Origin of the sequence: Streptomyces sp. NPDC001903, assembly GCF_042891345.1 — a bacterium.
Taxonomy (GTDB): domain Bacteria; phylum Actinomycetota; class Actinomycetes; order Streptomycetales; family Streptomycetaceae; genus Streptomyces.
In genome coordinates, this window is the sequence record NZ_JBIASZ010000015.1 from 113,222 (window position 1) to 228,247 (window position 115,026).

Genomic DNA, 115,026 nt, shown 5'->3' on the forward strand with positions numbered 1-115,026 from the left:
GGTCCGGCCGTGACGGGTCAGCCGCCGGCTCCTCCCGGTCCGCCGGGTGCTCCGGGTGCGGGTCAGCCGCCGGCCCCTCCCGGTCCGCCCGGGGCTCCCGGCGGCTCCGCCCACCAGGCCGCCACGATGCTCGCGGGTCCCGGCGTACCGCAGCCGCCCGGTCCGCCGGGGGCTCCCGGCGCGCCCGGGGGCGGGCTCGACCACGCCGCGACGATGCTGGCCGGTCCGGCCGTCACGGGTCAGCCGCCCGCACCTCCCGGCCCGCCCGGGCAGCCGCAGGCCGGTCCCGGTCCCGCCGCGCAGCCTGCGGCGCCCACCGGTGCGCCCACGGTCGGCCCGGGCTACCAGGCCGTGCTCCGCTACCGCGCCCCGGACGGCTCCGAGCAGCAGCTCATCCGGCGCTCCGCGCCCGGTACCCCGCACCCCGAGTGGCAGATCCTGTACGAGCTGCGCGCGATGAACGTGCCGCCGCAGCAGGTGCTGGAGCTGCACACCGAGCTGGAGTCCTGTGAGCTGCCCGGCGGTTACTGCGCCCGGATGATCCGGGAGACCTGGCCGCAGGTCCGGATCACGAGCGTGGCCCCGTACGGCAAGGACCACGCGGGCCGTCAGCAGGGCATGCGGCATCTGCTGACCCATCAGGGTGAGCTGCACCAGGTGGCGGACGGCCCGGCGCGTCCCGCGCCGGTCCGGGTGCCGGTGCAGCAGGTGCCGCTGCAGCCGGCGATTCCGCTGGATGCCATCGGCGCGGAGCTGGCCGGGGCCTTCGGCCCGCAGGGTGTGTTCCGCTTCGACCAGCGTGCGGTGTCGCGCCAGGGTGTGCCGGAGATCGTGGCGCAGACCCTGGTGTGGGCGGGTCTGCCGACGGACTTCGGGCCGTTCTTCTGGGCGCAGGCGGTGCCGGGTCAGCCGGTGCCGACGCTGGCGGAGCTGGCGGCGCAGCGGCAGGTGCAGCCGGCATCCGACGCGGGCTCGTACCTGGTGGTCGGCAGCGACTTCGGCAAGGCGCTGTGCGTCCAGTACGGGACGGCGCACATAGTGGCGGTTCCGGTGGAGGCCGGTCCGGGCGGTGCTCCGGTGCCGCCGCAGTTCGTGAATTCGAGCCTGCCGCAGTTCGCCCGCTCGCTGGCGATGCTCGGTCACATGTGGCGGCTGCGCCAGCATCTGACGCCGGAGCAGGCGGGGCGCTGGACCGTCGATTTCCAGACGAATCTGGCGGGGCTGGACAGTGCGGCCCTGGCGTCGCCGGAGAGCTGGTGGTCGGTGCTGCTGGAGCAGATGTGGGACGGGTTGCTCTGATCGGATGATCGGGCGCATGGCCGGGCCGGGACCCTCGTCGGGGGTCCCGGCCCGGCCATTCCGGCTTCTGGCCGCAAATGGCGCATCCTTGACAGGAATCCCCCCGAGAGAGGCGCTTCCAGGATGACTGCACCCATGTCACCTCACGGACCGGGTTTCGCGACCGTGCGAGGTCGCGGCTACCGCGCGGATGAAGTCGACCGGTACCTCGCCCGGCTCTCCGCCAGCCGGGACGAGGCGTGGGAGCGGGTGGCGCGGCTGACGGTCCTGGCGAAGCGGATGGAGGCGGAGGCGGAGCGGCTGCGCGAGGCCGTGGCCGCGCTGGCTCCGCAGACGTACGACGAGCTGAGCGAGCGGGCGCGGCGGATCCTGCTGCTGGTGGAGGAAGAGGCGGACAGCGTACGCAGGGACGCGCGGGCGGACGCGGTGGACGCGACGGGCGCGGCCGAGGCGTACGCGGACCGGGTGGCGGAGCTGGCGCGGCAGGACGCGGAAGCGGTGCGCGAGCAGACGGAGGTCCGGGCGGGGCAGGGGCTGCTGCGGGCGGGGCGGGAGGCGGACGCGGTCCGGGCGGAGGCCAGGGACGAAGCGGCCCAGTGGCGGGCGCAGGCGCAGGCGGCGCTGACGGACGTGCGGCGCCGCTCGGACGCGCTGCTGGCGGACCGCGAGCAGGAGCACGTGGAGCGGTGGGACGCGGCGGAGCGGGAGCTGGCGGCCCGGGAGGCCGATCTGGAGGCCCGGCACGCGGAGCTGGAGCGGTACGCCGAGGTCCGGCTGGCGGAGGCGCGCCGCGGGTACGCGGAGGCGGAGGAGTCGGCGCGGCACGGGCAGGAGGACGCGCAGGCGCGGGCGGCCGAACTGCTGGCCGAGGCGCGGGTGCAGGAGGAGCGCACGGGCCGGGAGACGGAGCGGATCCTGCGCGAGCACGGGGAGGCGCAGGACGAGATGCGGGCGCACATGAACCACGTCCGCTCCAGCCTGGCGGCCCTGACGGGCCGCGCCACGACCTAGGGGTGTCCCCGCCCGTCCGTCAGGGCTTGTGGCGGGCGTAGTAGCGGGCGACGCGGGCGCGGTTGCCGCAGGTCGAGGCCACGCACCAGCGGCGCCTGGGGTGTGCGGGGAGGAACAGCAGGACGCAGTCCGCGCCCTCGCACTCCCGTACGTCGCGCACCCGCGGGTCCGTCAGGAGTCCGGCCGCGGCGTCGGCCAGTTCCGCCGCGAGCCGCCGGGCCGGGCTGCCCGTACGGTGCGGGGCCGCCGCCAGGCCGGTTTCCGGGGTCCAGGTGAGCTCCCGGTGGGCCGGGGCGGCCGCCGCGGCCTCGTTCAGCGTGCGCAGGGCTTCCGCCGGGGGCCGCTCGCCGCTCCGGGCGGCCGCGAGCGCGGCGCCGGCCGCCTCCCGTACGGCGTGCACGGCCGCCACCTCCGCCGGGCCGACCTTCCCGATCTTCCCGACCGGCCCGAGCCTGCCCTCCTGGACGGCCAGCCAGGCCGCGAGCCCCTCAGGGCCGGCGATCAGGTCGCCCGCGCCCGCGGGCCGGGTGTTGAGGAGGTCCAGGGCCAGGGGCTCGCCCGTGAGCGGGAACGGCGGGGTCGAGGTCATGGCTCTAATGCTACGCGAAGCACTTGACCCGTTAGAGATCCGGAGTGAGACTAATGGGAACAAGGCCATTGGAGGCATGTGATGCTGCTCGTTCACCACCGCACCGCCGACGTGCACGGGGTCCGCGTCGCCTACCGCGAGAGCGGCCCGGCCGACGGCCCGGTCCTGCTGCTCCTGCACGGATTCCCCACCTCCTCGCACCAGTTCGCCCGGCTGATGGACGCCCTCGGCGACACCCGGTACCGACTGATCGCCCCCGACCTCCCCGGCTTCGGCCGCACCGAGGCCCCGGACGGGTTCACGTACACCTTCGACCGGCTCGCCGACGTCGTGGAGGGCTTCACCGACGTCCTCGGGCTGGACCGCTTCGCGCTGTACGTCTTCGACTACGGCGCCCCCGTCGGGCTGCGGCTCGCCGCACGGCGGCCCGGGCGGGTGACCGGCCTGATCGTGCAGAACGGCAACGCGTACGAGGAGGGGCTCTCCGAGGCGGCCCGCGAGTTCGCCGGACACCGGCGGGAGGTGCCGGGCGACGAGGAGAAGGTGCGCGCCCTGTTCAGCCCGGAGGGCATCCGCTTCCAGTACGAGGCCGGGGTGGCCGACCCCGGCCTGGTCTCCCCGGACGGGCGGACGCTCGACGTGTACTACGTCGGGCTGCCGGGGCGCGCCCGGGCGCAGGCCGACCTGGCCTTCGACTACTCCTCGAACTTCGCCCGGTACCCGGCCTGGCAGGCCTGGCTGCGCGCCTCCGGGGTGCCCGTCCTGGTCGTCTGGGGCGCGGGGGACCCGTTCTTCATCCCGGCGGGGGCGAAGGCGTACCTGCGGGACGCGCCGGACGCCGAGGTGCACGTCATCGACGGGGCGGGGCACTTCGCGCTGGAGACGCACCTCGGGGAGATCGTCCCGCTGATCGAGGGGTTCCTCGCGAAGCTCCCGTAGCCCCCGCAGCTCCCTATTGGCCCGCCGGCTGTCGGGTCTGGTCCGCGGCGGGAGCCGGGACCGGCGTCGGCGCGTGCCGGTACGGGTCGCTGCGCAGGCCGCGGGAAGTGACCACCACGGTGAACGCGGCGGGTACGCCGGCGGCCGGGAGCTGCGCGGTCAGGGTGCCCGTCGCCGGGTCGTACCCGGTCGCCAGCGCGGTGGAGTCGAGCTCCACCCGGGCCTCCGGGCCGAAGCCGCCGCCCTCCACGGCCAGCGCGGTGCCCGTGACCGTCACCCCCGTGATCACCGGATTCGCGCGCGTGGCCATCTTGTTGACCAGGTAGGCCCCGGCCGGGGCGCCCGTCAGCGCCCAGATCTCGGCGGGGAGGCGGGGGAGTCCGCCGCCCACGTCGGAGAGGAAGAACAGCACCACGTACAGCATGGTGACCGCGCTGAGCGCCACGTACTGCAGGTCGACGAGGTCGGTGCGCCCGCTGTCGTTCGCGATGAGCTCGCGCAGCGGTCGCTGCCCGGAAACCGTGGGCTTCGGGGCGGGTTTGGCCATGCTGCCGTTCTCGACGCGGATCCCGACGACCGTCTTCGCCGCGATCATCGCCACGTACGGGCCGCCGAGCAGCGGCAGGTACACCGTGGTCAGGGAGGACAGCGGGCCGTGCTCCCCGCCGAACCAGCCGGCGCCGCCGCCCGCCGTGAGCCCGTACGCGAGGATCGCGAGCAGCAGCCAGACCAGGATCACCGTCCAGGCCAGGGCCAGGGTGGTGGAGGTGGACAGGCGGCCGTCGCGGCCGGTGACGAAGCCCGGGTGGCGGCGCAGCCGCAGGCAGATCGGCCCGGCCAGCGCTGCCAGTAACGCCAGTGCGAAAAGTGCGGAAGCCATCGCGTCCCCCCGGAACGGATCTCGGATGCAGGACTCCGAGGTCTACTCCGTTGACCGGGGTCATGACAAGCGGGGGCCGGCCTGATCCGGAGGACGAGGCCTACGCGTCGGCCCGCTTCTGCTCCTGGTGCTCCTCCAGGATCGGGAACCGCCGCGGTGCCACGAAGAGCAGGACGAGCAGCGCCGCCACGGCCGCGGCACCCGCGCCGAGGAAGACGTGGTCGACGGCGGCGGCCACCGCACGGCGCAGGTAGTCGGCGGCGGCCTGCGGGAGCAGTTCCGGCCGGCCGAGGGCCGTGGACACGTCGTCGAGGTGGTCCGGCAGCCCCGGCATCGGGGCGTGCGCCAGCCGGGCGGCGATCGTCGCGTTGGCGACGGCCCCGAGCAGCGCGGCCCCGATGCTCTGGCCGACCTGGCGGCAGAACAGCACGGAGGCCGTCGTCGTGCCCCGCTCGGCCCAGCCCACGGTGGACTGGACCCCGACGATCAGCGGCAGTTGGAAGAGGCCGAGGGCCGCGCCCAGCAGCAGCATGATCAGCGTGGGCTGCCAGGGCCGGGCGGGATACGGGAGCAGCGTGAACGAGAACAGGATCACGGCGGCCAGCGAGATCCCGACGGCGGCGGAGTTGCGGAAGCCGATGCGCCGGTAGACGTGCTGGCTGAAGGCGGCGGACACCGGCCAGGTGAGGGTCATCGCGGACATGACGAGCCCGGCGCTGACGGCCCCGAGGCCGAGCACGGACTGGGCGTACGTGGGGACGAACACCATCGGGGCGATCATGAGCACCCCGAGCGCGCCGAGGGCGAGGTTCACGGCGGCGATGGTGCGCCGGCGCCAGACCCACCCCGGGATGACCGGCTCGGCGGCCCGGCGCTCGATCCGGACGACCACGGCGGCCAGCAGCGCGCTCGCGCCCAGCAGCCCGAGGGAGGGCGCGGACAGCCAGGGCCAGGCGACCCCGCCCTGGACGAGGGCGAAGAGCAGCAGTCCGCCGCAGGCGAAGACGCCGAGGGCGCCCGCCCAGTCGATCGGTCCGCGGCGCCCGGCGGAGCGGACGGGTTCGACGAGGTGGCGGGCCAGCATCCACAGGGCCAGGCCGCCGAGCGGCAGGTTGATCAGGAAGATCCAGCGCCAGTCGGCGTACGAGGCGATGAGCCCGCCGAGCGCTGGGCCGGCCACCGCGGAGGCGGCCCAGACCGAGGACATCCGGGCCTGGATCCTCGGGCGGTCCTTGAGCGGGTAGAGGTCGGCGGCCAGGGTCTGCACGGTGCCCTGGAGGGCGCCGCCGCCCAGCCCCTGGACGAGGCGGAAGGCTATGAGGGCGGCCATGTTCCAGGCGAGCGCGCACAGCAGCGAGCCGACGACGAACAGGGCTGTGCCGAAGAGGAGCACGGGCTTGCGGCCGAAGGTGTCGGAGAGCTTGCCGTAGACGGGGAGCGTGACGGTGACGGCGAGCAGGTAGCCCGCGAAGAGCCAGGAGAAGACGGAGAAGCCGCCGAGGTCGCCGACGATCTGGGGGACGGCGGTGGAGACGACGGAGCTGTCGAGGGCGACGAGCGCCATCGCCAGCATGAGGGCGCTGACCAGGGCGGTACGGGGCGTCCGCGCGCCCGGCGCCGCAGCGTCGGCGCCCGCGTCGGCCCCCGCCTCGGCGCCGGTGCGCTCGCCCGTGCTCTCCTCTGCGCCCACCGAGATCCTTTCACCGTGCATGTATCCGCGGGGAACACCTTCTCATCACGGGGTATCCGGCGGTATCCCCCCGGTAGCCCCCAGACGTGGTCCGCCAAAGGATGCAGAACCCCTAGGGGTTGCTCCTCACAAGGGCCCAGGGGTCATTCGTCCCGGCGGAGGAGGAGGACGGCGCGGCGAGGTCCTTAACTGGTTCCTACGGGCAGGGGTGGGGTTAACCCCCCGGTGGATACGGCGATGGGCACCAGGGCGCCGGAGGCCTCCGCCCCGCAGACTTCACGACGGCAAGACAGCGGAAACCGGCCATGTGCGCGACAGCGCAAGCGGCGAATCAACGAGGGGAAGCACCGTGACAACGGCTATGACCGAAACCAGGCACGGGGGTACTGGAGGGCATGAAGCCGTCGCGGCCCGGGCGCGCAAGGTCGTCAAGGCCTACGGCGCCGGGGAGACCCGCGTGGTCGCCCTCGACGAGGTCGACGTGGACATCAAGCGCGGCCAGTTCACGGCGATCATGGGCCCCTCCGGCTCCGGCAAGTCCACGCTGATGCACTGCCTCGCCGGGCTCGACACGGTGACCAGCGGGCAGATCCACCTGGACGACACCGAGATCACCGGGCTGAAGGACAAGAAGCTCACGCAGCTGCGCCGCGACCGGATCGGCTTCATCTTCCAGGCCTTCAACCTGCTGCCCACGCTCAACGCCCTGGAGAACATCACGCTCCCCATGGACATCGCGGGCCGCAAGCCCGACGCGGAGTGGCTGAACCGGGTCGTCGAGACCGTCGGTCTCGCCGGGCGCCTCAAGCACCGCCCGACCGAACTCTCCGGCGGGCAGCAGCAGCGCGTGGCCGTCGCCCGCGCCCTCGCGGCCCGCCCGCAGATCATCTTCGGCGACGAGCCCACCGGAAACCTGGACTCCCGGGCCGGCGCCGAGGTCCTCGGCTTCCTGCGCCGCTCGGTGGACGAGCTCGGCCAGACCATCGTGATGGTCACGCACGACCCGGTGGCCGCCTCGTACGCGGACCGCGTGATCTTCCTGGCCGACGGCCGGATCGTGGACGAGATGTACGCGCCCACCGCCGACCAGGTGCTCGACCGGATGAAGGACTTCGACGCGCGCGGGCGGACCTCGTGAGCGCGGGCACCGTACTGAAGACCTCGCGGCGCAACTTCGTCGCGCACAAGGGGCGGATGGCGCTCTCGGCCGTCGCGGTCCTGCTCTCCGTGGCCTTCGTCTGCGGCACCCTGGTGTTCACCGACACCATGAACACCACCTTCGACAAGCTGTTCGGCGTCACCAGCGCCAACGTCACCGTCAGCCCGAAGCAGGCCAAGGGCGGCGAGGACAACCCGAACCGCGGCAAGCCCGAGATGCTCCAGGCCTCCGCCGTCGAGCAGGTGGCGAAGGCCGAGGGCGTCAAGGGCGCCGAGGGCGCCGTCGTCTCGATGTCCGTCACGGTGGTCAACGCCAAGAACGAGAACATGGGCTCGACCACCGGCGCCCCGACCATCGCGGGCAACTGGAACGACAACGAGCTCAAGTCGATGAAGATCACCTCCGGCCGGGCCCCGCGCGGCCCGACCGAGATGATGGTCGACGCCGACACCGCGAAGAAGCACCACCTGGAGCTCGGCGACGAGCTGCGCACCATCGCCATCACCGGCGACATCCGCGCGAAGATCAGCGGTATCGCCACCTTCACCGTGACCAACCCGGGTGCGGCGATCGTCTACTTCGACACCGCCACCGCGCAGGACAAGCTCCTCGGCGGCCCCGGCCTCTTCACGCACGTCAACGTCACCGCCAAGGACGGGGTCAGCGACGACCAGCTGAAGGCGAACGTCGCGAAGGCCGTCGGCGCGGACACGTACAAGCTCCAGACCGCCAAGGAGTCCACGGACGCCAACCGCAAGGACGTCGGCTCCTTCCTCGACGTGATGAAGTACGTGATGCTCGGCTTCGCCGGGATCGCCTTCCTCGTCGGCATCTTCCTCATCTTCAACACCTTCTCGATGCTGGTCGCCCAGCGCACCCGCGAGATCGGCCTGATGCGCGCCATCGGCGCCGACAGCGGCCAGGTGCTGGGGTCCGTGATCGTCGAGGCCTTCCTGCTCGGCCTGGTCGGCTCGATCCTCGGGGTCGGCGCCGGCGTGGGCCTGGCCGTCGGCCTGATGCAGCTCATGGGCCAGATGGGCATGCACCTGTCCACCGACGACCTGACCATCGCCTGGACCACCCCGGTCGTCGGCCTGGTGCTCGGCATCGTCGTCACCGTCGTCTCGGCCTTCATCCCGGCCCGCCGGGCCGGGAAGGTCTCCCCGATGGCCGCCCTGCGCGACGCCGGCACCCCCGGCGACAAGAAGGCCGGCCGCATCCGGGCCGCCGTGGGCCTGGTCCTCACCGGCATCGGCGGCGCGGGCCTGTTCCTCGCCGCGGCCGCCGACAAGGCCGCCGCCGGCTCGCTCTGGCTCTCCCTGGGCGTGCTGTTCACCCTAATCGGCTTCATCGTGATCGGCCCGCTGCTCGCCGGGCTCGTGGTCCGGCTGCTCTCCGGCATCGTCCTGCGGCCCTTCGGGTCCGTCGGCCGCCTCGCCGAGCGCAACGCGCTGCGCAACCCGCGCCGCACCGGGGCCACCGCCGCCGCGCTGATGATCGGACTGGCGCTGGTCGCCTGCCTGTCGGTGGTCGGCTCCTCGATGGTGGCCTCCGCCACCGACGAGCTCGACAAGTCCGTCGGCGCGGACTACATCGTCCAGTCCCAGACCGGCCAGCCGATCATGCCGCAGGCCGAGCAGGCGCTGCGCGCCACCAAGGGCCTGGACCACGTCACCGCGTACCGGGAGGTGGAGGCGAAGATCACCGCCCCCGACGGCTCCGTCAAGGACGACGGCATCAGCGTCAACGACCCCACGTACGCCCAGGACGTCCGGCGCAAGATGATCGCCGGCGAGCACGCGGCGGCGTACGGCAAGGGTGCGATGTCGGTCGGCTCGATCTACGCGAACGAGCACCACGTCAAGGTCGGCGACGAGCTGACGGTCGCCTTCGCCGGCGGCCAGACCACCCGGCTGAAGGTCGCCGCGATCACCTCCGACGAGGGCAACCTCGACAAGGGCGTGATGTACATCAGCACCGCGACCGCCGAGCAGTTCCTGCCGGCCGACCGGATGCCGCGGCCGTTCATGCTGCTGGCCAAGGCCGCCGACGGCAAGGCGGACGCCGCGTACGGCGCCGTCAAGAGCGCGCTCGCGGAGTACCCCCAGTACGCGGTGCAGAACCAGACCGACTACAAGAAGTCCCTCAAGGACCAGGTCGGCCAGCTGCTGAACATGGTCTACGGGCTCCTCGGCCTCGCGATCATCGTGGCGGTCCTGGGCGTCGTGAACACCCTGGCCCTCTCGGTGGTCGAGCGGACCCGCGAGATCGGCCTGATGCGCGCCATCGGCCTCTCCCGCCGCCAGCTGCGCCGCATGATCCGCCTGGAGTCGGTGGTCATCGCCCTCTTCGGCGCCCTGCTGGGCCTGGGCCTGGGCATGGGCTGGGGAGCCACCGCGCAGCAGCTGCTCGCCCTGGAGGGCCTGAAGGTGCTGGAGATCCCCTGGCCGACGATCATCGGCGTCTTCGCCGGGTCGGCCTTCGTGGGCCTGTTCGCCGCACTGGTCCCGGCCTTCCGGGCAGGGCGGATGAACGTACTGAACGCGATCGCCAGCGAGTAACCGGCTCGGCGTTCGTTCGGGGGACCGCCGGCCCCGGCCGGCCCTTCACGGGGCCGACCGGGGCCGACGGCCGTTCCCGGCCGGCCCCGCGCCCGCGGCGCCGCCGCAATCCCTCGCGCGGGGGACCGGGGCGCGTCGTAGGGTGGGAAGCCCCGGCCCGTGCGACGTGTCGGGTCCTTCGCGTTGCCCCTTACACCGGACGGAAGCCTCCTTTCATGAGCCTGCACGGACTGCTCGACGCCGTCACCCGGGACCCGGCCCTCGCCGAGGCGGTCACCGCGGCCGGGGACGGCAACCGCATGCACGTGGACCTCGTCGGACCCCCGGCCGCACGGCCCTTCGCCATCGCCGCGCTGGCCGCCCGGAGCGGGCGGACCGTGCTCGCCGTCACCGCCACCGGGCGGGAGGCCGAGGACCTGGCGGCCGCGCTGCGGTCCTTCCTGCCGCCCGACGAGGTGGCCGAGTACCCGTCCTGGGAGACCCTTCCGCACGAGCGGCTCTCCCCGCGCAGCGACACCGTGGGCCGCCGTCTCGCCGTACTGCGCCGGCTGGTGCACCCGAGCAAGGACGACCCGGCCGCAGGGCCCGTCTCCGTCGTCGTCGCGCCGATCCGGTCCGTGCTCCAGCCGCAGGTCAAGGGGCTCGGGGACCTGGTCCCGGTCAGCCTGCGGCACGGCGAGAGCACCGACCTGGGAGAGGTGACCGAGGCGCTCGCCGCGGCCGCGTACGCCCGGGTCGAGCTGGTCGAGAAGCGCGGGGAGTTCGCCGTGCGCGGCGGCATCCTCGACGTGTTCCCGCCCACCGAGGAGCACCCGCTGCGCGTGGAGTTCTGGGGCGACGAGGTCGAGGAGATCCGCTACTTCAAGGTCGCCGACCAGCGCTCCCTGGAGGTCGCCGAGCACGGGCTGTGGGCCCCGCCCTGCCGGGAGCTGCTGCTGACCGACGAGGTGCGGGAGCGGGCCGCGGCCCTCGCCGAGGCCCACCCCGAGCTCGGCGAACTGCTGGACAAGATCGCCGAGGGGATCGCGGTCGAGGGCATGGAGTCCCTCGCGCCGGTCCTCGTCGACGACATGGAGCTGCTGATCGACGTCCTGCCGGCCGGGTCCATGGCCGTCGTGTGCGACCCCGAGCGGGTCCGCACCCGGGCCGCCGACCTCGTCGCGACCTCCCAGGAGTTCCTGATGGCCTCCTGGGCCGCGACCGCCGGCGGCGGCCGGGCCCCGATCGACGTCGGCGCGGCCTCGCTGCGCGGTATCGCGGACGTACGGGAGCACGCGCGCGAGCTGGACATGATGTGGTGGTCGGTCTCCCCCTTCGCCGCCGACGAGGAAGCGGCCGGGAGCGACACCCTGAAGCTGGGCATGCACGCCCCCGAGGCCTACCGTGGCGACACAGCCCGGGCGCTGGCCGACACCAAGGGCTGGATCGCCGACGGCTGGCACACCGTCTACCTCACCGAGGGCCACGGCCCGGCCGCCCGCACCGTCGAGGTGCTCGGCGGCGAGGGCATCGCGGCCCGCCTGGAGGCCGACCTGGGCACCCTGGAGCCGTCGATCGTCCACGTGGCGTGCGGCTCCCTCGACAACGGGTTCATCGACCCGGCGCTGAAGCTGGCCGTCCTCACCGAGACCGACCTGACCGGCCAGCGCACCGCCACCAAGGACCTCGGCCGGATGCCGACCCGGCGCCGCAAGTCCGTCGACCCCCTGACCCTGGAGGTCGGCGACTACATCGTCCACGAACAGCACGGCGTCGGCCGCTACATCGAGATGGTGCAGCGCACCGTCCAGGGCGCCACTCGCGAGTACCTCCTCGTCGAGTACGCCCCCGCCAAGCGCGGCCAGCCCGGCGACCGCCTCTACATCCCCACCGACCAGCTGGAGCAGGTCACCAAGTACGTCGGCGGCGAGGCCCCGACCCTGCACCGGCTCGGCGGCGCCGACTGGACCAAGACCAAGGCGCGCGCCAAGAAGGCGGTCAAGGAGATCGCGGCCGACCTCATCAAGCTCTACAGCGCCCGCATGGCGGCGCCCGGCCACACCTTCGGCCCGGACACCCCCTGGCAGCGCGAGCTGGAGGACGCCTTCCCGTACGCGGAGACGCCCGACCAGCTCACCACCATCGCCGAGGTCAAGGAGGACATGGAGAAGTCCGTCCCCATGGACCGCCTGATCTGCGGCGACGTCGGCTACGGCAAGACCGAGATCGCCGTGCGCGCGGCCTTCAAGGCGGTCCAGGACGGCAAGCAGGTCGCCGTGCTCGTCCCGACCACGCTGCTCGTGCAGCAGCACTTCGGCACCTTCTCCGAGCGCTACAGCCAGTTCCCGGTCAACGTGAAGGCGCTGTCGCGCTTCCAGAGCGAAACCGAGTCCAAGGCCACCCTGGAGGGGCTGAAGGAGGGCTCGGTCGACATCGTCATCGGCACCCACAGGCTGTTCTCGCAGGAGACCAGGTTCAAGGACCTGGGCCTGGTCATCGTCGACGAGGAGCAGCGCTTCGGCGTCGAGCACAAGGAGCAGCTGAAGAAGCTGCGCGCCAACGTGGACGTGCTGACGATGTCCGCGACCCCGATCCCGCGCACCCTGGAGATGGCGGTGACCGGCATCCGCGAGATGTCGACGATCACCACCCCGCCGGAGGAGCGCCACCCGGTGCTCACCTTCGTCGGCCCGTACGAGGAGAAGCAGATCGGCGCGGCCATCCGGCGCGAGCTGCTGCGCGAGGGCCAGTGCTTCTACATCCACAACCGGGTCGAGTCCATCGACCGGGCGGCCGCCAAGCTGCGCGAGATCGTCCCCGAGGCGCGGATCGCGACCGCGCACGGGCAGATGTCCGAACAGGCCCTGGAACAGGTCGTCGTGGACTTCTGGGAGAAGAAGTTCGACGTGCTGGTCTCGACGACGATCGTCGAGTCCGGCATCGACATCTCCAACGCCAACACCCTCATCGTGGAGCGCGGCGACAACTTCGGCCTCTCCCAGCTCCACCAGCTGCGCGGCCGTGTGGGCCGCGGCCGCGAGCGCGGGTACGCGTACTTCCTGTACCCGCCGGAGAAGCCGCTGACCGAGACCGCCCACGAGCGGCTCGCCACGATCGCCCAGCACACCGAGATGGGCGCCGGCATGTACGTGGCGATGAAGGACCTGGAGATCCGCGGCGCGGGCAACCTGCTCGGCGGCGAGCAGTCCGGCCACATCGCGGGCGTCGGCTTCGACCTCTACATCCGCATGGTCGGCGAGGCCGTCGCGGACTACCGGGCGGCCGTCGAGGGCGGGGTGGAGGAGGAGCCGCCGCTGGAGGTCAAGATCGAGCTGCCGGTCGACGCGCACGTCCCGCACGACTACGCGCCCGGAGAGCGGCTGCGCCTGCAGGCCTACCGCTCCATCGCGTCGGCGAACTCCGAGGCGGACATCAAGGCCGTGCGCGAGGAGCTCCACGACCGCTACGGCAAGCTGCCGGAGCCGGTGGAGAACCTGCTGCTGGTGGCGGGGCTGCGGATGCTGGCGCGGGCCTGCGGGGTCGGCGACATCACCCTCCAGGGCGTCAACATCCGCTTCGGGCCGGTGGAGTTGCGGGAGTCGCAGGAGCTGCGGCTCAAGCGGCTCTACCCGGGCTCGGTGCTCAAGCCGGCCACCTCCCAGGTGCTGATCCCGCGGCCGAAGACGGCCCGGGTGGGCGGGAAGCCGCTCGTCGGGCGGGAACTGCTGGCCTGGACCGGGGAGTTCCTCACCACGATCCTCGGGTCTTAAGGGGCTCCGTACGGCGTCGCGCGCGGCCGGGGACGGCCCCTTGCCGGGGGCTCCCGGCCGCGGTGCGGGCCAGGCCGTGTCTTTCGGATCAGGCCGGCTCAGACCGACTCGGCCGGGCCGCCGTCCCCCAGCTTCGACAGGTCCAGGACGTCCGCGCCCTCCGGCAGGGCCGTGTCGACCGGCGTCCCGAAGGCGGAGAACAAGACCTCACCGGTCTCGTCCCCCGAGATGGTGGACTTGAGGACGTACGGAGTGCCCTGGGTGGCGATGTAGTCGGTCTCGGTGCCCTCCTTGGCCGCCGTTATCACCGCCAGCGCCTGCTTGCCGTCGATGGTGACCGTCTCGCCCTTGCGGGCCAGCGGGTTGGGCCGGTCGCCGCCGCCGGTGAGCTTGTCCAGGTCGCAGATGTGCCCCATCGCCGCCGCCCGGGCGTCGGAGACCGGCATCTTCAGCCAGCGGTCGGCGAGCATCGTGACCATCGCGTCCGTCTGCTTCTTGGGCGTGTGCTTCTTGGCGGCCGTGCCCCGCCAGTAGTCGGCGTCGCCCTTGAAGTGGATGAGCTCGGGGGACTTGATCATGTCCACCTTGCCCATGCCCTGGTACTTGATCGTGCCGTTGCAGCTGCCCTTCTTGTCGAGCGAGAGCTCGAACTCGACCGGGTCGCCGTTCTCGCGCATCTTCGCGACGACACGGGCCGATTCGACCTTGCGCATCGCCTCGTGCGACTGGCTCAGGATCTCGGCGCCCGACAGGTCCGCGAGCATGCCGGTGCCCTTGCCCGCCCCCTTGCCCTTCGCGGCCGGCGGGGGCGTGGCCCCGGCGGAGGCCGGGGCGGCGGCGCGGGCCGCCCGGCCGATGTCGGCGGCCTTGCCCGCGCCGACCGGCGCGCAGGCCGTCGTCAGTCCGAACAGGGCCGTCGTGGTCAGCACCGACACGCCGATGGTTCGGCTTCGCATGTGGATTCCCCCCTGGAACAACAGCTCGACTGCCGAGGGTAGTCGCCGCCGGTCAGGGGGCGTCCTCGATTTCCGCGCGCCCCTCGCCGCCCCCGCCCGCCGGGAGGTGTGCGGCGACCCTGCAACGGTTGCGCACATCCCCTCACTGGCGGCCGGAAACGCTGTATACGCTCAGACCCGAAACTTCGTCGACACGGTCCGTCAGGAGCAGCGATGCACGGCCCCGGCCTCCCGCCGCAGCAAGGCCCCCAGCCCAGTACCGGGGGAGTCGTGGCACTGCGCGTGCTGTTCGCCCTCCTGCCCGTCCTGAGCTGCGGCTTCCTGGGCTGGGGCACGATGCTGCGGCTCGCGGTCGTCACCCGCAGACCCCGCGACTGGTGGCTGCTGGCCGTCAACTGCGTGCTCACCGTCGCCTGGGTCGCGCTGATCGGCGCCGACCAGACGCCCAACACCGACGGCTGGCAGGGCAACACCGGGGCCTTCGGCATCATCATCACCGGGTTCCTGACCTGCGTGTACTTCCTCGTCGCCGACATCCAGCACCACGCGGCCCGGCCGGCGGCCGCGACCGCGCCCTGGTACCCGGCGCAGCCCGCGCCGTACGTGCCTCCGCAGGCGCACCCGCAGCGCCCGGCGTACGGATACCCGCCGCCGGCGCATCAGCAGCAGACGCCCACGCCCACGCCGACCCCCGCCCCGGCCCCCGGCCCGGCCACCCCGCCGCGCATCGGGCAGGTGCGCGCCGAGCTCGACGAGCTGAGCGAACTGCTGCGCAAGCAGACGCCGCACCCGCACCCGAACCCGCAGAACCCCGAAGCGAACCCGCGCACCCCCGGCAACGACGGTGAGGGCCCGGCCCGGTGACCGAGGACGACCGGATCATCGGTGAGCGCTACCGGCTGGCCTCCATCCTGGGACAGGGCGGCATGGGCCAGGTCTGGACGGCGTACGACCAGCGGCTGGACCGCCGGGTCGCCGTCAAGCTGCTGCGCCCCGACAAGGTGGCCGGCCCCGGCTCCGTCGCCGACGAGCTGCGCCGCCGCTTCGTGCGCGAATGCCGGGTCACGGCGCAGGTGGACCATCCGGGCCTGGTCACGGTCCACGACGCCGGAAGCGACGGCGACGAGCTGTTCCTCGTCATGGGCTACGTCGAGGGCACCGACCTCGCGGACCACCTCGCGCAGCACGACCCGTACCCCTGGCCGTGGGCGGTCGCGGTGATCGCGCAGCTGTGCGGGGTGCTGTCGGCCGTGCACGCGGTGCCGATCGTGCACCGCGACCTGAAGCCCCGCAACGTGATGGTCCGCCCGGACGGCACCGTGCTGGTCCTGGACCTCGGCGTCGCCTCGGTGATGGACACCGACACCACCCGCCTCACCAGCACCGGCACCCCGATCGGCAGCCCGGCGTACATGGCGCCCGAGCAGGCGATGGGCGGCGCCGTCGGGCCGTACACCGACCTCTACGCCCTCGGCGTCCTGCTGTACGAACTCCTCAGCGGCAACGTCCCGTTCGCCGGGTCCACCGCGCTCGGCGTGCTGCACCGCCACCTGTACGAGCCGCCGGTCCCGGTGCGCCGGCTGCGCCCGGAGGTCCCGCACCAGCTGGAGGCGGTCCTGCTGCACCTGCTGGCGAAGGACCCGCAGGACCGGCCGGCCTCCGCGCAGGCCGTGTACGAGTCCCTCACGTCGCTGCTGCCCAAGCAGGGCACCCCCGCGGGCGCGCTCGACCCGACCCGCCCCTTCCTGCGCCCGCAGGCGCCCTGGCCGGACCGCGCCGCCACCATCCCGCCGCAGCCGACGACGCCGCCCAAGCCGGACATCCCGGCCGCGGTGGACGAGGCCCGCAGCCTGCTGGAGCAGGGCCGCCTGACCCAGGCCGTGGACATCCTCGGCGGGATCCTGCCGGCCGCGGCGGCCGAGCACGGCGAGCACTCCACGGTGGTCCGCTCCCTGCGCAAGCAGTACGCGGCCACGCTGATGGACGACGGCCAGTACCGGCGCGCCCTGCCCGAGCTGCGCCGCCTCGCCGACGAGTTCCCGGCCGGCGACCCGCAGTCCCTGCGCTTCCGCTACGACGCGGCGCAGTGCCTGGAGCAGCTCGACGCGCCGGGGGCGGCCCTGGCCGAATACCGCTCACTGCTCCCGCTGTTCGAGAACCACTACGCGAACCCGGACCCGGGACTCCCGCTGGAGGTCCGGCGCCGGATAGCCCATCTGCTGCTCTCCTTGGGCGACCGGCCGGCGGCCCACGACACCCTGGCCCGGCTGCTGTTCGACGCGGACCGCATCCACGGCCCGAACCACCCCTTCTCGACGGAGGTCCGCCGCACCCTCCACTGGCTCAGCCAGGTCCGCTGAGGTCCCGGCTCAGCTCCGGGCCGCGGTGAGCTCCGCGGGTACGGCGGCCTGCGGGCCGTCGCCGCCCGGACCGTGCGGCCGGCCACCGCGCGGCCTGCGGCGGCGGCGCTCCGCCGCGAGCAGCCCGGCCAGGAGCAGCAGGGACGTCCCCGCGGCCGCCGTGCCCGCCACGAGGCCCGGGGGACGGAAGGAGCAGGTGATGTCGGTGGTGCCGGGGGTCAGCGGGACGGAGACGAGGCCCAGGTAGGGCGTGGCCGGCCGGCCGTTGCAGCTCCAGCCCGCGATCGCCGGGGAGGAGAGGACCACCCTGCCCGCGGTTCCCGCCGGGACCGTGGCACTGACGCTCGAGGAACCGACCCGCAGCCCCGTCGGCGCCCACGCCCGCAGCGCGGCCACCGCCGGGTCCAGCCGGGTGCGGTCCAGGCAGGACAGGGCCCAGCGCGGCGGCGCCGGAGCGTCGAAGACCAGCGCCGAGGAGGCCCCCCGGGAGGAGCCCAGCGGCTGGAGGGCGGCCCGGTTGCGCGGGGCGTTGCCGTTCAGGCGGAAGGCGCGGCCGTCCGCGAGGCGGGCCGTCGCGTTGTACTCCGGGGCCCACAGGTAGGCCTCCGTGCCCGCCCGGCACACCCCGGGAGCGACGGGGTCCTCGTACACCTCGGCCCCCAGCAGCAGTTCCTGGTTGGCGAACGGGGGGCCGTCGAAGGCCCCGTAGGAGGGCACGGGCCCCGGCGGGCGGATCGTGAGCAGCGGCGGGACGACCCGCGCCCGGCCGACCGTGCCGTCGGGCTGCAGGCGGGCGCCGACCGCGAAGACCGCGTCCGTCACCGGGTTGTCGATGCTCTGCACGTTGCGCCCGCGCGAGGTCCAGCCCGCGCCGAGGGCCACCATCGTCCGCGTGAACACGTCCGGGGTGTGGCTGCTGTAGTACGCGCCGCCCTCCCCGCCCAGCAGCAGCGGATCGTTGCCCGTCAGCGCCGGCCGGCTCGGGTCCGTGCGGTACGCGGGCCAGTCCTCGGCGCCGGCCAGGGCCGCGGAGCGGGCCGTGTGCGCCGTGCCCCACGAGGGGTAGTCGTCCAGCCCGCCCAGCTTGCCCTTGTGCCCGAACGCCGTCGTCGCGGCCGCCTGCCCGATCAGTACGAGCGCCAGCACCCCGGCCGCCGGCAGCACCGGCCCGCGGTGGCGCAGCGACCACCAGGCCGCCGCGGCGAGCGCCGTCCCGCCGCAGAACAGGGCGATGCCCCAGGTCGTGGCCAGCGGGCTGGCGCTCGCCGCCGCGGCCACCGCGGCCAGTACGGCGGCCCCCGCCGCCAGCGCCCGCGGCTTCGGCGGCCCCGCCGCCAGCCCGGTCCACGCGGCGATCACGGCCACCCCGGCCAGCACGAACGTCTGCCGGTACGGGCTGCCGTTGGGGGTCGCGAACACGTGCCAGGCCAGATGCGTCGGCGTCCACTGGAAGGAGAGCAGCACCGCCGTGGTCAGCCCCGCCCACCACAGGCGGGTGCGGACCGGCACCGCCGTGTGGAACGGCAGGGCCGCCACCAGCAGCAGCGTCCCCGTGCCCACGAACAGCGCCGGTGAGGAGAAGGAGTACGTCGCCGGCAGCAGCCGCGCGAACAGGTCCGGCCAGGCCACCGGGTCGAACTGCCGGGTCCACCCTGGGTAGGCCTGCTTCGAGCTCAGGAAGAGCGGGACCAGCACCGGAGCGGACAGTGCGATGCCCAGCAGCACCGTCACGGCACCCCGGACGAGCACGAGCAGCCGCGCCCGTACGCCCTCGCGCGTCAGCACCACCCGTACCAGGAGCACCAGGGCCGCGCCCAGTGTCGCCATGTAGGCCGTGTAGAAGTTCGCCGTCCAGCACACCGCCACCACGAGGACGGCGGCCGCGGGCCGGCGCCCCCGCAGCGCCCATTCACCCGTCAGACACAGGAGCGGGAAGGCGATCAGCCCGTCCAGCCACATCGGGTTGTACGAGGCCTCGATCACCGACCAGCCGCACAGCGCGTACGAGGCCCCCAGCAGGCCCGCCGCCCACCACGGCCCGCGGCGCTGCGTGCGCAGCAGCCAGGCCATCGCCGCCGCGGCCGCGGCCGTCTTCAGCACGGTGACCACGTACACCGCGAGGTCGATGTCCTCGCGCGGGAAGAGGGCGACGAGCACCGCGAACGGGCTGGAGAGGTAGGTGCCGAAGTCGGGCAGGAAACTCGTGCCGAAGCCGGACTGCCAGTTGAACAGCAGCCCGCCCTCCGCCCGCCCGTGCAGGAGGTCCCACAGGTGGGCGTGGAAGGGGACGAACTGGTTGCCGAGGTCATTGATGCTGCGGTGGCGGTGTCCGTACGGGAACACGCGGGCGACCGCGTCCCCGGCGCAGACGGCCACCACCGCGGTGAGGGCGGCGAGGGCCGAGCCGCGCAGGCTCAGGCGGCGCGGCGAGCGGTGCGGTGTCGACATGGTGGGCCGACCCTGCCACCGCCGGTGGACCGGGGGATGGACACGGAATGACCGTGGCATCAACAGACGCGTACCCCAACACCCCGGGAATCGTTGGTCGAACCAGTGGCTCGGATCACCTTGACTGCATACCATCGATCACCGCACGGCCCTTGTGCACCGACGCACAATCTCCCGGCCCTGGAGGCTCCTTTGCACCGTCGCACTGCGCTCTCCGTCTCCGCCGCCCTGCTCGTGGCGGCCCCCCTGCTGACAGCCTGCTCGGGCCAGGCCCGGCCCGGCACCGCGGCCGTCGTCGGCGGCGAACGCATCACCACCTCCGCGCTCCAGGCCCAGGTGGGCGACGTCCGCGCGGCGCAGAACGAGACCGGATCCACCGCCGCCCAGCTGATCCAGTCCTCGCCCGGCCTGGAGCGCGTCAAGCTCAACAAGATGATCCAGACCGTCGTGCTGGAGCGCGCCGCGAAGGACGCGGGCGTGAGCGTCAGCGAGAAGGAGGTCCAGGACTTCCGCAAGGCCCAGCTGGAGAAGGCGGGCGGAGCCGAGAAGCTGACCGCGGCGGCCCTGGAGCAGGCCCAGCTGGCGCCCGGGCAGCTCGACGCCGACGCCCGGTTCAAGCTGCTGCGCGACAAGCTCTTCGACCACTACGGCAGCCAGGACAAGGCCGTCGAGAAGCTCGCCTCCGCCGCGAAGACCCTGCACATCGAGGTGAACCCGCGCTACGGCGTGTGGGACGCGCAGCAGATCGTGCTCGGCGACCAGGACACCCCCTGGATCGTCCAGCGGACCCGGCCCGAGCAGGCCCCCGCCGGAGCCTGAGCCGCCCGTCCGGAGGTAGGTTCGGAGGGTGAACGACCACGCCGCCGAACCCGCCCCCGCCGTGCCCGCCCCGGCCGCCCCCGCCGACGCCGCGGCCACCGGCCGGATCGTCCTGCTGACCGCGAGCCACCGGGTCGCCCCCGGCCTGCTGTCCTGGCCGGCCTGGCAGGCCCTGCGCGCCGCCGACCGGGTGCTGTGCGCCGACCCGGGCCACCCGCAGCTGCCGTACCTGCGCGAGGCGGGCGTCGAGGTGGAGCACGGGAGCCCGGACGCGCAGGCGCTGGTCGAGGCCTGCGCCGGAGGCCGGACGGTCGTGGTGATCCCGTCCGGCGAGGGCGACCGGAGGCTGACCGACGGACTGGCCCGGCTCGCCGGCTCCGGCCGCGTGGACATGCCCGACCTCGAACTGCTGCCCGGCTCGTACGACCTGCCCGGCGCCCGCCTGCTCGACCTCGTCCAGGTGATGGACCGGGTCCGCCGCGAGTGCCCCTGGACCTCGCGCCAGACCCACGAGGGACTGGTGAAGTACGCCACCGAGGAGGCGTACGAACTCGTCGAGGCCATCGAGGACGGGGACCGGGAGGCGCTGCGCGAGGAGCTCGGCGACGTACTGCTGCAGGTGGCCTTCCACGCGCGGATCGCCGAGGAGCACCCGGACGAGCCGTTCTCCATCGACGACGTGGCCGGCGGCCTCGTCGAGAAGCTGATCCACCGGCACCCGCACGTCTTCGGGGACGCGGACGCGCAGACCCCGGAGGACGTCAGCGCGCACTGGCAGCGCACCAAGGCGGCCGAGAAGCAGCGGGAGTCGGTCACCGACGGGATCCCGCTGGGCCAGCCCGGACTCGCGCTCGCGGCCAAGCTCGCCGGCCGGGTCCGTACGGGCGGGGTGGCCGTGGAACTGCCCCGCGGCGAGGGCATCGGGTACGAGCTGCTGGAACTGGCGGCGCGCGCCGAGGCGGCGGGGACCGACCCCGAGACCGCGCTGCGCGCGGCGGCCCGCGCCTACCGGGACGCGATCCGGGCCGCCGAGGGCGTCGGCGCGGCGGACACCCCCTGACCCGAGGCGGTCCTACCGGGGCGCGCGGCCCGACGGGTTGTGCCAGTGCGGCTCGGGGCGGCTGAGGAACCACTCGCCGAAGCCCAGGGGGCGGCCGTTCGGGCCGTGGCCGGTGCCCGCGGCGGGCAGCGAATCGTGGAAGATCCTGCCCGGCAGGGCGCCCAGCTCCGTCAGCACGTGCACGGTCTGCTCGACGAACGGCGGCGGCCCGCTGAGATAGACGTCCTGCTCCGGCCACATGGCCCGGTGGCCCAGCGCGGTCGCGAGCCGCCCGGTGGCCTGGTCCCGGTGCTGCCCGGGGGCGGGCGTGATGTAGGTGACGCCGAGCCAGCCGCAGGCGGCGGCGTGCGCGTCGATCAGCGGCCGGTCGTACAGGTGCGCGGCGTCCCGGGCGACGACGAAGAGCCGTACGTCCCGGTCGGGGGGCTGCCCGGTGAGCTCCTCCACCATGGCCCGGATCGGCGCCCAGCCGGTGCCGGCCGCGATGAGGCTGACGGGCCGGTCGGCGCGGCGCAGCGTCAGCTGCCCGCCGGCCGCGCCGAGCCGCAGCACCTCGCCGGGCCTGGCCTCGCGGACCAGGGCGGTGCTGAGCCGGCCGGACTCGATGCGGCTGACGTGCAGGTCCAGGGTGCCGTCCGGGCGCGGGGCGTTCCCGATGGAGTACGTGCGCCAGGTCCTCGGGACCCGTTCGCTGCTCACGCTCGCGTACTGGCCGGGGAGATGGGGGAAGGGGGCGTCGGGGCGGAGGGTCAGCACCGCCACGTCCTGTCCGTACTGGAGGTGGCGCACGATCTCGGCGTCCCACCAGGGCGGGTCCTCGCTCGCGGCGGCCCCGGCCATCATGGCGTCGGCGATCACCTGGTACGCCTCGGACCAGGCCTTCTCCACCGTCGGGGTCCAGGCCTCGCCGCAGGTCCGGGCGAGCGCGGCGAGCAGGCTGGCGCCGAGGGCCGCGTAGTGCTCGGGGCCGGCGAGGAACTTGCGGTGGTCGCGGCCGAGGTCGTGGAGATAGGGGAGCAGGCTCTCGTCGCCGAGGCGGGCGACCACGTGGGTCAGCGCGGCGAAGAGCCGGTCGCGCTGGCGTTCCATGTCCTCGGCGGAGGCCGGGAAGAGCTCGCGGATCCCGGGGTTGTGCCAGAAGAGGTGGGAGTAGAAGTACTTGACCGCGTGCTCGGCCCTTCTCTCCACGACCGCGAAGCTGCTCTTCAAGATCCTCACATCCACAAAACCGAAAGTAGGAACGCCGGGGATCGCGAGGTCAAGCGATGGCGGATCTGCGGACAGCCGCGGCGAACCACCCATATGGGATGGCGGCGGGGGCGCGGGATACGGTCAGCGGGTGCATGAGCCGACCTCCGCAGCCCCCGAAGACAGCACTCCTCCCCAGGGCCCGACCCTGTTCGACTGGGAGTTCGCGACCGATCCGTACCCGGCGTACGCCTGGCTGCGCGAGCACTCCCCGGTGCACCGCACCAAGCTGCCGAGCGGGGTGGAGGCCTGGCTGGTCACCCGGTACGCGGACGCCCGCCAGGCCCTCGCCGACCAGCGCCTGAGCAAGAATCCGGCGCACCACGCGGAGCCGGCGCACGCCAAGGGCAAGACCGGGATCCCGGGGGAGCGCAAGGCGGAGCTGATGACGCACCTGCTCAACATCGACCCGCCGGACCACACGCGGCTGCGGCGGCTGGTGTCGAAGGCGTTCACCCCGCGCAGGGTGGCCGAGTTCACCCCGCGGGTGCAGGAGCTGACCGACCACCTCATCGAGCAGTTCGCGAGCAGGGGGGAAGCGGACCTCATCCACGAGTTCGCCTTCCCCCTCCCCATCTACGCCATCTGCGAGATGCTCGGCGTACCGCGCGAGGACCAGGACGACTTCCGCGACTGGGCCGGGATGATGATCCGGCACGGCGGCGGCCCGCGCGGCGGGGTGGCCCGTTCCGTGAAGCAGATGCGGACCTATCTCGGCGAACTCATCCACCGCAAACGGGATGATCTGGGCAATGACCTGATTTCGGACCTGATCCGCGCGAGCGACCACGGGGACCACCTGACGGAGGCCGAGGCCACCGCGATGGCCTTCATCCTGCTGTTCGCCGGATTCGAGACCACGGTCAACCTCATCGGCAACGGCGTCCACTCCCTCTTCATGAACCCCGATCAGCGCACCCGCCTCCAGGACTCCCTCGCCGCCGGGGAGAGCGGCCTGCTGGAGACCGGCATCGAGGAGCTGCTGCGCTACGACGGGCCCGTGGAGCTGGCCACCTGGCGCTTCGCCACCGAGCCGCTGACCCTCGGCGGCCAGGACGTCGCGGCCGGGGATCCGGTGCTCGTCGTCCTCGCCGCGGCCGACCGGGACCCCGAGCGGTTCGCCGATCCGGACACCCTCGACCTCTCCCGCACCGACAACCAGCACCTCGGATACGGGCACGGAATCCACTACTGCCTGGGCGCTCCGCTCGCACGACTTGAAGGACAGACGGCGCTTGCGACTTTGCTGACGCGTCTGCCGGATCTGGAACTCGCTGTTCCGCCCAACGAGCTTCGCTGGCGCGGGGGTCTGATCATGCGTGGCCTGCGCACCCTTCCCGTGAAGTTCACAGCCCGAAACCCCTGAACGCCCACTGACCGTAAGTCAGCCCCGGTCAAGAGTTGTTACTCGCATGCCAAGAACGCTAGGTTCTGCCGTTACCCAGCCGTTATGCGAAAGGTGCAGCTCATGCGTTCCGGGAACGGCCGCCACAGACGCCCCCGCCAGGTACCCGCGATAGTCGTCACCGCCGGGGTCACCGGTTCCGCGTTGGCCCTGCCGCTGCTCGCCGCCACCGGCGCGAGCGCAGCCGAGACCTCCACGTGGGACAAGGTCGCCGAGTGCGAGAGCGGCGGCTCCTGGAGCGCCAACTCCGGCAGCGGTGCCTACGGCGGACTTTCGTTCACGCAGGAGCAGTGGAACGCCTCGGGCGGCCTCGAGTTCGCCGAGCGCCCCGACCTCGCCAGCCGCTCGCAGCAGATCGCCGTCGCCGAGCGCGTGCTGGGCACGCAGGGCGCCCAGGCGTTCGGGCACTGCTCCGAGTCGGCCGGACTGACCCAGCAGGGCCCCGCGGCGACCGTGGACCCGGGCCTGCCCGGCACGCTCACCCCGATCGCTCCGAGCGCCTCGCGCCCCGACGCGTCGATCCCGGCCGGCGGCTCCGGCGCGAAGGCGCGGGACTTCGGCGCCCCGACCCCGGCCCCGGCCCCGGACTTCACGATTCCGCCGGCGCCGCTCGCACCGAACAGCGGACTGCCCGTCATGCCCGACCCGGACGCGCCGTCCACCTCGCCGACCGCGCCGGTGCTCCCGGGCACCCCCGGCACCCCGACGGCCCCGGGCACCCCGACCGCGCCCGGCGACCCGACGGCCCCGGGCACCCCGACCGCGCCCGGCAGCCCGACGGACCCCACCGCTCCGGTCGACCCGAGCGCCCCCACCGCCCCCGCGGCCCCGGGCACCCCGGGTGCCAGCACCGACCCGGCCGGCATCCCGGACACCACCGGCACCGGCAAGCACCGTGGTACGCCCGCTCTTGAGGCGCCCGCCAGATCTGATGCGGCGTCGGATCCCTCGTACACGGTCCAGGCGGGCGACAGTCTGGCCACGATCGCGTCTGCCAAGGGGGTCAAGGGCGGCTGGAACGCGCTCTACCAGGCCAACGAGCAGGTCATCGGTGATGACGCCGATCTGATCAAGCCCGGTCAAAATCTGGATCTAAGTTAGAAATAGCGGCACTTCGGGCACCCGGAAAAGGCTGAATGTCCGTTATCTGCAAGTGAGACATGTGTCTCTTCCGGTCAACTGGCGTGTCCCGCCCGGAGCCTTCCGCAAACCCCGCCCTCACCTGCGCAAACGCCCGTACGGAGGGCGCAAGTAGGGCCCGTTTCTCCCCGGTGTTCCTCGTTGAACATCGGGGAGAGACCTGTCTACCTTCTGAGTCGCCCGCCACCGCGGGCTCCTTCGACCGCATCGCCGAATCCTGCCGGCGGACGGGGGGAACAGTCGTCGCGTCAAGCGCCGAAGGCAGGAGCGGGGGAACCAAGGTAGGCGCCGGGACCGGCCGTTGAGAGACGGCCAGGAAACGGCTAGGGGTTAAGTCGTGCGCCACGTCGCACGGCCGGGCACTCATCAGCCCGAACCCGACAGCTCACCTCGCAGGCGTCGGTGAGGAGAACTCCATGCTGATTTCCGGCAAGGGCAAGCACCGCCGCGCCTCCAAGGCCGCTCGCATCGTCACGCTCGCCGGTGTCACCGGTGTCGCCGTCGCCGCCCCCCTGATGGCGGCCGGCTCCGCCTCCGCCGCCACGGCCGGCGAGTGGGACCGCGTCGCGCAGTGCGAGTCCGGCGGCAACTGGTCCATCAACACGGGCAACGGCTACTACGGCGGCCTGCAGTTCTCGTCCTCGACGTGGGCCGCGTACGGCGGCAAGGCGTACGCCGCGCAGGCCAACCAGGCCTCCAAGTCGCAGCAGATAGCCATCGCCGAGAAGGTCCTCAAGGGCCAGGGCAAGGGCGCCTGGCCGGTCTGCGGCAAGGGCCTCTCCAACTCCTCTTACACCGGTGGTGGCGCGACCGACACCCCGAAGAAGACGGAGACGAAGACCGAGACCAAGAAGACCCAGCCGAAGAAGACCGAGCCGAAGAAGGAGACCAAGCGCGAGACCCCCGCGCCGGTCACCCGCTCCGAGCGCTCCGAGGCCCCGGTCGTGAAGACCGGCAACGGCTCGTACGAGGTCAAGTCCGGCGACACCCTGGGCACCATCGCCGAGGCCAACGGCGTCAAGGGCGGCTGGGAGAAGCTCTTCGAGCTCAACAAGGACATCGTCTCGGACGCCGACCTGATCTTCCCGGGTCAGATGCTGAAGCTCAGCTGAATCCCGCAGTGACAACCCGCGGCCGCCCGTGCGGCGCCGCGGCAGCCCGACCGCCCGGCGCGTCTTCCCCTCACGCGCCGGGCGGCGGCATGTCTGCCGGCAGTCGGGAGCCCTATGTACCGGAAGGCGGGTATTCGGGCCCTTTTTCGTCCCAGGGGGCGGGCGGTCGGCTGGCCGAGTGCCCGGAGCCGGTTAGGCTCTAGTCGGCGGGGCCATCCCACGGCCCGACATGCCACCGCACACCCAGCGTCACATCCCAGAAGGAGATGCTCGTGCCGTCCATCGACGTCGTCGTAGCCCGGGAAATCCTGGACTCCCGAGGCAACCCCACGGTCGAGGTCGAGGTGGGCCTCGACGATGGCAGCACCGGCCGTGCTGCAGTTCCGTCCGGCGCCTCCACCGGTGCCTTCGAGGCCATTGAGCTCCGCGACGGTGACCCCAACCGTTACATGGGCAAGGGTGTCGAGAAGGCCGTCCTCGCGGTCATCGAGCAGATCGGCCCGGAGCTCGTCGGCTACGACGCCACCGAGCAGCGCCTGATCGACCAGGCCATGTTCGACCTGGACGCCACCGACAACAAGGGCTCGCTCGGCGCCAACGCCATCCTCGGCGTCTCCCTCGCCGTCGCGCACGCCGCGTCCGAGGCCTCGGACCTCCCGCTCTTCCGCTACCTCGGCGGCCCGAACGCGCACCTGCTGCCCGTTCCGATGATGAACATCCTCAACGGCGGGTCGCACGCCGACTCCAACGTGGACATCCAGGAGTTCATGATCGCCCCGATCGGCGCGGAGTCCTTCTCCGAGGCGCTGCGCTGGGGTGCCGAGGTCTACCACACCCTCAAGAAGGTCCTGCACACCAAGGGCCTCTCCACCGGCCTGGGCGACGAGGGCGGCTTCGCCCCGAACCTGGAGTCCAACCGCGCCGCGCTCGACCTCATCGTCGAGGCCATCAAGCAGGCCGGCTACACCCCGGGCAAGGACATCGCGCTCGCGCTCGACGTCGCCGCGTCCGAGTTCTACAAGGACGGCAAGTACGAGTTCGAGGGCCAGTCCCGCTCGGCCGCCGAGATGACCGAGTACTACGAGGAGCTCGTCTCCGCGTACCCGCTCGTGTCCATCGAGGACCCGCTGTACGAGGACGACTGGGCCGGCTGGAAGGTCATCACCGACCGCCTCGGCGCGAAGGTGCAGATCGTCGGCGACGACCTCTTCGTCACCAACCCCGAGCGCCTGGCCCGCGGCATCGAGGAGGGCTCCGCGAACGCCCTGCTCGTGAAGGTGAACCAGATCGGTTCGCTGACCGAGACCCTCGACGCCGTCGAGATGGCCCAGCGCAACGGCTTCAAGTGCATGATGTCGCACCGTTCCGGCGAGACCGAGGACGTCACCATCGCCGACCTCGCCGTCGCCGTGAACTGCGGTCAGATCAAGACCGGCGCCCCGGCCCGCTCGGACCGCGTCGCCAAGTACAACCAGCTGCTGCGCATCGAGGAGATCCTCGACGACGCCGCCGTGTACGCGGGCCGCAGCGCCTTCCCGCGCTTCAAGGGCTAATCACGGCAGCCCTCCGGGGCTGGCCTCCGTACGTCCCCGCACTCGGTCCCGTACCGTGTGCGGGGACGTATTGCGTAGCGCGTACATAGGGGAGGCGGGATCAATGGCCGGGAACCGGGATCGGTTCTCCACCTTCTCCACCGCGACCAGGCTCAAGCAGCTCGGCGAGCGGACCGCCGCCCACGTCTACCGCTCGCAGACGCGCCGCCAGGTCCGCCGCAGCCGGCTCACCGGCCGCGCCGCGCTCCTGGTGCTCGTCCTCTGTACGCTGGTCGTCGCCCTCGCGTATCCGATGCGCCAGTACGTCTCCCAGCGCTCGGAGATCGCGGAGCAGCGGCGGGCCGCCGAGGCCGCGAGCCGGCGCCTCGAACGCCTCCGCGACGAGAAGGCCCGCTGGCAGGACAACGCGTACGCGGAGCAGCAGGCGCGCAAGCACCTGCACTTCGTCCGCCCGGGCGAGATCAGCTACATCATGACCGACCCCGGGGCCGGGGCCGCCGAGCGGCACCGCACCGGAGCGGCCGGATCCGACCGGCCCTGGTACTCGAACGTCTGGGACGGCGTCGACAAGGCCGACCGCCCCGGCGAGTGACGAGTACCCGCACCCATCCACGAGAACGAAGAGACTTCCTCCAGGCATGCAGACGCCCCCGCCCCAGACCGACCGGACCGAGCCGACCGACGCGGACATCGACGCGTTCCAGCAGCAGCTCGGCCGCCCCCCGCGCGGGCTGCGCGCCATCGCCCACCGCTGCCCCTGCGGCCAGCCGGACGTGGTGGAGACCGCCCCGCGCCTTCCCGACGGCACGCCCTTCCCGACGCTGTACTACCTCACCTGCCCGCGCGCGGCCTCCGCGATCGGCACGCTGGAGGCCAACGGCGTGATGAAGGAGATGCAGGCCCGGCTCGCCGAGGACCCCGAGCTCGCCGCCGCGTACCAGGCCGCGCACGAGGACTACATCCGGCGCCGCGACGCCATCGAGGTGCTCCAGGGCTTCCCGAGCGCCGGCGGGATGCCGGACCGGGTGAAGTGCCTGCACGTGCTCGTCGGCCACTCGCTGGCCGCCGGGCCCGGGGTGAACCCGTTCGGCGACGAGGCGCTGGCGATGCTGCCCGAGTGGTGGGCCAAGGGCGCCTGCGTCACGCCGTGCGCGGACAAGGGCGGCGCGGCGGAGTCGGACGCGTGACCCGCGTCGCGGCCGTCGACTGCGGTACGAACTCCATCCGCCTGCTCGTCGCGGACTGCGATCCGCGGACCGGCGAGCTGGTCGAGCTGGACCGGCGGATGACGATCGTCCGCCTGGGCCAGGGCGTGGACAAGACGGGCCGGCTGGCCCCGGAGGCGCTGGAGCGCACCTTCGCGGCCTGCCGCGAGTACGCGGCGGTCGTCAAGGAGTTGGGCGCGGAGCGCCTGCGCTTCGTGGCGACCTCGGCCTCGCGCGACGCCGAGAACCGCGAGGAGTTCGTCCAGGGCGTGCTCGACATCCTGGGCGTCGAGCCCGAGGTCATCTCCGGCGACCAGGAGGCGGAGTTCTCCTTCATCGGCGCCACCAAGGAGCTGACGGGCACCACCCACATGGAGAAGCCCTTCCTGGTGGTGGACATCGGCGGCGGCTCGACCGAGTTCGTGGTCGGCGAGGAGCACGTGCGGGCCGCCCGCTCGGTGGACGTGGGCTGCGTCCGGATGACCGAGCGCCACCTGGTGGTGGACGGGGCGGTCACCGACCCGCCGACCGCGGAGCAGATCGCGGCCATACGGGCCGATATCGAGGCGGCGCTGGACCTGGTCGAGGAGACCGTCCCGCTGACGGAGGCGCGCACGCTGGTCGGCCTGGCCGGCTCGGTGACCACGGTCGCCGGGATCGCCCTCGGGCTGCCGGAGTACATCTCCTCGGAGATCCACCACGCCCGGATCCCGTACGAGCAGGTCCGCGAGATCACCGACCGCATGCTGACCTCGGTGCACGCCGAGCGCGCGGCGATCCCGGTGCTCCACCCGGGCCGCGTGGACGTGATCGGTGCGGGGACCCTGGTCCTGCTCGCCGTCATGGAGCGCACCGGAGCCCGGGAGGTCGTCGTCTCGGAGCACGACATCCTCGACGGCATCGCCTGGAACGCCGCGGAAGGGGCCGAGCCGGCCGAGCCGCGGCCCTGACGGGCTGAGATCAGCGGGTGGCGGGGGGGGGGGGGGGGGGGCCCCGCCCCCCCCCCCCCCCCCGGCAAAGACGATTGGGGTGGAAGGGGGGGGGGGGCGGGCCCAGGAGCACCGCGGAAGCCCCCCCCCCCCCGCAGTCCCCCGGGGCGACGGGCGGGCGGGGGCCGGGGCGGGGCCGGGGGGGGGGTGGTGGGGGGGGGGGGGGGGCCCCCCGCCCCCCCCCCCCCCCCCCGCCACCGCCTTCGGAATCAGATGTTGCGGTAGACGTCGCGGCGGTCGCCGACCTTGACGACGAGGATGACCAGCTCGCCGTCAAGAACTTGATAGGCGATCCGATAGCTGCCGACCCGGAGCCGGTACAGGCCGGAGGGCCCGGTGAGCCTCTTGATGTCGGCGTCCTCACGGTACGGATCGTCTCCCAGAGCAGTCAGGGCGGCGAGGATCCGCATCGCGGCCGGCCTGTCGATGGCCCGGAGCTGCCGTTGCGCCGCGGTGGTGAACCGGAAGGCGTACTTCACGCCGCGCCGTCACCCCGTTCGCTGAACAGGTCGGCCAGGAGCTCGGCCATTGTCACGGTCCGCCCGCCTTCGGCGAGCACGGCCTCCGCCTCGCGTGCGAGCATCTCGTCGGCTGCCTCTTCCAGCGCGTTGAAGTCCGCGATGGGAACCAGGGCGGCCACCGGGGCGCCGTTACGGGTGATTATGGTCGGAGCGCCCTGCTCCGCCCGATTGATGTGGTCCGCGAGATGGGCACGGGCTTCGCGCACGGTCACAGCGTTCTCACTCATGACCGCAGTGTACGCCTCAATGTGTACACGCCGCGTGGCTTCGAACCTGTGCGGGTTCGCCGACAATTCCGGATGGCATCGCCTGGTCGATCGCCTGAGCGAGGGCTGTTTCGAAGGCCCTGGAGGTCTCTCGGAGGGCTTTCGGAGGGGCTTACGGGGGCCTTAGGTCCCCTCCTCCGCAGAAAGTTCGTGAAGTTCTTCACAAGGAAAAGAGGCCTGATGGGCCGCGGAGAGGGTCCTTCGGGGCGCTCCGCGGGCCATCGGGCCTCTTTTGTCCGAGCGTTCGTGCGAAATGAGGGTGCCGTCCAGCCTCGTCGGTAGGTATCCACCAACCCGGTGGTCTACTCCGCTTTCAGGCCTGGAGGCCAGTTCAGGACGGGTGAACAACGAATCCTGTTACACCCTGGTTCCCGTTTCGCGCCATGACCTCCGTCACGTGGGCCGCGCAGTGTAGCAGAGGCCCTCCGTCACCTTGTGAAGGGGCTCACGAGCGTCACCCCTTGGGGTGCTGGATACTCGTTCCATGAGCACCACGGAGCGTCCCAGGATCCTCGTTGTAGGAGGTGGGTACGTAGGCCTGTACGCGGCCAAGCGGATCATGAAGAAGATGCGCTATGGCGAGGCGACCGTCACGGTCGTCGACCCGCGGTCGTACATGACCTACCAGCCCTTCCTCCCCGAAGTGGCCGCAGGCAGCATCTCGCCTCGGCACGTCGTCGTCCCGCTGCGACGCGTGCTGCCCAAGGCAGAGGTTCTCACCGGCCGGGTCACCAGCATCGACCAGGACCGCAAGGTCGCCGTCGTCACGCCGCTCGTCGGCGAGGCGTACGAGCTGCCTTTCGACTACCTGGTGATCGCGCTCGGCGCCGTCTCCCGCACCTTCCCGATCCCCGGCCTGGCCGAACAGGGCATCGGCATGAAGGGCGTCGAAGAGGGCATCGGCCTGCGCAACCACGTCCTCGAGCAGCTCGACAAGGCCGAGTCCACGACGGACGAGAACGTCCGCCGCAAGGCCCTCACCTTCGTCTTCGTCGGCGGCGGCTTCGCCGGTGCCGAGACGATCGGCGAGGTCGAGGACATGGCCCGCGACGCCGCGAAGTACTACACCACCATCAAGCGCGAGGACATGCGCTTCATCCTGGTGGACGCGGCCGACAAGATCCTCCCCGAGGTCGGGCCCAAGCTCGGCACCTGGGGCAAGGAGCACCTCGAGTCCCGCGGCATCGAGATCTACCTCAACACCTCGATGGACTCCTGCGTGGACGGCCACGTGGTGCTGAAGAACGGCCTCGAGGTCGACTCCGACACCCTCGTGTGGACCGCCGGCGTCAAGCCCAACCCGGTGCTGGCCCGCTACGGCCTGCCGCTGGGTCCGCGCGGCCACGTCGACACCGCCCCGACCCTCCAGGTCCAGGGCACCGACTACATCTGGGCCGCCGGCGACAACGCCCAGGTCCCGGACATCGCCGCCCGCAAGGCCGGCGTCGAGAACGCCTGGTGCCCGCCGAACGCCCAGCACGCGCTGCGCCAGGCCAAGGTCCTCGGCGACAACGTCATCTCCGGCATGCGGGGCTTCCCGCAGGCGGAGTACTCGCACTCCAACAAGGGTGCGGTGGCGGGCCTCGGCCTCCACAAGGGCGTCGCGATGATCGTCATGGGCAAGACCAAGATCAAGCTCAAGGGCCGGCTCGCCTGGTACATGCACCGTGGCTACCACGGCATGGCCATGCCGACCTGGAACCGCAAGATCCGCGTCTTCGCCGACTGGACCCTCGCCATGTTCCTCAAGCGCGAGGTCGTCTCCCTCGGTGCGCTGGAGACCCCGCGCGAGGAGTTCTACGAGGCCGCCAAGCCGGCGCCGGCTCCGGCCGCCGCCGCTGCCCCGGCCGCGAAGGCCAAGGCCTCCTGACCCGGGCCTGACCGGCAACTCCTCCAGCACGTCCCCGAAGGGGCCGCCCGCCATCCGTGGTGCGGGCGGCCCCTTCGGCGTGCCCCCGTAGACCTGTTCGGAGTGTCGTCCGATTGAGCTCCGCCCGAAATGGGTAGGCCGTTCGGTCGGATCATTCTGGAGGTGCCTACGATGACCGAAGCCGCGCCGCGGCTGGCCGCTCTCGCCGAGACCCTGCTGGGCGCCCCCCTGCCCGTCCGGATTCGCGCCTGGGACGGCAGCGAGGCCGGACCGCCCGCCGGACCCACCCTGGTGCTGACCAACCGCCGCGCCCTGCGCCGCGTGCTGTGGCGGCCGGGCGAGCTGGGGCTGGCCCGGGCCTGGGTCGCCGGGGACCTGACGGTGGAGGGCGACCTCTTCGAACTGCTGGACCGGGTGGCCGGGCTGCTCTGGGAGCGCGCGCCCGCCGCCGCCCCCGAGACCCCGCCGGCCCTGCGCCGCTCGGGCCTCGGCAAGCTCGGTGCCCTGCGCCCCCAGCTCCCGCAGCTGCCGGACCGGGCCGCGGGCGCCGCCCAGGCCGCCGCGCTGCTGCGCGACCCGGGGGCCCGCTCAGCCCTGCGCGACCTCGTCGCCATGGCCCGGCCGTGGCCGGCGCCGGCGCCGCCGCCCGAGGAGGCGGCAGGCCGCCGGGGCGGCCAGATCCACAGCAAGAGCCGCGACAAGCAGGCGATCAGTCACCACTACGACGTCGGCAACGAGTTCTACGAGTACGTCCTGGGTCCCTCGATGGTGTACTCCTGCGCCTACTGGAACCCCGGCTCCACGCTGGAGGAGGCCCAGCGGGACAAACTCGACCTGGTCTGCCGCAAACTCGGCCTCCGGCCCGGCGAGCGGCTCCTCGACGTCGGCTGCGGCTGGGGCTCCATGGCCCTGCACGCGGCCCGGGAGTACGGGGTCCGCGTCACCGGCATCACCCTCTCGCGCGAGCAGGCCGTGTACGCCCGCAAGCGGGCCGCGGAGGAGGGGCTGGCCGACCGGCTCGACATCCGGATCCAGGACTACCGGGACGTCAAGGACGGCCCGTACGACGCCATTTCCTCCATCGGCATGGCCGAGCACGTGGGCGCGGAGCGCTACCGCGAGTACGCCCGCACCCTGCACGCCCTGCTGGCGCCCGGCGGCCGACTGCTGAACCACCAGATCGCGCGTCCGCCGGAGCCGGACGAAGAGGCGTACCGGATCGACGAGTTCATCGATGCCTACGTCTTCCCCGACGGCGAACTCTCCCCGCTGGGCACGACGGTGGGCGAGCTGGAGCGGGCCGGCTTCGAGGTCCGCGACGTGGAGGCGCTGCGCGAGCACTACGCGCTGACCCTGCGGGCCTGGGTGGCGCGGCTGGAGAAGCACTGGGACGAGGCCGTACGGCTGACCTCGCCCGGGCGGGCCCGGGTCTGGCGCCTGTACATGGCGGCCTCGGCGCTGGGCTTCGAGCGCGGCCGGCTCGGCGTCAACCAGGTCCTCGCGGTGAAGCCGGCCGAGGCCGGGCGCTCGGGGCTGCCGCTGAGGCTGCGTACCTGGGGCGCGTGAGCCCGTAGGGCCGACCACGTACGCGCAGGCCCCGCAGGGCCCCGTACGACGGCGGGAAGGGCCCCGGGGCGTGTGCCCCGGGGCCCTTCCGTGTCCCTGCCGTGGAACGCCGCGCCTACTCGGTCTTGATGGCGGTGAGCATGTTCAGCCGGGCCGCGCTGCGGGCGGGCCACATGGCCGCCAGGACGCCGACCACGCCGGCCAGCAGGAGGAAGATGCCGATCCGGTCCCAGGGGAGGACCAGGGCGTAGTTCGGGACCCCCTTGGCGATGGTGGTGCCCACCGCCCAGGCGAGGAAGACGCCGATCCCGATGCCGAGCACCGCGCCGAAGAGCGAGATGACCACGGCCTCCAGGCGGATCATGTTCTTCACCCGGCTGCGGTCGAGGCCGATCGCCCGCAGCATGCCGATCTCCTGGGTCCGCTCGAAGACGGACATCGCGAGGGTGTTGACCACGCCCAGCACCGAGATGATCAGGGCCATGCCGAGCAGTCCGTACATGATGTTCAGCATCGTGTTGATGATGCCGCCCATCTCGTTGCGCATGTCCTCCTGGGTGGCGACCTTGATCGCCGGGTTCTTGCCGAGGGCGTCGACGACCGTCTGCTGCGCGGCCTTCGAGGCGCCGGCGGTGGTGTTGACGTACACCTCGCGGATGTACTGCTCCTCGCTGTGCGAGGCGAGGATCTTGTTGTCGAGCACGTACGGGGAGAGCAGGCCCTCCAGGTCCTTGTAGACCGCGCCGACCTTGAGCGTGCCCTTCTGGCCGTCGTCGTACTGGACTTCCAGCGACGAGCCGACGGAGAGGTTCTGCTTCTTCGCCGTGGTCTCGGCGACGGCCACCTCGCCCTTGGCGAGGCTGTCCATCGAGCCGCCGACGGTGTCGATGTTCAGCATCTGGCCGATGGCGGACGGGGTGACGCCGGAGGCGGAGCGGAACGAGCCGCCGATCCGCAGGTAGCCGTCGGCCTGGGGGGAGACCGCCTTGATGCCGGGGGCCTTGGCCAGGGTCTCGGCGACCGACTTGTCCAGGCTCATGCCCTCGGCGGCCATGGAGACCTTGTAGTCGGCCTTCAGCTTGTCCGTGCTCATCTTGTCGACGGCCGTGCCCATGGTGATGCCGAGCACCGACAGCGTGGTGACCATGGTCAGGCCGATCGACAGGGAGGCGGCCGTGACGGCGGTGCGGCGCGGGTTGCGCACGGCGTTCTGCGCGGCCAGCTTGCCGGGGATGCCGAAGACCTTCTGCAGCGCGGGGCGGATCGCTCCGATGACCGGCTTGGAGAGCAGCGGCAGCACCACGATCAGGCCGATGAGCATGAAGAACGCGCCGGCGCCGAGGGTCAGGCGGCCGTTCTGGCCGCCCATGGAGACGCCGAGCAGGACCAGGCCGATGCCGCCGAGGCTGATGACCGAGCCGAGGACGTTCCGTACGACCAGGGACTTCGCGGTGGCCGGCAGGTGGGCGCTGCCCATGGCGGCGACCGGGGCGATCCGGCCGGTGCGCCAGGCGGGCAGGAGGGCGGCGAGGGTGGTGACGAGGACGCCGATGACCACGGCCGCGACGACGGTGCCCGGGGCGATCACGAGGTCGCCGGCCGGGAGCTTGGCGCCGAAGGCCTCGATCGCGGAGCGCATGGCGACCGCCAGGCCGGTGCCGGCGACCAGGCCGACGACGGCGGAGACGACGCCGACGACCAGGGCCTCGGTGAGGACCGAGCGCATGACCTGTCCGCGGTTGGCGCCGACGGCGCGCAGCAGGGCCAGTTCCTTGGTGCGCTGGGTGACCAGCATGGTGAAGGTGTTGTAGATCAGGAAGATGCCGACGAAGAGCGCGATGCCCGCGAACGCGAGCAGCATCTGGTTCATGTTGGACATGCCCCGCTCGACGTCCTTCGCCTGCTCGGCGGCGAGGGCGGCGCCGGTCTGGGCCTTGGTGTGCTTGGAGTCGAGCAGCGGCTTGATGTCGGTCAGCAGCTGGTCGGCGGAGGTCCCGGCCTTGGCGGCGACCGACAGTTCCTCGTAGTAGCCGGGCTTGAGGTACAGCTCCTGGGCGACGGCGGTGTCGAAGAGGACCAGGCTGCCGCCGGCGCTGACCGCGCCGTCCTCGGTGGTGAAGACGCCGGAGAGGGTGTACTCCTTCACCGGGCCGTTGGTGGCGACGCGGACCTTGTCGCCGACCTTGTACTTGCCGGTGGCGGCGGTCGCCTTGTCGAGGGCGACCTGGTCGGCCTTGGCCGGGCCGGTGCCCTCGGTGAAGGCGTAGCGCGGGTCCTTGCCGTCCTTGACGGGGGCGTAGTTGGAGCCCTTGTTGGACCAGCCGGAGCCGATCAGCTCGCCCTTCTCGTCACCCACGCCGGCGAAACCGGAGACGCGGCCGGAGACGGAGTCGACGCCCTTGACGGCCTTGACCTTGTCGAGGGTCTGCTGGCTGAGGCCGACCTCGCCCTCCTTCTGGCCGTCGTCGCCCCGGCCCTGGCCGTAGGAGGTCACGGAGACGGCGACGCCGTCGTAGCTCTTGGCGGACTGGCTGGAGAGGGCCTTGCTGAGGGTGTCGGTGAAGACGAGGGTGCCGGAGACGAAGGCGACGCCGAGGACGACGGCGAGCACCGTCATCAGCAGCCTGGCCTTGTGCGCGAGCACGTTGCGCAGCGCGGTACGGAACATGGTGGAGGAGTCCAGGTGGTAAGGGGTCAGCGGGGACGGGGAGGGAACGTCCCTCAGCTGGTGCGGCCCTTGGCGTCGAAGGCCTTCATGCGGTCGAGCACGCCGTCTGCGGTGGGGCCGTACATCTCGTCGACTATGCGGCCGTCGGCGAGGAAGATGACGCGGTCCGCGTAGGAGGCGGCGACCGGGTCGTGGGTGACCATGACGACGGTCTGGCCGAGCTCGCGCACGGAGTTGCGCAGGAAGCCGAGGACCTCGGCGCCGGAGCGGGAGTCCAGGTTTCCGGTCGGCTCGTCACCGAAGATGATCTCGGGACGGGAGGCCAGGGCGCGGGCCACGGCCACGCGCTGCTGCTGGCCGCCGGAGAGCTGGGTGGGCCGGTGGCCGAGGCGGCCGGAGAGCCCGACCATCTCGATGACGGTGTCCAGCCACTGCTTGTCCGGCTTGCGGCCCGCGATGTCCATCGGCAGGGTGATGTTCTCCAGCGCCGTCAGCGTCGGCAGCAGGTTGAAGGCCTGGAAGATGAAGCCGATCTTGTCCCGGCGCAGCTGGGTCAGCTGCTTGTCCTTGAGGGTGCCGAGCTCGGTCTCGCCGATGCGGACGGAGCCGGCGGAGAAGGTGTCCAGACCGGCGACGCAGTGCATCAGGGTGGACTTGCCGGAGCCCGAGGGGCCCATGATCGCGGTGAACTGGCCCTGGCCGAAGTCCACGGAGACGTTGTCGAGGGCGACCACCTGGGTCTCGCCCTGGCCGTACACCTTGGAGAGGCCGGTGGCCCGGGCGGCCACGGCCTGGGTGGTGTGCGGGGCGTAGTTCATGGTGGTCACGGAAGCGACTCCTCGGGCTGCGGACCGGAGTGCGGTCTGCGGATCGGCGGGACCCTCCCATCGTCGCCGTGCGCACCCCCGCGGGGGATCAGCCGAGGTGCCCGTTCCCAGGCCCACTGGAGTCTGACCGGAGGGCGGGCAGCATCCTCCTCTGGTATGACGGCCGCCCCTGTGCGGTGTCCGGGGACGGCCTCCGGGGGCTGGGGTGGCCCGGGGTGGCGCACGGGTGGTGGAGGCCATCGAAATCCCGTCAATCACGTATCGCGGGTGATCGCCGCCCGTAACGGGCCCACCGTGTGTTCTGGCGTCTGACGCCCACTCAAGCGCCAATAAAATCAGACAACATCGGATAGACGACCCACTGCCGACCAGAGTGATCCGGATAGGCTCGGCACAGCGTTCAGTGCTTTTGTACGGGAGCCACCACGCCCTGCCCGGATGGTGGAATGCAGACACGGCGAGCTTAAACCTCGCTGGCTTAGGCCGTGCCGGTTCAAGTCCGGCTCCGGGCACGAGTACGTTCCGCACGCACCGGAACACACGAACGGCGGGGGCGCCCAGAGGGCACCCCCGCCGTCGTGTTCTCCGCGGCTACCGGATCAGGATCCGCCGCCCAGGGTGACCCGCAGGCGGTCGGGCACCGACTGCCCGTCGGCCTGCCGCAGGGTCACGTCGATCCAGCCCTTGTGGCCTTCGGGGAGCGCGACGTAGTAGACGTCCCGCCCCGTCGCCCGGGGGGCGAGGGTCCTGACGAGCTGCCAGGGCCTTTCCCTCCCCTCGTAGGTCACGGACGTCACCTTGGTGCCGGCTTCGGCGGCGAACACGATGTACGACTCCGAGAAGCCCATGCCGGGGCCGAAGAGCGCCTCCAGCCGGGAACCCGGCTCAGGAGCCGGCTCCGTGACCGCCGCGCAGGCGATCTCGTTCATCGCGCCGGGGGCCTTGATCTGCGCGAAGCAGACCTTGCCCCCGTCCGTCTCCCAGAGGTAGGAGGCGGACGTCCCGGCCTGCCGGGCCAGACTCAGCCCGGCGCTGGTGGGCGCCGAGCCGGACGCAGTGGCCTGCCGGGCGAGAACCGAGGCCAGCGCGGGCAGGTCGAGCGTGGGTGAGGGCGAGGCCACGGGAGCCGAGGCGACCGGTGCCTGCGGAGCGGCGGCGCCGCCCTGCGTGCCCCCGCAGCCCGCCGCGAGCAGCACGGCCGCCGCCGTCAGGAACAAGCCCGCCCGCGCGCGTACGGGGCTCAGCACGAGCCGGCCTGATTGCACGCCTTCACGTCCAGCGAGACCATCGTGGCCGGTTTGGAGGAGAACGTGTAGGGCTGCCAATTGGTGACGTCGAAGGTTCCCCATGTCTTGGAGGTCACCGTGCCGTCCTTGTGCATGTAGGTCGTGTTGTACTTCGTGAGCTTGCCCGATGGCACGTACCCGAACAGCTCGCCCTTCGTGAGGTTGAGCTTCATGGCCTCGGCCGCTGTCGCCGTGCTCGTCTTGGTCTGGGCATCGGTCCACGTGTAGTCGCCGTTGACACCCAGCGAGACTTCGACGCTTCCTTCCGCGACCAGGGGGATCTTCGCCTTTCCTCCGGCCTTGACCGCCGCCGACCAGCCGAACTTGCTCGCGTACTGCTCCATCGTCGTGTACATGGCCGCGTACGTATAGGTGAAGGTCAGCTCGTGGGACTTGGCGACCTCCCGGACGTCCGCCCCGGTCGTGTAGTCGGTGTACGGGTCTTCGGACAGGATGACGGTCGAGGAGAACTCGACGTCCTGACCGCCGTCGGGAACCGTCACACCCTTGGGGAGCTTGGGCAGCATGGAAGGCAGCTGCTGGCAGCCGTCGCAGTAGTGCCTGCCGGAGGAGTTGCTGCTGTTGCTGCCGCTACCACCGCCGTTGCCGCCACCGCCACCGCCACCGCCACCGCCACCGCCGCCACCGCCGTCGTCGTCGTCGGAGGGCGGGGTGTAGCCGACCGAGTCCTGGACGTCCTTGGAGCAGTACTTCAGGTCGTACAGGCAGGAGTTCGGCGGGGAGCCGAGTTCGGTGCCCGCCGGGTCGGTCAGGCTGACCGGGTTGTTGTTGCCGTACTGGTAGGCGTTGTGCTGGCGCGGGTCGTCCGCCACGAAGAGCGGGTCGACCGAGACGAAGCGGCCCAGGGCCGTGTCGTACTCGCGGGCCCCGAGGTGCACCAGGCCGGTCGCGACGTCGTTCGTACCGCCGACGAAGCCCTTGTCACCGGTCCAGCCGGACGGCTGGGTGCCGCGTGCGCCACCGAAGACCGCGGTCTTGCGGCGCGTGACGACCTGCGCCGCGTCGGCCGTGACCTGCGTCGTGCCCGTGCCGTGGTGGTCGGTGACCGTGAAGGCCAGCTTCGTGCCCGTCCGTACCGCGACGGTCTGCGATCCGGCCGTGTAGTAGCGGGTACCCGTGACCGTGCCCGACTTGGACAGCTTCAGCTCGTTGCCGCCCGGAAGGTAGAGCGTGGTGCCGGTGGCGTCCTTGGCGACCAGCCGCTGCCCCTCCGTGTCGTAGACGTAGCCGGCGATCTCGGTGCTCCCCGTCACGACCGACGCCAAGTGGCCCTCGTCGCTCCAGTTCAGCGTCTGCTGGGGGGCCGTGCCGATCTTGCGGGTCTTGGTGTTGCCGGACCCGTCGTAGGTGAACACCTCGTCGTGGGCGTTGGTGCCGGTCTGCGCGACCTTGGGCAGGTCGTGCTTGCCCGCGGTCGGGGCGGAGTAGGTGCGCAGCGTGTCGGCGCTCGGGCCCGAGGCCGTCTTGTGCTGGACCTCCGTCTTGCGGTTGCCCATGGCGTCGTACGTGTACGACGTCCAGTACGTGTCCTGGCCGCCGACGACCGCGGTGGAGGGTGCCGTCGCGCACTGCTCGCCGGTGTTCGTCCAGGCCTCGGAGATCCGGCCCAGGGCGTCGAGCGCCAGGCACTGCGTGTCGGTGGTGCGTCCCGCGTCCTGGCCGTAGGCGGTGCCCATGGAGGTGATGTTCCCCGACGGGTCGTAGCCGTACTTCGTGTCCTCGATCCGCTGCGGAGCGACCTCGCGGTCGGTGGTGCTGCGGGTCAGGGACCCGGTGTGCTCGTCGTACTCGCTCGTCGTCCACAGGTGCCGGCCGAAATCGCCCAGCTCCGTCCGCGTGTTGCGGCCGTAGTGGTCGTACGTCACGTCGGAGATCAGGGCGTCGGTGCCCGCGCCCATGGAGGCGAGCAGGCCGGACTGCGCCGTGTAGGTGTTGGTGACGGTTTCCGCCGGCAGGTCGCCGATGGCCGGCTGCTTGGTCCACATGACCTGGCCGGTGTTGGCGTTGTACGAGGTCGTCCACTTGTAGACGCCCGCCAGCGCGCCCTCGCTGTCCGGGACGGTCAGCTGGGTGACGACCGGCTTGTAGAGGGAGTTGTAGGAGGTGACGGCCGACTCGTAGGCCTTGCCCCCGACCCAGCGCGTGGACTTCGACAGCTGGCCCTTGGCCACCGTGTCGTACTCCCACGAGGTGAGCGTGGTCGCGCCGTTCTTCACGGCGGTCTTGCGGCCCAGCGCGTCGTAGTCGGTGTGCAGCGTGATGCCGCGCGCCACGCCGGTGACGTCCGTCGCCCGGTCGCCCTGGTCGTAGGACGTCTTGGCCGTGCCCTTGTCCGGGTCGTCCGTCTGGATCTGACGGCCGCGGACGTCATAGGTGTACGTCCACTTCGCGTTCGACGGGTCGGTGATCGAGGAGGCCCGGCCGCGCTTGTCGAACCCGTACAGGGTCGACTGCGAGGTCGTGCGCGCCGCGTTCGTGTACTGCTTCAGCTCGACGGTCCGGCCCAGCGCGTCCACGACCGTGGTGACCGCGGTGCCGCCCTGCGGCGGGACCACCGTCGTCGTGTCGCCGGTGTAGGAGGTCGTGACCCGCTTGGTCTCGTCACCGAACCGCTTCGAGATCACCGCGGTCGGGCGACCCGCACCGTCGAACTCCGTGTCCGTGGACGCGGGGTAGTTCAGCTCCTGCCCGGTCACGAGCACGGGCTCGGCCGCACCGGTGGCGAAGTAGCTGCCGGAGTTGCGCCAGGCCAGGCCGCGGGTGTCGAAGCGGGTCTCCGTGACCAGGCGTCCGGCGCGGTCGGGGGAGGGCACCTGGGTCTGGACCGGGCGGAGCATGCCGTCGAAGAAGGCGTACTCGCTGCGGTACGTGGAGTCGGCGCCGAGCGTCTTGGTCGTGACGACGACCGCACCGTCGTTGCGCACCAGGTAGTCGAAGCTCTTGTTCGGGGAGTCCGGATAGGTGACCGCGGACCGGCTCGCCATCCACACCTTGGAGGTCCGGCCCAGCGCGTCGTACGCCGTGGTCGTGATCTTGCCGTTGGCGTCCGTCACCTGGGTGGGCTGGCCCCGCAGGGGGTCCATGACGGTGGTGGCGGCGTGGTTGAGGGGGTTGGTGACGAGCACGCTGGTCGGCGCCTCGCCCGTGGCCGGGGTGTAGGCGGTCTTGGTGACCTGGCCGTAGGCGTTCGCGGCGGTGAGGCCGCGGCCGTAGACGTCGAAGTCCGCGGCCGGGGTCGAGCCGGTCACGTCGTAGCCGTCGCCCTTGCCGTTGATCCGGTCGGTCTTGGTGACGTCGCCCTTGGTCGGCGCCGCGTCGAGCGCGCCGCCGTCGTAGTAGGTGCGCACGTCGTCGATGACGTCATCGGGACGGGAGACGGGGGAGCCGCAGGTGACGGCGACCGTCTCGACGCGGCTGACCTTGTCGAGGATCGCGCCGGCGCCGGTGCGGGCGTAGCCGGTGGTGGTGCACTTCTCGTCGCCGGTCTTGGCCGTGTCACCGGTCGAGGACTCGCTCGCGACCATGCCGTACGCGTCGAACGTGCGGGTGAGGTCGACGGTGCGGGTGCCGCCGGTGACGGTGGTGCGGGTCGACTCCTTCTCCACACCGGTCTGGTACGAGACCAGGTCCGGCAGGCCCGTGCGGGCGCGCTTGGCGATCTGCGCGGAGCGCCACGGCGTGTACGAGGTCGCGGAGACCGGCTTCGACGTGTCGTCGCCGTTGTACGTGACCTTCTCGCGGGCCATGCCCGCGAACTCCTCGCGGTCCGTGACGGACGCGCCGGCCGAGTCCGCGACGGCCTTGCCGTCCAGGCCCCGGAAGAAGCGCTCCTCCGTCAGCGTGCGCGGGTCGTCGGCCGCGCCGGTGCGGGTCTGGACCCGCCCGTAGCCGCGGGCGACCGAGTAGGTGCGGTCCTCGGCCTTGGAGAGCTCGTCGGTGCCCTTCGTCCAGGCGGCGCCGTCGAGGTAGGAGTACGAGGTGACCTTGTCGGGGGTGGAGGCCAGGTTGTCGCCCTCGACGACCTGCGTGACCACGTACGAGTTGAACCAGTCCGGCTTCGCGTCGTTGCCCTCGTACGCCCACTTCACCTGGTAGCAGCGGGTGGTGTTCGAGCCGTCGGCCGGCGGCAGGGTGCTGCTCGTGCACTCGGGCTGGGAGTAGGTGACGCCGATGGTGGCGCCGGTCTCCGTGGTGACCTGGTAGAGGCGCAGGCGGATGAAGGGGGCGAGGCCGTCGCCGGTCTTGTCGACGCGGTTCGCCTTCTGCTCGCCCGCGAAGGTCACCGGGGGAGTGGAAAGGGTCCCGCCCACCTTGCCGGTGCGCTGGATCGACTTGAGCCACATCGGCGTGGAGACGCCGTCACCGGAGGCGGGGAAGTCCTGGGCCAGGGCCCAGCTGTCGACGTCCTTGTAGGCGCCGCCGGTCAGCACCTTCGTGGTGATCGAGGTCAGTCGCTTGCGCGACCAGAAGGTCGCCGCGAACTGGTCCTTGCACTCGGTGGCGCCGTCCTTGCAGTACTGGTCGAACGGGACGTCCGGCCAGTTCTTGGCGTTGGTGTCGTCGAAGGTGCCGCAGCCCGTCAGGCAGCGCTCGGAGACGTCGAACTTCACCTGGCCCATGGCCTTGCCGGTGTAGACGGCGTCCTTGCGCAGGCCGTAGTCGATGTGGTCGAGCCAGCCGCCGCGGACGTACGGGGTGACCGTGGACTTGCCGGTGGTCTCCGAGACGTTGCGGCCGTAGTTGTTCTTCTCGGTCTGCCAGTAGTACGCCATGGCGTTGTCGTGCGGGTCGACGACGTAGTCGAGCTGCCAGCGCCAGGCCTGCTGGCACCAGGCGGAGGCGAACGAGGCGTTGTAGCAGGGCTCGCCCGACTGGTTGCCGAAGACCGGGACGGTCCAGGCGGAGTTGGTCGTCGGGTCGTCGGCGGCGCTCCCGTTGTCCTTCCAGCCGGGAAGGCGGTTCAGGCCGAAGAAGTACTGGGTGCCGTCGGCCGTGGTGATCTTCCAGTGCTCACCGTCGTTGTCGCCGTTGGTGGCGCCGGTGAGCTTCTCGACCTTCGAGCCGGTGTCCCGGGCCTCGTGCCAGCCCTTGCCGGCCTCGTAGACCAGCTCGGTGGACTTGCCGCCCAGGGAGAGCGTGGCGTTGTCGTTGTACCAGCACACGTCACCGACGCGGGTCGTGTTGGTGCCGCCGGTCTTGTCGTCGTTGCAGGACTTGTACCGGCGCTCGATGAAGCCCGGTTCGTACGTCCAGCCGTCGCCGATCCAGCTCGGCTGGTTGTTGGAGGCCGCCGTGCGGCCGTCCACGGACTGCGAGCTGTAGTCCAGGGAGATCTTGGGCTGGACGCCGCCCGGTACCGCGGGCACGTTGACGGGGTAGGACCAGGAGAAGCTTCCCGTCGACGCCCCGGCGGACCAGGACCCCGAGGCCTGCAGGGAGGTCGCCTTGTAGTCGCCGCTGCCGCCGGAGTCCGCCGCGACGGCGGCCATGACGGTCGCCGTTCCGACGCCGACCGGGGCCGACAGGGTGCCGGCCTTGGTGTCGTTCGTCGTCCGCAGCGGGGTGCGGGTGCGGCACTTGGCGTCGTCCGGCGTGGTCAGGGCGCAGGCCGGCAGTTCCACCAGCTGCAGGCGCCCGGACCAGTCGCCGCCGTACGCGCCGCGGAAGCCCGAGTAGTCGACCTTGACCTGGGCGGGACCGGCCTTGGCCACGCCGTCCGCGCGCTTCACGGACAGCAGGACGCCGTCGACGCCGGCCTTGGCCGCGGCCTGGCGGTCCGCGACCGACACGCGCAGCCTGGACGGCGCCGCGGCCGCCGGGTCCGCGCCCGGGGCCTGGGCCCCCTTGGCCCATCCGCCGACCCCCCCGGTCGGCGGCAGGGGAGCGACCGAGACGGGCAGATCGCCGGCCTTCTTCAGGCCGCGGAGCTCGACCTCGGCGGTTCCGACTTTCGGCCATACGACCTTCGGCGCCCCCTTCCAGGAGTTCGCCGCGGCCGCGTCGGGCTTCCGCTTGCCCCCGGGCTTCGCCTTGGCCACCGGAACGGCCGAAGGCTGCTTCAGCCCGGGAAGTGGAATTCTGCCATCCATATTTACGGCCACCGCAGTGCCCGGTAGTACGCCTATCGCGACTGCGGCGGCCAAAGCCGCCGCAAGTGCGCGCGCGTAGGAAATCGACACACCTGTCCCTTCTCTTCACATTCTCTTCATGGGGTAAAGACGTCGCAGGCTAGCAACGAACACCCGCTCGAAGGGGGGCGGTTGAGCTGGATCTGAGCAGGTGGGGGCGTGTCACCGGGGCAAGTCTCGAAATCATCGGAAATCTGTTGCGTGGCATGTATAAATGCCGCATGATCCGCGGGTCGTCGAATTCGCGTGGACGGTTCGCCGACGGTCGATCCGATGGATTTCAAGAGGTTCGGCGCAAAGATCTTCCGGAAAGGCCGTGCGAAGCGGGCGACCCGTCCGGCCGCGGGCCCGTCGCCGGCGCGTCATCGGCCGGCCCGGAGGAGCTCCCGGCACCCGCAGGTGCTGGGCAAAGATCCTCCCTGAGCAGTAGGGTCAGATTTTTGCTAACGCATTACTCTTGTTGCAAGGCCGCGCACGGTGGCCATGGAGGAGTGAGATGAGGAGCAGCAACCCGGTCTTCTCGCGACGGGGGTTCAGCCGCGACAACGGTGGCTACGCGGGCTTTGACGCGCAGCACCAGCAGGCCGGGACCAACCCGTACGCGACGAATCCTTACGCCACGGACGCGGTCACCGGCATGCCGCAGGCGCCCGCCCGTGCCGACGTGATGACCATGGACGACGTCGTGAGCCGTACGGCCATGACGCTCGGCACGGTCATCCTCACGGCGACGATCGCGTGGATCGCCATGCCGGTCGACCCGGCGAACGTCAACAAGTCGTACGGCATCGCCATCGGCGCCGCGCTCGTCGCGATGGTCCTCGGGCTCGTGCAGTCCTTCAAGCGCAAGGCCTCGCCGCCGATCATCCTCGCGTACGCGGCCTTCGAGGGCTTCTTCCTCGGCGTCCTCAGCGCGGCGACCAGCACCTACTTCGGTGCCGGCGTGGTCATCCAGGCCGTGCTCGGCACGATGTGCGTCTTCGCCTCCGTGCTGTTCGCGTACAAGATGCGCTGGATCCGCGTCACCCGCCGCTTCTACGGCTTCGTGATGGCGGCCGCCATGGGCTTCATGCTGCTCATGGTCGCGAACCTGCTGTTCTCCGTCTTCGCGGGCGGTGACGGCCTCGGCTTCCGCAGCGGCGGCCTCGGCATCCTGTTCGGCATCGTCGGCGTCGTCCTCGGCGCCTGCTTCCTCGCCCTGGACTTCAAGCAGGTCGAGGACGGCATCACCTACGGTGCCCCGCGCGACGAGGCCTGGCTGGCCGCCTTCGGCCTGACGCTGACCCTGGTGTGGATCTACCTGGAGCTGCTGCGCCTGTTCCAGATCCTCTCCGGCGACGACTAGTCGTACCGGCCGGCCCACCGGCGCGGACGGCAAGGGGAAGGCCCCGCGAGCTCACCGCTCGCGGGGCCTTCCCGCGTCTCGGAGGGGTACGGGGTCGGGGACGGAGGGGTCGGGGGAGGGGCGGCCGGATCAGCCGAACTTGCGGGCCGCCCTGCGCAGGTCGTACTCGTGGATGATCGCCTTGGCCTGGCCGTACGAGAGTTCGTGCGCGCCGCGCAGCCAGCTGACCTTCTCCTCGAACCGGACGAGGGAGGGGCCGTCGTCCACGGTCCGGAGCCAGTCGGACACTTCACGACCGGTGGTCAGGGGGATTCTGTCGATCATGTTGCGGTGGGTCTGCTCGGAGAACTCTACGGACATGGGCGCCTCCGGAGGTATCGCCGTGCTGTGCTGTTCTCTTCACGCCACCGTGCCGGAGAGTTCGCCCGTTGGCAATGGCGCCGCGGCGGCGCGTAAGGTCGGCCGGGTGCTTGATACTTCGCCTCTGACCGCCGCCGTGGAACGTTTCGCCGACCGGCTGCGGGCCATGCCGCAGAGCCGTCTCCAACAGGGCGCCGCAGCCGAGGCGCTGGAGCTGGCCCGGGAGCTCTCCGTACGGGCCCAGGAGCTGGAGGCGCCGAGCCGCGGCGCGGGGGCGGCTCCGGCGCGTCGGATGCCCGACGCGGGGGTGTTCGTGGTCGGGGACCAGGTGGCGGTGGCCGGAATGGACCTCGCGGAGGCGCTGCGCGCCGCCGCCACCGCTGCCGAGGGCTCCCCGGAAACCGCGAAGGCCCCGTCCGGGATGCTGGACGAGGCCGTGCGGCTGGTGGAGCGGGCGGAAGCCGGAGCGACGCGCTGAGCGGCGCGTCGCGGTGTCAGAGCGACGCGATGACGCGGTCCGCGAGGATGTAGACGTTGTTGTCGGGGTCCTGGGCGTCACCGCAGGAGAAGGTCAGCGCGTAGGCGCCCGAGATGCCGGAGCCGCCCAGCAGGACCGGCGCGGTGCCCGAGCGCAGCGCCTCGGCGAGGCGCTCCGCCGTCTCCCGGTGGCCCGGGGTCATGCACAGCGTGGTGCCGTCGGTGAACACGTACACGTCGAGCGTGCCCAGCGGACCCGGCCGGACGTCCGCGAGGGCCGTACGGGCCTCCGCGAGCTCCTCCAGGCGCGAGACGGTGCGTTCGTGGTCGGCGCCGGGGGCCGGGGCCTGGACCGGCACGAAGTCGGGGTGCGAGGGGTGGCGCCGGCGGGCGGCGGCCAGCTCGGCCGAATCCTCGGGGTAGTCGTCGGCGGCCTCGTCGCCGAGCACCGGCTCCAGACCCACCAGGTCGGCCTGGCGGGGCAGGAAGACGGCGGGGCCGTCCTCTCCGAGGCCGGGCAGGCCGCCCAGCAGGGAGGGCGCGTCGGCGGCGTCGCGGGCCTCCTGCGCGGCCCAGAAGGCCCGCGCCTCGGCGAGCTCGCGCTCGCGCTCCTCGGCCAGGGCCTCGGCCACGGCGGCCCGTATCTCGGCGGCGGGGGACTGCACGGCACTGCGGGCGTGCGGGACGGTCGTGCCGCGGGTGTGGGCGGGCGTCGCCAGCTCACCGCGGAGGGCCGTCACCTGCTTGCGCAGGCCGTGTACGGCGTGCAGCGCAGCAGCGCCCACGGTCGCGGCGGCGGCCGTGGTCAGCAGCAGGGCAAGAGACATGGCGCTCACTGACTAACTCCTGATTGATTCGATCCCCCGACTTCCTACATCAGAGTGTCCTGACCTGGGAATGGCGTGCAGTGCATTACGTCACGAATTGGACAGGGCTTTGGTCACACACAGGTCCTGTGAATCGGCTCTGACCTGCGGAAATACCGAACCCCCAGGACAAAGGTCACATCCTGGGGGAGATTCGGTCACAGGTCGGCCGCGACGGGATTGGATTCGGTGTCAGTACGCCGCAAGGGATCAAGCGGATCCCTTGCGGCGCCTGGACGGTGGAACCAGCTCAGTTCCTCGCGGCGCCCCTACCCTCGCTCCGGCTCAGCTCAGCCGCTCGATGACCATCGCCATGCCCTGGCCGCCGCCGACGCACATGGTCTCGAGGCCGAACTGCTTGTCGTGGAACTGGAGGCTGTTGATCAGGGTGCCGGTGATGCGGGCACCGGTCATCCCGAACGGGTGACCGACGGCGATGGCGCCACCGTTGACGTTCAGCTTCTCCAGCGGGATCTCCAGGTCCCGGTACGACGGGATGACCTGGGCCGCGAAGGCCTCGTTGATCTCGAACAGGTCGATGTCGCCGACGGTCAGACCGGCGCGCTTGAGGGCCTGCTTCGACGCCTCGACCGGGCCGAGGCCCATGATCTCGGGGGAGAGGCCGGTGACACCGGTGGAGACGATCCGGGCCAGCGGGGTCAGGCCCAGCTCCCGCGCCTTGGTGTCGCTCATGATGACCAGCGCGGCGGCGCCGTCGTTGAGCGGGCAGCAGTTGGCGGCCGTGACCAGGCCGTCGGGGCGGAAGACGGGCTTGAGGCCCTGGACGCCTTCCAGGGTGACGCCGGCGCGCGGGCCGTCGTCCCCGGAGACGACCGTGCCGTCGGGGGTGGTGACCGGGGTGATCTCCCGCTCCCAGAAGCCGTTCTTGATGGCGGCCTCGGCGAGGTTCTGCGAGCGGACGCCGAACTCGTCCATGTCCTGGCGGGTCACGCCCTTGATCCGGGCCAGGTTCTCGGCGGTCTGGCCCATCGCGATGTAGGCGTCGGGGACGAGGCCGTCCTCGCGCGGGTCGTGCCACGAGGAGCCCTCGCTCTGCGCGACGGCGGCCGTGCGGGCCTCGGCGTCGGCGAAGAGCGGGTTGTGGGTGTCGGGCCAGGAGTCGGAGTTGCCCTTGGCGAACCGCGAGACCATCTCGACGCCGGCCGAGATGAACACGTCGCCCTCGCCCGCCTTGATGGCGTGCAGCGCCATGCGGGAGGTCTGCAGGGAGGAGGAGCAGTAGCGGGTGATCGTGGTGCCGGGCAGGAAGTCCATGCCCATCTGCACGGCCACGATGCGGGCCAGGTTGTTGCCCTGCTCGCCGCCGGGGAGGCCGCAGCCGAGCATCAGGTCGTCGATCTGGCGCGGGTCCAGCTCGGGGATCTTGGCGAGGGCGGCCTGGATGATCGTGGCGGTCAGGTCGTCCGGGCGCACGTCCTTGAGGGAGCCCTTGAAGGCGCGCCCGATGGGGGAGCGGGCGGTGGAAACGATGACTGCTTCGGGCATCGGGGCTCCAAGGGGGGTGAGTTGCGGCTCGTTGCTGGACCGCAAGCGAAGTTACCGGCCCGTACGGTCGAGGTCACCGACTTGGGCGTGTGATGCCGGTCGCTCCGCGGGGAGAACGCGCGGGGGCCGTGCTCGTGTTCCGGGCCCCCGGCCCGGCCCCGCGCCGCGCGCCCCGAGCGCCGGAGCTGCGGCGGGGCGGCGGGCGGCGCGGCGTCAGCTGGGGGAGGGGGTGTCGGCCCGGGGCGGCAGGGCCGGGCCCGCCGACCGGGTGGTCGGGGCCGACAGGTCCTCGGCCGGGACCCGCCTGCGGCGGCGGTGCTTGAGCAGGGCCCACGGCCCGCGGGCCGGGGTGACCTCCGTGCCCGCCTGCCCGGCGGCGGCCGACGCCGCCTTGGCCACCGGCAGCATGTCCTCGTTCCGCGCCACCTCCAGCCGGTCCGACTCCGGCCACAGGGAGAGCGCCGCGCACAGCGTGGGCAGGACGGCCATGGCCGCCGTCGCGTAGCCCTCCGCCGACGGGTGGTACGAGTCCGGGCCGAACATCTCGCGCGGGTTCGCCGCGAACTCCGGGCCCAGCAGGTCACCCATGGAGACCGTACGGGCCCCCAGTGCGACGACCCCTATCGTCTGGGCGGCCGCCAGCTGGCGCGAGACCCGCCGGGCCAGCCACCGCAGCGGCTGGTACACCGGCTCGATGGTGCCCAGGTCGGGGCAGGTGCCGACCACCACTTCGGAGCCCGCGAGCCGCAGTCTTCGTACGGCGGAGGTCAGGTGGCGCACCGACTGCGTCGGGGGCATGCGCCGCGTCACGTCGTTCGCGCCGATCATGATCACGCACACGTCCGGCGGCGGCAGCTCCCCGTCCAGGAGCAGCCCGGCCTGCCGGTCGAGGTCGTCGGACATGGCCCCGGATACGGCCACGTTCCGCAGCACCACCGGCCGCTCGGCCACCGCCGCCAGCCCGGAGGCCAGCAGCGCGGCCGGGGTCTGTCTGGCCCGGCGCACGCCGAGCCCGGCGGCCGTGGAGTCGCCCATCATGCCCAGCCGCAGCGGCGTCTGGCCCGGCTGCGCACCGGCGCCGGACGGCCCCGCGAACTCGCTCCCGTACAGCCCGTCCGCCCGCGGCGGATCGCCGAGCCCGGTGCCCACCGTCCGCTTCGCGAACTGCACCTCCGCCAGCACCAGCCCCACGGCGGCGGCTCCGACCAGCCCGAGCCCGCCTCCGCCGTACGCCGCGCCCGCCGCGATCCGGCGGGCCGTCCTCGCCCTGGACACCCCTCGAGCCACCTCCCTTTCCCGTCCGGTCTCGATGACCTACCTGCCCCGTAGTGCCGGTCGGCCAATCCCTTTCCGCTTAGTCTGGCGGGACCTCCCGGAGAACCCGTGGAGTCCCCTCCCTGGAGAACATGGTGCAATTCCACGACTCGATGATCAGCCTCGTCGGCAACACCCCGCTGGTGAAGCTCAACCGTGTGACCGAAGGCCTGCAGGCCACCGTCCTTGCCAAGGTCGAGTACTTCAATCCCGGTGGATCCGTGAAGGACCGGATCGCCGTCCGGATGATCGAGGCCGCCGAGCAGAGCGGTGCCCTCAAGCCCGGCGGCACCATCGTGGAGCCCACCAGCGGCAACACCGGTGTAGGACTCGCCATCGTGGCCCAGCAGAAGGGCTACAAGTGCATCTTCGTCTGCCCTGACAAGGTGTCCATGGACAAGATCAACGTGATGCGCGCGTACGGAGCCGAGGTCGTGGTCTGCCCGACCGCCGTCGACCCGGAGCACCCGGACTCGTACTACAACGTCTCCGACCGCCTCGCGCGCGAGCCCGGCGCCTGGAAGCCCGACCAGTACAGCAACCCGAACAACCCCCGTTCGCACTACGAGACCACCGGTCCCGAGCTGTGGGAGCAGACGGACGGGAAGATCACCCACTTCGTCGCGGGCGTCGGCACGGGCGGCACGATCTCGGGTACGGGCAACTACCTCAAGGAGGTGTCCGGCGGCAAGGTCAAGGTCATCGGCGCCGACCCCGAGGGCTCGGTCTACTCCGGCGGCTCGGGCCGTCCGTACCTGGTCGAGGGCGTCGGCGAGGACTTCTGGCCGACCGCCTACGACCCGAACGTGACGGACGAGATCATCGCGGTGTCCGACAAGGACTCCTTCCAGATGACCCGCCGCCTCGCCAAGGAGGAGGGCCTGCTCGTCGGCGGCTCCTGCGGCATGGCGGTCGTCGCGGCGCTGAAGGCCGCCGAGGGGCTCGGCCCGGACGACGTGGTCGTCGTCCTGCTGCCGGACAGCGGCCGCGGCTACCTCAGCAAGATCTTCAGCGACGAGTGGATGGCCGGTCACGGCTTCCTGGAGGAGGCGGGCCCGGCGGCTCGCATCGGCGACGTGCTGAACGACAAGGAGGGCGGCATCCCCTCCCTCGTCCACATGCACCCCGAGGAGACCGTGGGCGAGGCCATCGAGGTGCTGCGCGAGTACGGCGTCTCCCAGATGCCGATCGTCAAGCCCGGCGCCGGCCACCCGGACGTGATGGCCGCCGAGGTCATCGGCTCGGTCGTGGAGAAGGAGCTGCTCGCGGCGCTGTTCGCGAAGCAGGCCTCGCTGTCGGACCCGCTGGAGAAGCACATGAGCCGGCCGCTGCCGCAGGTCGGTTCGGGCGAGCCGGTGTCCGAGCTGATGTCCGTGCTGGGCGAGGCGGACGCGGCGATCGTGCTGGTCGAGGGCAAGCCGACCGGTGTGGTGAGCCGTCAGGACCTGCTGGCGTTCCTCGCCAAGGGCGCGAAGTAGCCGAACTGCCGCGAGGAATGGCCGAAGTGCCCGTCGCGCAAAAGGTACGGGCCCGTCATGTGACGGCAGCACCGGCTTAACACGGCTCCGGCACAGTGGTGGTTGTCGGCAGGGAACGGAAACGTCCCGGCCGGCACCACCGAACGGCGTTGGCGTACTTCCGGAGCGGCTCCCGGACCGCGCGAACGCCACGGACGCGGACGGCCCTGACCCGGCCCGTGTCCTTCGCGGGGACCGCCGTCGTCCCGCCCCTCGCCCCGTGCGAGGGTGCGGCGGTCCCCGCGCACACTTCTCCCGGTCCGGCGCGTCACTCGGCCCGGTCGCGGGGGCGCAGGCGCTTCGTCGCGTGGACGAGGTTCACGCCGAGCACGCCCGCCCAGGCCACGAGCAGGCCGCTGAACCCGGCCTGCGTGGCGCCGATGGCCGACAGCGGGATCGCCAGGACCAGCGTGACGATGGCGAAGCCGAAGCGTTCGCCGAAGCCGCCCTCCAGCGGGGACGGCGCGCCGCCGGGGCCGCCGCGGGCGGCGGCCAGGCGCTCCTCGGCCAGTCGGCGACGGACCTGGGTGTCGACCTTCTCCACGAAGGAGTCCACGAGCGCGGCCTCGTAGTCCGGCCCCAGCTCGCGCCGGGCGTCCAACGTCGCGTCGAGTTCCTTCTTCAGCTCCTGGGACTCCATGCGCCCAGCGTAGGAACGGCGGTCGGCCTGGGCACTGGGGTTAGCCCCCGTATCCCCGCGTACCCCCCCGCGCATCCCCGCTGCCGTTGTCCCGCGCCCTCCCTGCCCGGGAACGTCTCGCGGAGCGGTCCGCGGCTTGCCGTGCTGCATAACCGCATGCAGAGTGCTCGGTGACTGAATAATCACGGGGACGGAGGGGTCGGGATGAGCGACAGCCCGGCAGCCAGGCTGCAGACGCTGTTCGAGGGGCACCGGCTGACACCCACCCAGCGCCGGATCGCGCACTGCATGGTGCGCGGGGCGGCCGACGTGCCGTTCTTGTCGAGCGTGGAGCTCGCCGAGCTGGCCGGGGTGAGCCAGCCGTCGGTGACGCGGTTCGCGGTGGCGCTCGGCTTCGACGGTTATCCGGCGCTGCGCCGGCACCTGCGCGAGGTGGCGCCCGCCGAGCGCGCGGCCGCGGCCGCGCGGGAGGACGCGTACAACGAGTACCAGCAGGCCGTCCAGGGCGAGATCGAGAACCTGCGGCAGCTGTCGGCGATGCTCGCCGATCCGTCGCCGGTCGAGGAGGCGGGGCGGGTGCTGGCCGCCTCCAGCCCGCTGCCCGTACTGGGGCTGCGGGCGGCCTCCTCGCAGGCGCGCGGGTTCGCGTACTTCGCCGCCAAGGTGCATCCGGACGTACGGCTCCTCGACGAGGGCGGCTCGATGCTCGCCGACCGGATCGACGCGGCGGCCGGGGCCGGGGCTTCGGCGCTGCTGTGCTTCGCGCTGCCGCGGTATCCGCGGGAGGTGGCGGAGGCGCTGGAGCACGCCCGGGAGGCGGGGCTGAAGGTGGTGACGGTGGCCGACTCGGCCTTCGCGCCGGTGGCCCGCTCCTCGGACCTCCTGATCCCGGCGCCGGTCGGCACGGGCCTGGCCTTCGACACGGCGTGCGCGCCGATGCTGCTGGGCCGCGTCCTCCTGGAGGCCATGGCCGACGCCCTTCCCGACGCCCAGGCCCGCCTGGAGGCCTTCGACGCCCGCGCGGCGGCGCGGGGCCTGTTCGTGGAGTGACCCCCGGGCCCGGGGCTACAGCAGCGCGTCGCGCAGGGGGCCGCCCGATTCGGCGACGATCTCCGCGAGGGACTGGGCGGGGCGGACCTCCGCGAAGCGGACGCCGGCCTGCGGGGTGACCGTGAAGCCGTGCACCGCCGGGCGCGGGAGGCTGTTGTAGCCGTAGTGGGCGGTGAAGAAGTACGCGCCGGTGTCCGGGACGCCGATCAGGTCGCCCGGGGCCAGGAGCGGCAGCTCCCGGGCCGTCGCCAGGAGGTCCCCCGCGAAGCAGGCCGGCCCGGCCACGTCCTGGGCGACCGGGTCGCCGGCCTTCGGAGCCCCCTTCGCGTCGTACGGCAGGATCCGCAGCGGCCACTGGGCCGGGGCGTACACCGTGCGGGTCGCCAGCTGCACCCCCGCGTGGGTGAGCGCGATCGGCCGGGCCCCCGTGGTCTTGGTGTACTCCACCCGCGCCAGCACCAGCCCGTGCTTGGCCAGCAGCGACCGGCCGAACTCCGTCACCAGCCCGTACCCGCCGTCGAAGAGCGCGGGCACCGCCTCGCGCAGCGCGCCGACGTACCGCGCGTACGTCGGATCCTGCTCGTCGGAGGCGAAGTTCACCGGCAGGCCGCCCCCGATGTCGAGGGTGTCGACCTGGCGGCGCCCGGCCGCCGCGTTGATCTCCTCGGCCAGCGCGTGGAGGTCCCGCACCCCCTCCGCGATCAGGGCCAGGGGCACGCCCTGGGAGCCCGAGTGGACGTGCAGCCGGGTCAGCCACGGGCGGTCGAGGTAGGCGCGGACCAGCCGGGCGCGGGCTCCCGGGTCGCGCAGGGCGACGCCGAACTTCGAGGTCGCCGTGGCCGTGGACAGGGCGCCGATGGCGCCGGCCCCGGTCTGGGGGTTGATCCGTACGCCGATCTGGGACCGGGGCCGGCCCGCGCCGACCAGGGCGTCGAGCCGTTCCAGTTCCCGGAGGTTGTCGGCGTTGACGGCGACGCCCAGGGCCAGGGCCTCGCGCAGCTCGGCCGCCGTCTTGGCGGGGGAGTCCAGCACGGTGCGGGCGGCCGGCACCCCGGCCGCCCGGGCCAGCGCCAGCTCGCCGGGGCCGGCCGCCTCGCAGCCGAGCCCGGCGTCCGCCAGCAGCCGCAGCACCGGCACCAGCGGGCAGGCCTTCACGGCGAAGGCGTGCAGGACGGGGGTGCCGGGTGGCAGCGCGGCCGCGAAGGCGTCGGTCAGGGCGGCGGCGGAGGCCCGGATCCCGTCCGTGTCCAGCAGGCAGACCAGCGGCGGCGCGTCGTCGGCCCCGCCCACCAGACCCTGCTCCACCGCGGCCCGAACGGCCAGGTCCCGGCGCGCGGCGGCGCCCTGCGCGTGCATCTCGGCAGCCATGTCCGCCAGCCAATCATCCGGCCGCCCGGCCCGCAGCTGTTGACTGAATCTATTCAGGAAGTCAGGATGTGAATAGATTGCCCAACATCGGAGGAGGCACCGCCATGTCAGGACCCCGCCCCGTACGTGCTGCGCGAGGCACCGAGCTCAGCACCCTGGGATGGCAGCAGGAAGCCGCCCTCCGGATGCTGCAGAACAACCTCGACCCCGAGGTCGCCGAGCACCCCGACAAGCTCGTCGTCTACGGCGGCACCGGCAAGGCCGCCCGCGACTGGCGCTCGTACGACGCGATGGTCCGCACCCTGCGCACCCTCAAGCAGGACGAGACGATGCTCGTCCAGTCCGGCCGCCCGGTCGGCGTGATGCAGACCCACGAGTGGGCGCCGCGCGTCCTGCTCGCCAACTCCAACCTGGTCGGCGACTGGGCCAACTGGGAGGAGTTCCGCCGCCTGGAGGCCCTCGGCCTGACCATGTACGGCCAGATGACCGCGGGCTCCTGGATCTACATCGGCACCCAGGGCATCCTCCAGGGCACGTACGAGACCTTCGCGGCCGTCGCCGCCAAGAAGTTCAACGGGACCCTCGCCGGCACCATCACCCTCACCGCCGGCCTCGGCGGCATGGGCGGCGCCCAGCCGCTGGCCGTGACGATGAACGACGGCGTCGCGATCTGCATCGACGTCGACCCGCGCGCCATCGAGCGCCGCATCGAGCACCGCTACCTGGACGTCAAGGCCGACAACCTGCGCCACGCCCTCCAGCTGGCCGTCGAGGCCCGCGACGCCCGCAAGCCGCTCTCCATCGGCCTCCTCGGCAACGCCGCCGAGCTGCTCCCGCAGATGCTCGCCGAGGGCGCCCCGATCGACATCGTCACCGACCAGACGAGCGCCCACGACCCGCTCGCGTACCTGCCCGTCGGCGTCGACTTCGACGACATGGCGGCGTACGCGGCCAAGGACCCGGCCGGCTTCACCGCCCGCGCCCGCGAGTCCATGGCCAAGCACGTCGAGGCCATGGTCGGCTTCATGGACGCCGGCGCCGAGGTCTTCGACTACGGCAACTCCATCCGCGGCGAGGCCCAGCTGGCCGGCTACGACCGCGCGTTCGCCTTCCCCGGCTTCGTCCCGGCCTACATCCGCCCCCTCTTCTGCGAGGGCAAGGGCCCCTTCCGCTGGGCGGCCCTCTCCGGCGAGGCCTCGGACATCCACAAGACCGACAAGGCGATGCTGGAGCTCTTCCCCGAGAACGAGTCCCTCCACCGCTGGATCAAGATGGCCGGCGAGCGCGTCCACTTCCAGGGCCTTCCGGCGCGCATCTGCTGGCTCGGCTACGGCGAGCGCGACAAGGCCGGCGAGCGCTTCAACGAGATGGTGGCCGACGGCACCCTCGCCGCCCCCCTGGCCATCGGCCGCGACCACCTCGACTGCGGCTCGGTCGCCTCCCCGTACCGCGAGACCGAGGCCATGCTCGACGGCTCCGACGCGATCGCCGACTGGCCGCTGCTCAACGCCATGGTCAACGTCGCCTCCGGCGCCTCCTGGGTCTCGATCCACCACGGCGGCGGCGTCGGCATGGGCCGCTCGATCCACGCCGGCCAGGTCACCGTCGCCGACGGCACCAAGCTCGCGGGCGAGAAGATCCGCCGCGTGCTCACCAACGACCCGGGCATGGGCGTCATCCGCCACGTCGACGCGGGCTACGACATCGCCGAGACGGTGGCGGACGAGCGCCGCGTCCGCGTCCCCATGCGCGAGGGCGACGACGCGTGAGCGACAACCCCGCCGGGGCGGCCTCGTTCCACAGCATGTGGAACGAGCTCGCCCCCATCGGCCGCCACGCCGAGTCCGGCGGCTACCGCCGCTACGCGTGGACCGGGGCCGACGCCGACTGCCGGACGTGGTTCCAGGCCCAGGCCGAGGCCCGCGGCCTCGCGTACGAGACCGACCGCAACGGCAACCAGTGGGCCTGGCTCGGCGACCCCCTCGCCGGTGACGCCGTCGTCACCGGCTCCCACCTGGACTCCGTGCCCGACGGCGGCGCCTTCGACGGCCCCCTCGGCGTGGTGTCCTCCTTCGCGGCCCTGGACGAACTCCGCAGGAGGGGCGCGGAGTTCGCCAGGCCCCTGGCCATCACCAACTTCGGCGACGAGGAAGGGGCCCGCTTCGGCCTCGCCTGCGTCGGCTCCCGGCTCGCCGCCGGGCAGCTGACCAAGGAGAAGGCGTACGAGCTCCGCGACGCCGACGGGATCAGCCTGCCCGAGGCCATGGAGGCCGCCGGGTACGACCCCTCGGCCATCGGTGCCGATCCGCAGCGCCTCGCCCGCATCGGCGCCTTCGTCGAACTGCACGTCGAGCAGGGCCGGGCGCTGGACCTGTCCGGCGACGCCGTCGGCATCGCCTCCGCGATCTGGCCGCACGGCCGCTGGCGGTTCGACTTCCGCGGCGAGGCCAACCACGCCGGCACCACCCGTCTCGTGGACCGCCGCGACCCGATGCTCACGTACGCGTCGACGGTCCTGGCCGCCCGCACCGAGGCGGCCCTCGCCGGCGCCGTCGCGACCTTCGGCAAGATCTCCGTCGAGCCGAACGGCGTCAACGCCATCCCCTCGCTGGTGCGCGGCTGGCTCGACTCCCGCGCCGCCGACCAGGCGACGCTGGACACCGTGGTCACCGCCATCGAGAAGGCCGCCCGCGAGCGCGCCGACCAGGAAGGCATCGACCTGGCCGTCGTACGGGAGTCCTTCACGCCCGTCGTCGAGTTCGAGCACGCCCTGCGCGACGAGATGAACCGCATCCTCGGCGGCTCCGTCCCCGTCCTGGGCACCGGGGCGGGACACGACGCCGGAATCCTCTCGGCGGCCGTCCCGACCGCGATGCTGTTCGTACGGAACCCGACCGGCGTCTCCCACTCGCCGAAGGAGTTCGCCCCCGAGGACGACTGCGTGGCCGGTGTCCTCGCGCTGGCCGACGTACTGGAAGGACTGGCCTGCCGGTGAAGACGTACTGGTTGGAACACGCCTGGCTCGGCACGCACGTCGAGCCGGGCGTGGCCCTCGACGCGGGCGCCGACGGGCGGATCGCCGCCCTGCGGACCGGGGTCGAGGCCCCGCCGCCGGGCGCCGAGGTGCTGCGCGGCCTGACCGTCCCCGGGCTGGCCAACGCGCATTCGCACGCCTTCCACCGGGCGCTGCGCTCGCTGGTGCAGGTGGGCTCCGGGACCTTCTGGACCTGGCGCGAGTTCATGTACCAGGTCGCCCAGAACCTCACCCCCGACACGTACTTCGCGCTCGCGCGCGCGGTGTACGCGGAGATGGCGCTGGCCGGCATCACCAACGTCGGCGAGTTCCACTACGTGCACCACGCGCCGGGCGGCGCCCCCTACGCCGACCCCAACGCGATGGGCGAGGCCCTCATCGAGGCGGCCGCGGCGGCCGGCATCCGGATCACGCTGCTCGACACGGCCTACCTGTCGTCGGGCTTCGGCGAGGCGCCCAACCGCCACCAGCTGCGGTTCTCGGACGGGACGGCCGAGGCGTGGGCGGAGCGGGTCTCGGCCCTGAAGCCGCGCGGGCACGCGCTGATCGGGGCGGCGATCCATTCCGTACGCGCCGTGCCGGCGGACCAGCTGGCCACCGTCTCCCGCTGGGCCCAGGAGCGGCGGGCCCCGTTGCACGTGCACCTCTCGGAGCAGACCGCCGAGAACGAGGCCTGCCAGGCCGCGCACGGGCGCACGCCGACGCAGCTGCTGGCCGACCACGGGGTGCTCGGCCCGCGGACGACCGGGGTCCACAACACGCACCTGACGGACGGGGACATCGCGCTGCTGGGCGCGACCACGACCGGTACGTGCATGTGCCCCACGACGGAACGGGACCTCGCCGACGGCATCGGCCCGGCCGGGCGGCTCCAGCACGCGGGCAGCCCGCTCTCGCTCGGCAGCGACAGCCACGCGGTGATCGACCTCCTGGAGGAGGCCCGCGCGATGGAGCTCAACGAGCGGCTGCGGAGCCGGACCCGCGGGCACTGGACGGCGAACTCGCTGCTCACCGCCGCCACGCAGGACGGGCACGCGGCGCTGGGGCTCGCGGACGCGGGCCGCCTGGAGGCGGGGGCACTCGCGGACTTCACCACGATCGCCCTGGACTCCGTCCGTACGGCGGGGCCGCTGCCGCGGCTCGGCGCGGAGACGGCCGTCTTCGCGGCGACGGCCGCGGACGTCCGCCACACGGTGGTCGGCGGCCGGCACGTGGTGCGCGACGGGTCGCACACCCTGGTGCCGGACGTCCCTTCCGCCCTGTCCGAGTCCATCGCGGCCGTCCGCGGCTGACGCCGTCCTCCCGAAGGGAACCATGACCACCACCCTCGTCACCAACATCGGCAGCCTCGTCACCAACGACCCCGCCCTCGGCGACGGCGGCCCCCTCGGGCTCGTCCGGGACGCGGCCGTCGTCATCGACGGCGAGGCCGTCGCCTGGGTCGGCCCGGCCGACGGGGCCCCGGCCGCCGACTCCGTGTTCGACGCGAGAGGCCGGGCCCTCATCCCCGGCTTCGTCGACTCCCACTCCCACCTCGTCTTCGCCGGTGACCGCACCGCCGAGTTCAACGCCCGCATGTCCGGGCGGAGCTACTCCGCGGGCGGGATCCGCACCACCGTCGCCGCCACCCGCGCCGCCACCGACGCGGAGCTCGAAGCGGGCCTCGTCCGGCACCTCGACGAGGCCCGGCGCCAGGGGACCACCACCTTCGAGACCAAGTCCGGCTACGGGCTGACCGTCGCCGACGAGGCCCGCGCCCTGCGCATCGCCGCCGCGCACACCGAGGAGGTCACCTACCTCGGCGCGCACATCGTCTCCCCCGACTACGCCGAGGACCCGGCCGGCTACGTCGACCTCGTCACCGGCGAGATGCTGGCGGCCTGCGCCCCGTACGCCCGCTGGGTCGACGTGTTCTGCGAGAAGGGCGCCTTCGACGGGGACCAGGCCCGTGCGATCCTCACCGCCGGCGCCGCCGCCGGGCTGATCCCGCGCGTCCACGCCAACCAGCTGTCCTACGGACCCGGCGTGCAGCTCGCCGTGGAGCTGGAGGCCGCCTCCGCCGACCACTGCACCCACCTCACCGACGCCGACGTCGACGCCCTCGTCCAGGCGGCGGACACCACCGTGGCCACCCTCCTTCCCGGCGCCGAGTTCTCCACCCGCGCCCAGTGGCCCGACGCCCGCCGCCTGATCGACGCGGGCGCCACCGTCGCGCTGTCCACCGACTGCAACCCGGGCTCCTCGTACACGAGCTCCATGCCCTTCTGCATCGCGCTCGCCGTACGCGACATGGGGATGACCCCGGACGAGGCGCTCTGGTCCGCCACCGCCGGCGGCGCCCGCGCCCTGCGCCGCGGCGACATCGGCCGGATCACCCCCGGGGCCCGCGCCGACCTGGCCCTCCTGGAGGCCCCGAGCCACGTCCACCTGGCCTACCGGCCGGGCGTACCGCTGGTTTCGGCGGTCTGGCAGAAGGGTGTCCGCGCGCACTGACGAACGGTCAATCCGGGCCTGTCCTTTGTCTTCCCTCCGTAGGGCCCCGGGCGTACCTTGAGCCACCGATCTGATGTGCCGTCAGGAACCGGCACGTCAGGAACCCGTGGCCCGAGGGGAAGACGAAGGTGTCCGACCGGAAACGCTCCACCGCGCTCGCGCTGGCCTCCGCGCTGGCCGCGGCGGCGGTCCTGCTGGCCGCCCCCGCGGCCCATGCCGACGTCGTCGACGTCGCGTACGACTGCAAGACCCCCATCGGGGACAAGTCGGCGGTCTCGCCGATCGACATCAAGGCCGTCAAGGAGGGCGACGGGTACAAGCTGACGATGTCCTTCCAGAAGGGCGTCTCGTCCAGCCCCGTCGAACTCGGCAAGGGCGCCATGAGCCCCAGCGCCGTCGTCCTCGTCGGCGGCGCCGAGAAGGCGTCCGTGCCGGTCTCGGGTGCGTCCAACCCCGAGGCCGTGCCCGCCAACACCCCCATCAAGATCACCGATCTCTCGGGCACCTACACCCCCAAGAAGAGCGGCAAGGTCACCTTCACCGCGGGCGTGCTCACCATCAAGGCGCTGGGGACCACCACCACCTGCACCCCCGGCAACAGCCCCAAGCCCTCCCTGGAGCTGGACGTGACGGGCGCCGCGGGGTCCGAGGGCCCCGGCGCCGCGGAGGACACCCTCCCGCAGACCGGACCCACCGACTCCGCCCTCGCCCTCGGCACCCTCGGCGCCACCGTGCTGCTCACCGGCGCCGCCGGCGTGCTCTGGCTGACCCGGCGCGGCCAGCGGGCCCGGTCCTGAACGGAGCACCCCCGGCCATGCCCGTGCTCCACACCCCCACCCCCGCCACCGTCCAGCGCCTGTGCACCGCGTTGCTCTCCGCCGTCCTGTTGCTCGGGGCCGCGGGCGCGGCCACCGCCACCGCCGCAGCCGCCGCCGACGAGCCCGGCTGGACCGCCGAGCCCGCGGCCGGCGGCGCCGCGCCGGCGCGCCCGTACTTCTACCTCGCGGGTCCCGCCGGCACCGTCCTGGAGGACCGGCTGGCCCTGACCAACACCTCCGACCGGGAGCGCACCGTCACCCTGCGCGGGGCCGACGCCTACAACACGGCCGACGGCGCCCTCGCCGTACGCCCGGCCGATCCCGCGGACGCGGGCCGCCGCGACGGCGCGGTCCCGGGCGCCGGCTCCTGGATCAGCTTCGGGACCGCCACCACCGTGAAGGTCCCGCCCCGCACCCGCGCGGTGGTCCCCTTCACCGTCACCCTGCCGCCGGCCTCCCTGCCCGGCGAGCACCCGGCCGCCGTCATCGCCACCGCCGACGGCCGCGAGGCGGGCGTACGGGTCCACCTGCGCGTCGGCGGCCCGACGCTGGCCGCGCTCACGGTCGAGGACGTCTTTGTACGGGGCCGCGGCGCCCGCGCGGTCGTCGCGTACACCCTGGTCAACCGGGGCAACGTGGTCCTCGCCCCCGAACTGGCCCTGCGCGCCGAGGGGCTCTTCGGCGAGGTCCCGGGCCGCACCTCCCGCGCCCTGCCCGTGGAACTGCTCCCCGGCCAGCGGGTGTCGCTGACCGAGCCCTGGCCCGGAGCCCCGGTCCTCGACGAGGTCGACCTCACCCTCACGGTCACCGCCCCCGGCGCGCCCCCGGCCACCGCCACCGCCTCCGCGTGGTTCGTGCCCTGGGGGATCGCGGCCCGGCTCGGCGCCGGGCTGCTCGGCCTCGGCGGGGTCGCCCTGGCCGCGCTGCTCCTCGTACGCAAGCGGCGGGCCCGTGGCGGAGCCGCGGCGGGCGGGGAGCCCGTACCCGCGGGGAACCGGGCACCGGAACACGAGCTGACGGGAGCATCCAGGTGAGCGGAAGGGTCGGCGGGACGGCCGGCGGACCGGCCGGCGGCAGGGCCGTGGCCTTCATCGCGGCGGGGCTGGCGCTGTGCGCCCTGCTCCTGTTCCCCGCCCCGGCGGCCGTCGCCGCCGAGGGCAAGCCCGCCGTGGCGCTCTCGCTCCAGGAGGCCGCGAAGGGCGCCGAGATCACCGTCACCGGCACCGGCTGGCGCGCCAAGACCCTGGTGATGCTGCTGGTCTGCGGGCAGAACATGATCGGCGGCACCAACAGCTGCGCCAACGCCGAGGGGGCCGCGGTCTCCGTCGGCGACGACGGGCGCTTCGCCGCCCAACTGGCCGTGGCGGCACCGCCCAAGCCCTGCCCCTGCGTGGTCAACGTGACCTCCGTCAACGGGGACCAGTCCACCGTCGCCGCCCCGCTGAAGATCACCGACCACCCGGTGGCCGAGCTGCCGGCGGAGTCCGGCACGGCCCGCCTGGCGATGCTCACCGGGGTCCGGCTGGAGGGCGAGGACGGGGTGCTCACCTGGTTCGGCGCCCCGCCCAGCCGGAAGTTCACGGTCACCGTCGGCAACCTCGGCTCGGCCCCGGTCAAGGATCCGGTCTTCCAGCTCGGCACCGCCCACGGGGTGTTCGCGCCGCTGTGGGACGAGGTCCGGTGGAAGGGCACGATCCCGCCGGGCGGCAAGGCGGAGGTCCGGCTGAACGTCAGCCTCGCGGCGGGGGCGCACGGGGACTACACGGTCTCCCTCAAGTACGGGGACACGGTCGTGGCCACCCAGCCCTGGGGCGTGGACCGCCCGTACGGGGTCCTGCTGTTCTGGGGGCTGCTCCTGCTGGTGGTCCCGGCCGCGGTCTTCCGCGTCGGCATGGCCGTCGTGGACAAGGTCCGGCCGCGTACGGCGCCGCCGGGCGGCGGTCGCCACCGTGGTGCGAAGGCCCCGGTGCCGGAGCGGGAGCCCGGGCCGGCGGCCGCGCCGGACCCCACCCTGACCACCACGGCGGTCCTGCCGTGGTTCACCCCGGACAGCGCGCCGGGGCCGAGTTCCCCACACGTACCACAGGCGTCCGCACCGTCTGAGAACAGTCCGACGACGAAGGGGCATTTGTGAAGACCCAACGGAGGGTGAGCGCGGCCGTGATCGCGCTGCTGCTCGGCGGCGCCGGCATCGCCATCGGGGCCGCTCCGGCCCAGGCGGCCGAGACCAAGTTCAACGTCAAGTGCGTGCCGCCGGCGGGCGGCGGCGACCCGGTGGAGGGCGAGACCACCGCCAAGGTCACCGCCCCGGCCTCGGCGAAGGTCGGTGACGAGGTCGAGGTGACCTGGGAGACCGTGAAGCCGGCCTCGAACAACACGGACCTCATGGACATCCCGCAGGACTCGGTCCAGCCCACCGGCTGGATCACGGTGGGCGGCGGGGGAGGCGAGCTGAAGGTCGTCGGGGAGAAGAAGAACCCGCCGATCCCCAAGAAGGCCCCCATGCAGATGTCCACGATGAAGGGGAAGTTGAAGCTCACCAAGGCGGGCAAGATCACGCTGACCCCCGGCAAGTACGACGTCGCGGTCACCTTCTCCTTCGGCACCTTCGTCACCAAGTGCGCGCCCACGGGCGCCGTGGGCGTCGGGGCCACCATCGACGTGGCGGCCGGCACCACGGGCGGCACGACCAACGGCGGGGCGACCAACGGCGGTGCGACCAACGGCGGTGCGACCAACGGCGGTGCCACGAACGGCGGTGCCACCAACGGAGGGGCGACGAACGGCGGCGCGACCAACGGAGGGGCGACGAACGGCGGGGCCGGCGGCCAGACCGACTTCCCCGGAAAGCCCGTGGAGGTCGCCTTCGACTGCGGCCCGGTCGTCCCCGGCGGCATCAAGACCCCGGTCACGATCAACGCCAAGAAGAACGGCGGCAGCTACGACCTGACCGTCAAGACCGCCAAGGGCGCGATGGCCAGCCCGATGGCCCTGCCGGCGGGCGCCCTCAAGCCCTCGATGAACATCAAGCTCGGCGGCGCCGACAGCGGCATGGTCAAGGTCTCCGGCCCGGCCAACGCCGAGCCGATCCCGGACAAGGCCCCGGTCAGCCTCAGCGACATGACCGGCACCTACAAGCCCGGCAAGACCGGCAAGGTCACGCTGAGCCCGGACCAGCTGACGATCGACGTCACGATGGCCCCGGGGGCCACGCCGATCAACGTGCCCTGCAAGGCGGCCAGCAGCGGCGTCTCGCTGGAGCTCGACACCACGGCCCAGGAGGGCGGCTCCGGCTCGCCCTCCACCACCGGCTCCACCTCCGCTTCGGGCGGCCTCGCCGAGACGGGCGCCGGGGACGACGGCGGGATCAAGGCCCTGGCCCTGGTCGCCGGCACGGTGATCCTGCTCGGTGGCGCGGTCTTCACGTTCACCCCGTGGCGCCGCCTGCGCGGCACGCGCTGACCCTCGGCTCCCACGGCACGGCCCGCAGCGCGCGGCAACCGGCGTGCGCCGCGGGTTCCACCCCTTCGGGGGAAAACGAACGGGCGGCCCGGTGCCACGGGGTGCGTCAGCGCACGTCACCCATGAGCGTCTTGACCTTCTTGCGGTACATGAAGACCGCGCCCGCGGCCAGGACGGCCAGGGTGGCCTCGATGGCCACCGCGGAGGTGCCGTTGAGGTCGATGCCGAAGACGGCCGGGTCGGACAGCAGGCTGGTGATGGAGTCGCCCGCGGTGACCGCGAGGAACCACACGCCCATCATCTGCGAGGCGTACTTGGCCGGTGCCATCTTCGTGGTGACCGACAGGCCGACCGGGGAGAGGCAGAGCTCGCCGACGGTCTGGATCAGGTAGATGCCGACGAGCCACATCGGGCTCACCGCCTGGCCGTTCGCGGCCAGACCGATCGGGACCAGGAAGAAGAAGAACGACACGCCGACGAAGAACAGACCCGCGGCGAACTTGCCGACCGTCGACGGCTCGTTGCCCTTGCGGTTCAGCCACACCCAGATCCAGGCGAAGACCGGGGCCAGGGCCATGATGAAGACCGGGTTCAGGGACTGGTACCAGGACGAGGGGAACTCGAAGCCGAGCAGCGCCCCGGAGGCCTTGGTCTCGCCGAAGGACTGGACCGTCGAGGCGCCCTGGTCGTAGATCATCCAGAAGACGGCGGCGGCGACGAAGAACCAGATGTAGCCGGTCATCTTCGACTGCTCGTCGCGGTTGAGGTCCTTGTCCCGCTTGATGCGGATCAGCACACCGGCCGGAATGATCAGACCGATCAGGGTCAGCGGGATGGTCGCCCACGCCTTGGTGAACATGCCGGCCATCGCCACGGCGGTGTAGAACACCGCGACGGCCGCGACCACGGCGACGATCTTGCGGATCCAGGAGGTGCGCTCCTCGGCCGACAGCGGCTTCGGGACGACCGAGCTGACCGGGTTCAGGTTCTTGGTGCCCAGCAGGAAGGCGACGAGGCCGATGCCCATGCCGACCGCGGCGAGCGCGAAGCCGAGGTGCCAGTTGACCTTCTGACCGACGGTGCCGATGATCAGCGGCGCGAAGAAGGCACCGGCGTTGATGCCCATGTAGAAGATCGTGAAGCCGCCGTCACGGCGCGGGTCGTTCGCGTCCTTGTACAGCTGGCCGACCATCGTGGAGATGTTGGCCTTGAGCAGACCCGAGCCGAGGGCCACGAGGGCCAGGCCGACGAAGAAGGTCGCGCCGCCCGGCAGGGCGAGGATGATGTGACCGGACATGATCGTCACGGCCGCGATCGTCACCGTCTTGCGGGGACCCCAGACGCGGTCACCCAGCCATCCGCCGGGCAAGGCGAGCAGGTAGACCATGGAGACGTAGATGGAGAACACGGTGATCGCCGTGCCCTCGTCCATCCCGATGCCGCCGCCCAGGCTGCCCTTCTTGGCATCCGGGCCACCGGAGAGCAGGTAGACGAGGAGAAGGGCCTTCATGCCGTAGAAGCTGAAACGCTCCCACATCTCGGTCATGAAGAGAGTGGCCAGGCCACGGGGGTGTCCGAAGAAGGTCTTCTCGGCGGACTGAGCCGCCGAATCCTTCGTCAGGCTGGAAGCCATGGTCGTTCCTTGCTTGCTCGGGACGCTTCGCTTCGTGAGCGGAACTGCGCCCGGTGGGGGGTGGCCGGCACCGGCGACGGGTGTCCCACCCCACGCCCAGGGGTCTGCCCCCGTCCTCGAAGGAGGGGGGCAGGGGACATCCGTAACCGGGATCCACGCCCCGTCCGCACCATCGCGTCCGGGGCCCGGCCCACAGGTCATTCACTGTCATCTGGGCCGGTTGAAACCGACCAGAGCAGAATTTGAGGTCTTTGGCTCGCTTTTCGGCACAAAGATCCCCTGGGTAGTGCATCAGGCGTCTCGCCACCATACGACAGGACACTGCGGCATATGGAAGGACTTGAGATATGGATCACAGGATTCCAGGGAACCGTTTGATCGCATTCGAAGGCCGTTAGTAGTTCATAAGCCCAGATCGAAAGGGGTCTTCAGGCGCGCCCCTGCACACACCCGCCGCGCACTACCATCACCCACATGACGCGTGTACTGCTCGCCGAGGACGACGCATCCATCTCGGAGCCCCTGGCCCGCGCCCTGCGCCGGGAGGGGTACGAGGTCGAGGTCCGGGAGGACGGCCCCACCGCCCTGGACGCGGGACTTCAGGGCGGCGTCGATCTCGTCGTCCTGGATCTGGGCCTGCCGGGCATGGACGGCCTCGAAGTCGCCCGCCGGCTGCGCGCCGAGGGCCACGGCTTCCCCATCCTCGTGCTCACCGCCCGCGCGGACGAGGTCGACACGGTCGTCGGCCTGGACGCCGGCGCGGACGACTACGTGACCAAGCCCTTCCGCCTCGCCGAGCTGCTGGCCCGGGTCCGGGCCCTGCTGCGGCGCGGCGCGGGCGACGCCACCCAGGCCCCCGCCACCCACGGCGTGCGGATCGACGTCGAATCGCACCGCGCGTGGATGGGGGAGGAGGAGCTCCAGCTCACGGCCAAGGAGTTCGACCTGCTGCGGGTCCTGGTCCGCGACGCCGGCCGGGTCGTCACCCGCGACCAGCTGATGCGCGAGGTCTGGGACACCACCTGGTGGTCCTCCACCAAGACCCTGGACATGCACATCTCCTGGCTGCGCAAGAAGCTCGGCGACGACGCCGCCAACCCTCGCTACATCGCCACCGTCCGCGGGGTCGGCTTCCGCTTCGAGAAGAGCTGAGCGGCCTCCGGGACCATGCGCCGCCGTCTGATCAACTCCACGCTCGCCGTGGTGCTCGTCGTCATCGCCGTCTTCGGGGTCTCCCTGGTGATCGTCGAGACCCGGACGATCACCAGCAGCGCCCAGGACCGCATCGAGTCCGAGGCGCTGCGCCTGGTCGGCATCGTCGAGGCGAGCGTCCTGGAGCGCAAACCCATCGACGCCCAGGCCCTCGCCGAGCAGCTGGACATCGGCAGCCACGCCCGGATCACCGTCCCCGGGCAGCCGCCCGTGGAGGTCGGCGACCGGATCCCCGACAGCGTCATCCGCGGCACCGCCAAGGGTGAGCAGGGCGAGACCGTGGTCGTGGAGGAGTCCCGCTCCACGGTGACCCGGGAGGTCGGCCGGACCCTGGCCGTGGTCGGAGCGGTGGCGCTGCTCGCCGTCGTGGCGGCCGTACTGCTCGCCGTACGGCAGGCCAACCGGCTGGCCTCGCCGCTCACCGACCTGGCCGAGACCGCCGAGCGGCTGGGATCGGGCGACCCGCGGCCCCGGCACAAGCGGTACGGGGTCCCCGAGCTGGACCGGGTCGCGGACGTACTGGACTCCAGCGCGGAGCGGATCGCCCGGATGCTGACCGCCGAGCGGCGACTGGCCGCGGACGCCTCGCACCAGCTGCGCACGCCGCTCACGGCGCTGTCGATGCGGCTGGAGGAGATCACGGTCACCGACGACCTGGAGACCGTACGGGAAGAGGCGACGATCGCCCTGACCCAGGTGGAGCGGCTCACGGACGTGGTGGAGCGGCTGCTGACGAACTCGCGGGACCCGCGGACGGGCTCGGCGGTCCCCTTCGACCTGGACGAGGTCGTCAAGCAGCAGGTGGAGGAGTGGCGGCCGGCCTACCGCAGTGCGGGGCGGGCCATCGTGCGCTCCGGCAAGACGGGCATGCGGGCCGTCGGCACCCCGGGGGCGGTCTCGCAGGTGCTGGCGACCCTCGTGGAGAACGCGCTGATGCACGGTGGCGGCACGGTCGCGCTGCGCACCCGGGTGATCGGGAACCAGGCGGTGCTGGAGGTCACGGACGAGGGGCCGGGGGTCCCGCCGGACCTCGGCAACCGGATCTTCGAGCGGGCGATCAGCGGGCGCAATTCCACCGGGATCGGGCTGGCGGTGGCCCGGGACCTCGCGGAGGCCGACGGGGGGCGCCTGGAGCTGCTGCAGACGCAGCCGCCGGTGTTCGCGCTGTTCCTGAGCCGGACGGCGCCCGATCGGCCGGAGCCGGAGCAGACGGTGCGCTGAGCGGGCGGCCCTCGCGCGGGACGCCGCTACTTGCGGGCGGGCTCGGGGGCGCGGCTCCCGGCCACCCCGCCGCGGGGCGAGGAGACCACGGAGGCGGGGAGCGGGGCTTCGGCGGCCTCCGGCCGGGGCAGGGCCTTGAAGACCCACGTCCGGTACGACCAGAAGCGGAACACGGTGGCCGTGCCGATGCCGATGAACTTGAACACGTTCGCGGCGGCCGGGCCGTCCCAGCCGAACCCGTAGGTGGCGGTGTAGAGCACGCCGTTCTCGATCACCAGGCCGATGACGCTGAAGGCCACGAACAGCGGCAGCTCGCGGGAGCCGCCGGTGCGGGCGCGGTCGCGGTAGGTGAAGTACCGGAAGCCCAGGTAGTTGGTGACGATGGCCACGACGGTGGCTATCACGCTCGCCCGGACGACCTGGAGGTCGGTCGTGTGGCGGATGAGGTTGAAGACGCCCAGGTTGACGAGTACACCGACGCCGCCGACGGCCCCGAACTTCGCGACCTCGCGGGCGAGGCCGCGTACGCGTTCGAGCGCGGATCCCTGCTGCGGCGTACTCATGTGATGGATCAGTCCTGTCGTCACCGCCCCGCTCGGGGGCGTCCGTGGAGGCGTCTGCCGCCTTCGGTCAACCCGGCCATGCTAAGTGTCGCCCCAGGGGCCCGTCTGTGCCTTCGCACACCGTGCGACGCACGGCACACGGGGGCGGGGATGCTACGCGCGTCGACCGGATTGGGCCAGGGTCACGTCCGGATGGCGGAATACCGGCGGATACCCTGGAGAGGTGACGTTCCCGGTAGTCGGCATGGTCGGCGGCGGTCAGCTCGCCCGCATGACCCACGAGGCGGGCATCCCCCTCGGCATCAGATTCAAGCTCCTCAGTGACACCCCACAGGACTCGGCGGCCCAGGTCGTGAGCGATGTCGTCATCGGCGACTATCGCGATCTGGAGACGCTGCGCGCCTTCGCGCGCGGCTGCGATGTGATCACTTTCGACCACGAGCACGTGCCCATCGAGCACCTGCGGGCCCTGGAAGCGGACGGTATCCCCGTCCGCCCGGGGCCCGACGCGTTGATGCACGCCGCCGACAAGGGGGTGATGCGCGCGAAGCTCGACGAGATCGGCGCCCCGAGCCCCCGGCACCGGATCGTGAGCGACCCGGCGGACGCGGCGGCCTTCGCGGCCGAGGTGGGCGGCTTCCCGGTCATCCTCAAGACCGTGCGAGGCGGCTACGACGGCAAGGGCGTGTGGTTCGTCCGCACCCCCGAGGACGCCGAGGCGCCCTTCAAAGCGGGCGTTCCGGTCCTGGCGGAGGAGAAGGTCGACTTCGTCCGCGAGCTCGCGGCCAACATCGTCCGCTCCCCGCACGGCCAGGCCGTCGCTTATCCGGTGGTCGAGTCCATCCAGGTCGACGGCGTGTGCGACACGGTGATCGCCCCCGCCCCGAACCTCTCCGAGGCCCTCGCGGGCGAGGCCCAGGCCCTCGCCCTGCGCATCGCCAAGGAGCTCGGCGTGACCGGCCACCTGGCCGTCGAGCTGTTCGAGACCACCGACGGCCGGATCCTCGTCAACGAGCTGGCGATGCGCCCGCACAACAGCGGCCACTGGACCCAGGACGGCGCGATCACCTCCCAGTTCGCCAACCACGTACGGGCGGTCCTGGACCTCCCCCTGGGCGACCCGCGCCCCCGGGCCCGCTGGACGGTCATGGCGAACGTGCTCGGCGGGGACTACCCCGACATGTACGCGGCGTACCTGCACTGCATGGCGCACGACCCGCAGCTCAAGATCCACATGTACGGCAAGGACGTGAAACACGGCCGCAAGGTCGGCCACGTCAACACCTACGGCGACGACCTGGACGATGTGCTGGAACGCGCACGCCACGCAGCCGGCTACCTCAGGGGAACGATCACCGCATGAGCACCTCCACCGCAGGTCCCGTCATCGGCATCGTCATGGGCTCGGACTCCGACTGGCCCGTCATGGAGGCCGCCGCCCAGGCCCTCGACGAGTTCGAGATCCCCTACGAGGTCGACGTGGTCTCGGCGCACCGGATGCCGCGCGAGATGGTCGCCTACGGGGAGCAGGCCGCCGGCCGCGGCCTCAAGGCGATCATCGCCGGGGCCGGCGGCGCCGCCCACCTGCCCGGCATGCTCGCCTCCGTCACCCCGCTGCCGGTCATCGGCGTCCCCGTGCCGCTGAAGTACCTCGACGGCATGGACTCCCTGCTGTCGATCGTCCAGATGCCTGCCGGGGTTCCCGTCGCCACCGTCTCCGTCGCCGGGGCGCGCAACGCCGGGCTGCTGGCCGTACGGATGCTGGCCGCGCACGACCCGGAGCTGCTCGGCCGCATGAAGGAGTTCCAGCAGGAGCTGAACGACCAGGCCACCGAGAAGGGCAAGCGGCTGCGGACGAAGGTCGCGGGCGCCGACTCCTTCGGATTCGGCAAGTGAGCGCCGCGCAGCGCCTGAGCGAGGCGCGGGAGCTGCTCGCCGAGCACCCTGTGGTCGACGGGCACAACGACCTGCCGTGGGCGCTGCGCGAGCAGGTCCGCTACGACCTGGCGCGGCGCGACATCGCCGACGACCAGCGCGGCCGGCTGCACACCGACATCCCCCGGCTGCGGGCCGGCGGGGTCGGGGCGCAGTTCTGGTCGGTGTACGTGCGCTCCGACTACGCGGGCGACACGGCGGTCAGCGCCACCCTGGAGCAGATCGACGCCGTCGCCCAGCTGATCGACCGTTACCCGGCGGACCTCGTACGGGCGCTGACGGCCGACGACATGGAGGCGGCCCGCGCCGACGGCCGGATCGCCTCGCTGATGGGCGCCGAGGGCGGCCACTCCATCAACAACTCGCTCGCCACGCTGCGCGCCCTGCACCGGCTGGGCGTGCGGTACATGACGCTCACGCACAACGACACGATCGACTGGGCGGACTCGGCGACCGACGAGCCGCGCCACGGCGGTCTGAGCGACTTCGGCCGCGAGGTCGTCCGCGAGATGAACCGCATCGGCATGCTCGTCGACCTCTCGCACGTCGCCGCGACGACGATGCGCGACGCGCTCGCCGTCTCGGCCGCGCCGGTGATCTTCTCGCACTCCTCCTCGCTTGCGGTGTGCGAGCACCCGCGCAACATCCCGGACGACGTGCTGGAGCGGCTGCCGGCCAACGGCGGCGTCGCGATGGCCACGTTCGTGCCGAAGTTCATCCTCCCGGCGGCCGTCGAGTGGACCCTGGCCGCCGACGCGAACCTGCGCGCGCACGGCTTCCACCACCTCGACACCACGCCCGAGGCGATGGCCCTGCACCGGGCCTTCGAAGCCGAGCGCCCGCGCCCGGTGGCCACGGCCGCGACGGTCGCCGACCACCTGGACCACATGCGCGAGGTCGCCGGCGTCGACCACATCGGCATCGGCGGGGACTACGACGGCACGGCCTTCACCCCGGCCGGGCTGGACGACGTGGCGGGCTACCCGAACCTGATCGCGGAGCTCCTCGCGCGCGGCTGGTCCCGGGCCGACCTGGCCAAGCTGACCTGGTCCAACGCCGTACGGGCGCTGCGCGACGCGGAGGCGGTGGCGCGCGAGCTCTCGGCCTCGCGCGGCCCCTCCAACGCGGTGCTGTAGCCGCCCGCGGCTCTCCGGGCGCCCGTGGCGTTCGGGTGTGACCCGCGGGTGACACCCGAACGCCACATCCGCCGGGCGACCTGGCCGCCCCGCGTGTCACCGTGGCAGCATCTCTCTCCCTGCTGCCGCCGAGACCGGAGCCGAACGCCATGGCCGACCTGCAGGATGAACCGCGCACCCCCTATGCCGCGCACAGCGCGTACACCGCCGACACGGTGCCCGCGGGCCCCGGCTCCGCGGGAGCCGAGGACACGCCCGCCCCGGTGGCGGGCAGTGCCCTGGAACGGGCCGTCGCGCTGTTGTCCGTACATCCCGTCGCCGACGGGCACAACACCCTCGTGTGGACCCTGCGCCAGAGCCCTTACCACGACATCGAAACCTCCGACAGCGGTGTCGACACCGACATCCCGCGGCTGCGGGCCGGCGGGGTCGGCGCCCAGTTCTGGTCGCTGCTGCTGCCGCGCGAGGCCGCGGCCGCCGACCAGGTGGTCTCCGACACCCTCGACCAGATCGACGTGGCGCTGGCCCTGATGCGCCAGTACCCCGACGGCCTGTGCCTCGCGCTGACCGCCGACGACATGGCCGACGCCCGCAACCGGGGCCGGATCGCCTCGTTCCTGGGCCCCGTGCCCGGCCGTACGCTGACCGATTCGCTGGGCGCGCTGCGCGCCTTCCACGCGCTGGGCGTACGGATCCTCGCGCCCGCGGGAGCGCCCTGGGCCCGCGAGGAGCTGACGCCCTTCGGCCACGAGGTGGTCAAGGAGATGAACCGGCTGGCGATGCTGGTGGACCTGACCGGCTGCACGCCCGAGGTGGCCTGCCAGCTCGCGGGGGCCTCGAAGGCGCCGGTGATCGTCTCGCACACCGCGGCGGCGGCGCTGAACCCGCATCCGGGGAACGCGACCGACGAGGTGCTGCTGGCGCTGCGGGCCGCGGAGGGCCTGGCGATGGTCACCTTCGACGCCGCGCAGACCGGGGACTCCCTGCACGCGGTGGCCGACCACGTGGAACACGTACGGGCCGTCGCCGGCCCGCACTGCGTCGGCCTCGGCGCCACCTTCGGCACCGAGCCGGGCGTGCCCCGTCCCACGGGGCTGACCGACCCCTCGGGCTATCCGCGGCTGATCGCGGAACTGCTGGAGCGGGGCTGGCCGGAGACCGACCTGGCCCTGCTGACCTGGGGCAACACCCAGCGGGTACTGCGGGACGCGGAGTTCACGGCCCGCGCCGCCCAGCACCGCAGACCGGCGTGAGCGGCGTGAGCGGTGCGGCCGGGGGAGCGGCCTGACCGGCCCGGGGCTCAGGCGCGCGGACGGCCCATCGCGCGGTACGTCCAGCCGGCCGCGCGCCAGCGGTCGGTGTCCAGGGCGTTGCGCCCGTCGAGGATCAGGCGGTCGGTGACGACCGCGCCCAGCTCCACCGGGTCCAGGTCGCGGAACTCGCGCCACTCGGTGAGGTGCAGGACGACCTCCGCGCCGCGGGCCGCCTCCAGCGCCGAGTCCGCGTACCCGAGCGTCGGGAAGACCCGGCGGGCGTTGTCCATGCCCTTCGGGTCGTAGACGGTGACCTGGCCGCCCTGGAGGTGGATCTGCCCCGCCACGTTCAGCGCGGGGGAGTCGCGGACGTCGTCGGAGTCCGGCTTGAAGGTGGCGCCGAGCACCGCGACCCGCTTGCCGAGGAAGGACCCGCCGACGGCCTCGCGGGCCAGCTCGACCATGTGGCCGCGGCGGCGCATGTTGATGGAGTCGACCTCGCGCAGGAAGGTCAGCGCCTGGTCCGCGCCGAGCTCGCCGGCGCGGGCCATGAAGGCCCGGATGTCCTTGGGCAGGCAGCCGCCGCCGAAGCCGATGCCGGCGCGCAGGAACTTCTTGCCGATGCGGTCGTCGTGGCCGATGGCCTCGGCCAGCTTGACCACGTCGCCGCCGGCCGCCTCGCAGACCTCCGCCATCGCGTTGATGAAGGAGATCTTGGTGGCGAGGAAGGAGTTGGCGGCGGTCTTGACGAGCTCGGCGGTCGGGAAGTCGGTCACCACCAGCGGGCTGCCCTCCGCCATCGGCGTCCCGTACACCTCGCGCAGCACCTTCTCGGCGCGCTCGCCCTGGACGCCGATCACGATCCGGTCGGGGTGCAGGGTGTCCTGTACGGCGAAGCCCTCGCGCAGGAACTCCGGGTTCCACGCCAGCTCGACCTCCTCGCCCGCCGGGGCCAGCTCGGCCAGCTTCGCGGCGAGCCGCTGCGCCGAGCCCACGGGCACGGTGGACTTGCCGACGACCAGGACCGGCCGGGTCAGGTGCGGGGCGAGGGATTCGACCGCGGAGTCGACGTAGCTCATGTCGCAGGCGTACTCGCCGTGCTTCTGCGGGGTGTTCACGCAGACGAAGTGGACGTCGCCGAAGGCGCCGACCTCCTCCCACGACTGCGTGAAGCGCAGCCGCCCGGTGGAGCCGGGCAGGCCCTCGACGTGCGCGGCGAGGAGCTCCTCCAGCCCGGGCTCGTACATCGGCACCCGGCCCGCCGACAGCATCTCGATCTTCTCCGGCACCACGTCCAGCCCGAGCACCTCGAAGCCGAGCTCCGCCATCGCCGCAGCGTGGGTGGCCCCGAGGTAGCCGGTGCCGATCACAGTGATCCTGAGGGGGGCCATGGGTGCTCCAGAGGTGCGGGGCCGTTTGCGGCCACTGAGCATAGTCGGGCCGCTCCGGGGGGACGTTCCCCAGGAGACCCGGCTGTCACGCAGCTCACGTACTCCGTACATATCGCTGCCGGGACGCCGGACACTAAGATTTGGGTTACTTAACGGTAGTTAGCATCACGCATCACACTTGGGGAGTGAGAGTCTTGGCGGGTTCTGCCGACTTCGACCTGTACCGCCCGGCCGAGGAGCACGACATGCTCCGCGAGTCCGTCCGCTCGCTCGCCGAGGCGAAGATCCTGCCGTTCGCCGCGGCGGTCGACGAGGAGGCCCGCTTCCCGCAGGAGGCCCACGACGCGCTCGTCGCCAACGACCTGCACGCCGTCCACGTCCCCGAGGTCTACGGCGGCGCCGGCGCGGACGCGCTGGCCACCGTGATCGTGATCGAGGAGGTGGCGCGCGTCTGCGCGTCCTCCTCCCTGATCCCGGCCGTGAACAAGCTCGGCTCCCTCCCGGTGATCCTCTCGGGTTCCGAGGACCTGAAGAAGAAGTACCTCGGCCCGCTGGCCAAGGGCGACGGCATGTTCTCGTACTGCCTCTCCGAGCCCGACGCGGGCTCGGACGCGGCGGGCATGAAGACCCGCGCCGTGCGCGACGGGGACTTCTGGGTCCTCAACGGCGTCAAGCGCTGGATCACCAACGCGGGCGTCTCCGAGTACTACACGGTCATGGCCGTGACGGACCCTTCGATGCGCTCCAAGGGCATCAGCGCGTTCGTCGTGGAGAAGGGCGACGAGGGCGTCTCCTTCGGCGCCCCGGAGAAGAAGCTCGGCATCAAGGGCTCCCCGACCCGCGAGGTCTACCTCGACAACGTGCGGATCCCGGCCGACCGCATGATCGGCGCCGAGGGCACCGGCTTCGCCACGGCGATGAAGACCCTCGACCACACCCGCATCACCATCGCGGCCCAGGCGCTCGGCATCGCCCAGGGCGCCCTGGACTACGCCAAGGGCTACGTCCAGGAGCGCAAGCAGTTCGGCAAGCCGATCGGCGACTTCCAGGGCGTGCAGTTCATGCTCGCGGACATGGCCATGAAGGTCTCGGCCGCCCGCGCCCTGACCTACCAGGCCGCCGCCGCCTCCGAGCGCGGCGACGCCGACCTGACGTACCTGGGCGCGGCGGCGAAGTGCTTCGCCTCCGACATCGCCATGGAGGTCACCACGGACGCCGTCCAGCTCCTCGGCGGCTACGGCTACACCCGCGACTACCCGGTCGAGCGCATGATGCGCGACGCGAAGATCACCCAGATCTACGAGGGCACGAACCAGGTCCAGCGCATCGTGATGGCCCGCAACCTCCCGTAGCGCGGCCCGTCCCGCAGTCCCGAGAACGGCCCCCGGCATCTGCCGGGGGCCGTTCGCATTGCCGCGATTTGTCACCCGGACGGGTCTAGACAGGGGGGCGTCCCCGGGCCGCCGGGATGGGGCGGGGGCACGATCGGCAGGGGTCGTGGTTTCAGCCGTACGGCCCGCACGCGCCAGGCGAGGGGACGGAAAACGCCAGTGACCGACAGCGCAGGCATACCAGGCGGCACCGAAGCGGCCGGAGGCTCCTCGAAGCCTCCGCGCGGCCGCCGGCGCCGCCTGCTGCGCTGGATCGCGCTCGGGCTGGCCCTGCTGGTCCTGTGCGGGGCCGCGGTCGGCTGGTGGCTCTACCGCAAGCTCGACGGGAACATCACCGAGGACACCTCCGCGGCGGCCGAGCTGGAGCGCTACGAGCGCGAGCGCCCCACGCACGCCGTGGACGGCTCGCAGAACATCCTGCTGATCGGCTCGGACTCGCGCTCCGGCAAGGGGAACGCCCGCTACGGGCAGGACCGCGGCACCGAGCGGTCGGACACCGCGATCCTGCTGCACCTGCCCGCGGACCGCAGGAGCGCGACCGCGGTCTCGATACCCCGGGACCTGATGACGGCGATCCCGGCCTGTCTCACGGCGGACGGGAGCCGCAGCGTCGAGCGGCTCGCGCAGTTCAACTGGGCGTACCAGTGGGGCGGGGCCGCCTGCACGATCCGTACGGTCGAGAGGCTGACCGGAATCCGGGTAGACCACCACATGGTGGTGGATTTCGTCGGGTTCAAGAAGATGGTCGACGCGGTCGGCGGGGTGGAGGTCTGCCTCAAGCAGCCGATGAACGACCCCGAGGCGAAGCTGAGGCTCCCGGCCGGCCGGCAGACCCTGCACGGCGAGCAGGCCCTCGGCTTCGTCCGCGCCCGCTACAGCCTGGGCAACGGCAGCGACACCGAGCGGATGGGGCGTCAGCAGCAGTTCCTCGGCTCGCTGGTCAAGAAGGTGCAGAGCACCGGGGTGCTGCTGAACCCGGGCCGGCTGTACCCGCTGCTGGACGCCGCGACCTCCTCGGTGACCACGGACCCGGGGCTGGCCTCGCTGCGCGGCCTCTACGAACTGGTACGGGGCCTGCGGGACATACCGGCCGAGCAGGTCAAGTTCCTGACGGTGCCCCGCCGCCCGTACGCCGCCGACCCGAACCGGGACGAGCTGGTACAGCCGGAGGCGGCCCAACTGTTCGATCACCTGCGGACGGACAAGCCGCTCACGGTGGCCCCGCCGACCCCCGCGGCGGCCGAAACCGCGCGGGCCCCGCAGACCGCCCGCGCCGCCGAAGGCGAGAGCCCGCGGCCCCCGACGGGAACCGGATCCGCCCCCGCGCCCGTCCCCACCTTCACGGGAACCACGGCGGGCACGGCCGATTGCCGGTAAAGCAATCCCAAAAGGCGGTGTCCGAAGTGAAGGCCTTGGGGGGTTTGGCCCGTTATAAGGGGAGTGGAATTTGTCACCACCATGGTTTGCGGTCAACTGAGCCGGATAGGGTGAGCGATCCGGTGCCCCGGCCAGACCAAGAGGTGCACCAGCAGCCGGATCGTTGACCGAGCGTCTTGGGGGAGACGCGTCGCGAGGCACCGACGGAGGATTCGAGCAACCGTGGATGCGCAAAGCCGTGGGCGGGCGGAAGAAATCGACCCCGCAGACCAGTGGGTGCTCAACCCCCGCACTGGCAACTACGAACTGCGACTGGACCGTTCCGCTGCGCAGCAGCCCTCCGTCGCCTCACCCCGCAGGCCCTCATCGGCCCGCACCGGTGCGCCGGGCGCGCCGGCGGCCCCCAAGGCCCCGTCCCCGGCGGTCCCCGGGCCGCGGCGCGGCGACGGTCCGCCCGGGCGGCGCGGCGGTCGGCCGCGCAAGGGCGGCGGTGGCGGCGGGCGGCGCAAGAAGATCCTGGTCGTCACCGGCGGCACCCTGGCCTTCCTGCTGGTCGGCGGTTCGGTGGGCGCGTACCTCTACTACGACCACCTGAACAGCAACCTCAACGTCACCGACGTCGGCGACGCGGGCACGGGCGGGTTCAAGAAGGACCAGCCCATCAACATCCTGGTGATCGGCACCGACAAGCGCAGCGGCGCGGGCAACGAGGGCTACGGGGACGCGGAGAGCGTCGGCCACGCCGACACCACGATCCTTTTCCACGTGGCGAAGGACCGCAGCAACGCCACCGCGCTGTCCATCCCGCGCGACCTGATCACGAACATCCCGGCCTGCCCGACGAAGCAGCCCGACGGTTCGACGAAGACCGTCCCCGGCCAGAAGGGGACGCGGTTCAACGTCAGCCTCGGCCAGGAGGGCCGCGACCCGGGCTGCACCATGCGTACGGTGAAGGAGATCACCGGGATCACCGTCGACAACTTCATGATGGTCGACTTCAACGCGGTGAAGGTGCTGAGCACGGCCGTCGGCGGTGTTCCGGTCTGCCTCGCGAAGGCCGTGGACGACGCGGACTCCAAGCTGAAGCTGGACGCCGGCGAGCACCGGCTGCAGGGCGAGCAGGCCCTGGCCTTCGTACGGACCCGGCACTCGTTCGGCAACCACGGCGACCTCGACCGGATCAAGACCCAGCAGCAGTTCCTGGGCTCGATGATGCGCGAGATGAAGTCGAAGGAGACGCTGACCAGTCCGAAGAAGTTCTTCTCCCTCGCGGAGGCGGCCACCAAGTCGCTGACCGTCGACTCGGGCATAGGGTCCATCGACAAACTCACCAACCTCGCCGGTGAGTTGAAGGACATCGACCTCAAGAACATCACCTTCACCACGCTTCCGGTGCTCGACAACCCGGCCGAGCCCGAGGGCAAGAAGGCGACCGTCGTCGTCGACCAGCGCCTGGCGGATCCGCTGCTGAAGATGATCCAGGGCGACGTCTCGCTGACGGAGGTCGAGAAGAAGGAGCAGGCGGCGAAGGACGCGGCCGACGCGGAGGCCAAGAGCAAGGCGGACGCCCTGCTCCAGGGCAACCGCGCGCCCGCGGGCGACGTACGGGTGGACGTCTACAACGGCGGCGGCCCCGGCGGCGCGGCCTCCGCCACGGTGAACTGGCTGCAGAACAGCAAGGGCGTGAACAAGTCCGGCAACCGCGGCAACGCGCCCGCCAAGCTCGACGCGACGCAGCTGGAGTACGCGCCCAACCAGGCCGACCAGGCCCGGGCGCTGGCCGACCTGATGGGGCTGCCGGCCACGGCGCTGAAGATGGGCTCGGCGGACGCCGCGCCCAAGACCCCGATGAAGCTGACGCTCGGCGCCGACTTCAAGGGGGCGGGGGTCTCGCTGACGGCGCCGCAGAAGGCTCCGGAGGACATCCAGCGGGTCGAGGCCGACAAGGCGGTCTGCGCCAAGTAGGCGGCCGAGGCACGCGGGCGGGCAGGCGGGGAGCCGGCCCGCCGGCCGCGGCGCCGCAGCACAGCAGGGCAGGCAAGCCGAGCACGACCGAGCAAGGCAAGCGGCCAGGCCGGCCGGTGCCGGTGCAAGCGACACCGGAACCGACACCGGCACACCACGACACGAAGTGAATCTTGAGGGGGACGTGTGAGGCACAGCAGCGTGCGAGGGGAGGGGGCGCCCGCCCAGCCCGGTGAGATATCCGGCGGCGGATCCGGCGCGTCCGGCGCCGTCCCCCCACCGAGAGACGGGTCCGGCGGCGGCGCCCCCAAGCGGCGCGGCCGTCGGCGGGTGCTGCGCTGGGTGTCCTCCATCCTGTCGTTCCTCATACTCGCGACGGCGGCGGGCGGCTACCTCTACTACCGCCACCTCAACGGCAGCATCAAGACGGACGTCCTGAACCTCGGTGAGAACAAGCTGGGCGGCTCCAAGCCCAACGCCTTCGGCCAGACCCCGCTGAACATCCTCCTCATCGGCTCCGACGCCCGTGACGACGCGGCCAACCAGGCCCTCGGCGGGGCCAAGGACACCTTCGACGGCCCGCCCCTCGCGGACGTGCAGATGCTGCTGCACCTGTCGGCGGACCGCAGCAACATGTCTGTCGTGTCGATGCCGCGCGACACGATGCTGATGATGCCGAAGTGCACCGAGCCCGGCGGCAAGGTCCACCCGGCCAGCAAGGGCCTCGTGCAGACCAACGAGTCCCTCGGCCGGGGCGGGCCGGGCTGCACGGTCGCCGCCTGGTCGGAGCTCACCCACATCCCGATCGACCACTTCATGATGATCGACTTCAAGGGCGTGGTGACGATGGCGGACGCCATCGGCGGCGTCCCGGTCTGCGTCCAGCAGAACGTGGAGTCGCGCACCCGCGACGGCAAGGGCTCCGGCCTGAAGCTGCCCGCGGGGACGAACACCATCCAGGGCGAGCAGGCGCTGCAGTGGCTGCGCACCCGCTACGGCTTCGAGGACGGCACGGACCTCGGCCGCACCCACGCCCAGCACATGTACATGAACTCGATGGCCCGCGAGTTCCGCAAGAACGCCAAGCTCAGCAACCCGGTGAAGCTCAACAGCCTGGCGCAGGCGGCCATCAAGGCCATGGTCGTGGACCCCGGCCTGAACAAGATCGACAAGCTGTACGACCTCAGCATGGAGCTCAAGAAGGTCCCCACCGGGCGGATCACCATGACCACCATGCCGTGGGTGTACAGCACCCGCGAGGAGGGCCGGGTCGAGCCCAAGCCGGTCGAGGCCGAGGCCCTGTTCCGGATGGTCCGCGAGGACATCGCGCTCGACGGCAAGGGCTCCGGGGACCCGGCCGCCACCCCGTCGGCGCCGGCCGCCTCCCCCTCCACCGCGGTCCCGTCCCAGCCCGCCGCCGATCCGGCCGCGCCCCCGGCGAAGATCGCGATCGCCGTGCGCAACGCGACCGGCGGCAAGGACGGAGCCCAGACCCGGGTCAAGGGCCGGGCCGACGACGTCGCCGCCCTTCTCGTCGGCAAGGGCTTCACCAAGGCCCAGTCCACCCAGCAGACCGGGGCCGAGGACACCACCGTGGTCCGCTACGCCGCCGCGGACCAGGCCGGTGACGCGGCGGCCGTGGCCACGGCGCTCGGCCTGCCGGCGAGCGCCGTGGAGAAGTCCGAGGACGTCACCGGGATCGTGCTGTTCGTCGGCAAGGACTGGCGGACCGGCAACGCGCCGACCCCGCCGCCGCCCGCCCCGACCAAGGCCCCCGACTCCGCCCGTCCGCTCAACGGCGACGACGACAAGGAGTGCATGGCGATCCAGCCGGGCTTCACCTGGTAGGGATCCGTACGCACGAAGGGGCCCGGTGGCGCTGACGCCACCGGGCCCCTTCGTGTCCGTCCGTACGGGCCCGCTCAGACCTCGCTGGCGAGGTCCCTGCGCACCGCCGGGCGACGGCTCGCGATGACCTTGGCCGCGAGCGAGCGCGGGCTGGTCAGGAAGCCGAAGCCCCAGGACATGTGCATGGTGGCCATGGCCACCGGGATCTGCGCCCGTGCCTTCAGGGAGAGCCCCTTGCCGGCCGGGACCGAGCCCACGGTGATCGCCGCGAGGTAGCCGGCCGGGACCACGAAGCCCCACGGGGTGACGGCCGCGCCGACCACGACACCGGCGGCGATCGCGCACAGCGCGGTCGGCGACGCGAGGTAGCGCAGGTTGATCGAGCCCGAGTGGTAGCGGGCCACCACGTGCCGCCAGCGGCCGTAGTCCTTGTACTGCTTGGCGAGCGCCCGTACGGAGGGACGCGGGCGGTACTGGACCTTCAGCTCCGGCGAGAACCAGATGAGCCCGCCGGCCTCGCGGATGCGGAAGTTCAGCTCCCAGTCCTGGGCGCGGATGAACTCCTCGTTGTAGCCGCCCGCCAGCTCCAGCGCCTCGCGGCGGAAGACGCCCAGGTAGACGGTGTCGGCCGGACCGGCCTTGCCTCCGGTGTGGAAGGCCGCGTTGCCGACGCCGAGCCGGGAGGTCATCGCGGCGGCGACGGCATCCTCCCAGGCGTTCTCGCCCTCGGCGTGCATGATGCCGCCGACGTTCTGCGCGCCGGTCTCCTCCAAGAGGCGGACCGCGGTGGCGATGTAGTTCGGCGAGAGCATGCCGTGGCCGTCGACGCGTACCACGATCGGGTGACGCGAGGCCTTGATGGCGGCGTTGAGGGCGGCCGGGGTCCGGCCGGAGGGGTTCGGAACGGTGACGACGCGGGGGTCCTCGCGTACGAGCTCGGCGGCGATCTCGTCGGTGCGGTCCGTGGACGGCCCCAGCGCGATCACCACCTCCATCTCACCGGCGTACTCCTGTCCGAGGATGTGACGGACGGAGTCACGCAGGTGGCGCTCCTCGTTGAGCACCGGCATGATCACCGAGACTGCGGGCTGCTGGGCGGGCATGTGGTCCTTCAAGGTCGGGTATCGGTGTCACGTTACCGCGTACGGGGGAAACGGGTGCGCGCCGCATGATCGGTAGGGACAGCGGCTGATCGTATGGGCCTACTGTTCTGACGATCTGCCCGATGTGTCCGGACCGAGGTGTCCGGCTCTGATGTGTCTGGTTCGTTCCTGCAGGCCCTGCTGCCCCCGCGGAGGTGTCCCCCGTGCCCCAGCCGCACCGTCCCACCCGACCCGCCCGGCCCCCGCGGCCGCAGCGCGCGCGGCGCGGCGGTGCTCCGGACCGGCGCCGGGGGGACGACCGGCCCCGGTGGGGAGTACGGCTCGCGGCCGCCCTGGCCGTGGCGGTACTGGGCTCCGGAGCCGTCGGACACGCGGTGATGACCGGCCTGGACACCGGGATCGAGCGGGTGGACCCGTTCAAGGACATGAAGAACCGGCCGCAGGCCGGGCACGGCCTGAACTTCCTGCTGGTCGGAACCGACGGACGGGACAGGATCACCCCCGCGGACAAGCGCGAGTACCGCCTCGGCGGCGCCCCCTGCCACTGCACCGACACCGTCATGCTGGTGCACCTCTCCGCCGACCGGGCGCGGGCCAGCGTGGTCAGCCTGCCCCGCGACAGCTACGCCGAGCTGCCCGCGCACCGCGACGAGTCCAGCGGCAAGCAGCACGGGCCGCACCCCGTGAAGCTGAACGCGGCGTACGCGGAGGGCGGGCCGCAGCTGACCGTGCGGACGGTCGAGAGCATGACCCGGGTCAAGATCGACCACTACCTGGAGGTCGACTTCGCCAGCTTCATGAAGACGGTCGACGCCATGGGCGGGGTGGAGATCTGCACCGCCAAGGCCCTGCGCGACCAGAACACCGGCCTGGACCTGCCGCCGGGCAGCCACCGGCTCAGCGGCGGCCAGGCCCTGCAGTACGTGCGCTCGCGCCACGTGGACGGGGCCGCGGACCTGGGCCGGATGCAGCGCCAGCAGCGGTTCGTCGCGGCGCTGATCAAGCAGGCGACCGGCGGCGGGGTGCTGCTGAACCCGGTGAAGTTCAAGGAGGTCAGCTCCACCCTGCTGGGCTCGGTCCGGGCCGACCGGGGCTTCGGCTCCGAGCAGATGCTGGCCCTCGGGCAGGCCCTGCGCGACTTCACCCCGTCGTCCTCGGAGTTCGCCTCCGTCCCGATCGGGAACCCCTCGTACCCCGTCAAGGGCATCGGCTCCACGGTGAAGTGGGACGAGCCGAAGGCCGCGAAGCTCTTCGAGGCGCTGCGCCTGGACCGGCCGCTCGCCCCCGCCGTCCCCGGGCGGCAGCCCGCGCGGGCACCGCAGCAGCAGGCGGCGGTGCCGGTGGACGTGCCGCCGGGGCAGATCCGGGTGCGGGTGGAGAACGGCACCCGGATCGACGGGCTCGGCGGCCGCGTGGACACGGCGCTGCGCGCCACCGGCTTCGACACCACCCGGGCCCCGGGCAACGGCGCGAGCCGCGACGTCAAGCGCACGGTGGTCGCGTACGACCCGCGCTGGGACCGATCGGCCCGTACGGTGTCCACCGCGCTGCCCGGCAGCGAGCTGCGGGCGGTGGCGGGCCAGGGGCGGACGGTCCTGGTGATCGCCGGGGCGGACTACAGGAAGGTGGTGCCGGTCCGGCCCGAGGACCCGCACCAGGGCCAGTACGGGGTGGTCACGGGCGATCAGGTGATCTGCGGCGGGTAGCCGGGGCGTCAGTCGTCGTCGAAGCCCTGGGCCGCGCGCTCCTCGCGCAGCGCCATGATCGCCCGGCGCCGGGCGAGCCGGTGCGTGCGGCGGATCTGGGCCTCCTGGTTGCGGCGCCGGTCCTGGTCGGTCTCGGGGAGCACCGGCGGGACCGTGCGCGGCTTGCCATCGGCGTCCACGGCGGTGAAGACGAGGTAGGCGCTGCCGACCTGGGTGGCGGGGGTGGACTCGTTCCACCGCTCGGCCAGGACCCGCACGCCGATCTCCATGGAGGAGCGGCCGGTCCAGTTGCACTGGGCCTTCACGTGGACGAGGTCGCCCACGCGGACCGGGGCGAGGAAGGCCATCTCGTCCATGGACGCGGTGACGGCGGGGCCGCCGGAGTGGCGCCCGGCGACGGCGCCCGCGGCGTCGTCCACCAGCTTCATGATCACGCCGCCGTGCACCGTGCCGAGGAGGTTGGTGTCGTTGGCCGTCATGATGTGGCTGAGGGTGGTCCGCGAGGCCGAGATCGGCTTGCCCTGGGGTTCGCCGGCCGTCGCGCCCGGTATCTCTGTCATACCGACACCTTAGGCGGTGGCCGACGGGTCAGGGTCGGTCAGCCCAGGCGTCCCGGGCCCGGCCCGACCCGTCGGCCACCGCCCAAAGCCGACGCGCAGGCATCAGCTCTGCAACAGCACCGGAACGAAGCTCCGCCCGGGCTGTCGGGCACCCCTTCCGGCCAGGCATCCTAGGCGGCATGAGTGAGTGGCCCGAGGGGCGCAACGACAGCGGCGACGACCGGTACGGACGCGGCAGCGCGCAGGCGCAGCCCGAGGGTGCCCGGCGGATGCCGCACGTCCAGCGCCGGCAGCAGCGGCCGGTCCCGCCGCAGCAGCAACCGCAGCGACCGGCGCAGCCGCCGGCCCGGCCCGGGCAGCCGCCCGCGTACGGGGTGCCCCCGCAGCAGGCCCCGAGCCACGACACGTACGGCGGCTACGACAGCGGCTACAACACCGGCCAGGTCTACGGGCGGCCGCAGAGCACCCCGGCGGGCCCGGGCGGCCCGGGGGCGCCGAGCGGTCCCGGTGGTCCGGGCGGTCCCGGCGGGCGGCCGGGGCGACCGGCCGGACCGGCGCCGGACTGGCGCAAGCGGATCAAGATCGGCTCCATCGTGCTCGTCACGGCGCTGCTCGCGACCACCATCGGCACCTACTTCTGGGCCGACTCCAAGGTGCGCCGGGAGGTCGACCTCTCCAAGGTCATCGAGCGCCCGAAGGAAGGCGACTGCACGACGTACCTGGTCGTGGGCTCCGACAGCCGCGAAGGCCTGTCCGACGAGGACAAGAAGAAGCTCCACACGGGCTCGGCCGAGGGCAAGCGCACCGACTCGATGATGATCCTGGCGGCCTGTTCCAGCGGCAATACGATGATCTCGCTGCCGCGCGACTCGGACGTGGAGATCCCCTCCTTCGTCGGCTCCGAGTCCGGGAAGAAGTACCCGGGCACGGGCAAGCACACCAAGCTCAACGCGGCGTACGCGGACGACGGCCCGGAGCTGCTCGTACGGACCGTGGAGCACAACACGGGCCTGCGCATCGACCACTACGCGGAGATCGGCTTCGCCGGGTTCGCGAACATCGTGGACGCGCTCGGCGGTGTCGACATGAACATCGAGAAGGGCTTCAAGGACGAGAAGTCGGGCGCCGACTTCAAGGCCGGAGAACAGACCCTCAACGGCAGCCAGGCGCTGGCCTTCGTCCGGACCCGGTACGCCTTCGCCGAGTCGGACCTGGCGCGTACGAAGAACCAGCAGAAGTTCCTCTCCACGCTGGCCAACCAGGCGGCGACGCCGAGCACGATCCTCAACCCCTTCAAGCTGTACCCGGTGTTGGGCGCGGGCCTGGACACGCTGATCGTGGACAAGGACATGTCCCTGTGGGACCTGGCCGACATGTTCTTCGCGATGAAGGGCATCAGCGGCGGCGAGGGCGTGTCGATGAACATGCCGATCGCGGGCGAGCGGGGCGGCAACCTGCTGTGGGACAAGGCGAAGGTGCAGCAGCTCGTCAAGCAGATCCAGAACGACGAGAAGGTCACCGTCACGGGCAACTGACGGTCTCCGGACGCGAAGACGCCGCCGGCCTCGAGTGGCCGGCGGCGTCTTCGCGTTCCGTCGTTCCGTCGTTCTGCCGGCCCGTCAGCGGTCGGAGGAGAAGCGGACGGCCGCGGAGGGCAGTTCGGCCCCGCACCACACCCGCGCGCCCGCGCGCAGTTCGTTGTCCGAGCCGACGACGGCCCCGTCGCCGAGGACAGCGCCGTCCAGTACGGTGCGCAGGCCCACCGTGGCGCCGACGCCGATCAGGCTGGCGCGCACCCGGGTGTCCGCCGCGATGACCGCGCCGTCGAGCACGATGGACCCCTCGACGACCGCGCCCGCCCCGATGCGCGCTCCGGCGCCCACGACGGTGCCTCCGGACAGCTCGGCTCCGGGGGCCACTTCGGCGCCCGGGAGCACCAGGGACTCGCCGCGCGGGCCCGGGACGGCCGGGGAGGGGACGACTCCGCGTACGAGGTCGGCGGAGGCCTGGACGAAGGACTCGGGCTTGCCGAGGTCCAGCCAGTACGTGTTCTCGGTGACGCCGTGGAGCCGGGCCCCGGAGGCGAGCAGGCCGGGGAAGGTCTCGCGTTCGACGGAGACGGGACGCCCGGCCGGGATGGAGTCGATCACGCTGCGGCGGAAGACGTAGCAGCCGGCGTTGATCTGGTCGGTGATGATCTCCTCGGGGGTCTGCGGCTTCTCGGTGAAGGCCAGCACCCGCCCCTCGGAGTCGGTGGGCACCAGGCCGAACGCGCGCGGGTCCTCGACCTGCACCAGGTGCAGGGAGACGTCGGCGGCGGCCGCCCGGTGCGAGTCGACGAGCCCCGCGATGTCGAGACCCGTGAGGATGTCGCCGTTGAAGACGAGGACGGGCGAGTCCGGCCCGCCGGTCAGCCGCTGCGCGGCGTTGCGGATGGCTCCGCCGGTGCCCAGCGGTTCGTCCTCGACGACGTACTCGAGCGAGACGCCGAAGGCGGAGCCGTCGCCGAAGTACGGCTCGAAGACCTCGGCGAGGTAGCAGGTGGCCATCACGATGTGCGTGACACCGGCGGCGGCGGCCCTGGCTATCTGGTGGGCGAGGAACGGAACACCGGCCGCGCGCACCATCGGCTTGGGGGTGTTGACCGTGACGGGGCGCAGACGCGTCCCCTGCCCCCCGACCAGCAGGATGGCTTCCAAAATTGTTTCTCCCCACCCGGTTCGGGCCCTATGAGGGTCCCAAGTTAGCCCATCCGCGTGAGCGCCCGCCCACGCCCGAACGAGACGAGCCCCACACCGCTCGCCTCCTTGCGGGCACCCGCTCTACGCGGCGGTGTGGGTGACGCGTTCGGTTTCGGTGCGAGCCGACAGGGCCTGCGGGGAGAGGAGGTCCAGGTTGCGGCACAGGACCACCGAGGCGTCCGCGGCCAGGGCGGCGAACAGGCCGGCCGACAGGCCGTCCCAGCTGTCGTAGCCGAGGCCGGAGAGCACGCGGGAGCCCGCGGTGAGGCCGCGCTTGGCCGCGTCCTCGCGGGCGCGGTCGACGAGCTGCGCGTGCGTGAGCTCCTCGCCGTCGACGACCAGTGCCGGACCGCCGGCTTCCACCGGGACGAAGGGGGCGAAACGGTCACCCTGGCCCGGTACCTCCACCGCGTAGTCCGCGAACCCGGCGGGCGGCTGCGGGAATCGGCCGCCCAGCGGCCGCAGGGCGAGCGCGACCCGCTCGCCGGAGCAGGCCGCGGCCTCCTCCAGGGTGTCCGGCCCGCTGACGACGAGATCGGCGTCGGCCGGGTCCCCGCCGACCTCGGCGACGACCCCGACCGAGTCGCAGGCGAGCAGCCACACGGCGCTCTGCCAGTGCGCGGGGAGCAGCAGCGCGAGCCGGTCGCCGGGTTCGGCGCCCAGATCGCCCTGGAGCAGATTGGCGGTCTTGGCCACCCAATTGGCGAAGGTGGCGACGGACAATTCGACCCGTTCGCCCGTGGCGTCGTCGTAGAACGTGATGAGCGGGCGGCCCGGATCGGCGGCGAGCGCGGATCGCAGCAGGTCGGCAGGGGTGCGGTCGGTGGCGTTCACCCGGCCCAGCCTACGCGGGACCCTCGCCCGTACGGAGGGCGTCGGCTCCTCCGTACGGGCGAGGGACGCGCCGACCGGATCGGACGGGCCGTCAGTTCTCCGATGGCGCTTCGTGGTGACTGTGCTCAGCATCGCTTTCATGCGTGGATTCCTTGCTTCCTCGATCGGTGTCGCGACGGCCGCCGCCCTGGCCCTGCCGCTCGCGCTCTGCACTCCGGCCCTGGCCGCGCCCGCGCTGGGCGCGGCCGCCGCCCCCGTGGCCCCCGCCGGGTCCACCCAGTCGCTGCCGCTCGCCCCCCTGGGTCCGGCGGCCGACCGGTCGCCCGGCGTCCCCGGCATGAGCACCTCGCCGCGGCTGCCCGAGACCCGCGGGCTGCCCCCGCGCGAGGTCAAGAGGTTCTCGCTGGTCGGCGTCGTCTGGGACGACGCGAGCACCCAGCTGTTCGGCCGGGTCCAGGTCCGCACCCGCGCGGTGGCGACCGGGAACTGGTCCGACTGGCAGGACATCGAGACCCACAACGGCGAACACGCCCCCGACCTCGGCACCCAGGAGAGCGGCTCCGGCCGGGTCCGCGGCAGCACCGCCCCGCTCTGGGTCGGCGACTCCGACGGCGTCGAGGTCCGCGTCCAGGCGGAAGCCGGGGCCCCGGCCACCCGCGCGGGGGCCCGGCTCCCGTCGGGCATGCGCATCGAGCTCGTCGACCCGGGCTCCACGGACCCGGTGACGGTGGTCGACGCCAAGAACGGCGCGGAGGGCGCCGCCGACGAGCCCGCGGGCGACGACAAGGGCGACCTGGTCGCCCTGCCGGGCATGACCATGGAGACGGCGGAGTCCTCGTCCGCCAACGTCCCGCTGGCCGCGCTCGGCGCGAAGGAGATCACCGCGCTCGACAAGGCCGACTCCACCGCCGACGCCGTCCTCGCCAGCGAAGGCGCCCTCAGCGCGGCGGCCCGCCCGTACATCGGCCCGCGGCCGCGGATCGTGACGCGGCTGGGCTGGGGCGCGGACGAGTCCCTGCGCGAGTCGGGCTTCGTCTACACCGGCACGGTCAAGGCGGCCTTCGTCCACCACAGCGCCTCCGGCAACAACTACGCCTGCAAGGACGCCCCGGCGGTGCTGCGCAGCCTGTACCGCTACCACGTGGTCAGCAGCGGCTGGCGCGACCTCGGCTACAACTTCGCCGTCGACAAGTGCGGCACGGTGTACGAGGGCCGGGCGGGCGGAGTCGCCAAGGCGGTGCTCGGCGCGCACACCATGGGGTTCAACACGGACAGCATGGGCGTCGCGGTGCTCGGCACGTACACGAGCACCGCACCGCCGGCGGCCGCGGTGAAGGCGGTGGCGCAGCTCACGGCATGGAAGCTGGGGCTGTTCAACCGGGACCCGCGGGCGAAGACCACCCTGAAGTCGGGCGGCGGCAACCTCTTCAAGAAGGGCACGAACGTCAAGCTGAACGTGATCTCGGGCCACCGCGACGGCTTCGCCACGGAATGCCCGGGCAAGCTCCTCTACGCCCAGCTCCCGCCCACCCGCACCTCCTCGGCGAAGCTCCAGGGCCGCCCCTAGGGGCGTCTCGCCGGGCTACGCTCGAGGCATGGCCGGCCGCTTCGACCCCCTCACCCGCGCCGCCGTCCGCGGCGGCCGCACCGCCGTGCCCGCGCCCACCGGAGCCGGCCCGGACGCCGCCGCGACCGCGGGCGCCCGGGTGCGGGAGTGGGCTCCCGGCCGGGGGGTCGATCTCGGGCTCACGCTCGGCCCCCTGCGGCGCGGCCCCGGCGACCCCACCTTCCGCACCACCCCCGACGGCTCCGTCTGGAAGACGAGCCGGACGCCCCAGGGCCCGGCCACCCTCCGCGTGGCCCTCGCCCCCGGCACCGGCACCGCCCGCGCCGAGGCCTGGGGACCCGGCGCCGAGTGGATGCTCGACGGGCTCCCCGCCCTCCTCGGCGACGGCGACGACCCCGCCGCCTTCGTCCCCCGCCACCGCCTCGTGCACGCCAGCCACCGCCGCCGCCCCGGGCTGCGCCTGACCCGTACCGGACTGGTGCTGGAGTCCCTGATCCCGACCGTCCTGGAGCAGAAGGTCACCAGCGACGAGGCGTACCGCGCCTGGCGCCGCCTGGTGAGCTGGTACGGGGAGCCCGCGCCCGGCCCCCGCGCCGGCCTCCCGCAGGGCCTGCACGTCATGCCCGACGCCCGGACCTGGGCGCTGATCCCTTCCTGGGACTGGCACAAGGCCGGCGTCGACGCCAAGCGCTCCGCCGCGATCGTCCGCTGCGCCCGCGTGGCGAACCGCCTGGAGGAGGCGGCCGGGATGGAGCTCCCGCAGGCCGCCGCCCGGCTGGAGGCGGTCCCCGGCATCGGTCCGTGGACCTCCGCCGAGACCCTCCAGCGCAGCAACGGCGCCGCCGACGCGCTCACCACCGGCGACCTGCACCTGCCGGGCATCATCGGCTACGCCCTCGCCGGGAACCGGGACGCCGACGACGCCGAGATGCTCGAACTGCTCGCCCCGTACGCCGGCCAGCGCCACCGCGCGGCCCGCCTCATCCTGCTGGCGGGCCGCGTACCGCCCCGCCGCACTCCGAAGATGCCCAGGACGGACATCGGGAAGCTCTGACCGGCGAACAGCTCGTCAGCGGAGCTCGATGAACGCCTCCGCCGACCGCGCCGGCCGCTCCGCCGGAGCCGATGCGGCATGGCCCACCGCCACGGCCCCCATCGGATCCCAGTCCTCCGGCAGCCCGAGCACCTTGCGCACCACGTCCCGGCAGAACATCGTCGAGGACACCCACGCCGAGCCCAGCCGCTCCCCGGCCAGCGCGACCAGGAAGTTCTGCACGCCCGCGCCCGTCGCGACCACGAACATCTCCCGCTCCGCCGCATCCCGCCGGGCGTGCCCGTAGTCGTGCGCGCCGTCCGTCACCATGCACGGCACCACCAGGTACGGGGCATTGCGCAGCACGTCGCCCCGCCGGACCCGCTTGGCGATGGACTCCTCGGACTTGCCGTCGCGCCTCAGGTCCTCGACCCAGGCGTCGCGCATCGCGTCCAGCAGCTCCAGCCGGGACCGCGCGGACTCCAGCAGGACGAACCGCCACGGCGTGGTGTGGTGCGGAGCCGGGGCCGTCACGGCCGCCGCCACCGCGCGGCGGACCGCGCCCGGGTCCACCGGCTCGTCCGTGAAGGCCCTTACGGTGCGCCGCTGCGTCACGGCCTCCCGTACCGCCTCCGAGGTGCCCAGCCGGAACATGTCCTCGGCCGGCGCGCGCACCAGGTCGGCCGCCGTCGAACCCTCGCCGAGCACGTGGGCCAGTCCGCGCACGACGGCCACCGGCAGCCCGGTCGCCTTGCCCTTGACCAGGTCCCCGGCCGCGGCCAGTTCGTCCGCCGTCGCCACTATCGTCGCGCTCAGCGGATTGCCCCGGTCGTCCGTACCGCCGCGCAGGTCGTCGAGGACCCGTACCCCGGCCGAGCCGATCGCCACGTCCGTGAGCCCGGAGCGCCAGGGCCGCCCGAAGGTGTCGGTCACGATGACGCCGACGTCGACGCGGAGCAGGTCGCGCAGTCCGGCGCGGATCGCGGCGGCCGAGGCGTCGGGGTCCTCGGGCAGCAGCAGCACGGTGCCCGGCTCGGTGTTCGAGGCGTCGACGCCGGCCGCCGCCATGACGAGCCCCTGCCGGTTCTCGACGATCCGCAGCGCGCCCCGGCGCGCGACGACCCGTACGGTCTCGGCGTCGATGGCGTCCTCGCGGGAGCCGGCGCGGACGATCCGGCCCTCCGCCTTGGAGACGATCTTCGAGGTGACCAGCAGGACGTCCCCGTCCCGCAGGCCGGGACCGGCCGCCGCGATCAGCCGCGCGAGGTCGTCGCCGGGGCGGACCTCCGGGATCCCGGCGACGGCGCGCACCTCGTACGAGGGCACGGGGGACCCGGGGGACCCGGGGGACCCGGCGGGGACGTTCACCGGGAGGCCTCCGCCAGCGCCAGCGCGGCCCGCGCCATCTCGGCGGTGGCGGCCAGGTCGGTCATCATCAGCGGCACCGCGCGGCAGGCGATCCCGGCGGCCTCGACCTCGGCGACCGCGTCCGCGTCGGAGGTGTCCACGAGCCAGCCGTCGAGCAGTTCGGCGCCGTAGTGCCGGGCGACGGCCGCGGCGGTGGACTCGACGCCGACGGCGGCGAGCACCTTGTCGGCCATGCCGCGCACGGGCGCGCCCCCGACGATGGGGGAGAGGCCGACGACGGGCGCCTCGGCGGCGGCCACGGCCTCGCGGATGCCGGGCACGGCGAGGATGGTGCCGACCGAGACGACCGGGTTGGACGGCGGGAAGACGATCAGGTCGGCGGCCGCGATGGCCTCCAGCACGCCGGGCGCGGGCTTGGCCTGCTCGGCGCCGACGGGTACGACGGCCTCGGCGTCGAGCGAGGCGCGCAGCCGGACCCAGTACTCCTGGAAGTGGATGACGCGCCGCTCGCCGCTCTCGGGGTCGGTGACGGCGACGTGCGTCTCGACGCGGTCGTCGGACATGGGCAGCAGCCGGACCCCGGGCTGCCAGCGGTCGCAGAGCGCCTCGGTGACGGCGCTCAGCGGGTAGCCCGCGCCGAGCATCTGCGTACGGACGATGTGGGTGGCGAAGTCACGGTCGCCGAGGCCGAACCACTCCGGTCCGACCCCGTACGCCGCGAGCTCCTCCTTGACGGTGAAGGACTCGTCGGTGCGGCCCCAGCCCTGGTCCTCGTTGATGCCACCGCCGAGGGTGTACATCACCGTGTCCAGATCGGGGCACACCTTCAGCCCGAACAGGTGAATGTCGTCACCGGTGTTGCCGATGACCGTGATGTCCGCGTCGGGGACGGCGGCCTGGAGGCCGCGCAGGAAACGGGCGCCGCCGATGCCGCCGGCCAGAACAACAATGCGCATGCGGACAGTCTGTCAGCCGGCCGCGGGCTGTCGTTGCGGGGTCGCGGCCGGCCGGGCGGGCGGGGCCGTCGGGCCGACCGCGGGATCAGACGGAGAGGGCCTCGGGCCGGGCCGGGGAGCAGCTGTGCATCGGCATCTCGGTCAGGCCCGGGAAGTAGACGTGCAGGCTGACGGCTCCTTCGAGGGTGTCGTTGACGACCTCGTGGGCGTAGCCGGGGGCGAAGACGCGCTGGGCGCCGGCGCCGAGGGTGAGCGGTCCGCGCGGGCCGTGCTCGGTGAGCTCGCCGTCGAGGACGGTCAGGACGCCGGAGGAGCCGCCGTGGTCGTGGAGGCCGCTGCCCTGGCCGGGGACCCAGCTGAGCAGCCAGACCTCGTAGCCGGGGCCGGTGCGCAGCCGGTGGTACCAGCGGGTGGTGGCGTCGTACTCGACCAGGTGTTCCCACTCGGCGCGGTTCGCGGCGATGGAGCGGGCGAGACCGACGAACTCGGCGACGGTGGCCGGGTGTTCGCGGGCGGGCTGGAGCAGGTGCTGGACGGAGAGGATGTCGCCGGCGATCTGGAGGTCGCTCTCGACGGGGAGGGGGGCCGTGACGCGGAGGGGGGTGGTGACGGTGGTGCTCGTGGAGGTGCTGTTCATCGTGGGGGTGTCCTCGACGGATGTCAGTCGTGCTGGCGGTCGCTGTGGGGGTGGCCGGAGCTCAGGGGAGCCGAGGCTCCGGAGGCATCAACAGCTGCAACAGCAACAGCGAACCTGGACAGCACTCAGGAACCCACGAATGGGGGTCCGGGTGGCGGCCGAGGTCACTGACATGGGGACAAGGAGACCGGGTCGAAGGCCCGACTGTCAACCCAATGCCTCGAATGGCCGCAAAAGTTTCATCTGATCCGGTTGCCGTGCTGGGAGAAAGGTTTGTGCAAACCGATGCAGGGGAGGTGGCGCTCACATCGCGCCGATGCCGCACAGGCCCTGCCCAAACCCGACGCGCCGCCCCGTGATCGAAATGTGATCTGCGCCGCTTCTTTGGCTTGATCGCAACCGCACTGCGGAGTGACACGTCGATTGCGGGTGAACACGCGCCCTGTGGGGCACCGGTTGCATGTGTCACGATTTTTGGCGATATGAACACTTTCTGCATACGCTTGGTTCCGCAGAGTGAATAAGGGGCCCAATAGCAGATCTCGGCTTGACTGCCCGGGAGCGGCCCACTTGTAATTTCACTCGTGTCGTTACGTAGCGATGAGTAACGACAACACCACGGGGACGCACAGACAGAGCGAGGGGCGCACATGACCGAGCTGTTTCAGGAACTGCTGGTCGAGGAGGCGGACGAAGAGCTCGGGTGGCAGGAGCGCGCTCTGTGCGCCCAGACCGACCCCGAGTCCTTCTTTCCCGAGAAGGGCGGCTCCACCCGCGAGGCCAAGAAGGTCTGCCTCGCCTGCGAAGTCCGCTCCGAATGCCTCGAGTACGCACTCGCCAACGACGAGCGATTCGGCATCTGGGGCGGCCTCTCCGAGCGCGAGCGCCGACGGCTGAAAAAAGCGGCCGTCTGAGCACGCAGCGCGACACGGCGCGACGCACGGCAACGGACGGCGCCGCGCGGCGGTACGCGGCACACCGCACGGCACATCGTGCGGAACACCGCTCGGAACCGAGCAACGAGCAGAGCAAACGGTCCGCCTCCTGCACCTTCCCCGCAGGAGGCGGACCGCTGTGTTTCCAGCCGTTAGTGTGGGGCGCTGTCCAGCAGCCTCCGGGAGCACACCACCCCCGGATCCACTCCCCGGACCGCGTCCGGGGGGACCCCCAGGCCGGAGGGCCAGTAGAGCGATGTCCCTGCACAGCCAGTCGACGGCCTCCCACCAGGCTGCCGCCACACCCGAGTTCCCCCGGCACGTCGTCACCGCGGTCCTCGTCGCCCACGACGGCGCCCGCTGGCTGCCCAAAACGCTCGCCGGCCTCCTCGGCCAGGAACGCCCCGCCCAGAGCCACATCGCCGCCGACACCGGCAGCGCCGACGACTCCGCGCGTCTGCTCGGCGAGGCCCTCGGCGAGGACCGCGTCCTCCACCTCGCCCGCCGCACCGGCTTCGGCGCCGCCGTCGACGAAGCCACCCGCAGCGCCGGCATCCTGACCCCGGAGGACCTCCCGTACCTCAAGCGCCCCAGCGGATGGGACCCCGTCAGCCGCACCTGGCGCGACGACGCGTACGACCTCCCCGAACTCCCCCACGGCGAACCCGTCCAGTGGCTCTGGCTGCTCCACGACGACAGCGCCCCCGAGCCCGACGCCCTCACCGAACTGCTCCGCGTCGCCGACGAGAACCCCGACGCCGCCGTCATCGGCCCCAAGCTGCGCGGCTGGTACGACAAGAAGCAGCTCCTCGAAGCCGGCGTCACCATCGCCCGCAGCGGCCGCCGCTGGACCGGCCTGGACCGCCGCGAACAGGACCAGGGCCAGCACGACCAGGTCCGCCCCGTCCTGTCCGTCTCCACCGCCGGCATGCTCGTCCGCCGCGACGTGTACGAGGCCCTCGGCGGCTTCGACCGCCGACTGCCGCTCATGCGCGACGACGTCGACCTCTGCTGGCGCGCCCAGAGCGCCGGCCACACCGTCCTCGTCGCCCCCGACGCCGTCCTGCGCCACGCCGAGGCCGCCGCCCGCGAGCGCCGCACCGTCGACTGCGCCGGACGCACGAGCTCCAGCCCGCACCGCGTCGACAAGGCCGGCGCCGTCTACACGGTCCTCGCCAACAGCTCCGGCCGCGCCCTGCCGTACGTCCTGCTGCGCCTGCTCGTGGGCACCGTGCTCCGCACCCTCGCCTACCTCGTCGGCAAGGCGCCCGGCCAGGCCGTCGACGAGATCACCGGCCTCCTCGCCACCCTGCTGCGCCCCGGCCGGATCCTGGGCGCGCGCCGCAGACGCGGCCGCCCCGCCGTCCCCGCCAAGGAGCTGCGCCCCCTCTTCCCGCCCCCGGGCGCGAGCGTGCGGGCCAACGCCGAACAGCTCGCCGGCTACTTCGGCGCCGACCGCGACACCGAGACGGCCGCCGTCGGCCGACACGGCGGAGCCGTCGAATCCGGCCCCGGCGGCGACGACGCCGACTACCTCGAGATCGAACAGTTCGCGCGCCTCAAGCGGATCGCCCGCAACCCCGCGCCCGTCCTCTTCGCGCTCCTCCTGCTCGTCTCCGTCATCGCCTGCCGCGCCCTGCTCGGCGGCGGCTCCCTCATGGGCGGCGCCCTGCTGCCCGCCCCCGACGGCGGACTCGCCCTCTGGCGCGCCTACACCGACGACTGGCAGCCCGTCGCCACCGGCTCCACCGCCGGAGCGCCCCCCTACCTCGCGGTCCTCGGCGCCCTCGCCACCGTGCTGTTCGGCTCCACCAGCGCCGCCCTGACCCTGCTGCTCGTCTGCTCGGTCCCGCTCGCCGGGCTCACCGCGTACTTCGCCTCCCGGCCGCTCGTCGAGTCCCGGCTGCTGCGCGCCTGGGCCGCCGTCGCCTACGCCTTCCTGCCCGCCGTCACCGGCGCCCTCGCCGGCGGCCGCCTCGGCACCGCCGTCCTCGCGATCCTGTTCCCGCTCATCGCCCGCTCGGCCGTCGCCGCCTTCGGGTTCGGCGCGGCCGAGGGCGAACGGTCCGGCTGGCGCCCGGTGTGGACGTACACCCTCCTGCTGACCCTGGCCACCGCCTTCACTCCCGTCGTCTGGCCGCTGGCCGCCCTCCTCGGCACCGCCGCCCTGGTACTGCGCCGCGCCGAGTGGAAGGCGTACGGCCTGCGGCTGCTCGCCACGCTCGCCGTCCCGCTCCTCGTGCTCGCCCCCTGGTCGCTGAGCCTGCTCACGCACCCCGGCCGGCTCCTGCGCGAGGCCGGCCTGCCGTACGGATCCGGCTCGGCCACCGCCCTGGACCTGCTCGGCATCAGCCCCGGCGGCCCCCGGACCGCCGGCGGCCTGCTGCTCATCGGCATCGTCCTCGCCGCCCTGGGCGCCCTGCTGCGCGCCGAGCGGCAGTTCGCCGTCCGCACCGCCTGGGCCACCGCCCTCGTCGCGCTGCTGCTGGCCGTCGTCGTCAACCGCACCGGCTGGGCCGGGCCCGCCACCCTCGTCTACGGACTGGCCCTGCTCGCCGCCGCCGCCGTCGGCGCCGACGGCGCCAAGGAACGGGTCGCCGCCAGCAGCTTCGGCTGGCGCCAGCCGCTCGCCGCGCTGATCGCGCTCGCCGCGGCCGCCGGCCCGCTGCTCGGCGCGGCCGGCTGGATGATCAGCGGGGCCGCCGGCCCGCTGGAGCGGCGCGACCCGGTCCAGGTACCCGCGTTCGTCGCCGAGGAGAGCGGCACCCGGGACCAGGCCCGCACCCTCGTCCTCGGCGGTACCTCGCCCGCCACCGTCTCCTACACCCTGGTCCGCGGCTCCGGCGGCCGCCTCGGCGACGCCGAACTCGCCGCCGCGGCCGGCAGCAGCCCCCAGCTCGACAAGGTCGTCTCCAGCCTCGTCGCCGGCTCCGGCGCCGACCAGAGCGACCAGCTCAGCGGGTTCGCGATCCGCTACATCCTGGTCCGCGACGGCGCCCCGCAGCAGATGCGCAAGGTCCTCGACGCCACCCCGGGGCTCAGCCGCCTCAGCCAGCTCGACGGCAGCGCCCTGTGGCGGGTGGACCGCCAGGTCGCCCGTGCCGCCATCGTCTCCGGCAAGCCGGGCGAGGCTCCCATCCCGGTCGCCTCCGGCCCCGTGGAGGTCCACACCAAGATCCCGTCGGGTGAGGCGGGCCGCGTGCTGCGCATCGCCGACCGGGCGGCCCCCGGCTGGACGGCCGCGCTCGACGGGAAGCCCCTCAAGCCCAAGACCCTCGACGGCTGGGCCCAGGGCTTCGAACTGCCCGCCGCCGGCGGCCGCCTCGACCTCGTCCACGAGGACGCGCTGACCCGGACCGCCTGGCACTGGGCCCAGGGCCTGCTCGCCCTCGTGCTGCTGGTGATGGCCCTGCCGGGCCGCCGGGCCCGGCTCGACGACGACCTGCCGGAAGAGGAGGCGGAGGCCGCCGAGCGGTCCGCCGCGGGCGAGGCCGGAGAGGGCCGCCGCGCCCGCAGGCTGCGCGCGGAGGCGCAGTCCCCGGCCGCCGCGGCGCCCGCCGCCGAGGAGCCCGCGGGCGCGGTCGCCGACCCGTACGCGCAGATCCCGGCGCAGCCGGTGTACGGGGAGGACGCCTACGCCTACCAGGCGTACGGCGACCAGGGCTACGCGTACGAGCAGCAGCCCCAGCAGCCGTACGTGCCCGCGCCCGCCCAGGCCCCGGAGTACGAGCAGTACCCGTACCCGCAGCAGGGCTACGAGGCCCAGCCGGCCTACCCGCCCCAGCCGCCCCAGCAGCCGTACCCCTACCCGCCGTACGAGCAGCCGTACGACACCTACGGACAGCACGAGCCGCGTCCGGACGGGAGCCCCCAGCAGTGAAGCAGCGCGCACCCCTGACGCTGGCGGCGGTGGCCGCGGCCCTGGCGGCCGTCACCGGCATCGGCCATCTCACCGCCCCCGCCGCCCCGGCCGCCGAGGCCAAGCCGGCGGCCGCGGCCCGGATGCCGGTGGAGCGGTCCGCACTGGTCTGCCCCGCGCCCAGCTCCTCGGACATCGCGGAGACCACGTACACGGCGATCACCCCCGGTGCGGCCGGCGCCGGGGGCAAGGGCGCGGCCCGCCTCCTCGGCGCGACCAAGGAGGCCAAGCCGGTGCTGGAGCTCAAGGAGCGCGGCAAGCCGGCCGGGGCCACCGCCTCCGGGGCGGAGGCGCCCGCGCTGACGGGCGTCGCCGACGGGATCCTGGCCCCCGGCTGGACCGCGCAGCAGACCACGAAGGTCGCCGTCGGCCGCGCGCGCGGCGTCCTCGGCGTCGGCTGCACGACGCCCGGCACCGACTTCTGGTTCCCCGGCGCGAGCACGGCCAAGGGGCGCGAGGACTACGTGCACCTCACCAACCCGGACGACACCGCGGCCGTGATCGACATCAAGATGTTCGGCCCGGACGGGGCGGTGAAGTCCGACGGCGGCACCGGCGAGAACATCCGGATCGACCCCAAGTCCACCAAGGCCGTCTCACTGTCCTCGCTGGCCCCCGGCACGCAGCTCCCGGACGTCACCGCACATGTGACGACCCGTGCGGGCCGGGTCGGCGCCTCCGTGCAGGTCGGCGAGGAGGGGGTGGGCTCCGACTGGCTGCCCGCCTCCGCCGACCCGGCGGGCTCGCTGGTGCTGCCCGGGATCCCGGCGGACGCCACCTCCGTACGGCTGGTGGCCTTCGCGCCGGGCGAGGAGGACGCGGACCTCACCCTCAAGCTGGCCGGGCCGAACGGCTCGATCAGCCCCGCGGACAACGAGCAGCTGCACGTCAAGGGCGGCATGACCGCGAGCGTCGACCTCAAGGACGTGACCCGCGGCGAGGCGGGCTCGCTGGTGCTGGCCCCGGCGAACGGCAAGAAGGCCGTACCGGTGGTGGCCGCCGTGCGGGTGGTCCGCGGCAGCGGCGCCAAGCAGGAGCTGGGCTTCCTCCCGGCGACCGCACCGGTCGGCACGCGGGCCACGGTCGCCGACAACCGGGCCGACGAGAACGCGACGGTGCTCTCGCTGACGGTGGCGGGCGGCACCGACGCGAAGGTCAAGGTCACGGCCTCGGCGGGCACGGAGGCCGGGGAGCCGGCCTCGAAGGAGGTCACGGTCAAGGCGGGCACGACGCAGGCGCTGACGCTGGCCCCGGCGGGCGCCAAGGGCGCCTACGCGCTGACGGTGGAGACCGTCTCCGGCGGACCCGTGTACGCGGCCCGGACGCTGACCCTGCCGCACGAGGGCATCCCGATGTTCACGATCCAGGGGCTGTCGGACGACCACGCGATGGTCTCGGTCCCCAAGGCCGCCCAGGACCTCACGGTCCTGACCGACTAGCGCGCCGTACGGGCGGCCGGGCCGGCCGGGGGCGGCAGGCCCCTGGGGCCGGGCCGCCCGCCGGCCCGTTCGGCCGCCCGTCAGTCCTGTCCGTACCGCGGGTCCACCGTCTCCGGGGAGAGCCCCAGCAGCTCGGCCACCTGCTCCACCACGATCTCGTGGACCAGCAGGGCCCGCTCGTCCCGGCTCTTCGTCCGGATCTCCACCGGCCGCCGGAACACCACGACCCGCGCCGGCCGACCCGCGCCGTCCGGCTCCGAGAGCGCCCCGAGCGGCACCGCCTCGTCGTTCCAGCCCGTGTCCGGACCGCCCGGCGGCCCCGGCACGTCGGCGACCACGAACTCCACCTCCGCCAGCTGCGGGAACCGCCGCTCCAGCCGCTCGACCGAATCCCGTACGAGGTCCCCGAACAGCTCCGCCCGGCTCGCCGACAGCGGCACCTGCGGCGGGGCCAGCGGCCCCCGCATCCCCCGCCCGTGCCGGTCGCGGCGGCGCGGCCGCGGCTCGGCGGGAGGCTCGGCGGGGCGGGGCGGGCCGGGGGGCAGGGGGCTGTCGGTCACCCCCGCAGCGTAGCCCTCGCGGCCCCTCCCACCCGGGCGTTTCCGGACCCGCCGCGCCCCTCCGCAGGCACGACACGGGAGAGCGGGCTGGGGGAGAGTCGTCGCGGCCCGGTCAAGAGTGCGGTACCGTCCAACGTCGTGAGCCTTGTACGTCGCTGTTCGCGCACCGCGTGCGGCCGCCCTGCCGTCGCGACACTGACGTACGTCTACGCCGATTCGACCGCAGTCCTCGGCCCGCTCGCCACCTACGCGGAACCCCACTGCTACGACCTGTGCGCCGAGCACTCCGAGCGCCTGACCGCCCCCCGGGGCTGGGACGTCGTGCGCCTGACCGACGGCTCCGCACCCTCCCGCCCCAGCGGCGACGACCTCGAAGCCCTGGCCAACGCCGTCCGCGAAGCAGCCCGTCCGCACGACCGCGCGGCCCAGGCCGGCGGATCCGGCCAGGGCGGCAACGGCGCCGGCGGCACCGGGGAGACGCGCCGCGGACACCTGCGCGTCCTGCGTTCGCCCGACTCCTGACATCACATGGTCTGAAAAGCCGCTCTCCGTGCAGGTAGGTTTGCTCCACCGCACAGCACCTCAGGAGGGCAGGCAGTGGCCGCAGATCTTTCGAACATCGTCAAGGCGTACGACGTACGTGGTGTCGTACCGGACGAGTGGGACGAGTCGCTGGCCGAACTGTTCGGAGCTGCTTTCGTCGAGGTCACCGGCGCGACGGCGATCGTCGTGGGCCACGACATGCGGCCCTCCTCGCCCGCCCTGTCCGGGGCCTTCGCGCGCGGCGCCGCCGCCCGCGGCGTGGACGTCACCCTGATCGGGCTCTGCTCCACCGACCAGCTGTACTACGCCTCCGGCACGCTCGACCTGCCCGGCGCCATGTTCACGGCCTCGCACAACCCGGCCCGCTACAACGGCATCAAGCTCTGCCGGGCCGGCGCCGCCCCCGTCGGGCAGGACTCCGGCCTCTCCACCATCCGCGAGCTCGTCGAGCAGTGGTCCGAGCAGGGCGCCCCGGCCGTCGCCGCAGGCACCGCCCCGGGCACGATCACCGAGCAGGACACCCTCGCCGGCTACGCCGAGCACCTCAAGGGCCTGGTCGACCTCACCGCGATCCGCCCGCTGAAGGTCGTCGTCGACGCGGGCAACGGCATGGGCGGCCACACCGTCCCGACCGTGTTCGAGGGCCTGCCGCTGGAGGTGGTCCCGATGTACTTCGAGCTCGACGGCACCTTCCCGAACCACGAGGCCAACCCCCTCGACCCGAAGAACATCGTCGACCTCCAGGCCCGCGTGCGGGCCGAGGGCGCCGACCTCGGCCTCGCCTTCGACGGCGACGCCGACCGCTGCTTCGTCGTCGACGAGCGCGGCGCGGGCGTCTCCCCGTCCGCCGTCACCGCCCTGGTCGCGGCCCGCGAACTGGCCCGCAACGGCGGCACCGGCACGGTGATCCACAACCTGATCACCTCCTGGTCCGTCCCCGAGGTCGTCCGCGAGCACGGCGGCACCCCCGTCCGCACCCGCGTCGGCCACTCCTTCATCAAGGAGCAGATGGCCAAGTCCGGCGCCATCTTCGGCGGCGAGCACTCGGCGCACTACTACTTCAAGGACTTCTGGAACGCGGACACCGGCATGCTCGCCGCGCTCCACGTCCTCGCGGCCCTCGGCGGCCAGGACGGCCCGCTCTCCGAGCTGGTCTCCTCGTACGACCGCTACGCCGGCTCGGGCGAGATCAACTCCACCGTCGCCGACCAGGCCGACCGCCTCGCCGCCGTCAAGGCCGCGTACGGCTCCGCCGAGGGCATCACCCTCGACGAGCTCGACGGCCTGACCGCGAGCTCCGCCGACTGGTGGTTCAACCTGCGCGCCTCCAACACCGAGCCGCTGCTGCGCCTCAACGTCGAGGCCCGCGACCCCGAGACCCTCGCGAAGGTCCGCGACGAGGTCCTCGCCCTCGTCCGGGCTTGAACGCCATGTCAGGCCGGGCCGCGCGAGGTGCGGCCCGGCGGTACGCTGACCTCGCCCAATCCGCATGTTCGAAGGGAACCGCCCCATGCCGCTCGAAGCCGGCCTTCTGGAGATCCTCGCCTGCCCCGCCTGCCACGCGCCCCTCGAGGACAAGTCGGCGGACGAAGCGGCTCCCGAGCTGATCTGCACCGGCCAGGACTGCGGCCTCGCCTACCCGGTCCGTGACGGCATCCCGGTCCTCCTCGTCGACGAGGCCCGCCGCCCCGCCTGAGGCCGCCGTCCCGGGCCGCAGGCCCCGGGACGCACAGGCACCAAGGGGCGTCCGTCGCAGCGCCGGGCGCCCGAGCAACCGAGTCGCCCGCCCTTCTGAATCAGCCGGAGGCCGCAATGCTCGACGAGTCGCTCCTCGACGCACCGGACGAGCTCGCCCGCGCCGACCGCCGCGGCCTGCTCCGCGGCGCCGCCGAGGCCGGGGCCAGAGTCCGCACCGCGGCACGGCACGCGACCGAGGCCGGCCTCGCCGACCTGCGCCCCGACGGCCGGCCCCGCGCCGTCCTCATCGCGGGGTCGGGCACCGCCGCCACCGGAGTCGCCGACCTGCTCGGCGCCCTCGCCGGGGCCTCCGCACCGGTCACCCGCCTGCACCCCACCGGCGTCGCCCACGCCGCCGGCGCCCTGCGCTGGGCGCTGCCCGGCTGGGCCGGCTCCGTCGACCTGCTGCTCCTCGCCACCACCGACGGCAGTGAGCCCGGACTGGCCCTCCTCGCCGAGCAGGCCTACCGGCGCGGCTGCACCGTCGTCGCCGTCGCACCCGAGCGCTCCCCGCTCAGCGAGGCCGTCGACGGCGCGCACGGGCTCCTCGTACCGATGGCCAAGGCCCCGTACCAGGAGTACGACGAATCCGCCGCGGCCGGACCCGGCGCCCTGTGGGCCCTGCTGACCCCGCTGCTCGTGCTCCTCGACAAGGTCGGGCTGATCACCGCCGCGCCCGAGACCCTGCAGCGCGTCGCCGACCGGCTCGACCGCACCGCCGAGCGCTGCGGACCGGCCATCGCCACGTACTCCAACCCGGCCAAGACCCTCGCCGCCGAGCTCGCCGACACCCTCCCGCTCATCTGGAGCGAGGGCGCCGGGGCCGGACCGGCCGGTCGCCGCTTCGCCGCCACCCTCGCCGAACTCGCCGGCCGCCCCGCACTGGCCGCCGACCTGCCCGAGGCGCTGCCCGCCCACGGGGTCCTGCTCGCCGGCTCCTTCGCCGCCGGCGCCGACCCCGAAGACTTCTTCCGTGACCGGGTGGAGGAGCCCCAGGCTCTCCGTGCCCGCATCGTCCTGCTGCGCGACCGGCCCACGGGCGGCCTCACCGCCGCCCCGGCCGCGCGCGAGCTCGCCCTCAGCCACGACACGGCCATCAGCGAGCTCGAACCGGAGGAGGGCGGCGAACTGGAACAGATCGCCGAACTCCTCGCCGTCACGGACTTCGCCACCGCCTACCTGGCGTTGGCGACCAGGGGACACGGCTGAGCACACCACCGTGCCGGCCCTTCATCCAGGAAGACGGACGAAGATGGACCGCCTGACGAACACGATCCGCCCCTACGCCTGGGGATCGACCACCGCGATCCCCGGGCTCCTCGGTGTGGAACCCACCGGGGAGCCGCAGGCCGAGATGTGGATGGGAGCCCACCCGGGCGCTCCCTCCCGTCTCGACCGGGGCGACGGCGAGACCACCCTCGCGGACGTCATCGCCGCCGACCCCGAGCGGGAGCTCGGCGCGGCCGCCGTCACCAAGTTCGGCCCCCGGCTGCCCTTCCTCCTCAAACTCCTCGCGGCCGGCGCCCCGCTCTCCCTCCAGGTCCACCCCGACCTCGAACAGGCCGAGGCCGGCTACGCGGACGAGGAGCGCCGCGGGATCCCGGTCGAGGCCGGACACCGCAACTACAAGGACCCCAACCACAAGCCCGAGATGATCTGCGCCCTCACCCCCTTCGACGGCCTGTGCGGGTTCCGCCCGCCGCTGGAGGCCGCCGAACTGCTCGAAGGCCTCGGGGTGGACTCGCTCAAGCCGTACGTCGACCTCCTGCGGGCCCATCCGCAGGAGGCGGCCCTGCGCGAGATGCTCACCGCCGTACTGACCGCGGACCGCGCCGAGATGGCCCGTACGGTCGCCGAGGCGGGAGCCGCGATCGAGCGCCTCGGGGGCCCGTACGCCCCGTACGCCTCGCTCGTCCACCACTACCCGGGCGACCCCGGCGTGATCGCGGCCATGCTGCTCAACCACGTACGACTCCAGCCCGGCGAGGCGATGTTCCTCGGCGCCGGAGTCCCGCACGCCTACCTCGACGGCCTCGGCGTGGAGCTGCTCGCCAACTCCGACAACGTGCTGCGCGCCGGACTCACCCCCAAACACGTGGACGTGCCCGAGCTGCTGAAGATCGTGCGCTTCGAACCCGGCGACCCGGCCGTACAGCGCCCCGAGGGCAACGGCGAGGAGGTCTACGAGAGCCCCATCGAGGAATTCCGGCTCTCGCGCTTCGCCCTGGCCCCCGGCGCCGCCCCCCACCCCCTCCCGGACACCGCCCCGCAGATCCTGCTCTGCACGGCGGGCCGCCCGAAGGCCGGCGAACTGACGCTGTCCCCCGGGGAGTCGGTGTTCGTCCCGGCCGGTGAAAAGGTCGAACTGTCCGGGATCGGTACTGTTTTCCGGGCCACCGTGTCGGTGTGAACGTGGCGTCCGCCGCCACGGCTGCAACAATGTGCCGCCGTAGCGCGGCGCCCCGGGCAGGGGTGCCGTACCGAGGAAGGGACTCCGAAAACCCATGAGCGCGTCGGGCGGTACCAGGGCGATCGTGGCGGCACTCGCCGCGAACCTCGCCATCGCTGTAGCCAAGTTCGTGGCCTTCGTCTTCAGCGGCTCGTCGTCGATGCTCGCGGAAAGCGTCCACTCGCTGGCCGACTCCGGGAACCAGGGGCTGCTGCTCCTCGGCGGCAAGAAGGCCCAGCGCGAGGCGACGCCGGAACACCCCTTCGGGTACGGGCGCGAACGCTACATCTACGCGTTCCTCGTCTCCATCGTGCTCTTCACCGTCGGTGGCATGTTCGCCATCTACGAGGGCGTCGAGAAGGTCCAGCACCCGCACCCCATCGAGGCCTGGTACTGGCCGATCGGGGTGCTCGTCTTCGCCATCGTCGCCGAGAGCTTCTCCTTCCGTACGGCGATCAAGGAGTCGAACGAGATCCGCGGCTCCCTGTCGTGGGGCCAGTTCATCAAGCGGGCCAAGGCCCCCGAGCTGCCGGTGGTCCTGCTGGAGGACTTCGGCGCGCTCGTCGGCCTGGTCCTCGCCCTCGGCGGCGTGGGCCTCGCGCTGGCGACCGGCAACGGCGTCTGGGACGGCATCGGCACCCTCTGCATCGGCACCCTGCTGCTCGTCATCGCGGTCGTGCTGGCCGCCGAGACGAAGTCCCTGCTGCTCGGCGAGGCCGCGGGCACGGAGGACGTCGAGAAGATCAAGGCCGCGCTCGTCGACGGAGACGTCGTCACCCGCGTCATCCACATGCGCACCCTGCACCTCGGCCCCGAGGAGCTCCTGGTCGCCGCGAAGATCGCCGTCGAGGGCGACGACACCGCCACGCAGGTCGCGGACGCGATCAACGCCGCCGAGGCGCGGATCCGCGAGGCGGTCCCGATCGCCCGCGTGATCTACCTGGAGCCGGACATCTACAAGGCGGAAGCCGCCGCGCAGGGCTGACGCTCTTCCCGCACCCGTACGAAGGCCCCCGCCGCGCGCAGACCGCGCCCGGCGGGGGCCTTTCTCCGTACGGGGCGGGCGGGTTACCCGATCTCGCGGAGGACGTCCAGGACCGCGGGGCCGTCGGGGGCCGACTCCAGCCGGTCCCGGAAGTCCGCGTCCATGAGCCCCCGGGACAGCAGGGCGAGGATGCGCAGGTGCTCGTCGCCGGCGGCGGCCTCCGGTACCGAGATCATGAAGACCAGCCGGGCCTTCGTGCCGTCCGGCGAGCCCCACTCGATGCCCGCGGCGGACCGGGCGAAGCCCACCGTCGGCCGGGAGACCGCGTCCGTCTTGGCGTGCGGGATGGCGATGGACTCGCCGAGGCCCGTCGTGCCCTGGGCCTCGCGGGCGAGGGCGACCCGTACGAGCTCGTCCACGTCCCGTACGTTGCCGGTCGTGGCCAGCATCTCGGCCATCTCGCGGATGGCGGCCTCCTTCGATCCGGAGGCCAGCTCGGTCTTCACGGTCCGGGCGGTCAGGTAGCCGGAGAGCGCCGCGTCCGCACCGGCCGGAGCGGACGCGGCGGGCGTGGCGACGGCTGCGGCCGTGGCGACGGCCGTCGCGGTTCCCGCGCCCACCGCCGTACCCGTACCCGTCCCCGTCGTCCCCGTACCCGCGCCGACCCCCGCGAGCACCGGCTCCGGGAGGCCGACGGCCACCGGCGCGATGGCGGCGATCCGGCCCCGGCGCGCCCTCAGGCCGATGAGCGCGTTGGTGGTCAGGGCGGTGACCACGGTGCCCGCCGTGATGGCGACCAGGAACCAGGCCCAGCCGCTGACGGCACCCAGCGCGGCCACGACCGGACCGCCGTGCGGCACGTGGTCCCCCACGCCCCCCACGCCGGCGATCGCACCGGCCACCGCACCACCGAGCATGTTCGCCGGGATGACGATCGCCGGCCGCGCCGCCGCGAACGGGATCGCGCCCTCCGAGATGCCGAACACCCCCATGAAGAGCGCCGCCATGCCGGTCTCGCGCTCCTGGTCGGAGTACAGCTTGCGGCGCAGCAGCGTCGCCAGGCCCTGGCCCAGCGGCATGACCGGGATGGCCGCCGCGCACATGCCCATGACCGCGTGGTTCCCGGAGGCGATGAGCCCCGTGCCGAAGAGGAACGCCGTCTTGTTGACCGGGCCGCCCATGTCGAAGGCGATCATCAGGCCGAGGATCGCGCCGAGCAGGATCGCGCTGGTGCCGGTCATGCCGGACAGCCGGCTCGTCAGGTTCTCGAACACCCAGGAGATCGGCTTGCCGATGACGTAGACGAAGAACAGGCCCAGGGCCGTCGTCGCGACGATCGGGATCACGATGATCGGCATGATCGGCCGGACGACCTTCGGGACCTTGACCTTCTTGATCCACAAGACCAGGTAGCCGGCCAGGAAACCCGTCACGATGGCGCCGATGAAGCCCGCGCCCGCCTTCGAGTCGTAGAGCGCCCCGGTGTTCGCGATGAAACCGCCGATCATGCCGGGCACGAGGGCCGGCCGGTCGCCGATGGCGTACGCGATGTAGCCGGAGAGGATCGGGATCATCAGCTGGAAGCCGATGCCGCCGATGGCGTTCACATGGGCCCAGAAGGTGCCCTCGGGGATGACGTACCCTTCGGCCGTCGCGTGCCCGCCCAGCGCGAGCGAGACGGCGATCAGCAGACCGCCGACGACGACGAACGGGATCATGTACGAGACGCCGTTCATCAGCGCCTTGTACGCGAGGCTGCGCTCCTTGCCGCCGCCACGGCCATCTCCGCCACCGCCACCGCCACCGCCACCACGGGAGGCCGCGGCGCCGCTCTGCACCGGCGCGCTCCGCACGCGCTCGATCAGCTCCTCCGGCCGGCGGATGCCGTCGGCGACGCCGGTGGACAGCACCCGCTTGCCGGCGAACCGCTCGCGGTCCACCTCCTTGTCGGCGGCGATGATGATGCCGTCCGCCTCTCTGACATCGTTGTCAGTGAGCACGTTCTCGGCCCCGATCGAGCCTTGCGTCTCCACCTTCATGTCGATGCCGAGGCGGGCGGCGGCCTGCTGGAGCTTCTCCGCGGCCATGTACGTGTGCGCGATCCCGGTGGGGCACGCCGTGACGGCCAGCAGCTTCACGCGCTCGCCCCCGCTCGTGGTCCCGCCACCGGGAGAGTCGGCCGGAGTGGTCACTGCAATCTCCTTCACGCGCGTACGGACGATCCTCCGGCATCGTCCAACACGTAAGGGTCCGATCAAAAGTCCAAAAGGCCTGAATCCGGCCCGCCGGACGGCCCTCTTCGGCGGCGACTTCTTCCCCGGCCCACTGGGGCGCGCTCGGCCGATCGGTGTAGATTCGTCATCAGTGTCAGGCGTCGCTGCTGATGGCGGTCGGGCGGTCTCGCGACCGGCCGAGGGGAGAGAGGACCCCCGACGGACTGAGTGCCCGGTGCACCGCCCCCACAGGCGATGCGCGGCTCAGCCGTACCCACCCTCTCGAACCATGAGGAGCAGCACCCATGGACTTCAAGGTCGCCGACCTTTCCCTCGCCGCCTTCGGCCGCAAGGAGATCACCCTCGCCGAGCACGAGATGCCCGGCCTGATGTCGATCCGCCGCGAGTACGCCGCGGCCCAGCCGCTGGCCGGCGCCCGCATTACCGGCTCGCTGCACATGACCGTGCAGACCGCCGTCCTGATCGAGACCCTCGTCGCCCTCGGCGCCGACGTCCGCTGGGCCTCCTGCAACATCTTCTCCACCCAGGACCACGCGGCCGCCGCCATCGCGGTCGGCCCGAACGGCACCCCGGAGAACCCGCAGGGCGTACCCGTCTTCGCCTGGAAGGGCGAGACGCTGGAGGAGTACTGGTGGTGCACGGAGCAGGCGCTGACCTGGCCGAACACCCCCACCGGCGGCCCGAACATGATCCTCGACGACGGTGGTGACGCCACCCTCCTCGTCCACAAGGGCGTCGAGTTCGAGAAGGCCGGCTCCGCCCCGGACCCGTCCACGGCGGACTCCGAGGAGTACGGCCACATCCTCACCCTGCTGAACCGCACCCTCGGCGAGACCCCGCAGAAGTGGACGCAGCTCGCGTCCGAGATCCGCGGCGTCACCGAGGAGACCACCACCGGTGTCCACCGCCTGTACGAGATGATGGCCGAGGGCACCCTGCTCTTCCCGGCGATCAACGTCAACGACGCGGTCACCAAGTCGAAGTTCGACAACAAGTACGGCTGCCGCCACTCCCTCATCGACGGCATCAACCGCGCCACCGACGTCCTCATCGGCGGCAAGGTCGCCGTGGTCTTCGGCTACGGCGACGTCGGCAAGGGCTGTGCCGAGTCGCTCCGCGGCCAGGGCGCCCGCGTCATCGTCACCGAGATCGACCCGATCTGCGCGCTCCAGGCGGCCATGGACGGCTTCCAGGTCGCGACGCTGGACGACGTCGTCGAGACGGCCGACATCTTCATCACGACCACGGGCAACAAGGACATCATCATGGCCGCCGACATGGCCAAGATGAAGCACCAGGCGATCGTGGGCAACATCGGCCACTTCGACAACGAGATCGACATGGCCGGCCTGGCCAAGGTCGAGGGCATCGTCAAGGACGAGGTCAAGCCGCAGGTCCACACCTGGAAGTTCCCCGACGGCAAGGTCCTGATCGTCCTCTCCGAGGGCCGTCTGCTGAACCTGGGCAACGCGACCGGCCACCCGTCGTTCGTCATGTCGAACTCCTTCGCGGACCAGACCCTGGCCCAGATCGAGCTCTTCACCAAGCCCTCGGAGTACCCGACCGACGTCTACGTGCTGCCCAAGCACCTCGACGAGAAGGTCGCCCGCCTCCACCTCGACGCCCTCGGCGTCAAGCTCACGACGCTCCGCCCGGAGCAGGCCGACTACATCGGCGTCAAGGTCGAGGGCCCGTACAAGCCGGACCACTACCGCTACTGATCCCGTACGGTCCCCGCGGATCCGCAGCACCGAGCAGGCCCCCGGCACGTACGCCGGGGGCCTGCCCCGTGAGCACGACCCGTACGACCCCGCACGACCCCGTACGACGCACGCAAGGACGGCACCCCATGCCCCGAGGCCGCTACTCGCTCCATGACCCGCACGACCACGCGCCCCTCGGCGAGGAGCACTTCCACTGCGCGCCCGGCCCCTCCGGCTGGCGCTACGTCTCCCAGCTCACCGGCCCGGACGGCGACCACCGCGGCTCGGTCGACCTCGCGATCGACGAACTCGGCCGCCCGATCCGCCTCGAGGCCAACGCCTCGAGCTGGCAGGTCCGCGGCGCGGCCATCGACGGGGTCACCTGGGTGCGCTCCGACCCGGCGGGCACCGAGGCCACCGAGGGCAACGTCCCCGCCGCGGGCTTCACCGGCACCTCGCCGGCCTTCCTGATCGCGACGGCCCGCCTGCTGAGGCTGACCCCGGGCGCCCCGGCGACGCGGGTCCGGCTCGTCGCGCTCACGGACCCGGTGCTGGCGCCCCGTACGGTCGACCAGGCCTGGGCCCTGCGGGGCCGCGCCGAGCACGCCACGGACAGCGGACCGCTCGTGGTGGACGAGTACCAGGTCACGGCCCTGGACACGGGCGAGGTCCACACGGTGCACATCGCGGGGGACGTGGTCCTCGCGGCCCCCGGCATCGAGCTGGAGCACCTGGAGACCCCGCCCTCGACCTTCACCGAGGACTGACGCCCCGCCCGGCTCCCCGGCCCCGGATCAGCGCTGCTCGTCGGGGTGGCACCACTCGACGGCGCAGATCGCCGAGGGCGCGGCTTCCTTCGCGTACCAGGCGACGGACTTCTCGAACTCCGGGCACCACAGGTGGGCGCGGCTGACGGAGACCGGGAAGTCGGTCCCGCCGGTGACGACGTACACGCCGTCCTCCTGCCGGATGCCGATCGTGACCTGGCGGCCGATGCTCTCGTCCCGCATCAGTTCCCGGAGTTCCTCGACGACGGCTTGCGCCCGGGCCTCGTCCTCGATGCCCGTGACGCGGAAGGTGAATGCGACGTTCGCTGACATGCCGCGCAGGTTAGGCGATCACGCCGGGGGTGCGAACCCCGTCGCGGGCCGCGGCGGCACGGGAGTCGCGGGCAGCTCGCCAGGGACCGGAATCGGCACCGGCACCGGCGGGGTCGCGGGCCGTACGGCCTGTGGTGCGTACGTCCCGGGGCCCGGCTGCCCCCACGCGGCCGGCATCGCGGGCGCGACGGGCGGCGCGTACGCGGGCGCGACACCGGGACCGAAGGCGCGGGCCGCGTCCCGGGACTGCCGCTCGTGCACCACCGCCATCAGGAAGGCGGCCGCGGGCACCCCCACCGGCGCCGGCGTTCCCGTACGCGCCACCAGATCGTCGGCGAGCCGCACCGCCATCGCGGCACCCACCTGCGGGTCCAGCTGGTTCATCCGGGTCAGGTACTGGCGTATCGCCAGCCACAGCCCGTCCGGAACGGCCGACAGGTCCAGCCCCGAGAAGCGCCCCGCCAGCCACGGCGGCGGCGGGGGCACCGGCATCACCCGCGCCCCCGGCACCCGCTCCCGTATGACCAGCGCCCCCGCGAACACGTCCCCCAGCCGCCGACCCCGCGCCGACACCAGCGAGGCGATGCAGGCGATGGCGCCGAAGGTGGCCAGCAGTTCCACGACCCCCATGGCCCCGCGCACGAGCGCGTGCCGGAACCGGATCGGCCCGCCGTCGTCGCGTACGACGCGCAGCCCGCAGGCCAGCTTGCCGAGCGAGCGCCCGTGGGACAGCGTCTCCACCGCGATCGGCACGCCGACCAGCACCAGGAGGAAGCTCGCCACCGCCACCGCGGCCTGGGCGGCCGGATCCAGCGAGGCGGTCGCCAGGGTGAGCCCGATCGAGACGAGCAGGTATCCGGTGAGGTACACGAGCAGGTCGAGGAAGATCGCCAACGCCCGGCTCGGCAGCCTCGCCGGCCGCAAGCCCAGGACGACCGCGTCCCCCGTCACCAGATCGCTCACCATGCACACCTTTCCCGTGACCGGACCCGCCCCTCGGCCCTCCCAGTCTGCCAAGCTGACCACGGTAGAAGTAAGCAGAAGCCAGCAGGTCCTGGGGCAGGGGAGCGGTAACCGGATGGATCTCGACGTCTTCGTGACGGCGCACCGGGCGGAATGGGACCGCCTGGAACAGCTGCTGGGGCGCGGCCGCCGGCTGACCGGCGCCGAGGCGGACGAGCTGGTCGCGCTCTACCAGCGGACCTCCACGCACCTCTCGCTGATCCAGTCCAGCACCCCGGACCCGATGCTCACGGGCCGCCTGACCCAGCTCGTCGCCCGCGCCCGGGCCACCGTGACGGGCGCCCGCCGGGCCGGCTGGCGCGACGCGGCCCGCTTCTTCACCGCGGGCTTCCCGGCCGCCGTCTACCGCAGCCGCCGCTGGTGGATACCGACCGCGCTGATCTCCACGGCGATCGGCGTCCTGCTCGGCTGGTGGATAGCGACGCACCCGGAGGTCCAGGGCGCCATCGCGGCCCCGGAGGACCTGAAGGCCCTGACGAAGCCGGGCGGCGGGTACGAGACGTACTACTCCAGCAACCCGGCGGGCTCCTTCGCCGCCCAGGTCTGGACGAACAACGCCCAGGCGGCCGCGATCTGCCTGGTCCTGGGCGCGTTCCTGGGGATACCGGTGCTCTGGATCCTCTTCGTGAACATGCTCAACCTCGGGACGGGCATCGGCCTGATGGCCTCGGCGGGCCGCCTCGACGTCTTCCTCGGCCTGATCCTGCCGCACGGCCTGCTCGAACTGACCGCGGTCTTCGTGGCCGCCGGCACGGGCCTGCGCCTCGGCTGGGCGGTCGTCGACCCGGGCCCGCGCACCCGCCGGGCCGCCCTCGCGGAGCAGGGCCGCGCCGCGCTGGGCATGGCGATCGGCCTGGCGGTGGTCCTGTTCGTATCGGGCCTGATCGAGGGCTTCGTGACCCCCTCCGGCCTCCCGACCTGGGCCCGCATCACGATCGGCGTCGCCGCCGAGGTCCTGTTCCTGACGTACGTCTACGTCCTCGGCGGCCGCGCCGCGCGCGCCGGCGAGGTGGGCGACGTGGAGGCCGCGGACCAGACGGCCACGCTGCCGACGGCGGCCTGATGTGCGTAGGACCCCGTTCAGCTGCTAGTCTCCTCGTCGTCCCGCAGCGACTGTTGACACCGTCGCCGTGGGGAGGTAGATTCGAACGGTTGCCTCGAACTGGACAAGTTCGGCAGTGATGGTTTAAAGTCTCTCTCGCTCCCAACAGGAATTTGAATTCCAGCGGAGCACAGTCGACTCCTCATCCAGGAATCCGAAGCCGGGAAATCCGGTGGAAAACTTCTGATAGAGTCGGCATCGCCGGAAAGGGAAAACGCGAAAGCGAAGACCCCGGAAAGCAAGCGGAACTGACTCTGATAGAGTCGGAAACGCAAGAACGAAGAACGAAAGC

General features: G+C 72.5%; 89 protein-coding genes, 1 tRNA gene and 1 riboswitch. Of the genes, 58 read left to right on the forward strand and 32 right to left on the reverse strand.

The window, feature by feature from the left end:
- Together ACFYZS_RS29140 and ACFYZS_RS29145 are read left to right on the forward strand one after the other, a co-directional pair.
- On the forward strand, positions 1 to 1,299 hold a 1,299-nt coding region (locus ACFYZS_RS29140), incomplete at its 5' end, for an SUKH-4 family immunity protein (RefSeq protein WP_389018768.1).
- Positions 1,300 to 1,434: 135 nt separating this feature from the next.
- Positions 1,435 to 2,310, forward strand: coding sequence for a DivIVA domain-containing protein (locus ACFYZS_RS29145; RefSeq protein WP_389018771.1), 876 nt, complete (start codon positions 1,435 to 1,437; stop codon positions 2,308 to 2,310).
- A 19-nt stretch (positions 2,311 to 2,329) separates the two neighbouring features.
- Here ACFYZS_RS29145 and ACFYZS_RS29150 read toward each other — a convergent pair whose 3' ends face one another.
- The gene (locus ACFYZS_RS29150) at positions 2,330 to 2,899 is read right to left on the reverse strand and encodes a CGNR zinc finger domain-containing protein (protein WP_389018774.1); all 570 of its coding nucleotides are present in this window, start codon (positions 2,897 to 2,899) and stop codon (positions 2,330 to 2,332) included.
- Positions 2,900 to 2,980: 81 nt separating this feature from the next.
- On the opposite strand from ACFYZS_RS29150, the gene ACFYZS_RS29155 reads away from it, so the two are divergent.
- Entirely contained in the window at positions 2,981 to 3,838 is an 858-nt protein-coding gene (locus ACFYZS_RS29155) for an alpha/beta fold hydrolase (RefSeq protein ID WP_389018777.1), read from the forward strand.
- Between the two features lie 13 nt (positions 3,839 to 3,851).
- Here the strand turns inward: ACFYZS_RS29155 and ACFYZS_RS29160 are convergent, their stop codons facing one another.
- Both ACFYZS_RS29160 and ACFYZS_RS29165 read right to left on the reverse strand, forming a co-directional pair.
- Positions 3,852 to 4,718 carry a hypothetical protein gene (locus tag ACFYZS_RS29160; protein WP_389018780.1) on the reverse strand — a complete coding sequence of 289 codons (867 nt, stop codon included), beginning with the start codon at positions 4,716 to 4,718 and terminating at the stop codon, positions 3,852 to 3,854.
- 100 nt (positions 4,719 to 4,818) lie between these two features.
- A complete protein-coding gene (locus ACFYZS_RS29165) occupies positions 4,819 to 6,429 on the reverse strand; it encodes an MFS transporter (RefSeq protein ID WP_389018782.1) in 1,611 nt (536 codons plus the stop codon).
- Positions 6,430 to 6,769: 340 nt separating this feature from the next.
- Here ACFYZS_RS29165 and ACFYZS_RS29170 point away from each other — a divergent pair, with 340 nt between their 5' ends.
- The 3 genes from ACFYZS_RS29170 (at position 6,770) to mfd (ending at position 13,877) form a co-directional block, all read left to right on the forward strand.
- The gene (locus ACFYZS_RS29170; RefSeq protein ID WP_384712878.1) at positions 6,770 to 7,546 is read left to right on the forward strand and encodes an ABC transporter ATP-binding protein; all 777 of its coding nucleotides are present in this window, start codon (positions 6,770 to 6,772) and stop codon (positions 7,544 to 7,546) included.
- Positions 7,547 to 7,602: 56 nt separating this feature from the next.
- Positions 7,603 to 10,128 (forward strand): ABC transporter permease, encoded by a 2,526-nt coding sequence (locus ACFYZS_RS29175; protein ID WP_389018977.1) that lies wholly within the window; start codon positions 7,603 to 7,605, stop codon positions 10,126 to 10,128.
- A 215-nt stretch (positions 10,129 to 10,343) separates the two neighbouring features.
- A complete protein-coding gene (gene mfd, locus ACFYZS_RS29180; RefSeq protein ID WP_389018786.1) occupies positions 10,344 to 13,877 on the forward strand; it encodes a transcription-repair coupling factor in 3,534 nt (1,177 codons plus the stop codon).
- 98 nt (positions 13,878 to 13,975) lie between these two features.
- Here mfd and ACFYZS_RS29185 read toward each other — a convergent pair whose 3' ends face one another.
- Positions 13,976 to 14,833: a hypothetical protein gene (locus tag ACFYZS_RS29185; protein WP_389018789.1), complete on the reverse strand. Its 858-nt coding sequence runs from the start codon at positions 14,831 to 14,833 to the stop codon at positions 13,976 to 13,978.
- 270 nt (positions 14,834 to 15,103) lie between these two features.
- Here ACFYZS_RS29185 and ACFYZS_RS29190 point away from each other — a divergent pair, with 270 nt between their 5' ends.
- Positions 15,104 to 15,697, forward strand: coding sequence for a hypothetical protein (locus tag ACFYZS_RS29190; RefSeq protein WP_389018792.1), 594 nt, complete (start codon positions 15,104 to 15,106; stop codon positions 15,695 to 15,697).
- Positions 15,694 to 17,193, forward strand: coding sequence for a protein kinase (locus tag ACFYZS_RS29195; protein WP_389018794.1), 1,500 nt, complete (start codon positions 15,694 to 15,696; stop codon positions 17,191 to 17,193). Before ACFYZS_RS29190 ends, ACFYZS_RS29195 begins: the two co-directional genes overlap by 4 nt.
- 9 nt (positions 17,194 to 17,202) lie before the next feature.
- On the opposite strand, the gene ACFYZS_RS29200 is transcribed toward ACFYZS_RS29195, so the two are convergent.
- Positions 17,203 to 19,641: a YfhO family protein gene (locus ACFYZS_RS29200; RefSeq protein WP_389018797.1), complete on the reverse strand. Its 2,439-nt coding sequence runs from the start codon at positions 19,639 to 19,641 to the stop codon at positions 17,203 to 17,205.
- 192 nt (positions 19,642 to 19,833) lie between these two features.
- Between ACFYZS_RS29200 and ACFYZS_RS29205 the strand changes: the two genes are divergently transcribed.
- Together ACFYZS_RS29205 and ACFYZS_RS29210 are read left to right on the forward strand one after the other, a co-directional pair.
- The gene (locus tag ACFYZS_RS29205) at positions 19,834 to 20,460 is read left to right on the forward strand and encodes a SurA N-terminal domain-containing protein (RefSeq protein ID WP_389018799.1); all 627 of its coding nucleotides are present in this window, start codon (positions 19,834 to 19,836) and stop codon (positions 20,458 to 20,460) included.
- 61 nt (positions 20,461 to 20,521) lie between these two features.
- Complete coding sequence (locus tag ACFYZS_RS29210; RefSeq protein ID WP_389018980.1) at positions 20,522 to 21,520, forward strand: nucleoside triphosphate pyrophosphohydrolase; 999 nt, start codon at positions 20,522 to 20,524, stop codon at positions 21,518 to 21,520.
- Positions 21,521 to 21,532: 12 nt separating this feature from the next.
- Here ACFYZS_RS29210 and ACFYZS_RS29215 read toward each other — a convergent pair whose 3' ends face one another.
- On the reverse strand, positions 21,533 to 22,738 hold the full coding sequence (locus ACFYZS_RS29215; RefSeq protein ID WP_389018983.1) for a globin domain-containing protein: 1,206 nt from the start codon (positions 22,736 to 22,738) through the stop codon (positions 21,533 to 21,535).
- Between the two features lie 121 nt (positions 22,739 to 22,859).
- Between ACFYZS_RS29215 and ACFYZS_RS29220 the strand changes: the two genes are divergently transcribed.
- The 7 genes from ACFYZS_RS29220 to ACFYZS_RS29250 all read left to right on the forward strand — a co-directional run bounded on the left by ACFYZS_RS29220 (position 22,860) and on the right by ACFYZS_RS29250 (position 30,133).
- Positions 22,860 to 24,134, forward strand: a complete 1,275-nt coding sequence (locus ACFYZS_RS29220; protein WP_389018802.1) for a cytochrome P450 — start codon at positions 22,860 to 22,862, stop codon at positions 24,132 to 24,134.
- A 102-nt stretch (positions 24,135 to 24,236) separates the two neighbouring features.
- Positions 24,237 to 25,274 (forward strand): transglycosylase family protein, encoded by a 1,038-nt coding sequence (locus tag ACFYZS_RS29225; RefSeq protein WP_389018804.1) that lies wholly within the window; start codon positions 24,237 to 24,239, stop codon positions 25,272 to 25,274.
- Between the two features lie 282 nt (positions 25,275 to 25,556).
- Positions 25,557 to 25,727, forward strand: a riboswitch (cyclic di-AMP (ydaO/yuaA leader).
- Positions 25,728 to 25,729: 2 nt separating this feature from the next.
- Positions 25,730 to 26,425, forward strand: a complete 696-nt coding sequence (locus ACFYZS_RS29230; RefSeq protein ID WP_389018807.1) for a transglycosylase family protein — start codon at positions 25,730 to 25,732, stop codon at positions 26,423 to 26,425.
- Between the two features lie 266 nt (positions 26,426 to 26,691).
- On the forward strand, positions 26,692 to 27,978 hold the full coding sequence (eno, locus tag ACFYZS_RS29235; protein ID WP_030156501.1) for a phosphopyruvate hydratase: 1,287 nt from the start codon (positions 26,692 to 26,694) through the stop codon (positions 27,976 to 27,978).
- Positions 27,979 to 28,081: 103 nt separating this feature from the next.
- Positions 28,082 to 28,570, forward strand: coding sequence for a septum formation initiator family protein (locus ACFYZS_RS29240; RefSeq protein WP_048479116.1), 489 nt, complete (start codon positions 28,082 to 28,084; stop codon positions 28,568 to 28,570).
- A gap of 46 nt (positions 28,571 to 28,616) precedes the next feature.
- Complete coding sequence (locus tag ACFYZS_RS29245) at positions 28,617 to 29,165, forward strand: DUF501 domain-containing protein (RefSeq protein WP_389018810.1); 549 nt, start codon at positions 28,617 to 28,619, stop codon at positions 29,163 to 29,165.
- Positions 29,162 to 30,133 (forward strand): exopolyphosphatase, encoded by a 972-nt coding sequence (locus tag ACFYZS_RS29250; protein WP_389018812.1) that lies wholly within the window; start codon positions 29,162 to 29,164, stop codon positions 30,131 to 30,133. The genes ACFYZS_RS29245 and ACFYZS_RS29250 overlap by 4 nt, the downstream gene beginning before the upstream one ends.
- 248 nt (positions 30,134 to 30,381) lie before the next feature.
- On the opposite strand, the gene ACFYZS_RS29255 is transcribed toward ACFYZS_RS29250, so the two are convergent.
- A complete protein-coding gene (locus ACFYZS_RS29255; RefSeq protein ID WP_389018815.1) occupies positions 30,382 to 30,651 on the reverse strand; it encodes a type II toxin-antitoxin system RelE/ParE family toxin in 270 nt (89 codons plus the stop codon).
- A complete protein-coding gene (locus tag ACFYZS_RS29260; protein WP_389018817.1) occupies positions 30,648 to 30,920 on the reverse strand; it encodes a type II toxin-antitoxin system Phd/YefM family antitoxin in 273 nt (90 codons plus the stop codon). Before ACFYZS_RS29260 ends, ACFYZS_RS29255 begins: the two co-directional genes overlap by 4 nt.
- A gap of 523 nt (positions 30,921 to 31,443) precedes the next feature.
- Here ACFYZS_RS29260 and ACFYZS_RS29265 point away from each other — a divergent pair.
- Both ACFYZS_RS29265 and ACFYZS_RS29270 read left to right on the forward strand, forming a co-directional pair.
- Positions 31,444 to 32,829, forward strand: a complete 1,386-nt coding sequence (locus ACFYZS_RS29265; protein WP_389018820.1) for an NAD(P)/FAD-dependent oxidoreductase — start codon at positions 31,444 to 31,446, stop codon at positions 32,827 to 32,829.
- A 171-nt stretch (positions 32,830 to 33,000) separates the two neighbouring features.
- Positions 33,001 to 34,395, forward strand: a complete 1,395-nt coding sequence (locus tag ACFYZS_RS29270; protein WP_389018823.1) for a class I SAM-dependent methyltransferase — start codon at positions 33,001 to 33,003, stop codon at positions 34,393 to 34,395.
- Positions 34,396 to 34,510: 115 nt separating this feature from the next.
- Here the strand turns inward: ACFYZS_RS29270 and ACFYZS_RS29275 are convergent, their stop codons facing one another.
- Together ACFYZS_RS29275 and ACFYZS_RS29280 are read right to left on the reverse strand one after the other, a co-directional pair.
- Positions 34,511 to 37,063, reverse strand: coding sequence for an ABC transporter permease (locus ACFYZS_RS29275; protein ID WP_389018826.1), 2,553 nt, complete (start codon positions 37,061 to 37,063; stop codon positions 34,511 to 34,513).
- A 53-nt stretch (positions 37,064 to 37,116) separates the two neighbouring features.
- Positions 37,117 to 37,881: an ABC transporter ATP-binding protein gene (locus ACFYZS_RS29280; RefSeq protein WP_229345355.1), complete on the reverse strand. Its 765-nt coding sequence runs from the start codon at positions 37,879 to 37,881 to the stop codon at positions 37,117 to 37,119.
- A 441-nt stretch (positions 37,882 to 38,322) separates the two neighbouring features.
- On the opposite strand from ACFYZS_RS29280, the gene ACFYZS_RS29285 reads away from it, so the two are divergent.
- Positions 38,323 to 38,402: transfer RNA gene (locus ACFYZS_RS29285), tRNA-Leu, on the forward strand.
- A gap of 87 nt (positions 38,403 to 38,489) precedes the next feature.
- On the opposite strand, the gene ACFYZS_RS29290 is transcribed toward ACFYZS_RS29285, so the two are convergent.
- Complete coding sequence (locus ACFYZS_RS29290; RefSeq protein ID WP_389018830.1) at positions 38,490 to 39,137, reverse strand: hypothetical protein; 648 nt, start codon at positions 39,135 to 39,137, stop codon at positions 38,490 to 38,492.
- Positions 39,131 to 45,235: an RHS repeat-associated core domain-containing protein gene (locus ACFYZS_RS29295; protein ID WP_389018833.1), complete on the reverse strand. Its 6,105-nt coding sequence runs from the start codon at positions 45,233 to 45,235 to the stop codon at positions 39,131 to 39,133. The genes ACFYZS_RS29290 and ACFYZS_RS29295 overlap by 7 nt, the downstream gene beginning before the upstream one ends.
- A 586-nt stretch (positions 45,236 to 45,821) precedes the next feature.
- Here ACFYZS_RS29295 and ACFYZS_RS29300 point away from each other — a divergent pair.
- The gene (locus ACFYZS_RS29300; RefSeq protein WP_389018836.1) at positions 45,822 to 46,670 is read left to right on the forward strand and encodes a Bax inhibitor-1/YccA family protein; all 849 of its coding nucleotides are present in this window, start codon (positions 45,822 to 45,824) and stop codon (positions 46,668 to 46,670) included.
- Between the two features lie 129 nt (positions 46,671 to 46,799).
- Here the strand turns inward: ACFYZS_RS29300 and ACFYZS_RS29305 are convergent, their stop codons facing one another.
- A complete protein-coding gene (locus ACFYZS_RS29305) occupies positions 46,800 to 47,030 on the reverse strand; it encodes a DUF4287 domain-containing protein (protein ID WP_048479109.1) in 231 nt (76 codons plus the stop codon).
- 106 nt (positions 47,031 to 47,136) lie between these two features.
- Between ACFYZS_RS29305 and ACFYZS_RS29310 the strand changes: the two genes are divergently transcribed.
- Positions 47,137 to 47,508, forward strand: a complete 372-nt coding sequence (locus ACFYZS_RS29310) for a hypothetical protein (RefSeq protein WP_389018839.1) — start codon at positions 47,137 to 47,139, stop codon at positions 47,506 to 47,508.
- 16 nt (positions 47,509 to 47,524) lie between these two features.
- Here ACFYZS_RS29310 and ACFYZS_RS29315 read toward each other — a convergent pair whose 3' ends face one another.
- The 3 genes from ACFYZS_RS29315 to ACFYZS_RS29325 form a co-directional block, all read right to left on the reverse strand.
- Positions 47,525 to 48,334, reverse strand: coding sequence for a hypothetical protein (locus ACFYZS_RS29315; protein WP_389018986.1), 810 nt, complete (start codon positions 48,332 to 48,334; stop codon positions 47,525 to 47,527).
- A 324-nt stretch (positions 48,335 to 48,658) separates the two neighbouring features.
- The gene (locus ACFYZS_RS29320; RefSeq protein ID WP_389018842.1) at positions 48,659 to 49,879 is read right to left on the reverse strand and encodes an acetyl-CoA C-acetyltransferase; all 1,221 of its coding nucleotides are present in this window, start codon (positions 49,877 to 49,879) and stop codon (positions 48,659 to 48,661) included.
- Between the two features lie 213 nt (positions 49,880 to 50,092).
- Positions 50,093 to 51,166, reverse strand: a complete 1,074-nt coding sequence (locus ACFYZS_RS29325) for an SGNH/GDSL hydrolase family protein (protein ID WP_389018844.1) — start codon at positions 51,164 to 51,166, stop codon at positions 50,093 to 50,095.
- Between the two features lie 122 nt (positions 51,167 to 51,288).
- On the opposite strand from ACFYZS_RS29325, the gene ACFYZS_RS29330 reads away from it, so the two are divergent.
- Positions 51,289 to 52,671, forward strand: a complete 1,383-nt coding sequence (locus ACFYZS_RS29330; RefSeq protein ID WP_229345361.1) for a cystathionine beta-synthase — start codon at positions 51,289 to 51,291, stop codon at positions 52,669 to 52,671.
- A gap of 307 nt (positions 52,672 to 52,978) precedes the next feature.
- Here the strand turns inward: ACFYZS_RS29330 and ACFYZS_RS29335 are convergent, their stop codons facing one another.
- Positions 52,979 to 53,350, reverse strand: coding sequence for a hypothetical protein (locus tag ACFYZS_RS29335; RefSeq protein WP_389018846.1), 372 nt, complete (start codon positions 53,348 to 53,350; stop codon positions 52,979 to 52,981).
- A gap of 204 nt (positions 53,351 to 53,554) precedes the next feature.
- On the opposite strand from ACFYZS_RS29335, the gene ACFYZS_RS29340 reads away from it, so the two are divergent.
- On the forward strand, positions 53,555 to 54,400 hold the full coding sequence (locus tag ACFYZS_RS29340) for a MurR/RpiR family transcriptional regulator (protein WP_389018849.1): 846 nt from the start codon (positions 53,555 to 53,557) through the stop codon (positions 54,398 to 54,400).
- Between the two features lie 15 nt (positions 54,401 to 54,415).
- Here ACFYZS_RS29340 and ACFYZS_RS29345 read toward each other — a convergent pair whose 3' ends face one another.
- A complete protein-coding gene (locus ACFYZS_RS29345; protein ID WP_389018852.1) occupies positions 54,416 to 55,768 on the reverse strand; it encodes a diaminopimelate decarboxylase in 1,353 nt (450 codons plus the stop codon).
- A 104-nt stretch (positions 55,769 to 55,872) separates the two neighbouring features.
- Between ACFYZS_RS29345 and hutU the strand changes: the two genes are divergently transcribed.
- The 8 genes from hutU (at position 55,873) to ACFYZS_RS29385 (ending at position 65,575) form a co-directional block, all read left to right on the forward strand.
- Positions 55,873 to 57,537: a urocanate hydratase gene (gene hutU, locus ACFYZS_RS29350; protein ID WP_389018855.1), complete on the forward strand. Its 1,665-nt coding sequence runs from the start codon at positions 55,873 to 55,875 to the stop codon at positions 57,535 to 57,537.
- A 35-nt stretch (positions 57,538 to 57,572) separates the two neighbouring features.
- A complete protein-coding gene (locus tag ACFYZS_RS29355) occupies positions 57,573 to 58,763 on the forward strand; it encodes an allantoate amidohydrolase (RefSeq protein WP_389018989.1) in 1,191 nt (396 codons plus the stop codon).
- Positions 58,754 to 60,094 carry a formimidoylglutamate deiminase gene (locus tag ACFYZS_RS29360; protein ID WP_389018991.1) on the forward strand — a complete coding sequence of 447 codons (1,341 nt, stop codon included), beginning with the start codon at positions 58,754 to 58,756 and terminating at the stop codon, positions 60,092 to 60,094. Before ACFYZS_RS29355 ends, ACFYZS_RS29360 begins: the two co-directional genes overlap by 10 nt.
- Positions 60,095 to 60,116: 22 nt before the next feature.
- Positions 60,117 to 61,295: an imidazolonepropionase gene (hutI, locus tag ACFYZS_RS29365; RefSeq protein ID WP_389018858.1), complete on the forward strand. Its 1,179-nt coding sequence runs from the start codon at positions 60,117 to 60,119 to the stop codon at positions 61,293 to 61,295.
- Between the two features lie 128 nt (positions 61,296 to 61,423).
- Positions 61,424 to 62,092: an LPXTG cell wall anchor domain-containing protein gene (locus ACFYZS_RS29370; RefSeq protein ID WP_389018861.1), complete on the forward strand. Its 669-nt coding sequence runs from the start codon at positions 61,424 to 61,426 to the stop codon at positions 62,090 to 62,092.
- Between the two features lie 17 nt (positions 62,093 to 62,109).
- Positions 62,110 to 63,147 (forward strand): hypothetical protein, encoded by a 1,038-nt coding sequence (locus ACFYZS_RS29375; RefSeq protein WP_389018863.1) that lies wholly within the window; start codon positions 62,110 to 62,112, stop codon positions 63,145 to 63,147.
- Positions 63,144 to 64,247 carry a hypothetical protein gene (locus ACFYZS_RS29380; RefSeq protein WP_389018866.1) on the forward strand — a complete coding sequence of 368 codons (1,104 nt, stop codon included), beginning with the start codon at positions 63,144 to 63,146 and terminating at the stop codon, positions 64,245 to 64,247. Before ACFYZS_RS29375 ends, ACFYZS_RS29380 begins: the two co-directional genes overlap by 4 nt.
- Positions 64,244 to 65,575, forward strand: a complete 1,332-nt coding sequence (locus ACFYZS_RS29385) for a hypothetical protein (RefSeq protein WP_389018869.1) — start codon at positions 64,244 to 64,246, stop codon at positions 65,573 to 65,575. Before ACFYZS_RS29380 ends, ACFYZS_RS29385 begins: the two co-directional genes overlap by 4 nt.
- A gap of 106 nt (positions 65,576 to 65,681) precedes the next feature.
- On the opposite strand, the gene ACFYZS_RS29390 is transcribed toward ACFYZS_RS29385, so the two are convergent.
- On the reverse strand, positions 65,682 to 67,208 hold the full coding sequence (locus tag ACFYZS_RS29390; RefSeq protein ID WP_389018872.1) for a peptide MFS transporter: 1,527 nt from the start codon (positions 67,206 to 67,208) through the stop codon (positions 65,682 to 65,684).
- Between the two features lie 474 nt (positions 67,209 to 67,682).
- On the opposite strand from ACFYZS_RS29390, the gene ACFYZS_RS29395 reads away from it, so the two are divergent.
- Positions 67,683 to 68,360, forward strand: coding sequence for a response regulator transcription factor (locus ACFYZS_RS29395; protein ID WP_048479095.1), 678 nt, complete (start codon positions 67,683 to 67,685; stop codon positions 68,358 to 68,360).
- Between the two features lie 15 nt (positions 68,361 to 68,375).
- Positions 68,376 to 69,641, forward strand: coding sequence for an ATP-binding protein (locus ACFYZS_RS29400; RefSeq protein WP_389018876.1), 1,266 nt, complete (start codon positions 68,376 to 68,378; stop codon positions 69,639 to 69,641).
- Between the two features lie 26 nt (positions 69,642 to 69,667).
- On the opposite strand, the gene ACFYZS_RS29405 is transcribed toward ACFYZS_RS29400, so the two are convergent.
- Positions 69,668 to 70,204, reverse strand: coding sequence for a GtrA family protein (locus ACFYZS_RS29405; RefSeq protein WP_389018879.1), 537 nt, complete (start codon positions 70,202 to 70,204; stop codon positions 69,668 to 69,670).
- A gap of 223 nt (positions 70,205 to 70,427) precedes the next feature.
- Here ACFYZS_RS29405 and ACFYZS_RS29410 point away from each other — a divergent pair, with 223 nt between their 5' ends.
- The 4 genes from ACFYZS_RS29410 (at position 70,428) to ACFYZS_RS29425 (ending at position 74,528) form a co-directional block, all read left to right on the forward strand.
- Positions 70,428 to 71,567: a 5-(carboxyamino)imidazole ribonucleotide synthase gene (locus ACFYZS_RS29410; protein ID WP_389018881.1), complete on the forward strand. Its 1,140-nt coding sequence runs from the start codon at positions 70,428 to 70,430 to the stop codon at positions 71,565 to 71,567.
- Positions 71,564 to 72,100, forward strand: coding sequence for a 5-(carboxyamino)imidazole ribonucleotide mutase (gene purE / locus ACFYZS_RS29415; RefSeq protein WP_389018884.1), 537 nt, complete (start codon positions 71,564 to 71,566; stop codon positions 72,098 to 72,100). Before ACFYZS_RS29410 ends, purE begins: the two co-directional genes overlap by 4 nt.
- The gene (locus tag ACFYZS_RS29420; RefSeq protein ID WP_389018887.1) at positions 72,097 to 73,275 is read left to right on the forward strand and encodes a dipeptidase; all 1,179 of its coding nucleotides are present in this window, start codon (positions 72,097 to 72,099) and stop codon (positions 73,273 to 73,275) included. The genes purE and ACFYZS_RS29420 overlap by 4 nt, the downstream gene beginning before the upstream one ends.
- 101 nt (positions 73,276 to 73,376) lie before the next feature.
- On the forward strand, positions 73,377 to 74,528 hold the full coding sequence (locus ACFYZS_RS29425; RefSeq protein WP_389018890.1) for a membrane dipeptidase: 1,152 nt from the start codon (positions 73,377 to 73,379) through the stop codon (positions 74,526 to 74,528).
- A 47-nt stretch (positions 74,529 to 74,575) separates the two neighbouring features.
- On the opposite strand, the gene ACFYZS_RS29430 is transcribed toward ACFYZS_RS29425, so the two are convergent.
- Positions 74,576 to 75,919, reverse strand: coding sequence for a UDP-glucose dehydrogenase family protein (locus ACFYZS_RS29430; RefSeq protein ID WP_389018893.1), 1,344 nt, complete (start codon positions 75,917 to 75,919; stop codon positions 74,576 to 74,578).
- A 194-nt stretch (positions 75,920 to 76,113) separates the two neighbouring features.
- Between ACFYZS_RS29430 and ACFYZS_RS29435 the strand changes: the two genes are divergently transcribed.
- From ACFYZS_RS29435 to ACFYZS_RS29450, 4 genes are all read left to right on the forward strand, one after another.
- A complete protein-coding gene (locus ACFYZS_RS29435) occupies positions 76,114 to 77,271 on the forward strand; it encodes an acyl-CoA dehydrogenase family protein (RefSeq protein WP_389018896.1) in 1,158 nt (385 codons plus the stop codon).
- 198 nt (positions 77,272 to 77,469) lie between these two features.
- On the forward strand, positions 77,470 to 78,687 hold the full coding sequence (locus ACFYZS_RS29440) for an LCP family protein (RefSeq protein WP_389018899.1): 1,218 nt from the start codon (positions 77,470 to 77,472) through the stop codon (positions 78,685 to 78,687).
- 222 nt (positions 78,688 to 78,909) lie between these two features.
- Complete coding sequence (locus ACFYZS_RS29445; RefSeq protein ID WP_389018902.1) at positions 78,910 to 80,652, forward strand: LCP family protein; 1,743 nt, start codon at positions 78,910 to 78,912, stop codon at positions 80,650 to 80,652.
- 201 nt (positions 80,653 to 80,853) lie between these two features.
- Positions 80,854 to 82,500 (forward strand): LCP family protein, encoded by a 1,647-nt coding sequence (locus tag ACFYZS_RS29450; protein WP_389018993.1) that lies wholly within the window; start codon positions 80,854 to 80,856, stop codon positions 82,498 to 82,500.
- A gap of 74 nt (positions 82,501 to 82,574) precedes the next feature.
- Here the strand turns inward: ACFYZS_RS29450 and ACFYZS_RS29455 are convergent, their stop codons facing one another.
- On the reverse strand, positions 82,575 to 83,603 hold the full coding sequence (locus ACFYZS_RS29455) for a glycosyltransferase family 2 protein (protein ID WP_389018904.1): 1,029 nt from the start codon (positions 83,601 to 83,603) through the stop codon (positions 82,575 to 82,577).
- Positions 83,604 to 83,806: 203 nt separating this feature from the next.
- Here ACFYZS_RS29455 and ACFYZS_RS29460 point away from each other — a divergent pair, with 203 nt between their 5' ends.
- Positions 83,807 to 85,309 (forward strand): LCP family protein, encoded by a 1,503-nt coding sequence (locus tag ACFYZS_RS29460; protein WP_389018907.1) that lies wholly within the window; start codon positions 83,807 to 83,809, stop codon positions 85,307 to 85,309.
- Positions 85,310 to 85,317: 8 nt separating this feature from the next.
- On the opposite strand, the gene ACFYZS_RS29465 is transcribed toward ACFYZS_RS29460, so the two are convergent.
- Positions 85,318 to 85,869, reverse strand: coding sequence for an acyl-CoA thioesterase (locus tag ACFYZS_RS29465; RefSeq protein WP_389018910.1), 552 nt, complete (start codon positions 85,867 to 85,869; stop codon positions 85,318 to 85,320).
- A gap of 179 nt (positions 85,870 to 86,048) precedes the next feature.
- Between ACFYZS_RS29465 and ACFYZS_RS29470 the strand changes: the two genes are divergently transcribed.
- A complete protein-coding gene (locus ACFYZS_RS29470) occupies positions 86,049 to 87,404 on the forward strand; it encodes an LCP family protein (RefSeq protein ID WP_389018913.1) in 1,356 nt (451 codons plus the stop codon).
- Between the two features lie 84 nt (positions 87,405 to 87,488).
- Here ACFYZS_RS29470 and ACFYZS_RS29475 read toward each other — a convergent pair whose 3' ends face one another.
- Positions 87,489 to 88,571 (reverse strand): sugar phosphate nucleotidyltransferase, encoded by a 1,083-nt coding sequence (locus tag ACFYZS_RS29475; protein ID WP_389018996.1) that lies wholly within the window; start codon positions 88,569 to 88,571, stop codon positions 87,489 to 87,491.
- A gap of 120 nt (positions 88,572 to 88,691) precedes the next feature.
- Positions 88,692 to 89,444 carry a TIGR03089 family protein gene (locus tag ACFYZS_RS29480; RefSeq protein WP_389018915.1) on the reverse strand — a complete coding sequence of 251 codons (753 nt, stop codon included), beginning with the start codon at positions 89,442 to 89,444 and terminating at the stop codon, positions 88,692 to 88,694.
- A 139-nt stretch (positions 89,445 to 89,583) separates the two neighbouring features.
- Here ACFYZS_RS29480 and ACFYZS_RS29485 point away from each other — a divergent pair, with 139 nt between their 5' ends.
- Positions 89,584 to 91,011: a peptidoglycan recognition protein gene (locus ACFYZS_RS29485; RefSeq protein ID WP_389018918.1), complete on the forward strand. Its 1,428-nt coding sequence runs from the start codon at positions 89,584 to 89,586 to the stop codon at positions 91,009 to 91,011.
- 28 nt (positions 91,012 to 91,039) lie between these two features.
- Complete coding sequence (locus ACFYZS_RS29490; protein WP_389018921.1) at positions 91,040 to 92,065, forward strand: DNA-3-methyladenine glycosylase family protein; 1,026 nt, start codon at positions 91,040 to 91,042, stop codon at positions 92,063 to 92,065.
- A 15-nt stretch (positions 92,066 to 92,080) separates the two neighbouring features.
- Here the strand turns inward: ACFYZS_RS29490 and ACFYZS_RS29495 are convergent, their stop codons facing one another.
- The 3 genes from ACFYZS_RS29495 to ACFYZS_RS29505 all read right to left on the reverse strand — a co-directional run bounded on the left by ACFYZS_RS29495 (position 92,081) and on the right by ACFYZS_RS29505 (position 95,005).
- Entirely contained in the window at positions 92,081 to 93,412 is a 1,332-nt protein-coding gene (locus tag ACFYZS_RS29495) for a coenzyme F420-0:L-glutamate ligase (RefSeq protein WP_389018924.1), read from the reverse strand.
- Positions 93,409 to 94,368, reverse strand: coding sequence for a 2-phospho-L-lactate transferase (cofD, locus tag ACFYZS_RS29500; RefSeq protein WP_389018927.1), 960 nt, complete (start codon positions 94,366 to 94,368; stop codon positions 93,409 to 93,411). Before cofD ends, ACFYZS_RS29495 begins: the two co-directional genes overlap by 4 nt.
- Before the next feature lie 85 nt (positions 94,369 to 94,453).
- A complete protein-coding gene (locus ACFYZS_RS29505) occupies positions 94,454 to 95,005 on the reverse strand; it encodes a cysteine dioxygenase (RefSeq protein ID WP_389018930.1) in 552 nt (183 codons plus the stop codon).
- Positions 95,006 to 95,655: 650 nt separating this feature from the next.
- Here ACFYZS_RS29505 and ACFYZS_RS29510 point away from each other — a divergent pair.
- The 3 genes from ACFYZS_RS29510 to ACFYZS_RS29520 all read left to right on the forward strand — a co-directional run bounded on the left by ACFYZS_RS29510 (position 95,656) and on the right by ACFYZS_RS29520 (position 101,298).
- Positions 95,656 to 95,919, forward strand: coding sequence for a WhiB family transcriptional regulator (locus tag ACFYZS_RS29510; protein ID WP_003983763.1), 264 nt, complete (start codon positions 95,656 to 95,658; stop codon positions 95,917 to 95,919).
- Between the two features lie 277 nt (positions 95,920 to 96,196).
- The gene (locus tag ACFYZS_RS29515) at positions 96,197 to 99,820 is read left to right on the forward strand and encodes a glycosyltransferase family 2 protein (protein WP_389018933.1); all 3,624 of its coding nucleotides are present in this window, start codon (positions 96,197 to 96,199) and stop codon (positions 99,818 to 99,820) included.
- Positions 99,817 to 101,298, forward strand: a complete 1,482-nt coding sequence (locus tag ACFYZS_RS29520) for a DUF5719 family protein (RefSeq protein ID WP_389018935.1) — start codon at positions 99,817 to 99,819, stop codon at positions 101,296 to 101,298. The genes ACFYZS_RS29515 and ACFYZS_RS29520 overlap by 4 nt, the downstream gene beginning before the upstream one ends.
- 80 nt (positions 101,299 to 101,378) lie before the next feature.
- On the opposite strand, the gene ACFYZS_RS29525 is transcribed toward ACFYZS_RS29520, so the two are convergent.
- Complete coding sequence (locus ACFYZS_RS29525) at positions 101,379 to 101,858, reverse strand: metallopeptidase family protein (RefSeq protein WP_389018937.1); 480 nt, start codon at positions 101,856 to 101,858, stop codon at positions 101,379 to 101,381.
- An 87-nt stretch (positions 101,859 to 101,945) separates the two neighbouring features.
- On the opposite strand from ACFYZS_RS29525, the gene ACFYZS_RS29530 reads away from it, so the two are divergent.
- The 6 genes from ACFYZS_RS29530 to ACFYZS_RS29555 all read left to right on the forward strand — a co-directional run bounded on the left by ACFYZS_RS29530 (position 101,946) and on the right by ACFYZS_RS29555 (position 107,572).
- Positions 101,946 to 102,380 (forward strand): DUF3499 domain-containing protein, encoded by a 435-nt coding sequence (locus ACFYZS_RS29530; RefSeq protein ID WP_389018999.1) that lies wholly within the window; start codon positions 101,946 to 101,948, stop codon positions 102,378 to 102,380.
- A 75-nt stretch (positions 102,381 to 102,455) separates the two neighbouring features.
- A complete protein-coding gene (locus tag ACFYZS_RS29535) occupies positions 102,456 to 103,826 on the forward strand; it encodes a phosphomannomutase/phosphoglucomutase (RefSeq protein ID WP_389018940.1) in 1,371 nt (456 codons plus the stop codon).
- A gap of 85 nt (positions 103,827 to 103,911) precedes the next feature.
- Positions 103,912 to 104,097, forward strand: coding sequence for a Trm112 family protein (locus ACFYZS_RS29540; RefSeq protein ID WP_243629438.1), 186 nt, complete (start codon positions 103,912 to 103,914; stop codon positions 104,095 to 104,097).
- A gap of 116 nt (positions 104,098 to 104,213) precedes the next feature.
- Positions 104,214 to 105,347, forward strand: a complete 1,134-nt coding sequence (locus ACFYZS_RS29545) for an SIS domain-containing protein (protein ID WP_389018943.1) — start codon at positions 104,214 to 104,216, stop codon at positions 105,345 to 105,347.
- A 43-nt stretch (positions 105,348 to 105,390) separates the two neighbouring features.
- Positions 105,391 to 106,548 (forward strand): mannose-6-phosphate isomerase, class I, encoded by a 1,158-nt coding sequence (gene manA / locus ACFYZS_RS29550; protein ID WP_389018946.1) that lies wholly within the window; start codon positions 105,391 to 105,393, stop codon positions 106,546 to 106,548.
- Between the two features lie 94 nt (positions 106,549 to 106,642).
- Positions 106,643 to 107,572 (forward strand): cation diffusion facilitator family transporter, encoded by a 930-nt coding sequence (locus ACFYZS_RS29555; RefSeq protein WP_389018949.1) that lies wholly within the window; start codon positions 106,643 to 106,645, stop codon positions 107,570 to 107,572.
- Between the two features lie 83 nt (positions 107,573 to 107,655).
- Here the strand turns inward: ACFYZS_RS29555 and ACFYZS_RS29560 are convergent, their stop codons facing one another.
- The gene (locus ACFYZS_RS29560) at positions 107,656 to 109,764 is read right to left on the reverse strand and encodes a fructose-specific PTS transporter subunit EIIC (protein WP_389018951.1); all 2,109 of its coding nucleotides are present in this window, start codon (positions 109,762 to 109,764) and stop codon (positions 107,656 to 107,658) included.
- Between the two features lie 326 nt (positions 109,765 to 110,090).
- Here ACFYZS_RS29560 and ahcY point away from each other — a divergent pair, with 326 nt between their 5' ends.
- Both ahcY and ACFYZS_RS29570 read left to right on the forward strand, forming a co-directional pair.
- Positions 110,091 to 111,527, forward strand: a complete 1,437-nt coding sequence (gene ahcY / locus ACFYZS_RS29565; protein ID WP_389018953.1) for an adenosylhomocysteinase — start codon at positions 110,091 to 110,093, stop codon at positions 111,525 to 111,527.
- Between the two features lie 128 nt (positions 111,528 to 111,655).
- Positions 111,656 to 112,276: a hypothetical protein gene (locus ACFYZS_RS29570; protein WP_389018956.1), complete on the forward strand. Its 621-nt coding sequence runs from the start codon at positions 111,656 to 111,658 to the stop codon at positions 112,274 to 112,276.
- Between the two features lie 27 nt (positions 112,277 to 112,303).
- Here ACFYZS_RS29570 and ACFYZS_RS29575 read toward each other — a convergent pair whose 3' ends face one another.
- Together ACFYZS_RS29575 and ACFYZS_RS29580 are read right to left on the reverse strand one after the other, a co-directional pair.
- Positions 112,304 to 112,609 carry a hypothetical protein gene (locus ACFYZS_RS29575; protein WP_389018959.1) on the reverse strand — a complete coding sequence of 102 codons (306 nt, stop codon included), beginning with the start codon at positions 112,607 to 112,609 and terminating at the stop codon, positions 112,304 to 112,306.
- 18 nt (positions 112,610 to 112,627) lie between these two features.
- The gene (locus ACFYZS_RS29580) at positions 112,628 to 113,572 is read right to left on the reverse strand and encodes an RDD family protein (protein WP_389019002.1); all 945 of its coding nucleotides are present in this window, start codon (positions 113,570 to 113,572) and stop codon (positions 112,628 to 112,630) included.
- 115 nt (positions 113,573 to 113,687) lie between these two features.
- On the opposite strand from ACFYZS_RS29580, the gene ACFYZS_RS29585 reads away from it, so the two are divergent.
- Complete coding sequence (locus tag ACFYZS_RS29585; protein WP_389018962.1) at positions 113,688 to 114,695, forward strand: stage II sporulation protein M; 1,008 nt, start codon at positions 113,688 to 113,690, stop codon at positions 114,693 to 114,695.
- The last annotated feature ends 331 nt before the right edge of the window (positions 114,696 to 115,026 follow it).

Excerpts from the sequence above, each read along its gene's own strand:
- ACFYZS_RS29230 (WP_389018807.1), top strand. The coding sequence starts at position 25,730 with ATGCTGATTTCCGGCAAGGGCAAGCACCGCCGCGCCTCCAAGGCCGCT.
- ACFYZS_RS29405 (WP_389018879.1), bottom strand. The coding sequence starts at position 70,204 with ATGAGTACGCCGCAGCAGGGATCCGCGCTCGAACGCGTACGCGGCCTC.
- manA (WP_389018946.1), top strand. The coding sequence starts at position 105,391 with ATGGACCGCCTGACGAACACGATCCGCCCCTACGCCTGGGGATCGACC.
- ACFYZS_RS29170 (WP_384712878.1), top strand. The coding sequence starts at position 6,770 with ATGACCGAAACCAGGCACGGGGGTACTGGAGGGCATGAAGCCGTCGCG.
- ACFYZS_RS29335 (WP_389018846.1), bottom strand. The coding sequence starts at position 53,350 with ATGGAGTCCCAGGAGCTGAAGAAGGAACTCGACGCGACGTTGGACGCC.
- ACFYZS_RS29570 (WP_389018956.1), top strand. The coding sequence starts at position 111,656 with ATGCCCCGAGGCCGCTACTCGCTCCATGACCCGCACGACCACGCGCCC.
- ACFYZS_RS29355 (WP_389018989.1), top strand. The coding sequence starts at position 57,573 with ATGTGGAACGAGCTCGCCCCCATCGGCCGCCACGCCGAGTCCGGCGGC.
- eno (WP_030156501.1), top strand. The coding sequence starts at position 26,692 with ATGCTCGTGCCGTCCATCGACGTCGTCGTAGCCCGGGAAATCCTGGAC.
- ACFYZS_RS29375 (WP_389018863.1), top strand. The coding sequence starts at position 62,110 with ATGCCCGTGCTCCACACCCCCACCCCCGCCACCGTCCAGCGCCTGTGC.
- ACFYZS_RS29245 (WP_389018810.1), top strand. The coding sequence starts at position 28,617 with ATGCAGACGCCCCCGCCCCAGACCGACCGGACCGAGCCGACCGACGCG.
- ACFYZS_RS29505 (WP_389018930.1), bottom strand. The coding sequence starts at position 95,005 with ATGAACAGCACCTCCACGAGCACCACCGTCACCACCCCCCTCCGCGTC.
- ACFYZS_RS29490 (WP_389018921.1), top strand. The coding sequence starts at position 91,040 with ATGGCCGGCCGCTTCGACCCCCTCACCCGCGCCGCCGTCCGCGGCGGC.
- ACFYZS_RS29260 (WP_389018817.1), bottom strand. The coding sequence starts at position 30,920 with ATGAGTGAGAACGCTGTGACCGTGCGCGAAGCCCGTGCCCATCTCGCG.
- hutI (WP_389018858.1), top strand. The coding sequence starts at position 60,117 with ATGACCACCACCCTCGTCACCAACATCGGCAGCCTCGTCACCAACGAC.
- ACFYZS_RS29315 (WP_389018986.1), bottom strand. The coding sequence starts at position 48,334 with ATGTCTCTTGCCCTGCTGCTGACCACGGCCGCCGCCGCGACCGTGGGC.
- ACFYZS_RS29515 (WP_389018933.1), top strand. The coding sequence starts at position 96,197 with ATGTCCCTGCACAGCCAGTCGACGGCCTCCCACCAGGCTGCCGCCACA.
- ACFYZS_RS29160 (WP_389018780.1), bottom strand. The coding sequence starts at position 4,718 with ATGGCTTCCGCACTTTTCGCACTGGCGTTACTGGCAGCGCTGGCCGGG.
- ACFYZS_RS29390 (WP_389018872.1), bottom strand. The coding sequence starts at position 67,208 with ATGGCTTCCAGCCTGACGAAGGATTCGGCGGCTCAGTCCGCCGAGAAG.
- ACFYZS_RS29465 (WP_389018910.1), bottom strand. The coding sequence starts at position 85,869 with ATGACAGAGATACCGGGCGCGACGGCCGGCGAACCCCAGGGCAAGCCG.
- ACFYZS_RS29300 (WP_389018836.1), top strand. The coding sequence starts at position 45,822 with ATGAGGAGCAGCAACCCGGTCTTCTCGCGACGGGGGTTCAGCCGCGAC.
- ACFYZS_RS29150 (WP_389018774.1), bottom strand. The coding sequence starts at position 2,899 with ATGACCTCGACCCCGCCGTTCCCGCTCACGGGCGAGCCCCTGGCCCTG.
- ACFYZS_RS29275 (WP_389018826.1), bottom strand. The coding sequence starts at position 37,063 with ATGTTCCGTACCGCGCTGCGCAACGTGCTCGCGCACAAGGCCAGGCTG.
- ACFYZS_RS29320 (WP_389018842.1), bottom strand. The coding sequence starts at position 49,879 with ATGCCCGAAGCAGTCATCGTTTCCACCGCCCGCTCCCCCATCGGGCGC.
- ACFYZS_RS29545 (WP_389018943.1), top strand. The coding sequence starts at position 104,214 with ATGCTCGACGAGTCGCTCCTCGACGCACCGGACGAGCTCGCCCGCGCC.
- ACFYZS_RS29155 (WP_389018777.1), top strand. The coding sequence starts at position 2,981 with ATGCTGCTCGTTCACCACCGCACCGCCGACGTGCACGGGGTCCGCGTC.
- ACFYZS_RS29585 (WP_389018962.1), top strand. The coding sequence starts at position 113,688 with ATGGATCTCGACGTCTTCGTGACGGCGCACCGGGCGGAATGGGACCGC.
- ACFYZS_RS29555 (WP_389018949.1), top strand. The coding sequence starts at position 106,643 with ATGAGCGCGTCGGGCGGTACCAGGGCGATCGTGGCGGCACTCGCCGCG.
- ACFYZS_RS29510 (WP_003983763.1), top strand. The coding sequence starts at position 95,656 with ATGACCGAGCTGTTTCAGGAACTGCTGGTCGAGGAGGCGGACGAAGAG.
- ACFYZS_RS29340 (WP_389018849.1), top strand. The coding sequence starts at position 53,555 with ATGAGCGACAGCCCGGCAGCCAGGCTGCAGACGCTGTTCGAGGGGCAC.
- ACFYZS_RS29395 (WP_048479095.1), top strand. The coding sequence starts at position 67,683 with ATGACGCGTGTACTGCTCGCCGAGGACGACGCATCCATCTCGGAGCCC.
- ACFYZS_RS29470 (WP_389018913.1), top strand. The coding sequence starts at position 86,049 with ATGAGTGAGTGGCCCGAGGGGCGCAACGACAGCGGCGACGACCGGTAC.
- mfd (WP_389018786.1), top strand. The coding sequence starts at position 10,344 with ATGAGCCTGCACGGACTGCTCGACGCCGTCACCCGGGACCCGGCCCTC.
- ACFYZS_RS29400 (WP_389018876.1), top strand. The coding sequence starts at position 68,376 with ATGCGCCGCCGTCTGATCAACTCCACGCTCGCCGTGGTGCTCGTCGTC.
- ACFYZS_RS29485 (WP_389018918.1), top strand. The coding sequence starts at position 89,584 with ATGCGTGGATTCCTTGCTTCCTCGATCGGTGTCGCGACGGCCGCCGCC.
- ACFYZS_RS29240 (WP_048479116.1), top strand. The coding sequence starts at position 28,082 with ATGGCCGGGAACCGGGATCGGTTCTCCACCTTCTCCACCGCGACCAGG.
- ACFYZS_RS29165 (WP_389018782.1), bottom strand. The coding sequence starts at position 6,429 with ATGCACGGTGAAAGGATCTCGGTGGGCGCAGAGGAGAGCACGGGCGAG.
- ACFYZS_RS29175 (WP_389018977.1), top strand. The coding sequence starts at position 7,603 with ATGGCGCTCTCGGCCGTCGCGGTCCTGCTCTCCGTGGCCTTCGTCTGC.
- ACFYZS_RS29145 (WP_389018771.1), top strand. The coding sequence starts at position 1,435 with ATGTCACCTCACGGACCGGGTTTCGCGACCGTGCGAGGTCGCGGCTAC.
- ACFYZS_RS29345 (WP_389018852.1), bottom strand. The coding sequence starts at position 55,768 with ATGGCTGCCGAGATGCACGCGCAGGGCGCCGCCGCGCGCCGGGACCTG.
- hutU (WP_389018855.1), top strand. The coding sequence starts at position 55,873 with ATGTCAGGACCCCGCCCCGTACGTGCTGCGCGAGGCACCGAGCTCAGC.
- purE (WP_389018884.1), top strand. The coding sequence starts at position 71,564 with ATGAGCACCTCCACCGCAGGTCCCGTCATCGGCATCGTCATGGGCTCG.
- ACFYZS_RS29225 (WP_389018804.1), top strand. The coding sequence starts at position 24,237 with ATGCGTTCCGGGAACGGCCGCCACAGACGCCCCCGCCAGGTACCCGCG.
- ACFYZS_RS29265 (WP_389018820.1), top strand. The coding sequence starts at position 31,444 with ATGAGCACCACGGAGCGTCCCAGGATCCTCGTTGTAGGAGGTGGGTAC.
- ACFYZS_RS29185 (WP_389018789.1), bottom strand. The coding sequence starts at position 14,833 with ATGCGAAGCCGAACCATCGGCGTGTCGGTGCTGACCACGACGGCCCTG.
- cofD (WP_389018927.1), bottom strand. The coding sequence starts at position 94,368 with ATGCGCATTGTTGTTCTGGCCGGCGGCATCGGCGGCGCCCGTTTCCTG.
- ACFYZS_RS29280 (WP_229345355.1), bottom strand. The coding sequence starts at position 37,881 with ATGAACTACGCCCCGCACACCACCCAGGCCGTGGCCGCCCGGGCCACC.
- ACFYZS_RS29455 (WP_389018904.1), bottom strand. The coding sequence starts at position 83,603 with ATGCCCGCCCAGCAGCCCGCAGTCTCGGTGATCATGCCGGTGCTCAAC.
- ACFYZS_RS29305 (WP_048479109.1), bottom strand. The coding sequence starts at position 47,030 with ATGTCCGTAGAGTTCTCCGAGCAGACCCACCGCAACATGATCGACAGA.
- ACFYZS_RS29270 (WP_389018823.1), top strand. The coding sequence starts at position 33,001 with ATGACCGAAGCCGCGCCGCGGCTGGCCGCTCTCGCCGAGACCCTGCTG.
- ACFYZS_RS29430 (WP_389018893.1), bottom strand. The coding sequence starts at position 75,919 with ATGGCCCCCCTCAGGATCACTGTGATCGGCACCGGCTACCTCGGGGCC.
- ahcY (WP_389018953.1), top strand. The coding sequence starts at position 110,091 with ATGGACTTCAAGGTCGCCGACCTTTCCCTCGCCGCCTTCGGCCGCAAG.
- ACFYZS_RS29540 (WP_243629438.1), top strand. The coding sequence starts at position 103,912 with ATGCCGCTCGAAGCCGGCCTTCTGGAGATCCTCGCCTGCCCCGCCTGC.
- ACFYZS_RS29575 (WP_389018959.1), bottom strand. The coding sequence starts at position 112,609 with ATGTCAGCGAACGTCGCATTCACCTTCCGCGTCACGGGCATCGAGGAC.
- ACFYZS_RS29200 (WP_389018797.1), bottom strand. The coding sequence starts at position 19,641 with ATGTCGACACCGCACCGCTCGCCGCGCCGCCTGAGCCTGCGCGGCTCG.